This window comes from Butyrivibrio sp. AE3009 (assembly GCF_000420845.1).
GTDB lineage: Bacteria > Bacillota > Clostridia > Lachnospirales > Lachnospiraceae > Butyrivibrio.
In genome coordinates, this window is sequence record NZ_ATVS01000005.1 from 57672 (window position 1) to 173014 (window position 115343).

The 115343-nt window shown below is 44.2% G+C and carries 94 protein-coding genes (2 of these 94 cut by a window edge); 73 read left to right on the forward strand and 21 right to left on the reverse strand.

Annotated features, from left to right (window positions below):
* Both G588_RS0104200 and G588_RS0104205 read right to left on the reverse strand, forming a co-directional pair.
* Positions 1–1293: the 5' portion of a GGDEF domain-containing protein gene (locus tag G588_RS0104200; protein WP_022777509.1), read on the reverse strand. 393 nt of this gene lie to the left of the window's left edge; only the first 1293 of its 1686 coding nucleotides appear in the window; the start codon lies at positions 1291–1293; its stop codon lies beyond the left edge, outside the window.
* The gene (locus tag G588_RS0104205; protein ID WP_022777510.1) at positions 1286–2983 is read right to left on the reverse strand and encodes a GGDEF domain-containing protein; all 1698 of its coding nucleotides are present in this window, start codon (positions 2981–2983) and stop codon (positions 1286–1288) included. Before G588_RS0104205 ends, G588_RS0104200 begins: the two co-directional genes overlap by 8 nt.
* 194 nt (positions 2984–3177) lie before the next feature.
* On the opposite strand from G588_RS0104205, the gene G588_RS0104210 reads away from it, so the two are divergent.
* The 7 genes from G588_RS0104210 (at position 3178) to G588_RS0104240 (ending at position 12898) form a co-directional block, all read left to right on the forward strand.
* Positions 3178–3558, forward strand: a complete 381-nt coding sequence (locus G588_RS0104210) for a DUF2752 domain-containing protein (protein WP_022777511.1) — start codon at positions 3178–3180, stop codon at positions 3556–3558.
* A 25-nt stretch (positions 3559–3583) separates the two neighbouring features.
* On the forward strand, positions 3584–5185 hold the full coding sequence (locus tag G588_RS22940) for a DUF898 family protein (RefSeq protein WP_022777512.1): 1602 nt from the start codon (positions 3584–3586) through the stop codon (positions 5183–5185).
* Positions 5186–5421: 236 nt separating this feature from the next.
* Positions 5422–6210: a transporter substrate-binding domain-containing protein gene (locus tag G588_RS0104220; RefSeq protein WP_022777513.1), complete on the forward strand. Its 789-nt coding sequence runs from the start codon at positions 5422–5424 to the stop codon at positions 6208–6210.
* 13 nt (positions 6211–6223) lie between these two features.
* On the forward strand, positions 6224–6880 hold the full coding sequence (locus G588_RS0104225) for an amino acid ABC transporter permease (RefSeq protein ID WP_022777514.1): 657 nt from the start codon (positions 6224–6226) through the stop codon (positions 6878–6880).
* 13 nt (positions 6881–6893) lie between these two features.
* The gene (locus G588_RS0104230; protein ID WP_022777515.1) at positions 6894–7649 is read left to right on the forward strand and encodes an amino acid ABC transporter ATP-binding protein; all 756 of its coding nucleotides are present in this window, start codon (positions 6894–6896) and stop codon (positions 7647–7649) included.
* 143 nt (positions 7650–7792) lie between these two features.
* Entirely contained in the window at positions 7793–12046 is a 4254-nt protein-coding gene (locus G588_RS0104235) for a hypothetical protein (RefSeq protein ID WP_022777516.1), read from the forward strand.
* 153 nt (positions 12047–12199) lie between these two features.
* The gene (locus tag G588_RS0104240; protein ID WP_022777517.1) at positions 12200–12898 is read left to right on the forward strand and encodes an MgtC/SapB family protein; all 699 of its coding nucleotides are present in this window, start codon (positions 12200–12202) and stop codon (positions 12896–12898) included.
* Here G588_RS0104240 and dtd read toward each other — a convergent pair.
* Positions 12895–13329 (reverse strand): D-aminoacyl-tRNA deacylase, encoded by a 435-nt coding sequence (dtd, locus tag G588_RS0104245; RefSeq protein ID WP_022777518.1) that lies wholly within the window; start codon positions 13327–13329, stop codon positions 12895–12897. The two genes, G588_RS0104240 and dtd, sit on opposite strands and share 4 nt — an antisense overlap.
* A complete protein-coding gene (locus G588_RS0104250) occupies positions 13330–14298 on the reverse strand; it encodes a hypothetical protein (protein WP_022777519.1) in 969 nt (322 codons plus the stop codon).
* Between the two features lie 185 nt (positions 14299–14483).
* Between G588_RS0104250 and G588_RS0104255 the strand changes: the two genes are divergently transcribed.
* The 8 genes from G588_RS0104255 to G588_RS0104290 all read left to right on the forward strand — a co-directional run bounded on the left by G588_RS0104255 (position 14484) and on the right by G588_RS0104290 (position 21397).
* Positions 14484–15188 carry a hypothetical protein gene (locus G588_RS0104255; protein WP_155830736.1) on the forward strand — a complete coding sequence of 235 codons (705 nt, stop codon included), beginning with the start codon at positions 14484–14486 and terminating at the stop codon, positions 15186–15188.
* Between the two features lie 184 nt (positions 15189–15372).
* Complete coding sequence (locus G588_RS0104260; protein ID WP_022777521.1) at positions 15373–17580, forward strand: glycoside hydrolase family 3 N-terminal domain-containing protein; 2208 nt, start codon at positions 15373–15375, stop codon at positions 17578–17580.
* A gap of 197 nt (positions 17581–17777) precedes the next feature.
* Positions 17778–18575, forward strand: a complete 798-nt coding sequence (locus tag G588_RS19120) for an AIM24 family protein (protein ID WP_022777522.1) — start codon at positions 17778–17780, stop codon at positions 18573–18575.
* Between the two features lie 82 nt (positions 18576–18657).
* A complete protein-coding gene (locus G588_RS0104270) occupies positions 18658–19230 on the forward strand; it encodes a MotA/TolQ/ExbB proton channel family protein (RefSeq protein ID WP_022777523.1) in 573 nt (190 codons plus the stop codon).
* An 11-nt stretch (positions 19231–19241) separates the two neighbouring features.
* Positions 19242–19754, forward strand: coding sequence for a hypothetical protein (locus tag G588_RS0104275; RefSeq protein ID WP_155830737.1), 513 nt, complete (start codon positions 19242–19244; stop codon positions 19752–19754).
* Between the two features lie 2 nt (positions 19755–19756).
* Positions 19757–20269, forward strand: a complete 513-nt coding sequence (locus G588_RS0104280; protein WP_022777525.1) for a hypothetical protein — start codon at positions 19757–19759, stop codon at positions 20267–20269.
* Positions 20259–20756 carry a hypothetical protein gene (locus G588_RS0104285; RefSeq protein ID WP_022777526.1) on the forward strand — a complete coding sequence of 166 codons (498 nt, stop codon included), beginning with the start codon at positions 20259–20261 and terminating at the stop codon, positions 20754–20756. The genes G588_RS0104280 and G588_RS0104285 overlap by 11 nt, the downstream gene beginning before the upstream one ends.
* 2 nt (positions 20757–20758) lie before the next feature.
* Positions 20759–21397, forward strand: coding sequence for a hypothetical protein (locus tag G588_RS0104290; protein WP_155830738.1), 639 nt, complete (start codon positions 20759–20761; stop codon positions 21395–21397).
* An 86-nt stretch (positions 21398–21483) separates the two neighbouring features.
* On the opposite strand, the gene G588_RS0104295 is transcribed toward G588_RS0104290, so the two are convergent.
* A complete protein-coding gene (locus tag G588_RS0104295) occupies positions 21484–23490 on the reverse strand; it encodes a right-handed parallel beta-helix repeat-containing protein (RefSeq protein WP_022777528.1) in 2007 nt (668 codons plus the stop codon).
* 224 nt (positions 23491–23714) lie between these two features.
* On the opposite strand from G588_RS0104295, the gene G588_RS0104300 reads away from it, so the two are divergent.
* From G588_RS0104300 to G588_RS0104325, 6 genes are all read left to right on the forward strand, one after another.
* The gene (locus G588_RS0104300) at positions 23715–24779 is read left to right on the forward strand and encodes a LacI family DNA-binding transcriptional regulator (protein ID WP_242830336.1); all 1065 of its coding nucleotides are present in this window, start codon (positions 23715–23717) and stop codon (positions 24777–24779) included.
* Between the two features lie 28 nt (positions 24780–24807).
* On the forward strand, positions 24808–25716 hold the full coding sequence (locus G588_RS0104305) for an ABC transporter permease subunit (protein WP_022777530.1): 909 nt from the start codon (positions 24808–24810) through the stop codon (positions 25714–25716).
* Between the two features lie 48 nt (positions 25717–25764).
* The gene (locus tag G588_RS0104310; protein ID WP_022777531.1) at positions 25765–26691 is read left to right on the forward strand and encodes a carbohydrate ABC transporter permease; all 927 of its coding nucleotides are present in this window, start codon (positions 25765–25767) and stop codon (positions 26689–26691) included.
* Between the two features lie 238 nt (positions 26692–26929).
* Positions 26930–28717: a sugar ABC transporter substrate-binding protein gene (locus tag G588_RS0104315; protein WP_022777532.1), complete on the forward strand. Its 1788-nt coding sequence runs from the start codon at positions 26930–26932 to the stop codon at positions 28715–28717.
* Between the two features lie 183 nt (positions 28718–28900).
* Positions 28901–29200, forward strand: coding sequence for an ATP-dependent Clp protease adaptor ClpS (locus G588_RS0104320; protein WP_022777533.1), 300 nt, complete (start codon positions 28901–28903; stop codon positions 29198–29200).
* Position 29201: 1 nt separating this feature from the next.
* Positions 29202–31418, forward strand: a complete 2217-nt coding sequence (locus tag G588_RS0104325) for an AAA family ATPase (protein ID WP_022777534.1) — start codon at positions 29202–29204, stop codon at positions 31416–31418.
* 38 nt (positions 31419–31456) lie between these two features.
* Here G588_RS0104325 and G588_RS22380 read toward each other — a convergent pair whose 3' ends face one another.
* Positions 31457–31621, reverse strand: coding sequence for a hypothetical protein (locus tag G588_RS22380; RefSeq protein WP_022777535.1), 165 nt, complete (start codon positions 31619–31621; stop codon positions 31457–31459).
* Between the two features lie 127 nt (positions 31622–31748).
* Here G588_RS22380 and G588_RS0104335 point away from each other — a divergent pair, with 127 nt between their 5' ends.
* From G588_RS0104335 to G588_RS19130, 4 genes are all read left to right on the forward strand, one after another.
* Positions 31749–32786 (forward strand): M42 family metallopeptidase, encoded by a 1038-nt coding sequence (locus tag G588_RS0104335; RefSeq protein ID WP_022777536.1) that lies wholly within the window; start codon positions 31749–31751, stop codon positions 32784–32786.
* Between the two features lie 137 nt (positions 32787–32923).
* On the forward strand, positions 32924–33139 hold the full coding sequence (locus G588_RS19125; RefSeq protein WP_022777537.1) for a hypothetical protein: 216 nt from the start codon (positions 32924–32926) through the stop codon (positions 33137–33139).
* Positions 33140–33269: 130 nt separating this feature from the next.
* Entirely contained in the window at positions 33270–33980 is a 711-nt protein-coding gene (locus G588_RS0104345) for a mechanosensitive ion channel family protein (protein WP_196804938.1), read from the forward strand.
* 44 nt (positions 33981–34024) lie between these two features.
* A complete protein-coding gene (locus tag G588_RS19130; RefSeq protein ID WP_022777539.1) occupies positions 34025–34639 on the forward strand; it encodes a thymidine kinase in 615 nt (204 codons plus the stop codon).
* A 168-nt stretch (positions 34640–34807) separates the two neighbouring features.
* Here G588_RS19130 and G588_RS0104355 read toward each other — a convergent pair whose 3' ends face one another.
* Positions 34808–35269 (reverse strand): Hsp20/alpha crystallin family protein, encoded by a 462-nt coding sequence (locus tag G588_RS0104355; protein WP_022777540.1) that lies wholly within the window; start codon positions 35267–35269, stop codon positions 34808–34810.
* 467 nt (positions 35270–35736) lie between these two features.
* Here G588_RS0104355 and G588_RS0104360 point away from each other — a divergent pair, with 467 nt between their 5' ends.
* The gene (locus tag G588_RS0104360) at positions 35737–35994 is read left to right on the forward strand and encodes a hypothetical protein (protein ID WP_022777541.1); all 258 of its coding nucleotides are present in this window, start codon (positions 35737–35739) and stop codon (positions 35992–35994) included.
* Positions 35995–36290: 296 nt separating this feature from the next.
* The gene (locus G588_RS21235) at positions 36291–37346 is read left to right on the forward strand and encodes a hypothetical protein (protein WP_022777543.1); all 1056 of its coding nucleotides are present in this window, start codon (positions 36291–36293) and stop codon (positions 37344–37346) included.
* Between the two features lie 40 nt (positions 37347–37386).
* Here the strand turns inward: G588_RS21235 and G588_RS0104375 are convergent, their stop codons facing one another.
* The 3 genes from G588_RS0104375 to G588_RS0104385 form a co-directional block, all read right to left on the reverse strand.
* Positions 37387–37932, reverse strand: a complete 546-nt coding sequence (locus G588_RS0104375; RefSeq protein ID WP_022777544.1) for an ANTAR domain-containing response regulator — start codon at positions 37930–37932, stop codon at positions 37387–37389.
* Positions 37933–37960: 28 nt separating this feature from the next.
* Entirely contained in the window at positions 37961–39268 is a 1308-nt protein-coding gene (gene glnA / locus G588_RS0104380; protein ID WP_022777545.1) for a type I glutamate--ammonia ligase, read from the reverse strand.
* Positions 39269–39524: 256 nt separating this feature from the next.
* Positions 39525–40856: an MFS transporter gene (locus tag G588_RS0104385; protein ID WP_022777546.1), complete on the reverse strand. Its 1332-nt coding sequence runs from the start codon at positions 40854–40856 to the stop codon at positions 39525–39527.
* Between the two features lie 283 nt (positions 40857–41139).
* Here G588_RS0104385 and asnB point away from each other — a divergent pair, with 283 nt between their 5' ends.
* The 23 genes from asnB (at position 41140) to G588_RS21255 (ending at position 77778) form a co-directional block, all read left to right on the forward strand.
* Positions 41140–42849: an asparagine synthase B gene (gene asnB, locus G588_RS19140; RefSeq protein ID WP_022777547.1), complete on the forward strand. Its 1710-nt coding sequence runs from the start codon at positions 41140–41142 to the stop codon at positions 42847–42849.
* A 104-nt stretch (positions 42850–42953) separates the two neighbouring features.
* Positions 42954–45044 carry a glutamine synthetase III family protein gene (locus tag G588_RS0104395; protein ID WP_022777548.1) on the forward strand — a complete coding sequence of 697 codons (2091 nt, stop codon included), beginning with the start codon at positions 42954–42956 and terminating at the stop codon, positions 45042–45044.
* Between the two features lie 142 nt (positions 45045–45186).
* Positions 45187–49731, forward strand: coding sequence for a glutamate synthase large subunit (gltB, locus tag G588_RS0104400; protein ID WP_022777549.1), 4545 nt, complete (start codon positions 45187–45189; stop codon positions 49729–49731).
* Positions 49732–49733: 2 nt separating this feature from the next.
* On the forward strand, positions 49734–51200 hold the full coding sequence (locus tag G588_RS0104405) for a glutamate synthase subunit beta (RefSeq protein ID WP_022777550.1): 1467 nt from the start codon (positions 49734–49736) through the stop codon (positions 51198–51200).
* A 209-nt stretch (positions 51201–51409) separates the two neighbouring features.
* Positions 51410–53188, forward strand: coding sequence for an ammonium transporter (locus G588_RS0104410; protein WP_022777551.1), 1779 nt, complete (start codon positions 51410–51412; stop codon positions 53186–53188).
* Positions 53189–53706: 518 nt separating this feature from the next.
* Entirely contained in the window at positions 53707–53982 is a 276-nt protein-coding gene (gene flgM / locus G588_RS0104415) for a flagellar biosynthesis anti-sigma factor FlgM (protein ID WP_022777552.1), read from the forward strand.
* Between the two features lie 37 nt (positions 53983–54019).
* Entirely contained in the window at positions 54020–54547 is a 528-nt protein-coding gene (locus G588_RS0104420) for a flagellar protein FlgN (protein WP_242830337.1), read from the forward strand.
* 198 nt (positions 54548–54745) lie between these two features.
* Positions 54746–56419, forward strand: coding sequence for a flagellar hook-associated protein FlgK (flgK, locus tag G588_RS0104425; RefSeq protein ID WP_022777554.1), 1674 nt, complete (start codon positions 54746–54748; stop codon positions 56417–56419).
* Positions 56420–56445: 26 nt separating this feature from the next.
* On the forward strand, positions 56446–58296 hold the full coding sequence (locus G588_RS0104430; RefSeq protein ID WP_022777555.1) for a flagellar hook-associated protein FlgK: 1851 nt from the start codon (positions 56446–56448) through the stop codon (positions 58294–58296).
* Positions 58297–59553: 1257 nt separating this feature from the next.
* The gene (locus tag G588_RS21240; protein ID WP_022777556.1) at positions 59554–61665 is read left to right on the forward strand and encodes a flagellin N-terminal helical domain-containing protein; all 2112 of its coding nucleotides are present in this window, start codon (positions 59554–59556) and stop codon (positions 61663–61665) included.
* 364 nt (positions 61666–62029) lie between these two features.
* Positions 62030–62485 (forward strand): flagellar assembly protein FliW, encoded by a 456-nt coding sequence (fliW, locus tag G588_RS0104440; RefSeq protein WP_022777557.1) that lies wholly within the window; start codon positions 62030–62032, stop codon positions 62483–62485.
* A gap of 41 nt (positions 62486–62526) precedes the next feature.
* Positions 62527–62742 carry a carbon storage regulator CsrA gene (gene csrA, locus G588_RS0104445; RefSeq protein ID WP_022777558.1) on the forward strand — a complete coding sequence of 72 codons (216 nt, stop codon included), beginning with the start codon at positions 62527–62529 and terminating at the stop codon, positions 62740–62742.
* A 302-nt stretch (positions 62743–63044) separates the two neighbouring features.
* Positions 63045–64232, forward strand: a complete 1188-nt coding sequence (locus G588_RS0104455) for a CgeB family protein (RefSeq protein WP_081644249.1) — start codon at positions 63045–63047, stop codon at positions 64230–64232.
* 26 nt (positions 64233–64258) lie between these two features.
* A complete protein-coding gene (locus tag G588_RS0104460) occupies positions 64259–65389 on the forward strand; it encodes a glycosyltransferase domain-containing protein (protein WP_022777561.1) in 1131 nt (376 codons plus the stop codon).
* Positions 65390–65554: 165 nt separating this feature from the next.
* Positions 65555–66031, forward strand: a complete 477-nt coding sequence (locus G588_RS21985; RefSeq protein ID WP_022777562.1) for a flagellar protein FlaG — start codon at positions 65555–65557, stop codon at positions 66029–66031.
* 68 nt (positions 66032–66099) lie between these two features.
* Positions 66100–67590, forward strand: a complete 1491-nt coding sequence (fliD, locus tag G588_RS0104470) for a flagellar filament capping protein FliD (RefSeq protein WP_022777563.1) — start codon at positions 66100–66102, stop codon at positions 67588–67590.
* Between the two features lie 51 nt (positions 67591–67641).
* Positions 67642–68043, forward strand: coding sequence for a flagellar export chaperone FliS (gene fliS / locus G588_RS0104475; protein WP_022777564.1), 402 nt, complete (start codon positions 67642–67644; stop codon positions 68041–68043).
* 12 nt (positions 68044–68055) lie between these two features.
* Complete coding sequence (locus G588_RS19150) at positions 68056–68535, forward strand: hypothetical protein (RefSeq protein ID WP_022777565.1); 480 nt, start codon at positions 68056–68058, stop codon at positions 68533–68535.
* Positions 68536–68915: 380 nt separating this feature from the next.
* Entirely contained in the window at positions 68916–69791 is an 876-nt protein-coding gene (locus G588_RS0104485) for a flagellin N-terminal helical domain-containing protein (RefSeq protein WP_022777566.1), read from the forward strand.
* Positions 69792–70024: 233 nt separating this feature from the next.
* Positions 70025–70849: a flagellin N-terminal helical domain-containing protein gene (locus G588_RS0104490; RefSeq protein WP_022777567.1), complete on the forward strand. Its 825-nt coding sequence runs from the start codon at positions 70025–70027 to the stop codon at positions 70847–70849.
* Between the two features lie 127 nt (positions 70850–70976).
* A complete protein-coding gene (locus G588_RS0104495) occupies positions 70977–72815 on the forward strand; it encodes a glycosyltransferase (RefSeq protein WP_081644250.1) in 1839 nt (612 codons plus the stop codon).
* 14 nt (positions 72816–72829) lie between these two features.
* Positions 72830–73897 carry a glycosyltransferase domain-containing protein gene (locus tag G588_RS21250; RefSeq protein WP_022777569.1) on the forward strand — a complete coding sequence of 356 codons (1068 nt, stop codon included), beginning with the start codon at positions 72830–72832 and terminating at the stop codon, positions 73895–73897.
* 44 nt (positions 73898–73941) lie between these two features.
* Positions 73942–77778, forward strand: coding sequence for an HAD-IIIC family phosphatase (locus G588_RS21255; protein WP_196804940.1), 3837 nt, complete (start codon positions 73942–73944; stop codon positions 77776–77778).
* A gap of 24 nt (positions 77779–77802) precedes the next feature.
* Here the strand turns inward: G588_RS21255 and G588_RS0104510 are convergent, their stop codons facing one another.
* From G588_RS0104510 to G588_RS0104525, 4 genes are read right to left on the reverse strand one after another with little or no spacing between them, the layout of a single operon-like run.
* Positions 77803–78999, reverse strand: coding sequence for a radical SAM protein (locus G588_RS0104510; RefSeq protein ID WP_196804941.1), 1197 nt, complete (start codon positions 78997–78999; stop codon positions 77803–77805).
* Entirely contained in the window at positions 78983–79969 is a 987-nt protein-coding gene (locus G588_RS0104515; RefSeq protein WP_022777572.1) for a hypothetical protein, read from the reverse strand. The genes G588_RS0104510 and G588_RS0104515 overlap by 17 nt, the downstream gene beginning before the upstream one ends.
* A 27-nt stretch (positions 79970–79996) precedes the next feature.
* Positions 79997–81031, reverse strand: a complete 1035-nt coding sequence (locus tag G588_RS0104520) for a glycosyltransferase family 2 protein (protein WP_022777573.1) — start codon at positions 81029–81031, stop codon at positions 79997–79999.
* A gap of 4 nt (positions 81032–81035) precedes the next feature.
* Entirely contained in the window at positions 81036–82214 is a 1179-nt protein-coding gene (locus tag G588_RS0104525; RefSeq protein ID WP_022777574.1) for a glycosyltransferase family protein, read from the reverse strand.
* A 174-nt stretch (positions 82215–82388) separates the two neighbouring features.
* On the opposite strand from G588_RS0104525, the gene G588_RS0104530 reads away from it, so the two are divergent.
* The 11 genes from G588_RS0104530 (at position 82389) to G588_RS0104580 (ending at position 95187) form a co-directional block, all read left to right on the forward strand.
* The gene (locus G588_RS0104530) at positions 82389–83807 is read left to right on the forward strand and encodes a glycosyltransferase family 2 protein (RefSeq protein WP_022777575.1); all 1419 of its coding nucleotides are present in this window, start codon (positions 82389–82391) and stop codon (positions 83805–83807) included.
* A gap of 68 nt (positions 83808–83875) precedes the next feature.
* Positions 83876–85060: a CgeB family protein gene (locus tag G588_RS0104535; RefSeq protein WP_022777576.1), complete on the forward strand. Its 1185-nt coding sequence runs from the start codon at positions 83876–83878 to the stop codon at positions 85058–85060.
* Between the two features lie 12 nt (positions 85061–85072).
* Entirely contained in the window at positions 85073–86281 is a 1209-nt protein-coding gene (locus tag G588_RS0104540) for a CgeB family protein (RefSeq protein ID WP_022777577.1), read from the forward strand.
* A complete protein-coding gene (locus G588_RS21260; protein WP_022777578.1) occupies positions 86282–87292 on the forward strand; it encodes a glycosyltransferase family 2 protein in 1011 nt (336 codons plus the stop codon). It abuts the gene before it with no gap.
* Positions 87293–87295: 3 nt separating this feature from the next.
* Positions 87296–88744 carry a CDP-glycerol glycerophosphotransferase family protein gene (locus G588_RS0104550; RefSeq protein WP_022777579.1) on the forward strand — a complete coding sequence of 483 codons (1449 nt, stop codon included), beginning with the start codon at positions 87296–87298 and terminating at the stop codon, positions 88742–88744.
* 17 nt (positions 88745–88761) lie between these two features.
* Complete coding sequence (locus G588_RS19170; RefSeq protein WP_022777580.1) at positions 88762–89235, forward strand: adenylyltransferase/cytidyltransferase family protein; 474 nt, start codon at positions 88762–88764, stop codon at positions 89233–89235.
* The gene (locus G588_RS0104560) at positions 89235–90275 is read left to right on the forward strand and encodes an asparagine synthase-related protein (protein ID WP_026668577.1); all 1041 of its coding nucleotides are present in this window, start codon (positions 89235–89237) and stop codon (positions 90273–90275) included. The genes G588_RS19170 and G588_RS0104560 overlap by 1 nt, the downstream gene beginning before the upstream one ends.
* Positions 90276–90283: 8 nt before the next feature.
* Positions 90284–91939, forward strand: a complete 1656-nt coding sequence (locus tag G588_RS0104565) for a motility associated factor glycosyltransferase family protein (protein WP_022777581.1) — start codon at positions 90284–90286, stop codon at positions 91937–91939.
* Positions 91940–91959: 20 nt separating this feature from the next.
* Positions 91960–92844: an N-acetylneuraminate synthase family protein gene (locus tag G588_RS19175; RefSeq protein ID WP_022777582.1), complete on the forward strand. Its 885-nt coding sequence runs from the start codon at positions 91960–91962 to the stop codon at positions 92842–92844.
* Positions 92844–94028 carry an N-acylneuraminate cytidylyltransferase gene (locus G588_RS0104575; RefSeq protein ID WP_022777583.1) on the forward strand — a complete coding sequence of 395 codons (1185 nt, stop codon included), beginning with the start codon at positions 92844–92846 and terminating at the stop codon, positions 94026–94028. Before G588_RS19175 ends, G588_RS0104575 begins: the two co-directional genes overlap by 1 nt.
* Before the next feature lie 4 nt (positions 94029–94032).
* A complete protein-coding gene (locus tag G588_RS0104580; protein ID WP_155830739.1) occupies positions 94033–95187 on the forward strand; it encodes a CgeB family protein in 1155 nt (384 codons plus the stop codon).
* Here the strand turns inward: G588_RS0104580 and G588_RS19180 are convergent.
* Together G588_RS19180 and G588_RS21265 are read right to left on the reverse strand one after the other, a co-directional pair.
* Complete coding sequence (locus G588_RS19180) at positions 95170–96528, reverse strand: polysaccharide pyruvyl transferase family protein (protein ID WP_022777585.1); 1359 nt, start codon at positions 96526–96528, stop codon at positions 95170–95172. The two genes, G588_RS0104580 and G588_RS19180, sit on opposite strands and share 18 nt — an antisense overlap.
* Positions 96529–96559: 31 nt before the next feature.
* On the reverse strand, positions 96560–97642 hold the full coding sequence (locus G588_RS21265; protein WP_022777586.1) for a glycosyltransferase domain-containing protein: 1083 nt from the start codon (positions 97640–97642) through the stop codon (positions 96560–96562).
* Positions 97643–97888: 246 nt separating this feature from the next.
* Here G588_RS21265 and G588_RS0104595 point away from each other — a divergent pair, with 246 nt between their 5' ends.
* A complete protein-coding gene (locus tag G588_RS0104595; RefSeq protein ID WP_155830740.1) occupies positions 97889–98959 on the forward strand; it encodes a glycosyltransferase family protein in 1071 nt (356 codons plus the stop codon).
* Positions 98960–99086: 127 nt separating this feature from the next.
* Positions 99087–100826: a LicD family protein gene (locus G588_RS0104600; RefSeq protein WP_196804942.1), complete on the forward strand. Its 1740-nt coding sequence runs from the start codon at positions 99087–99089 to the stop codon at positions 100824–100826.
* Here G588_RS0104600 and G588_RS0104605 read toward each other — a convergent pair.
* The 3 genes from G588_RS0104605 to G588_RS19190 are packed head-to-tail and all read right to left on the reverse strand — an operon-like array spanning position 100806 to position 103910.
* Positions 100806–102323: a BCCT family transporter gene (locus G588_RS0104605; protein WP_022777589.1), complete on the reverse strand. Its 1518-nt coding sequence runs from the start codon at positions 102321–102323 to the stop codon at positions 100806–100808. The genes G588_RS0104600 and G588_RS0104605 overlap by 21 nt on opposite strands.
* Positions 102323–103039 carry an NTP transferase domain-containing protein gene (locus tag G588_RS0104610; protein ID WP_022777590.1) on the reverse strand — a complete coding sequence of 239 codons (717 nt, stop codon included), beginning with the start codon at positions 103037–103039 and terminating at the stop codon, positions 102323–102325. The genes G588_RS0104605 and G588_RS0104610 overlap by 1 nt, the downstream gene beginning before the upstream one ends.
* Positions 103032–103910 carry a choline/ethanolamine kinase family protein gene (locus tag G588_RS19190; protein WP_022777591.1) on the reverse strand — a complete coding sequence of 293 codons (879 nt, stop codon included), beginning with the start codon at positions 103908–103910 and terminating at the stop codon, positions 103032–103034. Before G588_RS19190 ends, G588_RS0104610 begins: the two co-directional genes overlap by 8 nt.
* Positions 103911–104231: 321 nt before the next feature.
* Between G588_RS19190 and G588_RS22385 the strand changes: the two genes are divergently transcribed.
* Entirely contained in the window at positions 104232–104399 is a 168-nt protein-coding gene (locus tag G588_RS22385; protein WP_022777592.1) for a hypothetical protein, read from the forward strand.
* A gap of 267 nt (positions 104400–104666) precedes the next feature.
* Positions 104667–105659 carry a Panacea domain-containing protein gene (locus tag G588_RS0104625; protein ID WP_022777593.1) on the forward strand — a complete coding sequence of 331 codons (993 nt, stop codon included), beginning with the start codon at positions 104667–104669 and terminating at the stop codon, positions 105657–105659.
* Between the two features lie 45 nt (positions 105660–105704).
* Here the strand turns inward: G588_RS0104625 and G588_RS0104630 are convergent, their stop codons facing one another.
* Together G588_RS0104630 and G588_RS22390 are read right to left on the reverse strand one after the other, a co-directional pair.
* Positions 105705–106115: a HEPN domain-containing protein gene (locus tag G588_RS0104630; protein ID WP_022777594.1), complete on the reverse strand. Its 411-nt coding sequence runs from the start codon at positions 106113–106115 to the stop codon at positions 105705–105707.
* Positions 106105–106644: a nucleotidyltransferase domain-containing protein gene (locus G588_RS22390; protein ID WP_022777595.1), complete on the reverse strand. Its 540-nt coding sequence runs from the start codon at positions 106642–106644 to the stop codon at positions 106105–106107. The genes G588_RS0104630 and G588_RS22390 overlap by 11 nt, the downstream gene beginning before the upstream one ends.
* 342 nt (positions 106645–106986) lie before the next feature.
* Here G588_RS22390 and G588_RS0104645 point away from each other — a divergent pair, with 342 nt between their 5' ends.
* From G588_RS0104645 to G588_RS0104685, 8 genes are all read left to right on the forward strand, one after another.
* Positions 106987–107652 carry a DUF3990 domain-containing protein gene (locus G588_RS0104645; protein ID WP_022777597.1) on the forward strand — a complete coding sequence of 222 codons (666 nt, stop codon included), beginning with the start codon at positions 106987–106989 and terminating at the stop codon, positions 107650–107652.
* Entirely contained in the window at positions 107633–108286 is a 654-nt protein-coding gene (locus G588_RS0104650) for a helix-turn-helix domain-containing protein (protein WP_022777598.1), read from the forward strand. The genes G588_RS0104645 and G588_RS0104650 overlap by 20 nt, the downstream gene beginning before the upstream one ends.
* Positions 108287–108796: 510 nt before the next feature.
* The gene (locus G588_RS0104660; RefSeq protein ID WP_026668581.1) at positions 108797–109879 is read left to right on the forward strand and encodes a galactitol-1-phosphate 5-dehydrogenase; all 1083 of its coding nucleotides are present in this window, start codon (positions 108797–108799) and stop codon (positions 109877–109879) included.
* A 150-nt stretch (positions 109880–110029) separates the two neighbouring features.
* Positions 110030–110809, forward strand: a complete 780-nt coding sequence (gene rfbF / locus G588_RS0104665; protein WP_022777601.1) for a glucose-1-phosphate cytidylyltransferase — start codon at positions 110030–110032, stop codon at positions 110807–110809.
* Between the two features lie 51 nt (positions 110810–110860).
* Positions 110861–112798, forward strand: coding sequence for a thiamine pyrophosphate-binding protein (locus tag G588_RS0104670; protein WP_022777602.1), 1938 nt, complete (start codon positions 110861–110863; stop codon positions 112796–112798).
* Positions 112799–112978: 180 nt separating this feature from the next.
* Positions 112979–113464, forward strand: coding sequence for a hypothetical protein (locus G588_RS0104675; RefSeq protein WP_022777603.1), 486 nt, complete (start codon positions 112979–112981; stop codon positions 113462–113464).
* 71 nt (positions 113465–113535) lie between these two features.
* Positions 113536–114300, forward strand: coding sequence for a lysophospholipase (locus G588_RS0104680; RefSeq protein ID WP_022777604.1), 765 nt, complete (start codon positions 113536–113538; stop codon positions 114298–114300).
* Positions 114301–114423: 123 nt separating this feature from the next.
* Positions 114424–115343: the 5' portion of a glycoside hydrolase family 28 protein gene (locus tag G588_RS0104685; protein WP_022777605.1), read on the forward strand. 655 nt of this gene lie beyond the right edge of the window; the window shows 920 of its 1575 coding nt (coding positions 1–920); its start codon is at positions 114424–114426; its stop codon lies off the right edge, out of view.

Genomic DNA, 115343 nt, shown 5'->3' on the forward strand with positions numbered 1-115343 from the left:
GTTCTTGTCAGACTTATCCAGATCTGTCAGGTACTGCTCGAACTTGGATCTGTTGGGAAGTCCGGTAAGACCGTCGGCATAGGCAAGATGGGCAAGGGAGGCGTTCTCTTTTTTCCTTGCGTAAGAATCTGAAATATAGATGTAGTAGTTGATGAGGGCCGCAAAGACCATGCAGAGCGCGCCAATGGGAACCGCCACCTTGGACAGCAGAATCTGTTCATATACTCCGACTACTTCAAGGTAGTAGAAGAATACGTTGATAACAAAGGAAATTGTGAGCACGATCATTCCCGCAAGCTGTATGGCCTGGGAATTGGTTATTTTCCCGGTCTTTATATCACGTATCAGCATGGAGATCATGAAGCATGCCAATACCAGCGCATTGAACTGGTAGATTCCCAGGTATTCGTTCATATGATCCAGATTAAGAGCGTGGATGAGGATAGGGGCAAGAGCCACCACTGTACTGGTGGAGGCAAAGACTATGAAGGGCTTGTAATGCAGATAGTCCTGCATGCTGCCGATTACCATGTACATAATGGGAACCGCAAGATATAGGGATATGTACTCCAGCTCGGTCTCGTGGCCGTGGGTGTTTACAAAAAGGCTAAGGAGCCTGAACTGGGTTAGGAACCATATTCCCAGTGTGACAAACAAAAGAGATGAGAAGGTCTGCATCTTGATCTCAGGGAGAGTACTTCTAAATCCCAGGGTTATGGCAAAGAACATAAGGCCGAAGATGATGAGAAATGCCGATGCCATAAATACGAAGAAGTCCCTATAGGCCAGGTATTTGATGACATTTCGATAATCTCCGAGGACCGGAGCTTCATAGTAGCTGTAGGCGCCGTCCTCATTGACCTTCAGTTCTATCTCGAGGCGCACTTTGCCTGTTGAAGAGGGCAGGGTGATGAAATGATTCTCGCATCCGATATAACGATTTTTATCAAGATAGTCATAGTAACGGTTTGATATCTCCTGACCGCCGAACCGAAGCCTCCAGGCACTGAATCTGGTTTCGAAGAAGATTGTTGGAGAGTCCATGCCTTCCAGGGCGTCAAGATCTTTGGCAAGAAGAAGGGTATCTCCTTTGTGGGTTCCATGACCAATAAGCCTTCTGAGGGCAGAAAGCTTGATGTTCTCGTAAACTGTGTCATTGTAGATAACTTCCCAGCCCTCGTTCAGAATCTCTATGGATTCTTCCGCCGAAGGTTTGAAGAAGGCGGTCCAGATCACTATCTGACACAGAAACAATATGAAGGCGAATGCAAGACATAACAGGTTTTTACGCATGGTGCTTCTCCTTCATCTCATACATTCTCGAGTCAGCCAGAATAAAAATGGATTCAAAACCTCCGGTCCTGTCTTCTTCGCTGTAGGCGTAGCCGCAGGAGGCTGACAACTTGAATTCCTGAGAGCTTTGGTTATATTCATCTATAAGCTCTTGTAAAAAATTAATGCAATCATCGCAGATATTAGCATCAGGATTTTCAATGGAAACAAGGAACTCATCGCCTCCAACCCTTCCTATTACCGCAGCATTTGGGAAGGCTTTGACAAGAAGCTCAGAGAAGTCCTTTATCATCTTGTCTCCTACGATGTGTCCGTAGGTGTCGTTAACATATTTGAGCCGGTCAAGGTCAATACTTACTATGGCGTAGGGCACCCGGACCGATGCAAAGTACTGCATACATTTGGCTCTGTTCACAAGGCCCGTCAGGGTGTCTGTAAAGGCGAGGCCCTCCAATTGTTCCTGCACATATTTGGAGTTGGTACTGTCTATTCCGTGCAGGAAATAGTAGATAAACAGGCAGAATACAAAGTACAGCATTCCCAGAGTCAGATAATTGATGCTGGTATAGGCATTGACAGTGGTGCTGACATAACGGTTGTAGTGATATCTTCCGATTTCCAGAAGACCAAAGAATATCAGGATTATGAAGCCCAGCATCATATAGCTGTCGGCGTCAACTCCGGTGTAGGTGTCCGAGGCAAGCTTTTTTTTGTGCTCGCTGTTAAGTCCCATAAGAAGCGGCGGGAGCATGATAAGTATCTCCAGTGTCGATACTGCCTGGAAGGGAACCATGAAATGATTGATGGGGGCGACCTTCAGGTGATTGATCAGAAGTATCGCGATTGGAAACAGCGTGTTCAGATTAAGGCACAGAAGCTGGCGTCTTGGCGCAACCGTAGGATGCGTCGAGTAGAACAGCACGCTGATGGCAAGGGGAATCATGTACAGAGCCATGTATTCCATAATATTGTAAAAATAATCCTTGTCTCCCAGAAGATAGAATATGTCGTTGTAAGTAAAGGTGTACAATCCCAGAAGCATCGCTATGGCGGAGCTAAAGAACATGGAGGGAGTTGACCTTTTCGTCAAAATAAGGTATATGGCCAGCAAGAACAGGATCCAGGAGTATATTACAAGGAATCCGCCCACGAACAGAGGGAGCCTGTGGATCTCCATGAATTCTCTCATGATCCCGTGCATGGTGCCATAGTAGGGAATCTCTATCTGGGTAAAAGCATCTTCATCGCATACTGTGAGAACTATCTTAAGCTTGTGATCGCTGGTGGTGTCCTTTAGATGTATGAAATGATAGTTCTTTGGTACGATAAGTCCACTGTCATAGTACTCCCGGCCGGATTCGTAGACTTTTTCCTCGTCTATATAGACCTCGACAACGGCCATTTTGCTGATGACAAGGAGTGTGGGAGATATAAGAGCTTTCTTGGACAGGGTGTTTGTGAGGATTATAGTCTCACCCCTATAGGTGTGGTTAATCCTTAGTTTGGACAGGGTGACATCGTCCGTGGTGTATTCGCCATCAGAAAAAGACCAGCCCTTGTCCAGCCGGTTTAATTGGAATCTGCGGGATTCCGTCATTATTCTGCTTCCGAAAGCAACCATCATAAGGGTAATAATGAATAATACGATCGGAAGCATAAAGAATCTGCGATTTACATTCCTTTTATTCATAGGTCACCACAAACGATATATTGATACATATTATATTATATACCATTTTATGACTATGATACAGATTCTTGTGTTATCTGCTCTGCTCAATTTTTTACCATTTTTTTAATAATTCACATAATGGTCAAATTTTCAGCGGATTTATATGATAAAATAACGGGGTTGACAGTTTTTTAACGAAGGAGGAATACGCCATGGATAAGCGTAAAAGGCTCACTTTAGTGGCAAGAACCATAGTGCCGCTATTGATACTTTTTATCATTTATGTCGTGGTGTTTACCGGCTTCGGGATAGGACTGCCATGTATCTTCAGAACAATTACCGGTCTTAAATGTCCGGGATGCGGCATGAGTCATGCTTTGGCGGCAATGGTCCATGGGGACTTTGGGGAGGCTGCCGGGGAGAATGTTTTGTCGGTATCTCTTTTGCCGGTGCTTGTTGTCTTTTTTATATTTCGTTTTATCAGATATATAAATAAGGGAAAAGAAGATTTCAGGATATGGGAAATTGTGTTTCTTGTAGCCTGTCTGCTGGTCTGCGTAGCATTTTTTGTTCTGCGCAATGACCTTATCTAAAAAAGTATATTGGAGGAAATGTAAAATGTTTTGTTGTCACTGTGGTAAAGAAATAGAAAATGACAGCAGGTTCTGCCCATATTGCGGCGGCGAACAGCCACCGGTACCGGGAGAAGGACCTAAGTCCGGAGACTTTTTTGATGCGTCCGGAGACGGCACAAAGGCCGAGAATATCATAGAGAATGCGGGAGAGACCATCGGAAACGGCATAGACAGTGCCATCAACGATCTCAAGAATTCCGACGGTGCCAAGGCTCTTAAGAACGGCGTTAACGAGGCCGGCAAGAAGGCTGAGGATATCGTCAAGAACTGGAGAGATTATCTTACTGTGGAGAACATGGAGCTTGCGGCACCTGTACTCCTTCTTATGCCCCTTGTCATGGGAATCGTCAAGACGGTTCTGATCAGGGTGTTCGGAATTTTATTCCTGATTCCATTAATCGGAACATTGCTTAGATTTGTTCTGGGACTTGTTAAATTGGTATTTGTTGTTGCTTCAGGTGCCGGCATCGGTGCTGTGGGATATGTTCTGTACAAAAAGCCCGAGAAGAGAAGCCTTTACAGTTTCGTGTCTCTTGGAGCTGCTGTATTTGGATTTTTGTCATGCCTTGGCATGTTCTTTTACTGGAAACATGTTAATCTTCCCTTTGGTCTGCTGGCTCTTGTATGGGGCGCAGAGTCAATCGCGAGAGTATGCATTCAGAAAAAGGGCATGGAGTCTGAGCCTAACGTTCAGGAAGATATTGAAGCCTACAAGAACTTCTGCAATGACCTTAGAACCAAGATGAAACAGGCTGAGGGAAATAAGGCAGCCGGTGCTGCTGCGGCAGCGGGTGTTGCCGGTGCGGCAACTGTAGCTGGTGCGGCAAGTGCGGTTGATGGTGCAATGGGAGCTGATGAGACAATTAAAGGATTTGATCCCGATGCTGCAGGTAGTGCAGCCGGTGGTGTAACAGGTGATTCTGTGAACGGATATGTTCCTGCTCCTGTGGTTCCTACTCAGGGCGGCGAGTCCTATTTTGACGGAAGCGGTATCGAACTCTTCGGAATTCTGCTTCTTACATTTATTCTCAGCGGTATCACCTGCGGTCTTGCAACACCCTGGATGCTCTGCAAGATCTTCAAGTGGAGAAAGAACCACACAGTTATCGATGGCAGAAGACTTGATTTCAACGGAACCGGCGGCAACCTCTTCGGACACTGGATCCTCTGGGAGATCCTCACAGCTGTTACCTGCGGTATCTATGGTTTCTTCATGTATGTGGCTGTAAGAAAGTGGGAGATGAAGCACACCTTCTATCAGGATCAGCCTGAAATGCAGGGAAGCTTCGACGGCAACAGCTTCCAGTATCTGGGCTACGGACTTCTTCAGGGACTTCTCGTTATGCTGACCTGCGGTATTGCAGCACCCTGGACCATCACAATGATCGAGAAGTGGCAGATGAAGCACTCTGTTGTAGCCAATGACAGAATGAGATACGACGGAACAGGTCTTGGACTTCTCGGACAGTATCTGATCTTTGCGATATTAAGTGCTATTACCTGCGGTATTTACCTGCCTTGGGGAATTGTAAGACTTGATAAGTATCTTTTCTCGCATGTACATGTTGATGAGACATTAATGTGATGATATGGGTGTCAAAAGTCAAAAATGCGTACATGCTTGCATGTTAAGCATTTTGACTTTATGACCCGAACAAATATAATGGAACCCCGCTCCGCGCGACCAGATCGTTACCGGAGCGGGGTTTTTTGCGAAAAAAATAAAAATAAACACTTTAGTATGCTAATGCGGTATACAATTACCATGATGCTATGTTAAAATATATCAATCATATTAAAATCGCACAGGAGGAAAGTATTATGAAAAAGAAGATTATTGCGGCATTTTCTGCCATGGTGATGGCGTTATCGCTGATGGGCTGCGGCAGTGCAGGAGCAGCTAAGACAGATGTTGAGTATATCAAGGACAAGGGAACACTTCTTGTTGGTATCACTGATTTCGCACCTATGGATTACAAGGATGACTCCGGCAACTGGATCGGTTTTGACGCCGATCTTGCCAAAAAGGTTGGAGAGTCCCTTGGAGTTAAGGTTGAATTCGTAGAGATAGACTGGGACAACAAGGTTCTTGAGCTTAACAACAAATCAATCGACGTTGTATGGAATGGAATGACTCTTACATCCGAAGTTACGAGCGCTATGGAGTGCTCCAAGCCTTATCTTAACAATGCACAGGTAGTAGTTGTTCCTTCATCTGTTGCAGCTACAGTAACAACCGTTGACGAAGCCAAGGCTCTTAGCTTTGCTGTTGAGACAGGTTCTGCAGGCGAGCAGGCTGCCAAGGATAGCGACTTTAACTATATCGGTGTAACATCTCAGGCTGACGCAGTTATGGAGGTTCAGGCAGGAACTTCAGGAGCCTGCATCATCGACCTTCTTATGGCAGGAGCCATGATCGGTGAGGGAACCAGCTATCCCGACCTTACACACACAGTTGAGCTTACCACTGAGGAGTACGGCATCGGCTGCAGAAAAGGCTCTGACCTTGCAGCATATATCAACGATCAGCTCAAGGCTTTTTACGACGACGGAAGTCTCATGCAGATCGCTCAGCAGTATGGCGTCCAGGACGCAGTAATTTCCCAGTAAAAGAGGCTTATTTATGTTTTGGACCGTAACCTTATCACTACTTGAGGGCTTCCTCTCCACAATTAAATTATTTGCGCTGACACTTTTGTTCTCACTTCCTTTGGGGCTTCTTATCTGTTTTGGCTCCATGGGAAGGCTGCGCATTTTAAGAGCAGTTCTTCGTTTTATCATATGGATTATCAGAGGTACGCCGCTGATGTTACAGCTCCTTGTTATCTACTATGGCCCGGGTATCTTTTTTGGCATCAATGTCTGGGGAACCTCTGGGCAGGGAAGATTCATGGCGGCGCTGATCGCTTTTGTCATCAATTATGCTTGTTATTTCAGTGAGATATACAGAGGCGGCGTGCAGTCCATTCCCGTGGGCCAGTACGAAGCTGCACAGGTTCTTGGAATGACCAGATGGCAGACCTTCAAGAAGGTAATCCTTCTCCAGCTCATCAAGCGCATCGTTCCGCCAATTTCCAATGAAGTCATCACTTTGGTCAAGGATACCTCCCTTGCCAGAGTTATCGCAGTATACGAGATCATCTGGAACGGTCAGGCCTTTATCAAAAGTAGCGGAATCATCTGGCCGCTTTTTTACACAGGCGCGTTCTACCTGATCTTCAGCGGATTGCTTACACTGCTATTTAGATATATAGAGGACAAATTGTCATATTTCAGATAAAAAAGGAAGTTTTATGCCAATACTTGAAGTTAACAACCTGAAAAAGAAATTCGAAAATACTGAGATCCTCAAGGGAATATCCTTCAGCATGGAGGAGGGGCAGACCATTTCTGTGATCGGCTCCTCGGGAAGCGGTAAGACCACTATGCTAAGATGCCTTAACCTGCTGGAGTTTGCTGATGAGGGCACAATTACCGTCAATGGAGAGAAGCTGTTTGACGCATCGGAGAAGCTGGGAAACCCTGATGAACTCAGGGAGAAGCGCCTCCATTTTGGAATGGTATTCCAGCAGTTCAATCTTTTCCCGCAGTACACAGCTCTTGAGAACGTAACTCTTGCGCCAAGCCTCAGGGGCGATGGCAGGAGCAGCGAAGAGATCCTTAATATGGGCAAGGAGCTCCTTGACCAGATGGGGCTCTCAGACAGAATGAACAACTATCCCCATCAGCTATCCGGCGGTCAGCAGCAGCGTGTTGCGATTGCGAGAGCACTGGCTCTTAAGCCTGATATTCTCTGCTTCGACGAGCCCACCTCGGCTCTGGATCCGGAGCTCACCGGCGAAGTTCTTCGCGTTATCAGGGAACTTGCCAACAAGCATATGACCATGATCATTGTAACCCATGAGATGGCCTTCGCCAGGGATGTAGCTGACGAAGTTATTTTTATGGACTCCGGAATTATTCTTGAGAAAGGCCCTGCGGCGGACGTCATCAATAATCCTGCCAAGGAACGCACAAGGCAGTTCCTGTCTTCTTTGAGTTCTCACTAAAGAAATAAAATCATAATTAAAATCATCTAAAACAAAAATAAATTTCAATATGATGATTCATATGATTCTCTTCTTGCTATTATGTCAAAGTCGCCAAAGGATTGGTGACTGATATGAATAAGTTAATAATAGGGAGAGAGAGTATGAAAAACACAATTGACAAGCAGATAATCAAAGCGCTGACTATCGGTATCAGTGCCAGCATGAGCCTTCAGTCTATGACTGTTCAGGCAGCTGACATCGATATCCCTTCAGACCCTTCAGCACAGACACCGGGTGCTGTACAGGAGAATGGCGATGCTAATGCGTCATCTTCTAAGGGGATGAACAGCGCTGTTTCTGATGCTATAGACGAGGCAAAAGAGGCTGTCAGCGGTGCCATGGATGATGCCGCTCCGGCTGCATCTACAGATCCCGCTGAGCCTGAACAGCCCGCAGATCCTGCTGAGCCTGCAGACCCTTCAGAGCCTGCGCAGCCCGTAGATCCCGCTGAGCCTTCGCAGCCTGCAGATCCTACAGAACCTGCCACAGATGCTCCTGCTGAGTCAGTTGAAAAGAGTGAAATAGATAAGAATCTTGAGAGTGCGAAAAAGGCTATCGACAACATCGACAAAGATGTAGATGACCTTGATTGCCTCAACAATGCAGCTGCCGGAGCAGTATCAGATTACAGAGAGACTGTAAGCGACGAAGCTGTTAAGATGGCTGAGAATTATTCTCAGGCAGCAGTAAGAGAAGCAGAAGAAGCTGCTAAGGCAGCAGATAATGCCAAGCTTGATGCTGAGCAGACTGCCGAGAACAGCACAGCTGTCAAGGACGCAGCAGACAAGGTATACAATTCCAAGAAGGCCGCTGAGAAGGCCAAGGAAGATGCCCAGTCTCTTGTGGATGATGCCAATAAGGCAGCAGAGGATGCCAGAAACAGGGCAGAGGCAGCAAACACAGCAGTTCAGAATGCTAAGGCTGATGCCGATGCAGCAGGCAAAGAAGTAGAGGATGCCAAGAAAGCTTATGACAAGGCAGAGGCTGCAGTTACCGCTGCAGAGAGCGCTCTTTTGGAGATCCTCAGAAAGAATGGCATCACAGATCCTGATGGAAACTACAGCGGTGATGTTAAGGAAGCCATCGACAACGCCAAGGCAGCAGTAGACGGCGCTAAGAAGGCACTTGATATTGCTGATACTAACCTTTCTCAGGCTACCAAGAACAAAGAGGATGCTGATAAGGAAGTTTCTGCAAAGGAGACAGCTCTTACAGATGCAACAGATGCAGCACAGAAGGCTGCAGATAATCTTCAGGAGAAGCAGAATAACTCTCAGAAAATTCAGGATAACATCGATAAGTACACTCAGGATATTGAGGATGCTAACTCTGAGATAGAGGAATGCAGTCAGAACCTTGAGACTGCCAAGGCTGAGGACAAGGCAGCCAAGGAAGCGCTTGAGGATGCCAAAGAGACCAAGGAAAGTGCAGAAAAAGCTGTAGAGAGCGCAGAGGCAGCACTTGAGAAGGCTCAGGAAAAATATGATAAAGCTTATGAAGAAAAGAGAAAGCAGGAGGAGAGGAAAGCTAAGAATCGAATAGCGCGTGAAGCAGCAGAGCTTGACAAGACAGCAAAAGAGAAAGATAAAAAAGCTGCTGAGGATGCTTACCAGGAAGCATTGAAGAAAGTAGAGGCTGCGCAGAAGGCTCTTGAAGATGCACAGAAGGCTAAGGATGAGGCTGACGGTAAGCTTGATGCTGCCAATAAGGCCAAGGAGCAGGCTGTAGACGATGAGAAGACTGCAACAGAAGCAGCTCAGAAGGCAGAGCAGGCCAAGGAAGACGCAGAGACCAAGCTTAAGACTGCTAAGAGTGAAAAAGAGGCTGCTGAGAAAGCTCTCGAAGAAGTAATCGGCGAAGTGGCTGATGAGAAGGAGGCTGCTGAAGTAATCCAGGAAGCTCAGGAGACCCTTGAAGATGCACAAGCCAATATTGCAAAGGCTGATCAGGAAAAGGCTGCTGCTGAGGCTGCTAAGAAAGCTGCCGACGATATTGCAGAGACCGAAAAGGGTAATATGGATCAGGCAGACAAGGATATTGCGACTGCTAATAACGAGAAGACTGAGCTTGAAGGACAGAAGACTAAGGCTGAGGAGGAGAAGGCTCAGGCGGAGGAAGATATTGAGACTGCAAAGTCAGATATTAAGACGGCTGAGGACAACATAAAAGATATCGAGGATGCCATCGATGTTGTTGATGGTTGGATGAAGAATCTGGAGAAGAATAGTAAGACCAGAGGAAAGCTTGGCGATAATGAGAAAATTGCGAAAGATCTGATTAAGCTTCTTGTATACCAGAAGCATCCCGAATATGATCCCAAAGATATAAGCGTTGATGGATTGGTATCATTTGCTGACTGGGATAGTAACTACATGATAGTAAGATATGAAGGCAAGGAAATTGGAAGATACAATTTTGAATGTCTTAATGATCGTAATGAACATCAGATTGCTCCTCGTTATCTAATAAATAATAACAGAATTACAAAGATCAGAATTATCGATAAGCGTGACACTGAAAATCCGATTATTGAAGCTGATTGTAGAGACTGTGAGAGCAAAATAAAGGATGCAAAATCCGCAGAGAAATCTACCCAGGAAACGGCTAAGCAGACAGCTGAGACAACCAAAGGACAGCTCGAGACAAAGGTAACCGAACTTGGCACCACAATCTCCGATCTCACTACCAAAGTTGGTGAAAAGGAAACTGAGATAACAAATGCCAAGGAAAGAAAAGGAAAGAGCGAAGAGGCATACAATAAGGCTATATCCGATTCTGAAGCTGCAGCCGGCAAAGCTGAAAAAGCTCAGGAGAAGATAGATAGTGAGCAGGAAAGAATCGATGCTGCCAAGCCTATTGTAGATAACGCCAATGCATCACAGGAGAAGGCAGCTGCCTATGAAGGCGCTCAGCAAACTGCAGAGCAGGCAGCAGATGCCGCAAGACAGGCCGCTTCAAACAAGGAAGAGGCAGAAAACAAAGTTAAACAGGCAACTTCAGATGTAACGAAAGCTGAAGGAGTAGCTGCAGATAAGCAGTCTGACCTTGAAGACGCTCAGGAAGCATATGATCAGGCATTTTCCAAAGCAGAGGAGCTTCGTAAGAAGATGGAGGATGCTCGGGCTGCTTATAAAAAAGCAGAGGAGGCATTCAATAAGGCCAAAGAAGTCGAGGATAAGGAAAAAGCTAGCTGGCGTATCGGAGCCAACTTCAATGAAGCTAACAGAAATCTAAAATCCGCTAAAGATGCTAAGGAAAAGGCTGACAAGGCTCTTGAAGAAGCAACCAATGCATATAATGAAGCAAGTGGAACAGCTAATGAGAAGAGTGAAGCTCTGACTAAGGCAGAAGAGGCAGCAAACACAGCCAATCAGAAGCTTGCAGATGCAATGCAGAATCTTGCTGACGAAGAAGAGAAAGCCAAGACAGCCGCTGATGAGCTGACACAGGCAGATAAGGACAATGTAGATGCGCAGAAGGCCCTTGAGGATGCAAAGAAAGATCTTGCCAGCGCTAAGGACAATCAGAAGACCGCAGAATCAGAGCTGACAAATGCTACTAAAGCCAGAGAGGCAGCTGAGCAGAAACTCGATTCTGTATCAGAGGCAGAGAAGAAAGTTGAGGAGATGGCTGCAAAGCTTAATGAACTCAAAGCTGCAGCAGGCGCCAGCAAGGAAGACATCAAGAAGCTCGAGGCAGAGTACGAGAAGGCTCTCGAAGCATACGAGGATGCCAAGAAGGCAGCTGCCGAAGCTAATACAGAAGCAGATAAAGCTACCGATTATGCTAAGGAAGCAGAGGACGCTTTTTACGATGAGAACAGCTTCAGAGTTAAGAAGCCTACCCCAACTGAGGACGAGACTCCCGGCAACGGTGGGGATAATGGCTCTGACAACGGAAATAACGATGATTCCGACAACGGAAACGGCTCAGGTAACACAGGCAAGAAGCCTGAGGAGAAGCTGATCCCTGTATCAGACAGAGATGTTAACCCTTCAGATCTTCCCGAGGTTCTCGGTGCCAAGAGACCTGCCGCTACCAAGAACAATGCGCCTTCCAAGGAAGAGCCTGCAGAGAAAGTAGCAGTAACCACAGCTGAATACAACATGGGTGAAATCGCAGAGACCATCAATGTTCCCGGCGAAAAGAACGCAGAGACCAAGGACGATTCCGCCAAGGTAGTTGTTTCCAACGAGGCAGAGTCAGCAACAATCTCAGCTGATAAGCTCATTCCTCCTGTACCTACAAGGAAGGGCTTCCCATGGCCATGGCTCCTTCTCGGCGCCGGCGTAGCAGGCATCACCACAGAGGAAGTCATTAGAAGAAAGAACAAAAAAGATAAAAAGAATAAATAATCAATTGGTGCCTGTCACTTCACTTTGATGAAGTGACAGGCACTTTCGTTTAGTAAAGTGACAGGCACTTTCGCTGACTAAAGCAATGGCTTTCACAATAGGGTTATGTTCGGTATAATGTAAGTAACATCAATACTTTTTCAGGAGAAATATATGAATGCCAAAATAATTCTGGAATTTCTGGAGAGTTCCAATGATATAGCTGTGGCCATCAGACTCATCATTGCCACCTTATTCGGAAGCCTTATAGGCTGGGAAAGAGTTGTAAAAAGACATAATGCCGGAATCAAGACCTTTGCCCTGGTGAGCCTTGGGTCTGCGGTTGCCACGTCGCTTAATATTTATCTTGCGATGCTACCGGGGCTCAGCGCTGATGTAAGCCGTATTCCTGCGGGAGTTGTGAGCGGCATCGGTTTCCTTGGCGCGGGTACCATTCTGGTAACAGGAAGGCAGCAGATCAAGGGCCTTACCACCGCGGCGTCCCTGTGGGTAACCTCCTGCATGGGAATGGCCATCGGAGGCGGGTATCTGATCATCGGTATTGTCTGCTTCCTTCTTGTAATGATTGCCAACCTTGTTCTTGTGAGACTTAGCAAAAGAGTTGAGAATTCCAGCAAATACATCAGTGTTTACATTGAGGTCAATAAGAGCGGCGGAGTAAAGAAGCTCTCCAAGTGGATTGCAGAGCAGAACTATACCATCGCCAGCATGACCAAGAGCAAAGAAAAAACGCTACAATCCAGCGATGTAGCGCTAATGCTTGATGTGGATTTTGATACCATGAGATCCCACCCGGAATTTCTTCACAACCTAAACCAATTAGAATTTGTTAACTATGTAGAGGAAATTTAAATATCCAGCACAATCGTCACCGGCCCATCGTTCACCGACTCAACCTTCATATCGGCGCCGAATACTCCGGTGCCAACCCGGAAGCCTCTGTCGCGGCACTCTTTTACCACCAGCTCGTACAGAGGCTCTGATATTTCCGGCCTTGCCGCGTCGGTAAAGCCCGGCCTTCTTGAACTGCAGTCCGCATAGAGCGTGAACTGGCTCACGATAAGGAGCTCAGCCCCTGCATCTTTGGGATTTATGTTCATCTTACCGTTTTCATCTTCAAATATTCTGAGACCGCAGATCTTGTCTGCGATTTTTTTTGCCTGTGCTTCGGTGTCGTTTACGTGAACACCAAGGAGCACCAGGAATCCCTTGCCGATTTCGGATACTATTTTGCCATCTATTGTTACGGATGCGGATAATACGCGGGTTAATACTGCTCTCATTTAGTCCTCCTTGTAATCATCGTCATAATCTGCATATGCATCATCTGATTCATCAAAGTCGTAATCGTAGTCTTCGCTGCGCCTGTCTTCATATTGAACCTTGCGGCGATCTCTGGCGCTTTTATCATTTCGACGTTTCCTCGAAGCTTTTATGCTTTTTTCCTCCTTGGGAAGTTTCACAATCAGCTCAAGGATATGGCTGTGCTTTACAATAAATACCGCCAGCAGCAGGAACAGATGCGTATAGAAGATGCCAACAATATAATAATTTCTCTCCAATAAATATCCGGCCTTGAATCCGAAGAAACATAGCAGCCCCGACAGCGTCATGCCCAGCACCAGAAGCGGCAGCTTAAAGAACATGTTTTTCAAAGCTCCGATAAAATCCCTGAAGGAAGCATCGAAGTAAACAAAACGTCCCACCATCAGTCCCAGATAATACATCATAACCGGGCTGTACTCGCTCTCATCGCCGATGACGTTCAGAGTCAGCAGAATGATGATGACGTAGAACATAGCCAGCATGCGGACTGTGGCCTTATCCTCACGGGGAATCTTTTTGAGCGGAATAATGAGTTTGTCCAGGATTGTATTAAGAACGCAGGAAGTACAGATCAGGATCAGCAGTACAAAGTCCTTCCAGTTGTCCATAAGATTAATGAAATCCTTGAAATAGTCGTAGCTGTAACCCGAAGTGTGGGCCAAAGTGTACACGTGATTGATGATGACATAGGCACAGGCAAAAGACATAACCGACGTGGCCGAGATTATCATCTCATAGAACAGTTCGATGTAATTGTGAAAAGGAGTATTTTCCCCGATCCTTTGGTTTTTCTTCTCTGAAGCAGCCATTTTTGCCCATAAAAAGATCAGAAGTGTGCACAGGGCAAGACCTCCCAGGGCGGTCAGCAAAAACAGGCCCTTCTTAACCCAGGTAAAATCGGGATTCATATAAGCATCTACAGACATTTTCCCCTCCAAACAGTGATTTTTCATATTTTTTTTATAAATGCCCTCAAAAAGTATAGCACAATCCTTGATTTGCGATAAATCCGCACCTTGGGAATTTTATAAAATGTTTATGTTTGGGGTACTTTATAGCCTTTATAATTAAATAAGACAGCGCAGTTAAACGTTAAAGGAAGGGGAGACATATGAGAACGAGACTGGGTTTGATATTGAGCACGACAATGATCATTGGTTTGCTGACAGCCTGCGGATCTGCGGTTGAAGGCGATGCTTCGGTTCTGGGCGTAAGCAGAATGCCTCTCGAAGAGCTTGAACCTGCTGCGGAAGCTGTACAGGAGTTTGATGAGTTCGCGGAAGAGGACGATTTTGGATACGGTCCTTCGGATTTCGTTCAGGAGCAGTCGGGTAAGACAGAATTTGACAGCTTTGACGATGTGATTGCCAATCTTATGCAGGGACAGGGTTATGCCTATGTTCAGCTTCAGGGGGAAGACGATCAGCTTCTGGCTGTGACGGATCTTGTTTTTCTTGCTGATGACAGTGCCAGTGAGGCCTGCATTTACGGCATCAGGGATGGTAAGGCGGTAAATATAGGAAATGTATTCGGCAACGGTTCGGCATTTCCGCTTCGTTACAAGGATGGCATCATCTACGGCGGCGACAATCACAGATATGAGACTTATTTTGTCTCCGAGGACTGGCAGAGCCTTATGATGAAGGATTACATATCCGACGGAGTGGTTGAGGGAAGCGGCCAGTTTGTGGGCTTTACCAGACAGACCAGCAATTATGAGGATACCGTGGACTTTGAAGGAAGCGAGGAAGAGTTTAATGCTCTTATGGCAGACAGAGAGGAAGTTCCGCTTCTTAAGTTCACAATGATAGAGTAAAAAATTGATATCACAGGTGACCCGGTTTGACGGCCGGGTCACTTTTTTGTTGCACAAAACTACAAAAAATGATAATTAAAAAATCATTAATATCATAGATTTATCACCTCAAAACCTATAAAATAAAAAGATGCAGTGGAAACGAAAATGATTTTTTAATATAAAAAGGGAGTTCACAACCATTATGAAAGAAACTGATTTGAAGGCATTATTAAATGATATGTCCATGGAGGAGAAGATCATGCAGCTGGTGCAGCTTCCGGGCTGGGTTTTCCAGGACGATGCAGCAATCACCGGACTTGCCGATGCCACAGGCTCCGAGAGAGTCAAGGTGCTGGCAGGCAGCACGCTGGGACTGTGGGGCGCAGACAAGATCAAAGCTCTTCAGGACGCATACATGAAGAACCATCCCCATCACATTCCCATGCTGTTCATGCTGGATGTTATCCACGGACACAAGACTGTTATGCCCGCTCCTATAGCTCAGGGCGCAACCTTTGATCCCGAGACGGTTAAAAAAGGTGCTGAAGTCCAGGCCAGGGAAGCATCTGCAGACGGTGTTCACGTTACTTTTTCTCCCATGGCAGACCTTGTAAGAGATGCCAGATGGGGCCGTGTTCTTGAGTCCACAGGCGAGGACAAGTACCTCAATAGCCGTTTGGTTGCAGCGATGGTTGAAGGCTATCAGGGCGAAGATCCCAAGGATCCCGACCATGTAGCTGCCTGTGTTAAGCACTTTGCAGCTTATGGCGGAGCAGAGGCAGGCCGTGATTATACCAATGTTGAGCTCTCCGAGCACACCTTGAGAGAGCAGTATCTGCCTGCATATAGAGCAGGTATCGATGCAGGTGCCAAGCTCGTCATGACCTCTTTTAACACCCTGAACGGACTTCCTTCCTCAGCCAACAAGTGGCTTATGAGAGATATTTTGAGAGACGATATGAAGTTTGAAGGCGTTCTTATTTCTGACTGGGCAGCCATTGCAGAGGTTAAGAACTGGGGCCTTACAGAGGATCTCAAGGAGGCTTCAAGACTTGCAATGGAGGCAGGCGTTGACATCGACATGTGCACCGACTGCTACCAGAACAATCTTGAGGAGCTGGTAAAAGAGGGTAAGCTTAAGGCAGAACTTCTTGACGAAGCGGTAATGAGAGTCCTCAAGCTCAAGAATGATCTGGGACTTTTCGAGGATCCTTATCACGGAGCCGGTGCGGATAAATTTGAAAAAGTTGCTCTTTGTCAGGAACACAGAGATATAGCAAGAGACGCAGCAAGGAAGTCCTTCGTTCTTTTGGAGAACAAGGATAAGGCGCTTCCTCTTACAGCAAAGAAGCTTGCTTTCATCGGACCATATGTAACCTGCAACCAGCTTCACAGCACCTGGGCTATCTCCTGTGATCAGGATCATGCCATCAGCCTTCAGGAAGCTGCAACCGATTTTTACAAAGGGAGCGATACGGAGTGCAGATTTGCAGTTGGCTGCGAGATGGTTGATGACGGAACCGAGCTCTCAAGGGAGGTCTACAAGTCAGAGCTTACAGATGCAGACAGAGAGAAAATGCTTAAGGAAGCCCTGGAAGCCGCAGAGTGGGCAGATGAGGTTATTCTTTGCATCGGCGAGGATATCTGTCAGTCCGGCGAGTCCACCAGCCGCGTCAGCATCACTGTTCCAAGACCTCAGCTGGCTCTTTTTGACGAGGTGGTAAAAAAGGCTAAGAAGACGGTTACTCTTATTTTCAACGGAAGACCTGTTGAACTGGATGCAATCTCCAAGGCTACCGATGCGCTTATGGTCTGCTGGAGACCCGGAACCGAGGGCGCCCGCGCCATTATGGATGTTATCAGCGGCAAGGTATCCCCTCAGGGCAAGCTCCCCATGAGCTTCCCTTACACAGCAGCTCAGGCTCCCGTTCACTATGACAGCTACAACACAGGAAGGCCCAAGCCAAAGGATGCACCTTCACTGTTTACTTCAAGATTCCTGGATTGCCCCAATGAGCCAAGATACAGCTTTGGATATGGTCTTACTTATTCCAAGGTTGTTGTCTCCGATGTCACACTTTCAGCGGATACGCTTAAGAAGGATGATACCAAGGGCATTAAGGCCAAGGTTACGGTTATGAATGTGGGCGAGATGTCTGTAAATGAGACTCTGCAGCTCTACATTAGAGACCTGGCCGGCAGCCGCGTTCGTCCGGTAAAAGAGCTCAAAGGCTTCAAGAAGGTGGGCGTTAACCCCGGAGAGAGCAAGGATGTGTACTTTACGATCACCGAGGATATGCTCCGCTTCTGGACAATAAATAACCGCTTCGAGAGCGAACCCGGCAGATTCCGGGTATTTGTTGGAACCTGCTCCTGCACAGAGAATAGTGCGGAGTTCGTGCTGGAGTGATGCTATAGGGGCCAGTCCCCATTAACAAACTGTGAACAGATGACAGAGGGACGGTTCTTTCGACATATTTGTGATAAGTCTAAAGAACCGTCCCTCTGTCATCTGTTCACAATTTGTTGATGGGGACTGGCCCCTTTATCGCGGTGGGGACGGGCACTTGTGGTATAATGTTACATAGTAAAAGTTGGGGAGGGGCTATGATCACTACTAATCTGTTCAATTCTTCGGATGCCAAGAAAATCACCCTAAACAAAGGAATATTTACCGTAGTTGAGTACGAAAGGGACCTCTCCGTTGATCCTGAAATGGCGGAGATGGCTTATTTTGCTGCAATGATGGATGTCAGAAAGAGACAGCTTATTGCCCAGATAGAACCGGGCCTTGGCGCCATTACCCAGAAGGGGATCATGCAGCTGATGCTTGGCGACCTTCAGGCAAGGACTGATATCTCCGGTCTTGGCAACCTTATGAAAAAATACATCGGAAGCAAGGTAACAGGCGAATCCGCCATCAAACCGCTCTACACCGGAGAGGGTACGCTGGTGTTAGAGCCTACCTTCAAATACATCATTCTTGAGGACCTTGATGAATGGGAGGGCAAGCTCACCATCGAGGATGGCATGTTTCTTGCCTGCGAGGATAGCGTTCAGATGAAGGTCGTGGCCAGAACCACGGTATCCTCTGCAGTTCTCGGCGGGGAAGGTCTTTTTAACACCAGCATCTACGGCACCGGTGTTGTAGCCCTTGAGAGCCCCGTGCCCAGGAGCGAGCTGATAGAAGTTAATCTAGATAATGATGTTCTCAAGATAGACGGAAACATGGCCATCGCCTGGTCGACAGATCTGAAATTCACAGTTGAAAGGACTACGCCTACTCTTGTTGGTTCAATGGCTGCAGGTGAAGGTCTTGTGAATGTATACAGGGGCACCGGAAGGGTGCTTATTGCTCCGGTGCAAAGTAACAGGGGAATAGCAAATCCTAAGGATAAGAAATGACAAGGGGACGGTTCTTTTGTCATCACAACTGTCCTAGCAGAGCATATTTTGTAGATATCAACATATATGAAAAGGAGAGATTATGTTAGAGGTTATACTTACATTTATTTCAAATCTTAAGTGGTATGAGAAAGCTTATGATGTATTTATTGTGGTAGTTGCAGTTGCGATTTTTATTGTACTCATAAGAATAAGTAGAGCTTTAGACAAAACATTGGTGGATTCAGAAGGTGCATATAGTCAGACTAACCGTGAAACAAGATTGAATTCAAAAGGAAATCTAAGTCAGGAAAGTTACACAGAATTTAGTAGCGAGAAATATGAACCCATTAGAAGAGATTTCAATAAGATGAATGTTGCATTTATTTCTGCGGTAAACCTTATCTCAATTCTTCCATTGTTGGGACTTCTTGGAACTGTTGGTGGACTGATTCCCGGACTTCAGGCTGTAAAGAATCAAAACTTTGAGGTGTTATATTCATCTTTATCTACGGCATTAAGCTCAACATTTTTCGGTCTGGTAGCATCTATCTTATTAAAACTATATGTTTCGTTAGGACCTGAGAAAAAGATAAACAGTATTGATATTACTTTTAATGAGATAGACAGAAGATACAGCAATGCAATTGGCCTTAAAAAAATCGAAAACTCATAAGGATGAATACAATGAGAAACAAAGTTAAACTAGACTTAGATCTGACACCATTGTTGGATGTGATTTTCATAGTACTTATGGTTGTCATGTGTCAAATGTCAATAAATTCAGAGTCTGAGCGGGAGAAGACTGTTGAGGCGGAGAACGCCGCAGAAGAGGCTCAGGCCAAATACGAGGTGGCTACCACTCAGCTGGAGAACTACGAGAATGAGGATCAGCTGGTGGCTTTCATAACCCTGAACGCCATGTATGAAAAAAATGACCCCAGGACCAGACACATAAGGCTCGCCTACAACGACGAGACCCTCATTGAGGACATTGTGATAACTCCCGAGACCCAGGAGCAGGCCTATGGGCAGTTCGTGGAGGAGATTACTTCTTTTGTTCAGTCAAAAGAGGGCTCTCCCGTGCTTCTTAGTATCGATGACAGTCGCATTTTGTACAGGGACTATGATCGCATGGAAAAAGAGATCGCGTCCCTTCAGGAGGTCTACAACAATCTATTTTTGATAAGGCAGGAGTGAGTATGAAACTGGTAATATTGGGGCTCGTCCTGCTGGCATTGTGCTGGCTGTTGTGGCAGCTCGTATTCAATAAAGACAGCTCTTTCAGGAAGAACATTACCTCCAAGACTCTCAAAATATTGGTGCTGCTCGTTGTGGCGGCAATCGTTTTGTTCATCTTCCTCACAAGGCAGCAGCTGGCCATAATGATAAACTCCGGCGTTCAGATGCCTTTTTTGAAGGAAGCTAAATACGATGAGCAGGAGATGAAAGTACCTGAGGAAGGGGAGGAAGCCTTTGAGGAAGCCCTGGTGATCGAGATCTCCACCACAGAGATAATCATGGATGGGATCACCTACGACAGCTTCGAGGAGGCTCAGAACCCCATCAGAGAGAAGGCCTGGAATTACAAGCGGGCCAAGCTGATAGACAACTACGCAGCCGCCGAAACTTATCTGGAGGTGAAGAGTCTTCTTGTGAGCTGCGGTATTGAAGAAGGAAACATTCAGGAGAATCAGATTTTTAATGAATCTTAAGGATAAAAAGAGATTAGGAAGAATATTGATAATCATGCTGATCGCTGTGCAGCCGCTTCTTATAGGTGCCAAGTTTTTTGACCTGAAGCTAAGAAATGTGAACAGGCCCCTTGTGGATATGACCAAGCTTGTGAACGGCAACAGTATTACAGCCCAGGCGCAGGAGCTAAGTGAGTCCAAAGATGATAAGAGTAAGCCGCCCCAGAAGACCGCTGATGATAAGACAAATCCGGCTAAAGACGACAGTGCAAGGGCAGCTGCTGAAGATAAGACGACTAATGTTGGCATAAGGGTTTCCGGTGAGAGCATCTATGTGAACAGCAGACTTGTGACTCTTGATGGTTTTGAGAAGGCTTTTGAAGGAGTCTACAAAAAGGGAGCTGGCGTGACGCTGACAGATGACTATGCTGACTACAAGGTTATGATGAGGGTTACGGAATACCTGGATGGCAAGGGCATTTTTTACAGCATCGAGGAGACGAGATGAGAATGAAGATCAGTGGAAAAAGAATAATGGGAATACTGCTGGTACTGTGTCTCACCATCCCTCTGGTTGGAGCCGGCAGTGCTAAGGGTAGCGTTAAGCTTGACCTTGATGAATATCACAAAAGCGGCAATGCAGCAGTGTCCGCCACCGGTACAGCAAAGAGCATGCACGATGGCAAAATCACCTATGTCATTCCCGATTCAATGGAAAAAATTGATGCTAAGGATATTTTTAACGAACATATATATAACGAGGGCGATGGAGAGCTGTACCTTGTAAATGACGCAATCTTCGGCATCTTCTACTTTGACAGCGATTACTTCGTTGAGGAATTCGATGAAAAGGACGAGACCCGTGCTATCGAGCGCGCCATTATCTCCAACATCTGCCCTGACGAAGAGAAGAACCTTCGCTGGAACAGCCTGACCCTCAAGCACTACACCTATCCCACCAGCCAGAGCACCTCTCGCTCAGGACTTAAGTTTGATCACTATGTCGGCAAATATCAGAACTTCCGCACCGAATTTGCCTTTACTCCCGCCGGCAACGGCCTCTGCGTCATCCTCTTCATCTACAACCACGACGCCACCTCCGCCACGCCTCCCATCTCCGTAATTGAAAGCATAAAAATTGGGGTCTGACCCCAATTTTTTTTGCGGCAGGCCCCAAACCCAGTATTCATCTATGTTTCTTCAAAACCTAATTGTGTCTAAACTGTGAATTGGGGTCAGACCCCAATTTTTTTCCAAACAAGCTGCTCCTTGGAGGAGAGGGCGGTAAGCGGGCCGGGGATGGCTTCAGATCCGCGGTGTGCGCCGAGGAGATCACGGTCGAAGACGATGTCTGTTCCGTCGGGATTCTCGAAGCGCTGCTCCGGCTCGAAGGCTCTGCCCAGCATCTCGGTGGAGATGATGCCGCAGGTGAAGTCGCCCAGTTCCTTGGCAAGGTTGGTCTTCAGATAGTAGTCGCCGTTTTTCTCGGTGATGGCTACGGTGATCTTGCCGGTCTTGTTCACCAGCTTGTTCTTTTCCTTCTTGTATACGGTTGCGCCATTAAAGTAAGCATTGCCCTCAATCCATACAGGAAGATGGCCAAAGTGTGCCTCAGCCAGGGCTCCCATATCCGGCTTCTTGCTGAAATCAAACTGCTGATTCCACTCTGCCTGAGTCGGAAAGATGTCAAAAGGCTTGGTTCCAACAACTTCATAATCAGAATCCGCAGCTGTCTTTTTCTTGTCATGGATCTTGTGCTGCTGGACAAAAATGTTGTTGTAGATCCTGTCATCGCCGTGAAGGATAGTCATAAAGCCCGCAACCTCTGTCCTGTGGCGGATGTGATAAGGTGTGTATCTGGGCTCTCTCTGTCCGTTCACGATGCTGTCTACACCTGAGTTGATCAGCGAGAAGCTGCCCAGCACCAGGTTGTTGATAACTGCGATTCCTTCGCTGGGAATCGTGATTGCAACCGGTGACAGCAGAATATTGTTATCAATAAGTGTGGGACCATGACCTACCTCAATAAATACGTCAGTGCTGAACATTCCGCCGGGGAGCTGCTCAACCCCCTCGGGCCTGTTGTTGTCATGCATAACATTCTGAGTAACTCTTGCTCCCTGAGCCTCCCAGTCCAGCCACACACCCATGATATTGTCATGAATATGATTTCTTCTGATAGTTACGTCAATTCCCGCATGGAGCTTGATCCCGGCGGTCTCAGCGCCGCCCAGCTGAGCGGAGGTACAGTTGTGGTGAATATCGCAGTCTTCAATTGTTGAAAAAACAGCTCCCATTCTGCCTACAATACCCGTCTGCTCATTGTGATGCACGTGACATCTTCTGATGATATGATGACCGATGCGCTCCTTGAGCCAGCCATGGAACTGTCCCCTGCACACCGCATCTCTCTCCATCTGCGTGGGGCTCTTCACCTGTTTTACGGTAAAATACATATCGTTCTCAGGGTCCTTATACTTACCCAGCGAAATGCCGCAGCATCTGCTTCCGTAGACCTCACAGTCCTCGATGATCCAGCCCTTACTCCAGTGAGGCCCTATCATTCCGTCCTGATAGGCAGCAGGCGGCGCCCAGGTGGTAGCAGCTTTGTTGATGTTAAAACCGCTGACAGTTATATAGTTGATGAAGTTCTCAGTGGGCATAAAACAGTTCCGTCTCACCGTGAATTCCACATTTTCCTTGTTGGGATCGAGCTTGCCGAAGTTACCGTAGATAACGGTGGTATCGCCATTTTGCTCTGTAAACCACAGATACCCCGCAGCTTCCTTGTCCCAGGCATAAATGTCCGGCTTACCCTTCTGACACTCCTCCAGAGTTGCCGTCTCATACATCTGATTATCATTCAAAAAAACACATCCCGTATGCCGCTTTGTAGAAGCGAAGTACCAGTCTCCGTAAACCGCAGTAGTATAGGGATTGTAATTTCCAAAAATTCCGTTATTTACCGTGAACTTCCACACATTTCCCTTAACCTTCTCCCAGCCGGTAGCCTTCTCTGCGCCTGTAATCACAGCTCCCAAAGGCTTCTCCGAGCGGTAAACGATAGGCTGTTCCTTGGTCCCTGCATTCTTCGGAACCACGTGCTCTCTGTAAATACCGGGCTTAACCACAATCTCATCCCCGGCCACCGCGATCCTTGCGGCGTCATTTATGTTCTTAAAAGGTCTGCTCTCACTTCCGTCACCATCGCGGAAGGAGCTTGCGTCAACGTAGTAGATCATAGAGCCTCCTTTCGGCCAACCTGCTGATAAACCCACAAAAGGTTTAACGATAAACATGTTATATGTAACAATACTATGGGTGCAGCCTACAAAAGTCAAGATAAACATGCACAACCAAATCGTCAAAAATTACAGTTTTATGTGCAGATTAACAAAAAACATATTGACAGTAATCCACCTAAGCGCAATAATAAACTCAAGTTTAACGATTAACAAAAACATTTATGCGAGGAAACGAGATGGTGACGCTCAAAGAGGTCGCTGATATCTGCAATGTCTCGCCTACCACCGTTTCGAACGTAATTAACGGCAAGGCCAAGACCAGCGAGGAAACCAAAAACAGAATATTGCAGGTCATCAAGGAGACCGGTTACAAGCCTAATTACATGGCCAAGGGACTGCGCAACAAGAAGACCAGAACCATCGCCATTATTGCCGAGGACATTGAGCAGTTCACTTCTCCCGCCATAATCGAGAGCATCATGGCCCGCTGCGAGGAGGATGGCTACAGAGCCATAGTCCACAACCTGCGTCTCTACGACAGGTGGAAGGACACCTGGTACGGCCAGGAAGAGGAGTATCACTCGGTTCTCGATCCCGTTGTGCAGGATGTTTTGTCAGAGCAGGTGGACGGAGTCATATACCTGGCGGGGCATTCCAGAATCATCGGTTCCTTCAACGATGATTTTCAGCTTCCCGTGGTCATGTGCTACGCATACTCCAATTCAGCCAGAGTCCCTTCCGTTGTCATCGACGACGAGAAGAGCGCCTACGAGATGACCACCTATCTCATCGGTCTGGGGCACCGCCGGATAGGCTTCGTAGGGGGCCGCATGGAGAACATCCACACAGCCAAGCGTCTCATGGGCTATCAACGAGCTCTTTTTGAAAACGGACTGCTGTACGATCCGGAGCTTGTTTACTACGGCGACTGGACAAGAGAGTCAGGCTACGAAGGAGCCAGAGCCATAGTTCCACGGGATGTCACCGCAATCTTTGGCATCTCCGACAAGATGACCGGCGGAATCTACGATTATCTTGAGGAGCAGGGAATTGTCATAGGACGGGACATATCCGTTGCAGGTTTTGACAATGAGATAATATCCGAGTTTTTCAGGCCGCAGCTCACCACCACGGCGCTGCCCCTTACCGAGATTGGCCGCATCTCAGCCGAGCTCATGTTAAAAAAGCTGGAAGGTTCTCATGGGGATGAGGAACCCTCCAAGGATCCTGTCGTTATCAAGGTTCCATGCAAGCTTGTTAAAAGGAAATCTGTAATAAAAAAGTAATAAACGGGGAAAACAGGAGGAGTAACCGGTGTCTAAGAAAAAAGCTTATTCATTCAAGCTGTTTCTGCTTGTATTACCATTTATCATTTTGGTTCTACTGTTCAGCTATTATCCGCTATACGGCTGGCTGTACGCATTCTACGATTACAAACCGCCCAAAACATTGGCAAACAGTGCTTTTGTAGGCTTTAAGTGGTTTGCATCTCTGGTCAGCAGTGAGACCAAGATCAAACAGATCGGTCAGGTTCTCAAGAACACCTTCGCTATGAGCGGAATCACCATCGGAACCAGTTGGCTTCCCATGCTATTCGCAGTATTTCTCAATGAGATCAAAGGCGTCAAGTTCAGGAAGTTTGTCCAGACAGTAACCACACTTCCCAACTTCGTCAGCTGGGTTATGGTTTACTCCATCGCCTTTGCACTTTTTAACAGCACAGGTATGATGAACTCACTTCTTATGAAGTACGGTGTCATCACCCAGCCCATTCTTTTCCTGCAGTCCTCTGAGCACGTATGGTTTGTACAGTGGCTCTGGCTCACCTGGAAAAACCTTGGATGGGCAGCCATCATGTATATCGCAGCAATTGCCAGCATCGACGGAGAAATGATCGAGGCAGCCAGGGTTGATGGTGCCACAAGAATGCAGATAATAAGACACATTACCATACCAAGTCTTTTGCCCACATATTTCGTTCTCCTGGTACTTAATGTCGCTAACTTCCTCAACAACGGAATGGAGCAGTATTACGTATTCCAGAACGCATTTAACAAGGAATACATCCAGGTTCTTGACCTCTACGTATTCAACCTGGCCATGGGCGCCGGCGGCTATTCCGTATCAGTTGCCATCAGTATGCTGAAGAGCCTTGTCAGCGTGGTACTTTTGGTCATTGTAAACGGAACGTCCAAGGCAATCAGAGGTGAGAGCATCCTTTGATACAGGGGCGTAATAAGTAGATCATTTAGTAAAAGTCGGGAGTAGGTTATGAGTCGAGAAAAAGAGAACAAGAGCAAGATAAAAGTAAGCGCGGGAGACAGGACAATGGAGATAATCTGCTACATTATCTTTTCCATTGCAGCATTCCTTTGCCTGTACCCTTTCTATTACATATTGATCAACACCATCAGTGCCAATGATATCAGCGCCAGAGGCGACGTGCTGTTCTGGCCGCAGCAGATACATTTTCACAATTATGCATCAGCCTTCAGGATCGACGGACTTCTGAATGCTTTCAAGATCTCACTGATGAGGACTACGATCGGAACTGCCCTGACAGTCTTCGCATCAGCCTTCCTGGGATTTATGTTTACTCAGGAAAAAATGTGGCTCAGGAAGCTCTGGTACAGACTGATCGTAGCAACCATGTACTTCAACGCAGGTATTATCCCATGGTTCCTGGTTATGAAGCAGATGCACCTCACCAACAATTTCTGGGGATATATACTTCCCGCTGTTGTATCACCCTTTAACCTGATCCTCACCAAGACCTTTGTTGAGTCGGTGCCAAAGGAGCTTCAGGAAGCAGCAGAGATTGACGGTGCAGGGGTCCTCACCATATTCTTCAGGATCATCATTCCGGTAATCAAGCCCATTATGGCAACCGTAGCTATTTTCTCAGCGGTAAGCCAGTGGAACGCCTTCCAGGATACACTGCTTCTTATGACTGACACCAAGCTGTATCCATTGCAGTTCGTGCTCTATCAGTATCTGAACCAGGCCAGCTCACTTGCATCCCTGGCCCAGAGTAGCAGCAGTACCCAGTCACTGGCAGCTGCAGCAGCAACAACACAGACCACCACCAGTGTTCGTATGACCATTACGGTTATCGTAGTTCTGCCTATCATGCTGGTGTACCCGATTTTCCAGAAGTACTTCGTAAAGGGTATCATGATCGGTGCGGTGAAGGGCTGAGAGCACTTGGTGAGGTCTTTTCGAGCCTAGTGCGAACGTGTTCTGGCGAGCGTAAGCGAGAACAGAACTTCCTTGTGAAAAAAGTAAAGGAGTTCAAGCGAGAACAGAACTTCCTTGTGAAAAAAGTAAAGGAGTTCAAGCGAGAACGGAACTTCCTTGTGAAATATGGAAGGTATTCAAAAATGTGCATGCTCCCTTAAAGGGGCGGAAATAGAGGTTAAAAAAAGGAGGAAATGAAATGAAGTTTAAGAAAATGGCATCTCTTGCACTTGCCGGCATTATGACTGCTTCCATGATAGCAGGCTGCGGCAGCGATGCAGGAACAGGTAACTCAGGGACAACCGGTGGAGACACTACAGAAACACAGACAGCTACACAGACAGCGGACACAGGAACAGAGACCGCTGCAGCAACAGAAGCTCCCACAGCAAGTCACGACGAGACATACACAGTTGACTTCTACGACGTAGCAGCTAACTTCCAGGGCGTTCAGTCCGGATGGTACGGCAAGATCGTTAAGGACAAGTTCAACATGGATCTTAACATTATCGCTCCTCAGGTAGCCGGTGACGGACAGACTCTTTATCAGACACGCTGCGCAGCAGGCGCTCTCGGTGACCTCATCATCCTCGATAACGCAGACGCTCAGGAGTGCGTAGAGTCAGGACTTATCCATGACCTTACAGACGTACTTGCCAACTATCCTAACCTTATGAAATATGAGAAGCAGATCAAAGAGTTCAACTCAATGATGGGTGACGGCACCAAGATCTATGCAATTCCTCTTGAGATGAACAATAACGGACCTACAGATTACAGACAGCTTCATGTTTACACCTATCCTCGTATCGGCTGGGATATGTACAACGAGGTTGGAGCTCCCGAACTTAAGAACACAGATGACCTTCTTGCATGCCTCAAGGCTATCCAGGATGCTCATCCCACAAACGACAAGGGCGACCCGGCTTATGCTATCAGCATGTGGAAGGACTGGGACAGCTATTTCATGGAGAACGTAGCTCAGCTCACCAAGTGGTACGGCCAGGAAGTTAACGGCTCCGTTATGATCGGAACAGACAACTCAATCGCACCTCTTACAGACAAGGCAGGCGCTTACTACAAGATGCTCAAGTTCTTCTATCAGGCTAACCAGATGGGCCTTGTAGATCCCGACTCAGCTACACAGGATTGGAACTCAATCGTTTCCAAGATGCAGGACAAGAGAATCTATCTCTACTGGTACAGCTGGCAGTACGGATTCTGGAACACACCTGCAAGGGGTGAAGAGGGCGTTAACTACATCGAGATCCCTGTTGCAGATACCAACCTTTACCAGCCTTCCGACACATACTTCGGCGATGGTCGTGTACTTTGCGTAGGTTCACAGGTTAGCGATGAGAACTTTGCAAGACTTATGGAGTTCCTTGACTGGTACGCTTCTCCTGAGGGAGTTCAGATCCAGCATGGCGGCACAGAGGGACTTATCTACACAGTAGAAAACGGCAAGTATGTCCTTACAGAAGACGGCTTCAACAGATTCTCAGCAGAAGTAGCAGTTCCTGAGGATCAGGGCGGCGGCAACTGGAACGATGGTAACAACCAGATCAACCAGTGGATCGTAGCAAGCTGCGATGTTAACCCTGACACAAATGAGCCTTATGGAACTGATATGTGGTCTTCAACCATCGAGAAGAACCAGACCAAGACAACTAAGGAATGGTCAGAGAAGTTCGGCGCAGCAGACGACGTTGAGTACCTTAAGAAGAACAACATGATGACAGTAGTTCCCAGTATCAACATCGCTCTTGCAATCGACACAACAGACATCAGCCTTATCCGCAGCCAGTGCGGTGACGTTATCAAGGATGCTTCCTGGAGAATGGTATTTGCCAAGGATGACGCAGACTTCGAGGCACAGTGGGATGCTATGGCAGAGCAGCTCAACGGACTTGGCTGGGAAGACCTTGTAAACTTTGATACAGAGAAGTATGGCCCTATGATCGAGGCTAGAAAAGCAGCTCAGTAAGGTTAATCCTCTTAAATAACCTTTCTATTCAACAACCACCTAAATTATGGGAATACCCGCAGCTTACTCCAAGTTGCGGGTGTTTCTATGTTTGACTCACAACCGTCCCCTTGTCATCTCCTATCCCTTGAAATCATGGTATAATTGACACTATAGATAAAATCTCCCGGAGGAAGTTAAACTATGGCGACGAAAGGTCAGACCAGATCCCGCACCAGCAGTAGGATCAAGGAGCCAAAGCAGTTTAATGTGATAATGCATAACGACGATTTTACCACCATGGACTTTGTGGTGGAGGTGCTGATGGATATTTTTCACAAGGACAAGGTGAGCGCCCAGGCCATAATGTTGAATGTCCACAACAAGGGTCACGCAGCGGTGGGCAAATACCCCTATGACATTGCGGTCAGCAGGGTTGCGTTGGCACTTGAGAGAGCCAAACAACAGGGTTTTCCCTTTAGAATGACGGTAGAAGAGGCATAATATGGATCTTTCACAGGACGTAAGAATACTATTTGAAAAAGCAATAAGCTATGCCCACGACAATGGGTTTGAGTTCGTAACTCCAGAGACCATACTCCTTTTTATCCTGGATAATGAGGAGTTCAAGGTGGCTTTCGAGGAGTGCGGCGGCGATACGGCGGTGCTTAAGGATGCGCTTGAAGGCTACCTTGAGAGCTACGTGGAGAGGGTTCCCGGGGGTAATCCCCAACTGTCTGTCGGAACCAACAAAATGCTGAGCTTTGCCACCAACAGCGCCTACAGCAGCGGCAACAGCGAGGTTTGCATCAGGCACCTGATCCATGCCATGTGGAACCTGGAGGACTGTTATGCGGCCTACTACATGGAGCTGCAGGAGATAACGGAGCCACAGCTCTTGGAGCAGCTCACCGTATCCGATGACTACAACAGGGCCTATGGTAGGGAGGAGTCGGAGGAAGCCGTTAATGAGAAGGATGACTATGCCAACAGATGGAAGCTCTATGCTCCCTGCCTCAACGACACGCTGACGGACGTCAATCCCCTGATCGGAAGAGAGATTGAGCTGGAGCGCACCATTCAGATCCTTTGCAGAAAAGACAAGAACAACCCCCTGCATATCGGAGAGACCGGCGTTGGTAAGACCGCCATAACCTATGGTCTGGTACAGCTTCTTAACGAGGGCAAGGTCCCCGAGGCCATTAAGGGGGCCAGAGTATTTGCTCTCGACCTTGGCGGAATGTTGGCCGGAACCCAGTACAGAGGCGACTTCGAGAAGCGCTTCAAAAAAGTTCTTGCTGAGATCGGCAAGGAAGATAAGCCTATTATTTATATAGATGAGATCCACAATCTCTCCGGGGCAGGTGCTGTGGGAGAGGGCTCTTTTGATGCTTCTAACATGCTCAAGCCCTATCTGTCTGACGGACGCATCCGTTTCATCGGAGCTACCACCTTCGAGGAATATAAGAAATATTTTGAGAAAAACAAGTCCCTTACAAGGCGCTTCCAGAACGTGGAGATCAAGGAACCTACAGAGCAGGAAACAGTTGCCATTTTGAAGGGCCTTAAGAGTAAATACGAGAAGTATCACGGAGTAAAATATGCAAGCGGTCTTATGGAATATGCAGTTTCCATGAGTGCAAAATATATTAATGAAAGATTTCTGCCTGACAAGGCAATTGATATCATAGACGAAGCCGGATCCTACAGAAAACTCCATCCGCTGAAGCAGAAGGTTCAGACTGTGGATAAGGATGTTGTTAACGAGATCCTCACCAAGATCTGCCGCGTTCCCATCGAGACCGTGGAGACGGATGACACAGCAGGCCTGGCAACCCTGGAGCAGAGACTTAAGGGCAAAGTATTCGGCCAGGACGAGGCAATCAGTCAGGTTACCAATGCGGTTAAGTTCTCCAAGGCAGGCCTCATCGAGGAAAACAAACCTCTGGCAAGTCTTCTATTTGTCGGACCCACAGGCGTTGGTAAGACCGAGATTGCCAAGACCCTTGCCCAGGAACTTGGTGTGAAGCTGATCAGATTCGATATGAGTGAATACGGTGAGAAGCACTCCGTCGCCAAGCTTATCGGCTCTCCCGCAGGATATGTGGGCTACGAAGAGGGCGGTATTTTGACGGAAGCCATCAGGAAGACGCCTTCCGCAGTGCTGCTTCTTGATGAGATTGAGAAGGCCCATGCGGATATTTACAACGTTCTTTTGCAGGTGATGGACTATGCCACCCTCACCGATAATCAGGGCCGCAAAGCCGATTTCAGAAATGTAATAATCATCATGACTTCCAATGCGGGAGCCAATCGCCTTGGCAAGAGCGGTATCGGTTTTTACAGCGAGAGTCAGGATTCGTCGACGCTGATGGATGCGGTGAAGCACACCTTCCAGCCTGAGTTTAGGAACCGCCTTAACAAAGTGGTGGTGTTCAACAGCATGGACGATGACATGGCAAGTCTTGTGGTGGGCAAAAAACTTGGTGAACTTAAGGCTCAGCTTGCGGCCAAGAAAATTTCTTTTTCCGCTGATAAAAAAGCTAAGGAGCTGGTAAAAAAGAAGGGCGTAAGCCAGGAGTTCGGCGCAAGAGAGATAGACAGAGTTGTGAGAAATGAGATCAAGCCTCTGTTTGTGGATGAGATGCTGTTCGGAAAGCTTAAGGACGGCGGGAAATTGTCGCTGACGGTTAAGGACGGGGAATTTGTGATCAAGGTATAAGATTTCCTGAAAAAGGGCAGAAAAAAAGGCGGTGTAGCTTATTCACCAACCGCCGCTACAAGGGGCAACTGAGTTTCAACTGTGAAAGCCTCTGTTGCAACCTTGCCTTCGGGATCTGAAGTACGTTCCTGACTTCCTCCCCCCCACGCTGCAAAAGCGATCATGAAGATCACCATTGCAAAGATCACAAGATTTTGTTTCATAATTTCTCTCCCTCAATAGAAATCACAAACATCACATGGACTATATTAACACAGTAGCGTTGAAATAATAATTAAAAAACTATTAAATAAATTGAATTAAAATTATTATAGGAAGAAGGAAACGATAATGAGTTACGAAATTAACGAGAAAAGATTTTTGAAGGAGCTTGAAGCTGAGATGGCTATTGACTCTGTTACGGGGCAGTACCATGAGCTTCAGGATTATCTTCTTAAGGAAATAGAAGGACTTGGCTTTAAGACCTGGACTTTGCATAAGGGCGGCATCATGGTTGAAGCAGGCGGTGAAGGCAACCCTCTTTTGGTGACAGCCCACGGCGATACGATCGGACTTATGGTTCGCCACATCAATTCAGACGGAACTATCAAGGTGTATAAGGTTGGCGGACTGTACGCTTTCCACACAGAGCGTGAGAATGTGCGCATTCACACCCGCTCAGACAAGGTCATCACAGGCTGTGTTCAGAGAAAGAATGCTTCGGTTCATGTAACTGAGGATGAGCTTAGGAAAGAGGTTCCGGATTTTGACACCAATTCTTTTGTAGTATTGGATGAAGATGTAAATAGCGCTGAGGACGTAAGGGCTCTTGGAATTGAGGTTGGCGACTATGTTGCCTTAGAGCCCAGGTTCACAGTGGCTAATGGATATATCAAGTCACATTTCATTGATGACAAGGCTCTTGTGGCAGTTCTTATGGAGCTTCTTCATGACATCAAGGACGGTAAGGTCAAACTGGGAAGAAAAGTATATATCTACATTTCCTTCTATGAAGAGATCGGACACGGCGGATCCACAGTGCCCGAGGATGTTAAGGATTACCTTGCCGTTGACATCGCCTGCATCGGACCCGAGCAGACCAGCAGCGAGAAGAAGGTTACCATTTTCTGCCAGGACAGCCGCTTCCCTTACAATATCGATATGAGAAACGAGCTGGAGGACGCCGCAGCCAAGGCAGGTGCTGACTATGTTCGCGACAGCTTCACACCCCACTACGGAACAGATGCTGATCCGGCACTGGTAGCAGGCTTCGATATCCGTCATGGTGCCATCGGCCCCGGCACAAGAGCAAGCCACGGATATGAGAGAACTCATATTGATGCGCTGAGTAATACTTACAAGGTTCTTGCGCAGTATGTAGCTAAGTAAGTTAGTGGGGGCGGATATACAGCAAAAGGTGAGAATTCAGGTCCGGGATTATGGAGATTATGGCGAAAATCTTGGCGTTATGCTATACTTTGATATGGCTTGCGCCAAGTTTTTTTGTGTTAAAAAAGGAGTTTTTTATGGAAGAGCAGAAGCTTGAATACGAGGGCTATGAGGGCACCGTTTGTTATGATAAGAGCTGCGATTATTACACCGGGGAGGTTGTGATCGACGGCCGAATTTATACTTATGAAGGGGATACTCTCGAGGAACTTCGGGAGGATTTTGAGGACATCATCGATTCCATGATCGCCTTTGAGGAAATGGGAGACGATGAAGAGGATGACGAGGACTGATGTCCGAGGCAGAAGTATTATATAGTTTCAGGAGTGAGAGAAGTTGGATAAAAAAGTTTTAGGGGACGCCTTACAGGCATTTCTTAAGTATGTGCTGCCTTTTCTTGTGGCGTATATACTTAATTTATTAATGAATAAGTTTGTTAGCAAGGAGAGGCTTCGCGGTAAGCTTCATCTGATTTTCTTAAAGGGCATTATCATGGCTCTTTTCTGGGTTGTGGCAGCGCTGACAGCCCTTAGCGGAATTCCCGCATTTTCCAAAACCTGGGAGACGGCGATAGCTTCATCGGGAATCGCTGCTGTGGTGCTGGGTCTTGCAGCTCAGTCCACACTGGCAAATGTGTTTTCCGGAATCGCGTTGTCTGCATCAAGGTCAAGGCCTTTTGACATCGGGGACAGGGTTAAGATCGACTCTTTTGACCCGGGATATGTTGAAAATATCACCTTGAGACATACGGTTGTAAAGACTTATCAGAACGAGACACTGTACATTCCCAACTCCACTGTGGGAAGTTCGGTTATTGTTAACTATACTCAGGAGAGGTCTTTTTCCTATCCCATCGAGGTATCTGTGGCTTATGGAACAGATATGGAGAAGGCCATGGGAATTATGGCGGAGGCAATTGATTCTCATCCGATGCACTACGGACCACGTCCTACGGTGCTGTGCAGGAGCTGCGATGACAGCGGCGTGACGCTTAGGGCGCTGGTTACCACCAGGGATTACAAGGATAACCCGGTGACCTGCTCAGACTGCAGGGTTGAGGTTATGAAGAGGTTTGCTGAGGCGGGAATCGAGATACCTTATAACAAGCTGGTTGTTTATCAGGGAAGAGAGTGATTTTTTTTCGTTAAAAAATAATTATAAATTGGGGGAAGTATGTAATGGGAAAACTGTATTTCAGATACGGAGCAATGGGGAGTTCCAAGACGGCGAATGCGCTGATGGTGCGCTACAATTATCTTGAGAAGGGGCAGAACGCGATCCTTCTTAAGCCCAAGACCGAGGACAGAGACGGCGAGAAAGTGGTTAAGTCCAGGATCGGACTGGGTGCTGAGTGCATTTTTGTGGAGGATTTCCTTGAGGAAGTGGTGAACGAATGGTTTACCAAAAAGTCCGACGGGTGGAAGAAGCTTGACTGCGTTATCGTGGATGAGGCTCAGTTCCTGACAGAGGAGCAGGTGGATCTATTGGCAGAGGTTGTGGATAAGTACGATCTTCCGGTTATCTGCTACGGGCTTCGCACGGATTTTACCAGTCATTTGTTTACGGGCTCCAAGCGTCTTATGGAGATCGCCAACTACATCGAGGAAGTTCCAACGGTGTGCTGGTGCGGCAGAAGAGCCCATTTCAATGCCAGAGTTCATGACGGCAAGATCGTCAGAAGCGGCGAGCAGATCATGATGGGTGGCAACGAGTCTTATGTTTCTGTGTGCAGGAGGCATTTCCTGTCTGGGGAAGTTACCGGCAACAGGGAAAGAGATATTGAAGAAAATTGATGAATTTTCCTCTCTGGGGAGGTTACTGGAAATAGGAAAAGAGAGATGTAGAAGAGAAGCGAAGAGATTAATTTCTCCATAGACAGCCCAGGCCCAAGGTATCCGGCTGACAACAAGCATTTCCAAACGGATACCTTGGGACTGGGCGTAATTAAGGGGGATTACACTTTAATCCTTAACTTCAATGCGGATGGGCTCGTCCTTCTGTTCTACGGCTTCTTTCTTGGGAAGGCTGACGGTCAGGACACCGTTCTTGTACTGAGCGATGATATCCTCAGGCTTAAGTCCTTCTACACGGAAGGATCTCTGATAAGAAGAGCTTCTTCTCTCTCTGCGGATGTACTTGCCCTGTTCATCCTTCTCATCCTTGTTCTCATTGTGAGAAGCGCTGATGGTAAGAACGTCATCTTTAAGATCAATCTTGATATCTTCCTTATTGAATCCGGGGAGCTCAGCCTCCAGCTGATATCCGTTCTCCTTCTCAATGACATCGGTCTTCATAAGTCCGGTCATATTGTCAAACTGCCTGTTGCAGTTCCTGTAAGGTCTCTCCTCACCGAACATTCCATTAAAGAAATTGTCCATATCATCGAATACGTCATTGTTACTCCAAAGCATAGGCATCAACATAAGTCCTCACTCCTTTTCTATAGTAAATTTTGAATAATTAGCACTCTCGTTAGTTGGCTGCTAATTTCTTGTTACAAGTATGTTATAGAACAAGTAGCACAAAATGTCAACACATTAATTTCTAAAGAATTTATAAACTATATTTGAGTTATACAATAAACAGGGGGAGTAAAACAAAAGACGCAGCCGTGTGGGTGGCTGCGTCTTCCGTGCTATGAAAAAGTATCTGTGTGGGATCGAAAGAAATGTGTGGGTGTTCCTCTCGATGTATTTATACTAATTCTGTAACCTAAAAATAACCTTAAAGTTCCTGAGCAAAATGTGTTTTTTCTGTGATTTCCCAAAGGGACCCGCTTGTCAGACAGGTAGTACTGTGATATATTATATGTAGTAATCAAAACTACATGAAATGAATTCGAAAACTATTTTAGTCAATCCGATTTCATATCCATATATAGGAGGGGCCTATGAACAGCAGAGAACTTAAGGAATATTTCAAAGAGCATCTTGTACCATCCAAGCTTTACAAGATCGGTGGACATCACAAGAACAGAATCTGCCTCGACAAGACAGAGAGCGGCTGGCAGGTCTTTTTCCAGGATAAAAAAGAGAAGATTGGAGTAATGAACTTCGTTGACGAAGCCTCCGCCTGCAACTCCATGAAGGACGAGCTTCGCAAGCTCATGGAACAGCTTTACGGAATCACATGGGCTCCTGCTAAGTAATATACGGGCACTAATTTAATACATGTAATTACAGCCGGTTGATTTAGGTCAGCCGGCTTTTTCTTTAACCATGCGATTGTTGCTTCCCCGTTCTCCTATCGATAAAAAGTCAGAATATTTAGTCTTTGTCTTCCGGGGTAAAGTACAAAGTCCCCCTGCCGATATAATATGTAGCTAGCGGGATTCACTTCTTTTGTCTCCCAAGCAGGAAAAGTGAACTCCTCCACTAGGATGCGCATGTTATGCCTCATCCCATAGCTTTTCGCGTCCTCTTTTTTACCAAAAAAGGAGGCTTAATGAGGATTGCACAAAGTAATGTAAATCTTGTATCTTCTCATAAATACTATGAGGAGAATCTTGTGTCGGTTCAGACCGGCGTTCTTTCCAGAGATAGCTTTCTGGACTCACTGAAGGAGCAGGAAAAAAAGAGCTACGATACCCTGGAGCTGACCGGCTCCGAGGGCGATGGAGAGATGGTAAGGAGTGAGGATTATACTGCCCTAAAGCCTGCAAAGAGCCAGTATCTGACGCCTCAGGAGGACAGCTTGCAAAAACAGATCGCAGAGCTGCGGTCCACGCTCCTTGATAAAATCCTGAAACTCCTTCGGCTCCTTGGAGGAGAGAATCAAAGCAGTCACTACAAAGGTCTCATAGATCAGACATCTCAGATGCTTACAAATAACAATTTTGTGAAAGTGACACAGATAACAGCCAGCCATATCGAGGAGGAATCCACCACTTTCAGCGGACAGGGAACAGCCCTCACCGAAGATGGGAGAGTGATTGATTTCGGGGTTAGCTTTTCTATGTCTTCCAGGTTTATGGAATATGCGTCGATGGATATTGCTTCGGCTGTGGGATTTATCGATCCTCTCGTTGTCAACGTGGGCAGCGACATCACCAGCATCAGCGACCAGCATTTTTACTTCGACCTTGACTGCGACGGCACCAAGGACAACATCGCCAGCCTCGGTGCAGGTTCCGGGTTCCTTGCCTATGACAAAAACGGCGACGGTATAATCGGCGACGGATCAGAACTATTTGGCACCAGAAGCGGCAACGGCTTCAAGGACCTTGCAGTCTATGACAAGGACAATAACGGTTGGATTGACGAAAATGATGAGATCTACGAGAAGCTCAGCATATGGCTTAGAAATGAAGATGGAACAGATTCACTTCTTTCCCTGAAAGAAGCAGATGTAGGCGCCATCTATCTCGGCAGCGCCTCCACAGAATTCACCCACCGCGGCATGGATTTTGGCATATCCGCCATGACCCGCTCCAGCGGCCTCTTCCTCAAGGAAAGCGGCGGCGTCGGCACCGTCCAGCAAATCGATCTTGCCGCTTTGTGAACATTCTGTGATTGGGGTCTGACCCCAAATTAATATTTAATCAAATATTACGCAGGGAAATTATCATCTCTGCGGTTTCTAACATGTTGGTGCCGGAGTCCATGGCGCATTTTTGGAGGTATTTGTGGGCTTCCGGCTCCGTCATGTGATGACGGTCCATGAGAATCTCCTTGGCTGCAGCGATGGTCTTTTTGTCCTCATCGCTGCGGGCAAGGCGCTTTTCTTTTGCCTTTTTGCGCTTTCTTGCAACGCCCTCCAGCATCAGCTCAAGGGTGGAAAAAAGGTCTGATTTTTTGATCGGTGTGGGTAAGTATACGAGATTATCGGAGGTGAAGTCAGGGGCCTTGTCGGGACCTGCTATCATCAGCATCTGAAAATAGCCGGGAAGATCCTCGGCAAGCTCGGAGTAGAGCATGTCACTTAAGCGATAGCCACATATAATGACACCGCTTCCAAGATCCTCCATGGCGGACAGCGCCTGTACACCTGACGTGCAGGTTTTCACGGAATCATATCCGCCACGGCTCAATATGCTTTTGAAATTCATAACGTCTGCCTGTTTGGCAAAAGCAACGATAATGTTCACTAAATAGCGCCCCTGACTAGTTTACTGGTTAGAAAATATTAAGGTATTTATTTATTTCCCACTGGGTTACGCAAGTGCGGAAATCCTTCCACTCAGCCTTTTTGGCCGCAAGGAACTTGGTATAGATGGGATCACCCAGAATCTCTTTTACAAAAGGATCCTCAGAGTAAGCGCGGATGGCTTCTCCCAGGGTCAGAGGGAGTGTGTCGGGCTCGTTCTTCTGAGCGGACAGCTCCGGTGGAGGAGTCATTTTTTTCTCAATGCCTTCCATACCAGCGGCCAGAATAAGGGCCAGGGCAAGGTAAGGATTGCAGGTGGCATCGGGGTTTCTGATCTCAATCTTGGTACCGCCGGCGCGCCTTGCCGGAATCCTGATGAGAGCACCTCTGTTGGATGATGCTGAGGACCAGGATACATTTACCGGGGCGTCAAATCCCGGAACCAGACGCTTGTAGGAGTTGACAATGGGGTTGGTAACCAAGGTCATGCCTTTGACGTGGGCCAGAACACCTGCGATAAAGGAAAGAGCTGTATCGGAGAGTTCTGAAGTACCGTCTTTTATAAAAAGATTATTGCCGGCATTGTCTTCTGCAATGATATTGAGATGCATTCCTGAGCCGCTGATACCCTCTGCGGGCTTAGGCATAAAGGTGGCATAAAGGCCATGCTTCTTGGCGATAGTCTTAACGGCCATTCGGAAAGTCATGACCATATCTGCGCTCTTTTCCGCCTCGGTCTCTTTGAAATCAATCTCATGCTGCGCAGGGGCAATCTCGTGATGAGAGGATGAGATGTCAAAACCCATTTCCTCAAGATTAAGAATGATATCACGTCTTACGTTTTCGCCCTGATCTGCAGGAGCTACGTCAAAGTAGCTGGCCTTCTCATGAGTCTTGGTGGTAGGCTGGCCGTCATCGTCATAGTCAAAAAGGAAAAACTCCGGCTCGGGATTAACTTTGAAGTTGATGCCCATCTTTTTGGCCTTCTCCGTTACAATCCTAAGGATGTTTCTGGAATCACCAAGGAAAGGCTTGCCGTCTGATGTATACACGTTGCAGAACATTCTGGCTACTTTGCCGGACTGGGGACGCCAGGGATAGATGTCAAAGCTGTCGAGATCCGGGTAGAGATACATGTCGCTCTCATCGCTTCTGGTGAAGCCTTCGACAAAGACACCGTCAAACATGCACTCGTTGTTAAGGGCGCTCTCAAGCTGGCTTGCAGCAATCGCAATGTTCTTCGGAACACCGAAAATATCGCAAAACTGCAACCTGATAAAAGCCACGTCTTCCTCCTCGACGATGCGGTAGATATCCTCTTTTGTGTACTTGCTCATTTTTACCTCCGTGGGAACTTATTTGAACATTGATGTTGTATTGATAATTTTGAAAAAAAGGACGCAGAAACAAGAACAGTTAGTTCTGCTTCGGCGCCCTTGCCTATTCGCTCATATTCTTTTTACATACTATACAGTTTGCCTGCAAATGTCAATGTTCAGACCTTCTTGGAAAATTTTTTTACAAAGAATCCAAACACATTGCGGACAAGCGGACCTGCAAAGAAAATCTGCTGGCACAGTGCCATAGGGAAATTCACTCTGCAGCGTTGATATGCTCTCTGTTAGCCAGAACCAGCGGAATCAGCGTCATCAGAAGAATAAACACGCCGGCAAGAAACAGCGTATTTGTTGGCAGGTACTCCGTGAAGCCATATTCATCCACGAATTCGCCGCTGGTCTTGATGATCGGATTGGAGATAAGAGGCGCAACAACCATTGGAATCAGCACGTAGAAGATGATGCGTATCCCTTCGAACTGTCCTCTTGCATCCTCAGGGTACAGGCGCTTGGACCATACAGTGATGGTTTGCAGGAAAAGAATATAGCCGATGCCCACAAACAGCACTCCGGCCAGAAGGTGCGGATTCCAGATAGTGGACGGATTAACATTGGACGGTGATACGAAAAGCCCGATGATAAAAAGGCCAACTGAATTAAGAAGGATTGCCACCAGGATCAGAAGAGAGGATCTGTCTTCGCGGATAAGTTTGATGGCAGGGATTGTGGTGAACATGGCAAGAAGAAGGCCTACACCCTCGATAAGGCCCATCATGTCTGCGGTGAAGCCCAGATAGTAGATCATGAAATTACCAAGGTGTGAAAAATAAACGTTGAAGGATATGAAGTACACCGCCAGCATCAGGTTGACGAAGACTAGTTCACGGTGCTGAAGGTACTCTTTTACATTAAATATGGAAATGAACTGATTTGCGAAAGAACCTTTTTTGGATGGCCTAAGGCTCACGGAGTCTTTCATGCCAAAAAGAGAAATCAGGCCAAGTGCGATAACAAGCAGTCCTATAACGACAAAGAGTCTCATGTAATTATCGTCGGAGCCTACAAGGAATCCGCCCAGGACAGTTCCTGCGATGGTGCCGATCACAGGCTGGACAGCCAGCGCAGCTCCGAGGGATCCGGAATTTTTTTCATTCATGTGGTCGTTGATCCAGGCGTTAAAACCTATATCATTTCCCATTGAACCAAAGAAGCTCATGATGGCGTCGGCAGCGATTACAGCAAAAGCAACGCCGATAAGAGCAGCTTCGTCACCGCTTTTGTGTTTCAGGAACTGAGTGGTTCCGAAGAGGATGGTAAACACACCCCACAGGATATAGCCGATGGCTACGAGGCTTTTTCTGTTTCCCTTTCTGTCAGAAACGCAGCCAAAAAGAAACGTTGAGATTGTGGTTGCCGTTGCGGAAATCGCCAGCATCCATGAGATTATCGTCGGATCTTTGGCAATCTTGGCATATACGAAGGTGTTAAACCACTGATTTTCCATATTCCAGCACAGCTGCCCGGCAAGGCCAAGGAGCCATACCAGCGACCAGAATCCAAGCGTGTTTCTGCTTACGTTTTTACTCATCGGAATCCCCTCCCAATACTATTCATACATATATCATACTATATGAAAGGATAAATGTGTCCAAATTGTGATTGGGGTCTGACCCCAATTTTGGATAAAAAAAATCAATAAAAAGAGGTTGACAGAGATTCACAACAGGAATAATATGTAAAACATAAATTGTATACAGGAATACAAATTAAGTCGACAATGGCGTTGACGGAAGGCTCGAAACGAGCATTCTGTCAGCGCTTTTTTCAGTTTATAGAGATTGTATACAGGCTGTACAATTCAGGAGGTAAATATGTGTTCAATATTAGGAACAACTTCCAAGACAATTTCAAAAGAAGAACTTAAGCCTTACTTCGACAGAACCATCCCGAGAGGACCGGATATGTCCAAGCTCATTGAGACCCCCATCGGTTACCTGGGATTCCACAGGCTGGCGATCATGGGACTTCATCCCGAGGGAATGCAGCCCTTTGAGCTGGATGGAAACATAGCTGTATGTAACGGCGAGATCTACGGCTTCCGCCAGATGAAAAAAGAACTTCAGGAGAAGGGCTACAGCTTCATAAGTGATTCTGACTGTGAAGTTATCCTTCCTCTTTATAAGGAACACGGAACAAAAATGTTCCCGATGCTGGGTTCGGAATTCGCGGTTATCCTATACGACAGCGAGAAGGAGACACTTATCGCAGGCCGCGATCCCATGGGAATCAGACCTCTCTTTTACGGACATGATAAGAGCGGAGCGATAATGTTTGCTTCAGAGGCCTGCAACCTTGAAGGACTGTGCAAAGAAATAAAGCCTTTCCCGCCCGGACATTATTACCTGAGGGGCCACTTCCACAAGTTCGAGGAACTGACAGAGCTTAAGTCAACGCTCTACTGGAGAGATGCAGACTTCGAGCCCAAGGATAAAGAGTCGCTGTACTCAACCTCAGATGTGGAGACAGCCTGCAAGGGCATCAGAGAGAGATTCATGAAGTCGGTCAAGGACAGAATGGACGCAGACGCTCCTCTGGGATTTCTTTTATCAGGCGGACTTGATTCCAGCCTTGTATGTGCCATCAGCCAGAGACTTCTTGATATTGAGGCCAGAAAGACCGGACACAAGGCAAAAAGAATTCGAACCTTCGCCATCGGAATGGAGAAGGACGCCATCGATCTTAAGTATGCAAAAGAGGTTGCAGATTTCATAGGAAGCGATCACACCGAAGTCTTCATGACACCGGATGAGGTTATCAGAGAACTTCCTAATGTAATTAAGCTTCTTGGAACCTGGGATATTACAACGATCAGAGCCAGCATGGGCATGTACCTTTGCTGCAAGGCCATCCATGAGACCACAGATGTGAGAGTTCTCATGACCGGCGAGATCTCAGATGAGCTCTTTGGTTACAAGTACACCGACTTTGCACCGGATGCCGAAGCTTTCCAACAGGAGGCAAAAAAGAGAGTTGATGAGCTCTACATGTACGATGTGCTTCGCGCCGACAGATGCATAAGCGCCAACAGCCTTGAAGCAAGAGTTCCCTTCGGAGATGTTTCTTTTGTCAAATATGTAATGAGCATCGATCCGGAGATTAAGATGAATAAGTACGACATGGGCAAATATCTGCTGAGGCATGCCTTTGAAAAAGATAATCTTCTTCCGGAGAACATCCTCTGGAGACAGAAAGCAGCTTTTTCCGATGCCGTAGGACACAGCATGGTAGACGACCTGAAGGCCTTCGCAGAAGCCAAGTACACCGATGAGGAGTTCGAGACAAGAAGAAAGAGATATGACTACTGCACACCGTTTACCAAGGAAAGTCTTCTCTACAGAGAGATCTTCGAGGAGTTCTATCCCGGACAGGCACCGATGATCAAGGATTTCTGGATGCCCAACAAAGAGTGGGAGGGCTGCAATGTCAACGATCCTTCCGCCAGAGTTCTTTCCAACTACGGCGATTCAGGTGCACAGCTTGAGGCAGTTGAAGAAAAGAGCCAGTTAACCAAGGCAGTATGAATTAAATAAAATAGTATCAGTCAATGGGGACTGTTTTCACCGGTACAAAAATGTGTGCCGGGTGAAGACGGTCCCTGTTTTAATAAAATACGGAGGAGAAAAATATGAAAACAGAAGCAACACATTTACCAGAATTGTTTGGCAGCTATGTTTTTAACGAGGAGACAATGAAAGAGCGCCTTTCATCTGCTTCCTTCAAGGAGTGGAAGAAATGTATCACAGACGGTACACCACTTGAGCTCACAACTGCAAATGAGATTGCGGAATCCATGAAGCAGTGGGCAATCGAGAAGGGCGCAACACACTATACACACTGGTTCCAGCCCATGACAGGAGTTACAGCCGAGAAGCACGACAGCTTCATCGATCCTGTTGGCGGCGGCAAGATCATGATGGACTTCTCCGGCAAAGAGCTGGTAAGAGGTGAGCCCGATGCATCAAGCTTCCCTTCAGGCGGCCTTCGTGCTACCTTCGAGGCAAGAGGCTATACAGCTTGGGATCCCACAGCTTTTGCCTTCGTAAAAGATAATTCACTTTACATCCCTACAATTTTCCTTTCCTATTCAGGTGAGGCCCTTGATAAAAAGACTCCGCTCCTTCGTTCTATGGACGCTGTAAGCAAGCAGTCAATCAGAATCTTAAGGCTCTTCGGAGACACAGAGACCAAGCGTGTCACAGCACAGTGCGGTCCCGAGCAGGAGTATTTCCTTGTGGACAAGGCTCTTTACAAGCAGCGTGAAGACCTGATCATGACAGGAAGAACTCTTTTCGGAAACAAGCCTCCCAAGGGGCAGGAGCTTGAGGATCACTACTTCGGAGCTATCAAGCCCAGGGTTGCAGCTTACATGGAGGATCTCGACAACGAGCTCTGGAAGCTTGGCGTTCTGTCAAAGACCAAGCACAACGAGGTTGCGCCCGCACAGCATGAGATGGCGCCTGTTTACTCAGATGCCAACACAGCTTCCGATTCCAACCAGATTGCAATGGACATCATGAAAAAAGTTGCAGACAGACATAACTTCGTTTGCCTCCTTCATGAGAAGCCTTTTGCAGGAGTTAACGGCTCCGGTAAGCACGACAACTGGTCCATCGGAACAGATACAGGTAAGAACCTTCTTAAACCCGGCAGCACACCTAGCCAGAACGCACAGTTCCTTCTTTTCCTGGCTGCCTTTGTAAAAGGTGTGGATGAATATCAGGATACCTTAAGATGCACAGTTGCATCCGCAGGAAACGATCACAGACTCGGCGCGCAGGAAGCACCGCCTGCAATTATTTCTATTTTCCTTGGTGATGAGCTTGAAGCGGTGGTTGAATCAATCATCGAAGGCAAGCCCTACAAGGACGGTGGCAAGAAAAAGATCCAGATCGGAATTGACGTACTTCCTTCAATTCCTCAGGACAACACAGACAGAAACAGAACATCACCCATGGCCTTCACCGGCAATAAGTTTGAGTTCCGTATGCTTGGTTCATCCCAGTCAATCTCAGGTCCCAACATCGCCCTGAACACTATCATGGCTGAGGAGCTCAAGCAGTTCGCGGATAAGCTTGAGAAGTCCAAGAACTTCCAGGAAGATCTTCAGAAGCTCATCAAGAAGACTTTTACAGATCACAGAAGAATCATCTTCAACGGAAACGGATATGATGCATCATGGGTTACAGAGGCTAAGAAGCGCGGACTTTCAAACCTTATATCAACAGCTGATGCGCTTCCTCACTACAACGACAAGAAGGCAGTTGACCTCTATGTGGGCAACGGCGTTTACACCAAGGGTGAGGTTGAGGCGAGAGCGCTTATCCATGCTGAGACCTACAATGCCAAGATCGCAATCGAGGCTAACACAATGCTGGATATGATCCGCAGACAGATCCTTCCTGCAGTATCATCCTACGCCGCAGAGCTTTGCGACCGTATGGCAACCCTCAAGGCAGCAGGCTGCGTAACAGCTTACGAGACAGATACTTCAAAAGAGGTTGCAGTTCTCACCGATGCTCTTATGAAGCAGTGCCAGAAGCTTGCTAAGGACATGGACAAGGTTCCCGAGGATCCTTGGAAGGCCCTTGCATACTATCACAAGACAATCATTGCAGATATGGACGCAGCAAGAAAGTCAGCTGATGCGTTAGAGCTTCTTGTGGATGAGCAGTATTGGCCATTCCCTGTATACTCAGATTTACTGTTCTCCGAGTAATTGTGTCTATTATGTGAATGGGGTCTGACCCCACTCTTATATTCGCTGTATATTTGTTGATCAAAATTTAAATTGGGGTCAGACCCCAATTTACAATTTGTTAATGGGGACAGGCCCCACAAATAATGAGGAGTAAGGAAAAATGATAAGTGACCAGAAGGGGCAGATGCTTAGCCCAATCCTATATAACGACAATATAGAACACGACGCCTGCGGTATCGGCGCTGTGGTCAACATCGACGGACATGCTGATTATAAGGTCCTTGACGATGCGCTTTCCATCGTGGAAAAGCTTGAACACAGAGCAGGAAAAGATGCCAGCGGCAAAGTCGGAGACGGTGTAGGCATCCTCCTTCAGATCTCACATGCATTTTTCTCCAAGGCCGCAAGGCGCTGCGGAATCTCCCTCAAGGGCAGCAGAGATTACGGAATCGGTATGTTCTTTTTTCCTCAGGACGAGCTTAAGAGAACCTTTGCCAAAAGAATGTTTGAAGTGATCTGCGAAAAGAACGGCCTTAAGTTCCTTGGCTGGAGAGAAGTGCCCACACATCCAGAGATTCTGGGAGACCTGGCAAGGGATTGCATGCCCTATATCTGCCAGTGCTTCATCGAAAGACCTGAGAATGTGGAGAGAGGCCTTGATTTCGACAGAAAGCTCTATGTCTGCAGAAGAGAGTTCGAGCAGAGCTCAGAGGACACTTATATCACCTCTTTATCCTCAAGAACCATCGTTTACAAAGGAATGTTCCTTGTTAAGCAACTCAGAGCCTTCTACGAGGACCTTCAGAGCGCTGATTACAAGACTTCCATCGCCATGGTTCACTCAAGATTTTCAACAAATACAACTCCCAGCTGGGAGAGAGCCCATCCCTACAGGATGATCGCCCACAACGGCGAGATCAATACAATCAGAGGTAACATCGACAGAATGCTGGCCAGAGAAGAAACAATCGTCTCTCCCATCATGAGCGATGAGGACACCGACAAGATTTTCCCTGTTGTGAACAAGAGCGGCTCTGACTCAGCAATGCTGGATAATACCCTTGAATTCATGTACATGAACGGCATCGACATGCCGCTGGCTGTAATGATGACTATTCCCGAGCCCTGGAAGCACAACCATTTCATGGAGGAGAGTAAAAAAGATTTCTATCATTACTACGCAACCATGATGGAGCCCTGGGACGGCCCCGCAGCCATTATTTTCTCAGACGGTGATATCCTTGGAGCGACTCTGGACAGAAATGGCCTGAGGCCCTCCAGATATTACATAACCGACGACAACAGACTGATCTTGTCCTCTGAGGTTGGCGTACTTGACATTGAATCCTCCCATATAGTGAAAAAATCGAGACTCCAGCCCGGCAAGATCCTACTTGTCGACACACAGCAAAAGAGAATCATCTCCGATGAGGAGTGCAAAAACTACTACGCAGCCCGCCAGCCCTACGGCGAGTGGATTGATGGGAATCTCCTTCACCTTGGCGAGCTGACAATACCCAACAAAAAGATCCCGACCCACACTCAGGAGATGAGAGATAAGCTCTACAAAGCCTTTGGCTACACCTATGAGGACGTCAAGACCGGCATCCTTCCCATGGCCATGAACGGCGTAGAGGCCACAGCCTCCATGGGACACGATGTTCCTCTGGCAGTTCTGTCGGAGAAGCATCAGCCGCTGTTTTACTATTTCAAACAGCTTTTTGCCCAGGTAACCAATCCTCCGATTGACTCCCTCAGAGAAGAGATCGTCACAGACACCACGGTTTACATCGGATCCGACGGTAACCTTCTTCAGGAAAAAGGCGAAAACTGCAGAGTTTTGGAGGTCAACAACCCTATTCTTACAGGCGTTGACCTTATGAAGATAAGAAGTCTTGACCAGCCCGGTTTCAAGAGCGAAGTCATTTCACTTCTTTATTATAAGAACACATCCCTTAAAAAAGCTCTCGAGCAGCTCTCCATCAGCGTTGACAGAGCCTATGCAAAGGGAAGCAACATAATCATTCTCTCCGACAGAGGAATCGATGAAAACCACGTGGCAATCCCGTCACTCCTTGCGGTTTCCTCAGTGGAGCAGCACCTTGTAAGGACCAAGAAGAGAACCGCCGTTTCCATAATCCTTGAGAGCGGCGAGCCAAGGGATGTTCATCAGATGGCTACAATCCTTGGTTTTGGTGCAAGAGCAATCAACCCGTATCTGGCTCACGAGTGTATTGCCGAGCTCATAGATATCGGAATTTTGGACAAGGACTATCACACAGCTATCAAGGATTACAACTTCGCAATCCTTCACGGAATCGTTAAGACTGCGGCAAAAATGGGTATTTCAACCCTTCAGTCCTACCAGTCAGCAAGGATCTTTGAGGCCATCGGTCTTTCAAAGGAAGTGATAGATAACTATTTTACCGGAACCGTAAGCCGTATCGGCGGTATCGGAATCGAGGAGATTGAGGAAGGCATCAAGTTCAGACATGATCACGCCTTCGATCCTCTGGGACTTTCAACAGATACAACCCTGGACAGCACAGGCTTCCACAAGCTTAGAAGCGGCGATGACAAAGAGGACCACCTTTACAATCCTCAGACCATAATCGCACTGCAGCAGGCCTGCCAGAGCGGAAACTACGACAGATTCAAGGAATACACCGCAATGGTGGACGACGACAGACCGCACACCTTGAGAGGCCTTCTGGAATTTGTACCTAAGAAAAAAGAGATTCCGCTGGACCAGGTAGAACCCGCCTCCGAGATCGTAAAGAGATTCAACACCGGCGCCATGAGCTACGGCTCAATCTCACAGGAAGCCCACGAGACAATGGCAATCGCCATGAACACTCTGGGTGCAAAATCCAATACTGGTGAGGGCGGTGAGAATCCGGAGAGATTCGGAACCATCAGAAATTCAGCAATCAAGCAGGTTGCCTCAGGAAGATTCGGCGTTTCCAGCCAGTATCTTCTGAGCGCACAGGAAATTCAGATTAAGATGGCCCAGGGCGCTAAGCCCGGTGAGGGCGGACATCTTCCGGGCAAGAAGGTATACCCATGGGTTGCCAAAACAAGATTTTCCACACCGGGAGTATCACTGATATCACCTCCGCCTCATCACGATATTTACTCCATCGAGGATCTGGCGCAGCTCATATATGACCTTAAGAACGCCAACAGAAAGGCAAGAATATCCGTCAAGCTGGTTTCAGAAGCAGGCGTAGGAACTATCGCGGCAGGTGTTGCCAAGGCAGGAGCCCAGGTAATCCTGGTATCCGGCTATGACGGAGGAACAGGTGCAGCGCCCCACAGCTCCATACACAACGCAGGACTTCCTTGGGAGCTTGGAGTTGCAGAGGCCCACAGGGCACTTATTGAGAGCGGACTTCGAGATCACGTCATTTTGGAAACCGACGGTAAGCTCATGAGCGGCAGAGACGTGGCTATAGCGTGTCTTCTCGGCGCGGAGGAATTTGGTTTTGCCACAGCTCCCCTTGTAACCATGGGATGCATGATGATGAGAGTCTGCAGTCAGGATACATGTCCTTTCGGTATTGCAACCCAGAACGAGGTGCTGAGGAAGCGCTTTAAGGGTAAGCCTGAATATGTTATGAATTTCATGCTCTTTATCGCAGAAGAGATGAGAGAGATCATGGCAAAGCTTGGTTTCAAGACCGTGGATGAGATGGTTGGAAGAACCGACTGCCTTGAGATGAAGGAGAAGCAGATAACCAAGAGAGCTGAGATGGTTAACCTTTCTCAGATCCTTAACAAGGAATATGCGGACGTATCTGCAAAGCACTTTGATCCTAAGCTTTCTTACGACTTTAAGTTAAAAGAGACTGTTGATGAAGCAGTTCTTTTGCCAAAGTTCGAGAAATATATAGAGACCGGCAAGAAGCATGAGGAGTCGGCGGTTGTGACCAGCACCAACAGATCAGTAGGAACCATCATGGGATCTGTGATAACACAGAAGCTTGGAACCGACGTAAAAGACGACACCTTCGTAGTTAACTTCTCAGGCGGTGCGGGACAGTCCTTCGGAGCATTTATTCCTAAGGGAATGACAATGAGGCTCACAGGCGACGCCAACGACGGTCTTGGAAAGGGCTTGTCAGGCGGTAAGATTGTTGTTGTTCCGCCAAAGGATGCGGCTTACAAAGCTTCTGAAAACATCATCATCGGTAACGTTGCACTCTACGGCGCAACCTCAGGAAAAGCCTATATCTGCGGAGTTGCAGGCGAGAGATTCTGCGTAAGAAATTCCGGAGCAACAGCAGTAGTTGAGGGCTGCGGCGACCACGGACTGGAGTATATGACCGGCGGAAGAGCAGTGGTTCTTGGCGGAACAGGCAAGAACTTTGCAGCGGGAATGAGCGGCGGAATCGCCTATGTTCTTGATATGAATCATGACCTTTACAGAAGGATGAACAAAGAGATGGCTTCGATCCAGGAGCTTACCGAGAAATACGACATCGCTGAGCTACGGGACATTCTTGAGGACTACGTAAAGGAAACCGGTTCGGAACTTGGAAAAGAGGTGCTTGATAATTTCGAGGAGTACATACCTCATTTCAAGAGGATAGTTCCTCACGATTACCAGAGAGTTATAAGTGCCATCGGAAAATATGAGGAGCAGGGAATCTCACATGAGAATGCGGTTCTGGAAGCGTTCAACGAGATTACCAAAGGAGCATAAAGATGGGAAAAGCTACAGGTTTTTTGGAATATAAAAGAATTGAAGATAAGATCATTCCTGTGGATGAAAGAATTCTGAATTTCAAGGAATTCCATAACCATCTGGATGCAAAAGAGAGAAAGCTTCAGGGCGCAAGATGCATGAACTGCGGCGTTCCCATGTGTCAGTCGGCAATTAAGCTAAAAGGCATGGTAACGGGATGTCCGCTTCACAACCTGATTCCTGAGTGGAACGATGAGATATATCACGACCACATACAGCATGCGCTTTCAAGGCTTTTAAAGACCAGCAATTTCCCGGAGTTCACCGGACGTGTTTGCCCGGCTCTCTGCGAAAAAGCCTGTGTCTGCGGGATTAACGACGATCCCGTAACGGTTCACAACAACGAGCTGTACATAATCGAGACCGCTTTTAAGGAAGGCTACATGAAGCCCCGTATTCCCAAGGTAAGAAGCGGGAAAAAAGTTGCAGTAATAGGAAGCGGTCCTTCCGGACTGGCAGTGGCAGATCAGCTGAACAGGCGAGGCCACAGCGTTACGGTCTACGAAAGGGAGGACAGAATCGGCGGACTGTTGATGTATGGTATTCCAAATATGAAGCTTCAGAAGGAGATTATTTTCCGAAGACAGAAGCTCATGGAGGAAGAGGGAGTCGTATTCAAGACCGGTGTGAATGTTGGGGTTGATATCACTGCTGAGGAGCTGAATGCAAAGTATGATGCCATCGCACTGTGCTGCGGCGCCAAGAAACCAAGGCCCCTTGGAGTCAAGGGATTTGAAGAGGTTAAGGGTGTTCACTACGCAGTGGATTTCCTTAAGTCCACTACCAAGAGCCTTCTGGAGAATGATCTTAAGGATGGGACCTTCATAAGCGCCAAGGACAAGCACGTAGTTGTTGTAGGCGGCGGAGATACCGGAAATGACTGCGTTGGAACCTGCATCAGACATGGCTGCAGATCAATAACCCAGTTGGAGATGATGCCCGCACCTCCCACAGAGAGGCTTGAGAGTAATCCCTGGCCTGAGTGGCCCAAGGTCCTTAAGACCGATTATGGTCAGCAGGAGGCCATCGCCAAGTTTGGTCACGATCCTCGTATTTACGAGACCACGGTAAAAGAGCTGGTTCTTAAAAAGGACAAGCTTTCAGCAATAAAGACTGTTCAGGTGAAATTCGAAAACGGCAAGCTCACCGAGGTGCCCGGCACCGAGAAGGAGATCAAATGCGAGCTTCTCCTCATCGCCGCAGGCTTCGTTGGCTGTCAGGAGTACACCGCAGACGCCTTCAAGGTTAAGCTCACACAAAGGGGAGTTGTGGAGACCGCCCCCGGCGCCTACAAGACCGGCAAAGACAAAGTCTTCACCGCAGGCGATATGCACCGCGGCCAGTCCCTCGTGGTCTGGGCCATCGTGGAAGGCAGAGAATGCGCGATGGAGATCGATGAATTTTTAATGGGATACACGAATCTGTGAACATTCTGTGATTGGGGTCTGACCCCAATTCACACAATTTTCACATAATATATTGACAGCAATGGAGCTGTGAGGCTAATAAAAAGTCTTGCAGCTCCTATTTTTATAAATGTTCAACAGCTGTAATTAGCACCATGAGACGTAAGCGGAAGCATCCTGCAGCCGTTCACGTCCGGGAAACCAATTAAATAAACAGGAGGAGTAATGTTATGACAGAAGAAGCGATTAGGAGTTTGGTATCGGAGTCGTCAACGAGTACCGTGTTTGCCATCTGGTTCCTTATAGGAGCCGCACTGGTATTCTGGATGCAGGCAGGATTTGCCATGGTGGAGGCTGGTTTTACCAGAGCCAAGAACACCGGTAATATCCTTATGAAGAATCTTATGGATTTCTGTATCGGAACAGTAATGTTCATTCTTATCGGTTTCTCCCTTTTACTTGGGGAAGATTTAATGGGATTTATCGGTAAGCCCGGTTTTGACATTTTCACAAGCTATGCAAATTTTGATTTTTCAAATTTCGTATTCAACCTGGTATTCTGTGCAACAACAGCAACAATTGTATCAGGAGCTATGGCTGAAAGAACTAAGTTTTTATCCTATTGTATCTATTCAGGCGTGATCTCAGGTCTCATCTACCCAATTGAGGCACACTGGATCTGGGGCGGCGGCTGGCTCTCGCAGATGGGCTTCCATGATTTCGCAGGATCTTGCGCAATCCACATGGTAGGTGGTATCTCAGCCCTCATTGGCGCAGCTCTTCTTGGTCCTCGTATCGGTAAGTTCACTAAGGACAAGGCCGGCAAGATCACAGAAGTTAACGCTTTCCCCGGCAGTAACCTTGCAATCGGTGCCCTTGGCTGCTTCATCCTTTGGTTTGGATGGTATGGCTTCAACGGCGCAGCAGCAACATCAAAGGAGCAGCTTGCTTCAATTTTTCTTACAACAACAGTAGCACCTGCAGTAGCAACCTGTGTAACAATGGTATTTACCTGGATCAAATATGGTAAGCCCGATGTTTCAATGTCACTTAACGCATCTCTTGCAGGCCTTGTAGCTATCACAGCTCCCTGCGATGTAACAGACTGTTTTGGAGCAATCGTTATCGGTGCAGTAGCAGGACTTCTTGTTTGCTTCGGAGTTTGGTTCCTTGATTATGTACTCAGAGTTGATGATCCTGTTGGTGCCGTAGCAGTTCACATGATGAACGGTATCTGGGGAACAATCGCAGTTGGTCTTTTTGCAACACCTACAGCTCCAGGCAACGAGGAGACAGGCGTAGTTGGTCTTTTCTACGGCGGCGGCTTCCACACTCTTGGAATCCAGCTTGTAGGTTTTGTAACAGTAGCAGCATGGACAGCAATCACAATTACAATCGCATTCCTTATCATCAAGGCTACAATCGGCCTTAGAGTAACTGAGGAAGAAGAGATCCTTGGTCTTGACTCCACAGAGCACGGCCTTACATCAGCTTACGCAGGTTTCTCAATCATGGATATTTCAAACACTCTTACAGTTGATGTTAACGAGAACACAGACCTTGGCGAGGATTCCTACGACCTTGCTTCTCAGGCAAAGAAGGACGCTGCTGTACCTGTAGCAGTTGAAGCACCTCTTTCACCCGAGTTCGACAGCGGAATGCACAAGGTTTCCATTATCTGCAAGCTTGCTAAGTTTGATACCCTTAAGAAGACCCTCAACGAGCTGGGCGTAACCGGCATGACCATGACACAGGTTATGGGGTGTGGCGTTCAGAAGGGATCCACAGAGAAGTATCGTGGTGCGACAGTAGACTCAACGCTCCTTCCTAAGGTTAAGGTTGAGGTTATCGTATCGAAGATTCCTGTACAGAAGGTTATTGATGCGGCAAAGAAGGCGCTTTATACCGGACATATCGGAGATGGCAAGATCTTCGTTTACAATGTTAGCCGCGTTGTTAAGGTACGTACCGGCGAGGAAGGGGTTGCGGCTTTGCAAGATGTAGAATAATACAGTCCGGGGACGGTTCCTCATCCAATATAGTCAAAGACTTACAACAATAAAAATTTCGCCATAACCTTTCGGGGATTATAGGGCATTTCATCTAGTCAGACGGGCTCATTTCGACTTCGCTCAGAGCAATCGCCCATCTGCCTATCTGAAACGCTCCTAAATCCACCTCGACGTTATAAGGCGAAATTTTTTTTGCTGTAAGCCTTTACCTATATTGGATGAGGAACCGTCCCCTTGTCATCCATGCGTTCCCGGATAATTTTTAAAAAAATTCAAAAAATTGTAAAATAACTATAAAGTATTTTAAAATTCATCCGATATATCTATCGTAGCAAGGATTCCCCATAGCGGGGAAAACCAGTAACCATCAATAATATAAAGTATTGCCCGGAGTATTTTTCTATTTCATTCTTAAACGAGGGGGAAAAGTTTAAGAAAAAGGCTAAAGTAAATAAGGAATCTTCCGATAAATGAAGTAGAAAACAAAAATTACTCCAGGGAAGGAGGAAAAGATTATGCGAATAGAAGCATACAGTCAGGTCCAGCAGATCTACTCAAACAACAAAGTCAATAAGACCCAGCAGCTTAAGAAGACCAATGATGTCAGGGATACTGTATCATTCTCTTCTATTGGAAAAGATATCCAGGTTGCAAAACAGGCTGTAAGTGAAGCCCCGAATATCAGGGAAGATATCGTAGCTCCGCTCAAAGCTGCTATTAAAAACGGTACTTATGATGTTAGTGGTGAGGCTTTTGCTGACAAATTACTGGCAAAATTCGAAGGCCTCTGATTATAGAGCAGCCACAGACTAAATTACATACAGGAGGATGATTCCAGTGGCAAGTCTTATGGAAAATCTTGTGGATGTCCTTGATAAGGAATGCACAATGTACGAGCAATTACTGGAGTTATCGAGCCGAAAGACCGTCATCATCATAAAAGGCGATCTAGAGGCACTTGCTAAGATCACGGATGAGGAGCAGTACGTGATAGGCAGTATCCAGATGCTGGAGAAACAGCGTGAAACAGCCATGAAGGATATCGCAAACGTACTCAACAAGGATGTTGATTCATTGAAGCTGACCGATCTGATCGTTGTACTGGAAAAAAGACCGGAAGATCAGAAAAATCTGGCAGTGCAGCGGGACAGACTAAGAGGTGTCACCGCAAATGTCAGACGTGTAAACGGCCAGAACCAGGAACTTCTGAAAAGTTCACTGGAGATGGTACAATTCGAGATGAATATCATCCAGGCGTCTAAGAGTGCTCCACAGACGGCAAACTATTCCAGAGCGTTAGACACTACAGGCGATTGTTTAGGTTACACATCGGGCGGGTTTGATGCAAAGCAGTAAAGCAGTACTTTATGAAGAAAGTGCTGCGGATGCATGTAGATAACTCGCTTAGGTAACCGTAGACAATACGGTAGTGTCTTTTTTGTACCCTTTTTTAGGTGCCTGTCCCCATCAACAAACTGTGAACAACACAGTCTGGAGGCAACCTAAGAAGTTCACAATTTGTTAATGGGGACAGGCACCTTGGAGGTAGTTATTATGTCACTAATGGCGAATTTATACGTAGGCTCCTCCGGCCTGCAGGCAACACAGAACGCCCTGAACACCACGGCCCACAACATGGCCAACATGGATACTGACGGCTACACAAGGCAGCAGGTATCCCAGGGAACAAGAGCATATCAGACTCTTGAGAACAGATTCGATTGTATCGCCCCAAAGCAGATCGGAACCGGAGTTAACTACAATAATTGTAAACAGGTAAGAAGCGAATTTCTGGATATTTCCTACAGGAAAGAGACAGGAAGGTCGTCTTTTTATGACGTTTCGGTAAAAGCGCTGGAGGAGATCGAGGATCAGCTTCAGGAGATGGAGGGAACGGAATTCGCCGATGCCCTCAATAACCTGTGGGTTTCGGTGCAGGAGCTGGCCAAGGATCCCTGCTCGGCGGTTAACCAGAGCGCATTGGTGACAAGAGCAAACGAATTTTTGACAAGAGCAAAAAGTGTTTATGAGGGCTTCGTTTCCTACCAGGAAAACCTGGATTCCATAGTAGTGGGAATGGTTGAAGACATCAACTACATCGGAGACCGCATAAGACAGCTCAATGAAGATATAGTAAGCATTGAATCAGGCAGAATGGAGAAGGCCAACGACCTTCGAGATGAGAGAAACCTTCTTCTGGACCAGCTGGGACAGTACGGCAAGATCGAGTATCACGAAGACATCTTCGGAAATGTTATCTGCCTCTTCGAAGGCTCCAGTTTTATCACCACAGATCACGTGAACCACATCGCCTGCGACAACTCATTATCTGAGGAAAAAGGCGGAAGCCCGGCAGGTTACAATACTCCTTACTGGGAGTACGCAGCAGTTACGGAGCTTAAGAGCGACGGCTCAAGACTGGTGATTTCAATTGACGGAGCACACGTTTTTGACCTTGAAACTCCTATCTCAACCTCAATAGATACAGATATCGGCAAGCTCAAATCAGTTCTTCTGGCAAGGGGCGACAGGAACGCCAACTATCATGACATTGTGGAGGACAAGGATTATTACAATGAAAAAATCGCACAGTCGGTAATCATGAACGTTGAGGCCGAGTTCGACCAGATGATCCACAACATCATGGCCAAGATGAATGAGATCCTTGAAAGCGCCGAGAGTAACCCGGGAGTTCTGGACGATTCAAAGGGAATGCCCTCCGACTTCACTCTTTTCACCGTGGCAAATGAAGATGACAAGCTGGTGTACAGGGTAGGCGAGGACAATCCTCCCGGAACAGTTATTACGGGACTTACCATAAAGAATACCCAGATTAATCCGATACTTATACAGGATCCAACTTATTTCACCTTCAGAACCATCGACGGCAATGAAGATACAGCAACGATGACGGCTCTGAAAGAAGCTTTTACAAAAGAGGAATACGTACTTAATCCCAACGTTTCAACAAGAAACAGTTTTATCACCTACTACAACAGCCTTGTTTCCCAGGTGGCCAACTCAGCGGATGTCTACAACTCCATCAAGGAGGCCCAGGAAAAAACAGTATCGGCGGTATCCTCCGCAAGAGAGCAGATCGTAGGCGTATCCAGCGATGAAGAACTGGAATTCATGATCATGTTCCAGAACGCCTACAACGCATCTTCAAGATACATCAACGTAGTAAGTGAAATGCTTGAACATCTGGTATCGACTTTAGGCGCATAAGAACCCTTTTTTACAGGAGAAAGGCTATGAGTACTTCACAATTCTTTGGACTGAATATCGCAGCATCGGGGCTTAGAGCTTCCAACGCAGCCCTGAACACAACAGCGAATAATATCTCCAACGCCAACACCGACGGCTACAGCAGACAGAAGGTAAAACAGGAGGCCAGCGACGCCCTCAGAGTTTTTGCCACCTACGGATGTGCCGGCGCCGGTGTTGATACCATTGCAATAGAGAGAGTCCGGGACAGCTTCTACGATGTGAAGTACAGAAACAACGCACAGCTCCTGGGAGTGGCCAAGCAGAAGAACTACTACAACAGCCTTATCGAGGAGTACCTCAGCGACGATGGGACCAGCGGCTTCTCATCACTTTTTTCCAAAATGGAGGCCTCGCTGGAGTCGGTAATGACCGCTGCGGGAACCACAGAGACCAAGGCCACTTTCGTATCTAATGTAAAAGCGTTAACCGAATATTTTAACAATGTTTACACCAGCCTTCAGAACGAGCAGGCGGATGTTAACGCGGAGATTAAGCTCTGCGCTGACAGAATGAGTTCCATCGCTCAGGAGGTTGCCTCAATAAATCAGCAGATCAACATCATCGAGATGACAGGAACCACAGCAAATGAGCTGAGAGATAAAAGAGATACTCTTGTGGACGAGCTGTCCAAGATGGTTTCCGTTGAGACCAAGGAAACTCCCGTTGTCGACGAGAACAATCCCAGCAGAGTAACCGGCGCTACCAGATATCAGATCTGGGTTGCGGGGGGCTACGAGCTGGTTGATACCTATGAATACAGGAAAATGATCTGCGTCTCCAGAGAGGACGACGGCTCCACTAACCAGAACGATATCAGCGGACTGTTCGATATCAAGTGGGGAAGCGGCAATTACAAAGATGGCGATAACATCAGCGAGCTGTCATACTTTGAGCTGGATTCCAAGCTTATAGGCGGAGAGCTCCAGGGTCTTCTGGCAATTAGAGATGGCAACAACAATCAGTATTTTCACGGAAAAGGAACCAACGTATACAAGTCAGGTGATACCTACGCCGTGGAGGTGAAGGTTGAGGCTTCTTATCTGAAGGATATGAACAAGTGCTCAATTCCTGAGGATGGCAGCATCCATATCGGAGCTAAGGATTATCGCTATGACAGCTTCGACTACGACGGAGATAGCACCTATACTTTCTATATCGATAAGAATACTTTGACAAGTATTCCCGATAACAATGCCAATGTTTCCATCGGCTACGGAAATGACTATCAGGGAATTCCTTATTACATGTCCCAGATGAATGAGTGGATAAGGCAGTTCTCCGCAGCAACCAATACGATCATGGTAAACGGGTACACTTCAGATTCCCTGGAGGGCGTTAACCTTCTCACCGGCGCCATGGACACCAATTCAGCTGCCCAGTACAGCTACGCACAGCTCACGACACTGTCAGAGAATAAGGGTTACTATAAGCTTCGCGGCGGCAACTTCTCCGTAAACGAAGTTCTGCAGGATAACTCCGATAGACTTGCTACAAAGGCAGACGTTACGGAAGGTGAGTCGGAATTTGTTAACCTTACCAAGTTAAAAACAATGTTTGATACCCAGAAGATCTTCAGAGGAGCCACCTCCGGAGAGTTCCTGACCAAGGTGCTGGCGGATATAGCGCTGAACAGAAGTAATTCCAATACTCTGGAGGATACCTACACCGCCCTTGAGAAGACAATTGGTAACCAGAGATTGTCGGATTCAGGTGTTGATGAAGATGAAGAGGCGTCGAATCTGGTGAAGTATCAGAGTGCTTATAATCTGTCTTCGAAGATGATACAGACATTGACGGAGATTTATGATCGGCTGATACTCCAGACGGGGGTATAAAATATAGGACGGATTTGTAATAGGATGGATAAATAGGATGGAACAGAGAAATGTCAGCTATTCGTATAAAGCGAGTGGCAGGCATTTTTTGCGGATAATGAGGTCTACTATAAGCGTACGCCACCCTTGACAGCACAAAGAATAATTGCTGCGTTGTATCCACCGACGGCGAAGAACTCAGGAACAATTAAGTATTTCTCCGGCGCAGGCAGCAGTGTAGCAATTATTCTTTGCACTATCAAGGGCAAGCCGCTTATGCGGTGGCTGGTTTTCTTACCTCGGGCTCAGAATCTAGGAACAAAAAGGAGAGTTACTCGATATTCTAGAATATCTATTTGGGGTCAGGCATATGAATGAAAGGTAGCGGCATGTATTCGTATGCCTTGCTCGGAGTATATCGAAGAATAGTTATAGCATTCTAGAGAATAATGCATACTAGATCATTATTTTTCTTTTCATTCGTATGCTTCTTTAGCCTGGAGGGACTTATAGTGGCCCTCGTTATGCATACTGAAGGGAGTTTGTTTTCTGCTTTAATATGCATTTAGAGCTTAAATCATCAACTGATAACTCAATCAGATCTTAGAAATGCATACGAAAGTCATCTAAAATAATAATTTGATGTAGGTGTCAAAAGTATCTTTTGACACCATATGATAAAAAGCTACACCTCGAACTATTCTTGTGATAACTAAGGCAAATAGCAAGAACCAAGCCGGCAGCTGCAACAAAGCAGCTGCCTAAGGCTTACAAGTGATTGTTGTGACGCAGTCTCTGAAACATATCGCTTACCATGCAAGGGTTCGTTCAGGTTTGCACTATATAGGAATTATCGCGCCAGGGAACATGCACCTCGGAGCCATAGCACAGGACAAAGTGTAAAAGGGCGGGAGGCGACAGGGGCGAGATAGGTGGGGACGGCGGAAGTAGCGGAAAAATGCGCAGTTCTTGTACGACGACATGATTTTCAAAACGAGAGAAAGAAGGAATGGCGACTGTCCACGAATAGGCATGAGTAGGAGACATTCCTTCTTGATAGAGTTTTAGAAAATCAGGAGGCGCACGAAAACCAGTGTTTTTACGGTGCTTTCGGCGGTCACAACTGTCTCGCCCCTGTCGCCTCCCGTCCTTTTATACTTTGTCAGTCATAGTACGGGTTAAGTTCCCGGCGGCAATTGCCGATAATAGTAGTGAAAATGAATGAATTTGCATGGATGCGTAGGTTTCAGAGACAAGGATTGTCTGTGGAGGTTTTTTATGCGCATCACCAACAAGATCATGCAGAATAATTCTCTTTACAATATCAACAACAACAAGGTCACCGAGGATCAGCTCAACACCATGATGGCCACCGGCAAAAAGATCACCCGCCCCTCAGATGACCCTGTTATCGCAATAAGGGCTCTCCGCCTTCGAAGCAACGTTACCCAGCTCTCACAATATTATGAGAAAAACTGCAAAGACGCCGAAAGCTGGCTGGACATCACAGCCGATGCTCTTTCCACCGTCACTTCTGTTCTCACCGACTGCGTAAAGCAGGCCACCAAGGGCGCCAACATGGACCTTACCGTGGACGACCTGGATATCATTGTTTCACAGCTTGATTCCCTGGCAAAAGAATACTACTCAACAGGTAATGTAGACTACGCAGGAAGATACATTTTTACCGGATACAGAACAGATACGCCTCTTACCTTCGATAAAACCACTTCTGCTGATTATACGGATGTCCAGGATCAGTTCGATGCGGTTGATATTTCCGAATCAAAAAGAATGATCGGTAAGCATATGCTTGACGCAAAAGACCTGGTAAGCTCAAGCGCAGAGCCGGTCAAGCAGAGTGACATTTATGAATGTACCGTAGGAAGGATCAGACTGTCCTACGATAGCCTGAATTATACTAATCCCGGCGACGACCCCATCGCCCAGGGCGAAACAGCAGCAACTCTCAAATGGAGAGAACAACTGACTCAGCCCGCCACCAGTACCGTAACCACCACCACCCAGATAATCAATTTTACCTATACCACAGAGACCAACGAGACCAGATATGTTGCCATTCCTGTGGATCCGGAGGGGGAAAAGAATTACAGGGTTACGGATGAAACAGGAAATACTTACGAGGTAGCTGTTACTAATACCGGTAACTACAACATATATATAAATGGCGACAAATCAGCTCCCGGACTCATAGTAGATCCCAACGGAATCGTGGACAGCGACCACCTGGGAAAAGGAATCGCAGCAGCTCAGACCACAATTGAGACCAAGAGCATTTCCGCCATCACCTATACTGCGGAAGACAATAAGCCTGTGACCGTGAATCTTCCTCTTTTACCAGCGATTGGACAGTCCTATCAGATCGAACTCAACGAGGATGGCTTCAGAGCAACGGTCAACAGTGACGGAACATATACAATCGTAGACGAAAGAATTGCTGAAAATGCAGATGGATCAACTTCCCAGAACGTTATTCAGGTAACCGGAAACGGAAGTATCAACAGCTCCTACAAGGAAACCAGCCTTACAATAGGCTATAAAAACATTATTTACTCCACCAGCAGCGAAGAGGAGATTGATGCAGCATATATCGATCTTGAAGAGCATCCCACGGGAGCAAGGGCGTATCTCAATGCGGCAACAGGTGAGGTCCTTCTTAACAAGGAACTTCAGGAAAAGCTGGTAACCATGCCTGACCTTATTGGCACCAAGTGTATAGACGTTGTCTATGATAAAAAGGAATGGAAGAGCGGCGACATAAGACCCGAGAATCTGTTTGCTTGTGATTATACCGACAGTAACGGCAAGCTTATTCGCTACAACAAGGGTAATGCCGCACACAACATAGCTTACGATGTAGGATTTGCTCAGTCGGTAATAGTTAATACTACTGCAGATGCTGTTTTTACCACGGATGTAAAAAGAAATGTGGAAGATCTTAAGAGAATACTTAATGAGCTTCAACAGATATCAGGAACTCTGGCAACGCTTAAAGACAAAAGAGATGCTTCTACAGATAAAGATTATAAGGAAAAGCTTGAGCAGGATATAGCGGCTGCAACTAAGGTCTATGATCACCTTAGGCAGCAGATCCAGAAGGAATTTGAGCACAAGATCACCTCAATGCAGCAGTGCCTCGACACCGCCAACATCGCGGTAACCGACAACGGAACCAGATCCAAGAGACTCGAACTTGTGAACTCAAGACTCATGACTCAGACCACCACCTTCAAGACCCTTCAGTCAGAGAACGAGGACATAGATATAGCCGAGGCCGCCACTAACCTAACAACAGCCCAGGTCACATATGAGGCCAGCCTCATGGCCACCGGAAAGATCAGTCAGACGAGTTTGATGAACTACATCTGATGATATAGGTCTTCAAAGCCAAACAAATTTCATGCTCGCATGATAATTTGCTTGGCCTTGAAGACCGAACAAGGATGAGGAAAAAAGACATGCGTAGTTTACCGAATAAGCGAAGGTTATTATTGTATGAGCATGTCGATTTCCGAATCCTTGTAGCATGACGAGAGCGTTTTTTGCGGAGTCATGCGTATATCATCAAAAACTATGGCGCCTCAATTCACAGACTTCATCACCATAAGTAGTGGATATTAAAACATTATCGGGTAACCAAATCATCTCAATTTAAAAAATAGTAGCTATGTGTCGAAATAACGTATATAATTAATAAGTAGTAGTGTCTATCAAGGACAATGGAGGTTATAACATGAAATTAGCAACAAGGATTTTTGGCGATGTTGAAATTGAAGATAGCAAGATAATCTCTTTTCCAAACGGCATTATCGGATTCCCGGACTTAAAGCGTTTCACGCTCATGCACGACGAAGAGGGCGGGACCAATACTATTCAGTGGCTTCAGTCAATTGAAGAGCCGAACTTTGCAATGCCTGTTATGGATCCTCTTATTGTATGCCCTGATTACAATCCACAGGTTGACCGTCAGAATATCATAGATATTGGGGAGCTGGTGGATGATGAGCTGCTGGTGCTGGTAACAGTTACTGTGCCTCATGATCTTAAACAGATGACGGTTAATCTTAAGGGCCCCTTCATCATCAATGTACATGATATGAAGGCTGCACAGAGTATCATTGATAACGACGAATACCCGGTAAAATTCCCTATCTATGATATCCTGCAGAAAAACAAAGAGAATGCCTGACCGACACTGACTAATTACGCAACCATGGAGGGAGAAAGAGAATGTTAGCATTATCCAGAAAAAAGAATGAAGCAATTATCATTAACAACAACATTGAGATTACTGTATTGGATATCAGAGGGGATCAGGTAAAACTTGGAATCGCAGCGCCTAAGGAGATTCCGATCTATCGTAAGGAAGTTTACCTTCAGATACAGCAGGAGAATAAGCAGGCAACTGACGTCGCCAGTCTTGATGCACTCAAGAAGCTGCTTTAAATCTATATTGTTATTTCCGGCGGTTGTCATTAAATGGCAGCCGCTGTTTTCTTTTTAGATAGGACGGGCAAAATGGCGAAGGAAGCAAGTGGCCTGCAGCGGAGAAAATATGGCCGACGAAAGCACTGTGAAAACGCTGGTTTTCGTGCGCCTCGTGATTCTCTAAGGCTCGATGCCAAAGGAATGCCTCCTACTCATGCCAACTCGCCGGAAATAGGCTTTGGGGCGGCAATCCTTGGGGAGAGGGAAGAGTTAAGGTTATTGGAGTAGTGGGATTATTGGGGGGGTGTTATTGAGGGGTAATGATGAATATTTTGTATTTTGACTGGAATGAATTTAATGGGGCGGACTGCAGGGACGCCATGGAGAAACTGGGACATCAGATAGATATCATCAGGTTTGATAATAGCTATTATGAGATGAATACCGGAAACCTTACTATCTTTGCGGATAAGGTGATTAAAAAGCTGGAAGAGGGAAAATACTATGACTGCGTATTCAGTTTTGATTATGTTCCTGCGCTGTCCGATGTGTGTCAGGTGTTTGAGGTTCCTTATATTTCCTGGGTGTTTGACTGTCCACATTATACGTTGGATTCACATACATTGAGTAATCCGGTAAACAGAGTATATGTGTTTGACAGGATTTTGTGTGAAACACTGAGGAAGAAAGGATATGAGACAGTATTTCATTCGACGCTGGCGGTGAATTCTCAGAGATTAGAGAAGATATGTCAGGAGCTTGATGCTGAGAGCGATGGCAGGATAGTTTATCAGCATGATGTATGCTTCCTGGGAAGTTTGTATGACAATGAATTTAATTATTATGACAGAGTCAAATACCTTCCTCCGGAGCTCAAGGGCTATACGGATGCACTTATCAAGGCCCAGGAGAGCCTGTTTGGAACAGACCTTTTTAGTGAACCGGGAATAATGCCCTATGAGAAAATAAAGAAGATGAGGGAGTACATAAAATTCGAAGATACCGGGCAGTACGAAATTGACTATGACAATGTAATATTGGATTTTCTCAGGAAGAAGGTAACTGTAAATGAGCGGCGTAATATCCTGACGGAAATGGGAAAGAAATTTGATACTGTTCTCTATACTCCACCGGGAGCCAGGCCTATAGAAAATGTCTGTAACCTTGGTTTTTGCGATTACATGACTAAGATGCCGAGAGTTTTTCGAAAATCCAAGATCAATCTGAATATCACCCTAAGATCTATCTTATCGGGGATACCTCTCAGAGTGGTGGATGTCTTGGCTGCGGGAGGTTTTCTTATTACCAACTATCAGGCTGAGATAGCAGAATATTTCATTGATGGAGAAGAACTTGTTATAGCCTATTCTCCTGAAGATATGATAGAAAAAACCGCATATTACCTTGAGCACGATGATGAGCGCAAGGTAATAGCAAGGAGAGGGCAGGAAAAAGTTCTGAGGGATTTTGATTATAAAATACTACTTGAAGGAATTCTTACAATTTAGAACAAAATGGAAGATTGAGGGCAGTTATGTTTGATGCTATTTCAGTATTAGAAAAAATAGAAAGTGTAGAAAAAAAATCAAATAACCCAAGGTTTTGTCAGGCAAATTACTCCGTGGATCAAAAAATGGAAAGATTACAATTGATACTAGGGATAATTCTGGAAATCAATGAAAATACTTCAGAAATATATAAGCTTAAGGCAGAGTATTTCAAAGGATCCGTTTCTGCTGAAGCTTTGAGCGTTATTATCCATTCTCTGGAGATAGCTGAATCCGAGACCGGAAAAGTAATAGAAGAAGCTTTAGAAGAATGGGACTATTCGGGATATTTGACTTATGTCGGAAATCTTTCGATTTTAGAGAATGTTTACGGGAAATTGTTAAAGTATGAAAATGTCTTGAATAAGTACAAAACAGTTCATGAAAATGTACGTCATATCGTTAGAAACTATTATTCAAGGAAAGAATCTAAAGTATTTACCGGAAAAGGTGCCGTGTACACTGTTATAACCGGAAATTATGATAATTTGAATGAACCGCTTGTTATAGATAAAGACTTAGATTATTACTGTTTTACTGACAATAAAGATATTAAGTCAGAGAATTGGACAATCGTACATATTGAAGATGATATGGGATTGGACCCGATAAGATTAAATCGATATTATAAGTTTCTTATGTTTAAAGTGCTTCCTGAGTATGATTATTCTATCTATATAGATGGTAAAAATCAGATTACTGGTGACTTGAAAGAGTATATCAGATACTATTCTAGGGATAAATCCATGTTATGCGCTCCACATCCGCTGAGACAGAGCATTGAGGATGAGATAATTGAAGTTGGACGGTTAAATAAAGCGGATCCTAAGTTTATGACGGAGCAATTTGAACATTATAAACAAGCAGGATATGACGAGAGTATCCCTCTTATTGAAGGTTGCCTGTTGGTAAGAAATCATCATGATAAGCTTCTTCAAAAAGTTATGGAGGACTGGTTTGATGAGCTTTGTAAGTGGAGTTTCAGAGACCAGATTAGTCTCGGCTATGTATGTTGGAAGAATGGTTATGCTTTCGATCTTAGCGAGATTCTTATTTACGAAAATCCCTATATTAAAGAAATAGGACATGCAGTGAGAACAAGAACAGTAGAGAGATAATTATAAATTTTTTATGAATTTTTTGCCTGAAGGGTAGTTGAAAGCTAAAGAAAAATATCCCATGTCCGATATAATGGATAAATAGAACTGTCTTACTTTATGTAAAAGGTTAAGAACTATAGATGTAAGGGTTTATTCCTGATTCTGACACGGAGGTATAGAATTATGGGAATTGAAGCAATCAATGGGTTTAGTCCTCTTATTCAGGCGACTCAGCCCCAGGTAAGGACGCAGGTCCAGGAACAGAGTCAGTCTCAGTCTGAGATTGTAAATCAGGAGGCCAATGCCGCTCAGGCTATGGAGCTAAAAGTAGAAGCTGCTGATAATTCAGCAGGTTCTAATAGTGGTACTCAGAGTGGCCCTCAGAGTTTTGCACAGTCCCAGACACACCTTCAGGAAACTGAGGAGCAGATTCAGGCTGATAACGAAAAGGTCAAAAAGGCCATTTCTCAGATGGCCAAGAACATGAGCTCCAATGCAGAAGCGGTATTTGGAATTCATGACAAGACCAACAGAGTAACTATCAAGATGGTGGACAAGGAGACCAAGAAGGTGATCAAAGAGTTCCCGCCGGACGAGACTCTCGATATGATCGCCAAGGTATGGGAAATTGCCGGCATCCTGGTAGACGAAAAGAGATAACTGTAGGTACACCTTTATGGAAAAGGATTTCCATGCGGTAACTCACGGATTGAGAAAGGAGAGAAACTATGCCTATCAGAATAACAGGAATGAATTCGGGCCTGGATACCGAGAGCATCATAACCGCTCTTACCAGTTCCAAACAGACCAAGCTTGATAATTTCAAGGGCGACCAGAAAAAACTTACCTGGAAACAGGATAAATGGAAAGAACTTAACAAGAAGGTCGTTTCCTTCTATAATGGGGCGCTCAGCTCCATGAGATTTTCAACAGCCTATACCAAGAAGACCACAACAGCTTCCAATGCCAATGCTGTTTCGGTTGTTACCGGCGAAAATGCAATGGATGCAGTTCAGAACTTGAGCATCACCAGTCTTGCTAAAGCTTCATACATGAGTGGAAAAGAGGTAAAGGCCGGAACAGAAAAAGCCAAGCTGTCCACAGAACTTAGCGAGATTACAGGCTTTACAGCCGGGGATATTAACTTCACCGTAGGTGGAGAGAGTAAGTCCATAACAGTAGAAGATGGCGATACTATAAGTGATGTACTTAGCAAACTTAAAGAGGAAGCCGGAGATAAGATCAATTTTAACTTTGATGAGAGCACCGGAAGGTTCTTTGCTGCAGGTAAGGAAACAGGAACTGCGGCAAACATCTCCTTTGAGGATAGCGACGCCGCAGCTGCTCTTGGTCTCTCCACAGCAACTATTCAGAACGGATCTAAGGCTAAGATTATCCTTAATGATGAAGAGTATGAATCTGACAGTAACACCTTCCAGATAAATGGATTAACTATTACAGCAAATGAAGTGGCTGAGAATATAACCCTTACCACCAAGCAGGATACCAGTGGAATTTATGACAACATCAAGAAGCTGGTTAAAGAGTACAATGACATTATGAAAGAGTTTTCAACTCTTTATAATGCCGATAAAGCTACGAAGTATAAGATGCTCACGGATGATGAAAAAGATGCCATGAGCGACAGCGAGGTTGAGGACTGGGAGAACAAGATTAAATCAGGACTCCTCAGCGGTGATGAGACAGTTGGAACTATCAGATCTGCTCTCAGAGATATTGTGAGTAGTTCCTTTGAGGTTACCTTAAAGGATGGCTCCAAACAGAAATACTCATTGGCATCGCTGGGAATAGCTACCGGTAGCTATTTCTCAACAGAAGAAAATGAAAGAGATCTTCTTCATATAGACGGAGATCCGGATGATGACTCTACAAGTGGAAATACAGATCTTCTTAAGGCGGCCATATCAAGTGACCCTGCAATGGTTCAGGATTTGTTTACTCAGCTGTCAAGATCAATGTATTCCAAGTTGTCAGATCTGATGAAAGGCACGCAGTACAGCAGCGCATTCACCATTTATGAAGATAAACTTATGGCTTCACAGTATAGCGCCTACAACACCAAGATCTCCGATGCACAGTCAGCACTGGAGGCTGCACAGGACAAGTACTACAAGAAGTTCTCCAAGATGGAGACCGCACTTAGTAAGATCAATAGTTCCAGCGGTTCATTGTCAAGTTTCTTTGGCGGTGGAGGCTGATAGCATAAGAGTATTACTATAATAAAACTATAGATTGAGAGGGAGCAAAGTATGCCAGTACTTACAACTCAACAGAAGGCTTATGCACAGTATAAAAATAACAAGATAATGAGTGCTTCAAAACCGGAGCTTACTCTTATGCTTTATGACGGGGCTATCAAATTCCTCAACATTGCAGATTTTGCAATTGAAAAGAATGATATATTTAAGGCCCATGAGAATATCGTAAAGACTGAGAAAATAATTGAGTATCTTAGAAGCACTCTAGATATGAAATATCCCGTTGCTCAGGACTTTGAAAACATGTATTCTTATATTGCAAGGAGACTTGTTGAGGCCAATATAGCTAAGGACAGAGAGATAGTTGCTGAGGTCAATAAGCATATGCATGCAATTAGAGATAATTGGGTTGAAGTTATGAAAGCAAATCATGTTATGGTGAAGGATGCATAAAAGGAGACTGGGATGATAGCTTCTAGTTTGGACATGCTGGAGGATAGCCTTATTAAGAAGATTGAGGTTATGGACAGGATTCAAGAGGAAAACGACAGACAGACGGAAGTTTTGAAGAATTCTGAAGAGGTTGATGAAAAGGCCTTTGATGATACAGTGGAAAAGAAGGGAGAGCTGGTGGACCAGCTTCTTCTTTTGGATGAAGGGTTCCAGTCACTGTTTGACCGGGTCAAAGAAGAACTTGGTAATAATAAGGATATGTATAAGGAACAGATAGGAAGACTTCAGAATCTGATTCATGAAGTTATGGACCGAAGTTTATCCATAGAAGCTCACGAGCATAGAAATAAAAAGCTGGCAGAGCAGTATTTCAGCACTACCAGGCAGCGCCTTGAGAGTAATAAAAAGAGTTCTGCGGTAGCATTTAATTATTATCAGACAATGAATAAGTTTAAAGATATTCCACCTCAGTTTTTAGATCAGAAGAACTGAAACAGTTTGAAAAAAATCGATTTCATTAAGGAGCATGTATATGCTCCTTTTTTTTTGTATAAATTAACGAAATACGATATAATATATATACGATTAGCGAAATTTATTTCGTGCCTTGTTTTATGCGGAAGAGCATCTATATCGGCTACTTAACCACAAAACTTAATAGCAAAATCGGAAAAACTTAAAAAAATTTCAAAAATTCAAAAAAATTAGAAAAAAACATTCACAAGGGGTTAAGAAGGACAAAAAAAGGACGATACTTATAGTGAAAGAACAAAACCAAAGCAGCCATGGAAGGGACTCCGCATTAGGTCTGCACATTAAATTAAAATGGAAAGGCAGCAGGGAAGCGGGCCCCCTTCATGGAGGATAATATTATGGTAGTTCAACACAATATCACCGCAATGAACTCTAACAGACAGCTTGGTATTACAACAAACGTTCAGGCTAAGGCCAGTGAGAAGCTTTCTTCCGGTTACAAGATCAACAGAGCAGCAGATGATGCAGCAGGTCTTGCGATTTCCGAAAAGATGAGACGTCAGGTAAGAGGTCTTACCCAGGCTTCTGCCAACGCTCAGGATGGAATTTCAGTAGTACAGACAGCTGAGGGAGCTCTTAACGAAGTTCACGACATGCTCCAGAGAATGAACGAACTGGCAGTTAAGGCAGCGAATGATACTCTTCAGACAACGGACAGACAGTACATCCAGTCAGAGGTTGCAGCTCTTGCAAGTGAGATTTCCCGAACTGCCGAGTCAACGGAGTTTAATAACCAACATCTTTTAGATGGATCATTTACAGGCAAATATCTCCAAGTCGGTTCAGAAACAGCCGGTGAGAATCAGATAATGATTAGTATCTTGGCTTTAAGCGCAACCAGTATAGGAGTTGCAGCAACACATACTGCTACAGAAAATGATGATATTGATCCTACTAAGACAGACGGTAACCAGATAAATGTAATGAACCATGCGAATGCTAAGGGGTCGATAGAGCGAATAAAGTCAGCATTGATTTCAATTTCAAAGCAGAGATCAGATCTCGGTGCAATCCAGAACAGACTTGAACATACAATTAAGAATCTGGATAACGTAGTAGAGAATACCCAGGCAGCTGAATCACAGATCCGTGACACAGACATGGCAGAGGAGATGGTTAGATATTCCAATAACAACATCCTCATGCAGGCCGGACAGTCAATGCTGGCTCAAGCCAATCAGACAAATCAGGGTGTTCTTTCACTGCTTCAGTAATACAGATAAAACGTTTCCAACAGGGCTTGGCCGAGTGGTCAGGCCCTTCAATTTGTTTATGGAAAATTTATATTATATTTTTAAAAATAGGGGTAAAGTTTTTAGAATTATGGACGATAATAAAGGTGTAAAGAACAAGGAACTGTTATTAGACCAGCACTGATAATAGTTTCGGTAAATTAAACCAAACGAGCTGCAAGGACGCAGCCGTACAAATCAAGGAGGATAAAATTATGGTAGTACAACACAACATTACAGCGATGAATTCAAACAGACAGCTTGGTATCACAACTGGTATCCAGGCAAAGTCAAGTGAGAAACTGTCATCCGGTTACAAGATCAACAGAGCAGCAGATGATGCAGCAGGTCTTGCAATTTCCGAAAAGATGAGACGTCAGGTAAGAGGTCTTACACAGGCTTCTGCTAACGCTCAGGATGGTATTTCTGCAGTACAGACAGCTGAAGGTGCTCTTAACGAAGTTCATGAGATGCTTCAGAGAATGAACGAGCTGGCTACTAAGGCAGCTAACGACACATTGCAGTCTACAGATCGTGATTATATCCAGTCAGAGCTGAATGCTCTTTCAACTGAGATTGATCGTACATCTGCTGCAACAGAGTTCAACAATCAGAAGCTCCTTGACGGTACATTCCAGAACAAGAATCTTCAGGTTGGTTCTGAGACAGAAGCAAAGAACCAGATTCAGATCAGTATCAGTGCTATGAGCGCTAGTGCAGTTGGTGTTCAGACAGCAAATATTTCTGTTAGTGATCATGCTGCAGCTAAGGATACAATGACTGCTATAAAGAACGCTCTTCAGAGTGTTTCTGAGCAGAGATCTAACCTTGGTGCTATTCAGAACAGACTTGAGCACACAATCAAGAACCTTGATAACGTTGTTGAGAATACTCAGGCAGCTGAGTCAGCTATCCGTGATACAGATATGGCTACCGAGATGGTTAAGTATTCAAATAACAACATCCTTGCACAGGCTGGTCAGTCCATGCTGGCACAGGCTAACCAGTCCAACCAGGGTGTTCTTTCACTTCTCGGATAATTATATTTGTAACGCTTTGTTTATAAAACGTCTGTTGAAAACATTGCAACTACCCAAAAAGGGCTCCGGTTTTCCGGGGCTCTTTTTTCGATTTACAGTGATCATGCATATTGAGTATAATTAGTGTATGATAAACCGTTTATTGAATGACAAAAAAATATGCATCATTGCATGTATAAGAACAGGCAATGATGAGAAACTTTTATCGGATATAAGTAAACTCTGTGTCCCGGAGGGATTTACTGTGGAATACCTGGGGGTTACAGAGTCTGTTTCCATGTGTGCGGGATATAATGAGGCATTAGAAATAAGTGATGCGAAGTATAAGATATACATAAGAGAAAATACTAAGTTCCAAAGAACAGATATTTTGTACTCCATGATAGAACAATTTAGGATATCTCCTGAGATAGGGATGATTGGGGCCTTTGGCACGGATAGGCTTTCTACAGATATGGTGACTGAACATAGCATACTATATGGGGCAGCCGGAGAGAGGTCAATTCCGGTTGAAGAAAACTACAAGGAAGTAATGGCGGTGACCGGAGATTTTCTGGCCACTCAGTATGATATTAAATGGGACGAAAGCAATATTACAGATTGGTATATGTATGCTTTATCACAATGTCTGTCTTTCAGGCGCAGCGGATATAAGATAGTGGTTCCGGGGCAAAAGGACGGAGCATGGATAGAAGAGCAATTTGAGCATAATTATGATTATTCAGATGAAACCACTGAAAAGTGCAGAAGATATGCAATAGTCAATTTCTCTGGAGAAATGGGCATAAAACCTTATGCAATCCGCTGCGGAATAATGAGCTTTGAAGAAATATCAGGAGAGGATTTTATTCTGCCTCTAATATTTGCAGGGATTGATTTTTCGGTGATCGAGCTTGGAATATCAATAAACAGTGATAAAACGGAAGATTATGATTTGCTGAATTCGTATATTTTGGAGCATCATCTGAATGCGGTTATTTCATATAATTTTTCTTCATTATTATCAAAAGTATGCAATTCGCTTGGCGTCAGATATGTTTCCTGGGTATTTGACTGTCCGCAGCAGGCATTGTTCGATGAACAGGTCAAAAATCCTGTAAATTTTATTTATTCTTTTGATGAGAAGCAGGTTGAGACGACCAAAAGTTATGGTGCAATTAATGTTTTTCATCAGCCTCTTGCATATACTGGGGCGGCAATTACAGAATCTGATATTACCGATTATGACAAAGATAGATTTAATTGTCAGGTATCCTTTATAGGAAGCTTATACGAAGATGATGTTTACGACCGGGTCAAAGAAAAGCTAAGTGATGTTGCACTTAAGGATTATGAGGAAGCATTTAGAAATGCATATGGAAAGTGGGATGGACTGGATAGAATAACAGGAAGCCTTGCTGGAAGCACTATTGCTGAAATGCAGGCTATGGACTCGCCTGATACAATAAAAAATCTAAAGATGAATGTATCAGACTACTATGTAGGAAGAATTCTTACAAGGGATCTGGCAAATAAAGAGAGAATTGAGTTGGTGAATCGGCTTAATAAGTATGGACTAAGACTTTTTTCAGGTAGTAGTGGTGCACAACTTGAAGGAATCACAGTAGGTCCAAGGTTGAATAGCAAAACAGAACTTCCTAAGGTTTATTATCTGAGCAAGATCAATATCGGAACAACGCTTCATTCCATAACATCAGGCATTCCGCTTAGAACATTTGAAGTAATGGGAGCAGGAGGCTTTTTGTTAACTAACTTCCAACCTGAGATTCAGGAACTCTTTACAATTGGAAAAGAAATAGAAGTATATAAAGACTTTGAAGAAATGGAAGACAAGGTGAAATTTTATCTGGAAAATGAAGACATAAGGAAGAAGATTGCACAAAGAGGTTCTTTAGCTGTAAAAGAGAAATACAATATTAACGTGCAATTCGGAAAAATACTGAAAATGTCGGGAATTACCTTTTGATGAAAGGATAAGTGATGCAACAGCTAAGAGAATTTATTGACCTGGTAAAGAAAATTAAAGGATTGATTGAATCTCAAAAGGTTGATATTTCACAACTAAATCCACATGATATATCAGATTATCTAGACGAAATGCATGTGGCGCTGAGCATGGATGAAATACTCATGTCTGATGGGGAACATAACCTTTTGGCATCTGCGATTCAGAGGAATGATGCGGCAGCTTTTATACAGACATTGGAGGCGGTTGTTAATGAATGTGAGATGCTTGATGCCATTTATGAACTGAAAATGCAGAGATTAGAACTGAATATATGTAAGAATGCTGAATTTGCCAGAATGGCTCATGAAGTGAATAAGGATAGGTTAGAGGATTATTACAAGACTCATGACAGAAAGCCTAAGAGTGAATTTTCAGGTCGGGGAGTTGTTTTTTCTGCAGTAACAGGGAAATACGATACTGTCAGGGGGATAGGAGTACGCTGTGAAGGGTTTGATTACATCCTTTTTACTGATGATCCGAATTTGCAGTCGGATGAATGGGATGTGAGATATATCGCTAATGACGAGGGACTAGATCCTGTACGCCTTGCAAGACGGATAAAGATTATGGCTCCCTATGAAATCCTTAGCCAATATGATTATTCCATATGGATTGACGGTAAAATTGAGATCTGTGGTGACGTTAGACAATATATAGAAGAATATTCTACAGGTGAACCGCTGCTTTGTATTCCTAATTACAAGAATTCAAGTGTTTATGAAGAGGCAGAAGCATGCATTCTTCTAAACAAAGATAATGCCAAGTTAATTAAGTCACAGATGAATAGATATAAAGAAGAGCAATACATCAATGACAGCAGAATGATCGATTCCTGTGTCCTTGTCAGAGATCATCATGATACGGACCTCAGAAAAGTCATGGAGACCTGGTGGAATGAGATATTGCATAATAGCTTCCGTGACCAGCTCAGCTTTGGCTATTCCTGCTGGAAAAATGATTTTGTATATGATACAGCACCACTACTTTCATATAAGAATGATTTCTTTAAAACATATGGTCATAATAATGTGGCCGGGTGAAATATTAGCAAACACACTGTTTTATGAATGATCAGGTGATTTTTATGGAAAATTATTCATTTAATACTTTGATAGTCATCACCCCTCAGGATTGCGAAAGGTTATTATCTCTGTATCCAAGGTTGATAAGGCATATGAAGTATGGCCAGGTCTGCTTCGTGGGAACAGATGGAGTAGGTAACCTTGTGAGTGGTGATCCCAATATCGGAAACAGCGCAGGCTTTATTAACGAGGACAGTATCATCCCCTTTAATGAAGTCCATGCCTGCATGACCAAAAAGATGGAGAATCTCCTTAAGGGGCAGGCTCTGCCAAGAGGTGTTACCGGCTGGTACTATCAGCAGTTCCTGAAGATGCAGTATTCACGCATGTGCATCGACGAATACTACATGGTTTGGGATGGGGATACTATTCCCTGTAAAGACATAGTGATGTTTCAGGAGGAATCCGGGAAGCCCTATATTGACCTTAAGCACGAGTATCATAAAGAGTATTTCGAAACTATGGGAAGGCTCCTTCCGGGCTTTGCTAAGGTAATCGAGCGCTCCTTTATTTCTGAGCACATGCTCTTTAGAACAGATATTATGCAGGCTCTTCTTGTTGATATCGAAAAGAACGATTCTATCCCCGGAACAACCTTCTGGGAGAAAATAATTAATTCTATTCCGGAAGATCAGATTCAGTCTTCCGCTTTCAGTGAGTTTGAGACCTACGGAACCTATGTGGCTCTGAAATATCCCACAGTCTACAAGCTTAGAGAGTGGCATTCCTTCAGGCAGGGAGGCACTTTCTTTGATGTGAACACAATTTGCGACAGGGACTTTGAGTGGCTTTCCAGGGATTTTCATTCTATTTCTTTTGAAAAAGGTCACACAGTCAGAGAAGATAATAAGAACCTTTTTGACAATCCTGAGTATCAGACCAAACTCTCGCCTAAGCAGATGCTGCAGGCAGCTCAGATGGAGTATAAGGAAGGCTACAAGGAGATATGGGAGGACGATATTCAGAACAAAAAGGATAAGAACGTTACTTCCGGAGATTATTCCTATGTCTCCACAGTGGATAACAGGGTGACCATTGTTATCGTATCCTACAATGCCCTTTACCTTATGCAGGAAAACATAAAGAGTATCAGAAGTAACCTTCTTAAGGGCACTTACAAAATAGTTGTGGTGGATAATGCCTCCACAGACGGCGTGGCAGAGTGGCTGGCCGAGCAGGATGATATTTTGCTTATAAGAAATACGGAAAATGCTGGATTTGGTCCTGCCTGTAACCAGGGAGCCAAGGTGGTTCTCGGTACAGACTTTGCCAATGCAGATATTTATCTTTTGAACAATGACACAAGACTTGTGTTTGACAGTGTTTATCATTTGAAAAAAGCTCTTTATTCTGCTGAAGATATTGGAGCGGTGGGCAGTGTGTCCAACTACGCCGGAAACAAGCAGCAGATTGACGTGGAGTTTGACACCGTTGAAGAATACCTGAAGTACGGTGAAAAGATCAATGTGCCCATGGAAAGACCATGCCTTGAAAAGGTAAGATTATCAGGCTTTTCCATGCTTATAAAGAGAAAAGTATGGGACGAAGTAGGAGGCTTTGATGAGGACTTCGTTCCGGGATATTTTGAGGATGATGCCCTTTCCATGGAGATTTTGCGCCATGGCTACAGGCTCATGGTGGTAAGGAACAGCTTCATCTATCATGCCGGCAGCCAGAGCTTTATTAAGATTGATTATCAGAAACTCCTCGAGGATAATCACAATCTTTTTGTGGAAAAATATGGTTTTGACATCCTTAAATACGCTCATGCCAGCGGAACAGTGGTTTCACAGATTCCTTATGACATAAACGGACAGTTTAAGGTGCTCCACTACGGATGCGGCCTTGGAGCAGAGCTTAAGGCAATCAGGAGCATTTTTCCTTATGCCACAGTTATGGGAATTGAGGAAAATCCAAGGCTTTACGAGATCGCAAAGAGGACAGAGGATGTCTTTAACAGCCTGGATGAGTTCATAGAATTCAACGAGCCCGGAACCTTTGACGTGCTGATAATCAGTAGCGAGGATCAGGACCGCATGGATGATGAAGAGAAGGGCGTTGTGGCAAGCTTTTTTTCACAAAGAGCTGTCGAGATTCTAAAGAACCCTGTATACGAGGACTTCCCTTATGAGAAGATCAAGATGATCATCTGGGATATGGATGATACCTTCTGGCAGGGAATTCTCAGTGAGGGAGAGGTTATTCTTCCTATGGGAAATGCGGATCTTATCACAAGTATCACCGACCACGGTGTTGTTAACAGCATCTCTTCCAAGAATGATGAGGAGCCGGTTATGTCTGAGCTGGAAAGGGCCGGAATAGCAAATCTGTTCGTATTTAACAACATCAACTGGGAGGATAAGGGGCCTCAGATAGCCACAAAGATTAAGACCATGGGACTTCGGGCTGAGAATGTTCTTTTTATCGATGATAATCCAAGGAACCTGGAGGAAGCAAGATTCTATGCCAACGGCCTTATGATTGCAGGGCCGGATATAATTCCGTATCTTTGCAACTATTTCTATAAGACTGCTCCTAAGGATAAGGCTCATACAAGACTCTCCCAGTACAAACTTCTGGAGAAAAAGACAGATGCTGAGTCTGTTAGCAGCTCTAAGGAGCAGTTCCTAAAGGACAGCGATATCAGAATCACCATAAATCGCGACTGTCTGGATAATCTGGACAGGATTGCAGACCTGGTGGCAAGAAGCAATCAGCTTAACTACACCAAGAACAGGGATGACAAGAAGCTTTTGACCAAGCTCCTTTGCAGCGATTGGAATGACTGTGGCTATATCAGGTGCAAAGACAGGTTCGGAGACTATGGAATAATCGGATTCTTTGTTTACAATACCAGGGAAAAGAAGATGGAACATTTCCTCTTTTCCTGCAGAGTCCTGGGAATGGGAATCGAGCAGTATATTTATAACTCTCTGGGATGCCCTGAATTTGAGGTGAAAGGGCCTGTTTCCGTGGAATTAAAAAGGGATGCTGTCGCTGATTGGATCAAGGAAGAGAAGGAGTTTGAGATCACCGAGGATACTTCAAAGAAGAATAAGATACGAATTCTTCTTAAGGGCCCCTGCGACCTTGATTCCATTGAGCCGTATCTTGGCGGCGGAAGCATTACTTCAGAGTTTAATTATATAAATGAGATGGGGTTTGTCACCACAGGCCAGAACCATAGTATGCACATCTGGGAGAGTGCTAATCTCAGTAAGGAAGAGATAGATGAAATCGTTGATAGCGTGCCGTTTATTATAGATGGTGACTTTAAGACGAAGATGTTTGAGGAAGAGTATCATGTTATCTGCTACAGCCTTCTTCAGGACATGGCTTCCGGACTGTATAGGAATAAACGCACTGGAAGCTACATATCTTTTTCCAGCAGGAACTATCCGCTTACAGATAAGGCTCTTTCAGGAAGATTTATCAGCGGAGAGATCCAGAACCACGGTTTTGCTTTTGATCAGAAAATAATAGATGACTTTGTGGAAGAGTGGGAGTTTGTAGGAACAACGCCCCTGGATCTGCTATTCAGGAACCTGGACTATATCTATGACAACGTCAAAGGAAAGCCTATAATCATCCTGCTTATGGGCAGCGAAGTGGAGTATCAAGGTGATAACGAAGAGTTTGCAGGGCTGGCCGAAGTCTATAGGGAGATGAATCCTATTATCCAGGAGTTTGTAGATGATCATGAGAGGATGAGAGCCATAAATATCACTGATTTTATTAGCTCACAGGATGACTATGCTGATAGTATCAATCATTTCAGTAGGAATATATATTTTAAGATCGCAGGTGATATTTGTAAGTATATAAACGAACTGGTGTAAGTGGATGCGAAGTAAAACTGTTCATTAGATAACCCAGTCTTCAAGTATGCTTGGATTGTGAATGGTATGCCAGGGGACGTCTACCGGTTCGGCACAGTATCTGCATCGTTCAAAGGGTTTGCTGATCCGCTGTCTGATAATTTCGGTAGTAAGACCTTCCTCATACAGATCCACAGCGCCATCTTCAGGTAAAGACTCGTTAAAGTACTGATTGAAATACTTTGTCGTAAAAGGCAGGAAACAAGCAGCTATTTTTCCGTCGTATAGGTTTACGCAACCCTTTTGGAAACAAGTGTTGAATTTTTTAATTATGGATTCGTCATCGCTTCTCTCAAGCTTTTGCTGCTTTCTGAAGGTTGAGTTTATATCAGATATTCCGTAAGCAACTCTTTTTTCATTCAGGAAGCTTTTTAAGTCATCTATTTTGTCGTTCATAACAGGATATAATGAGACCCAAATGCCTGAACCTTCATGACAATTATTTAATGTATCAAAGAATGAATCGGGCATTTTTTGAAGTAACAATGCGTTTGTTACTATATGTATCATAGCATTTGGGTAAACTGAACCAACCAACCTGAGGTAATCTTCTATTTCAGGGTTGAGCAGTGGCTCGCCCCCGAGAATTCTGATGAGTGATATTTCATCAAAGAAGAGCTTAAGCCTGTTCAGATCCTGGGAAAACTTTGCAAAATTCGGAAAAACAGGCGTTTTTACCAGCCCTGAATAATGCTCACAATTGGCACAGTTCAGGTTACAATGGTCTGCTATATGAAATTCCAGATATGGAAGCCTTCTGCAGGAGTAATACGGAATAAGGGCATCTACTATAGACTTCGGTGTGCTAAATTCACTTTCAAGGTCAACAATATAGATGTTATCCAGATCAATATCAATAGAAAAAAACTTTGAAAGAAAATCCTGCTGACCGGAATAGTTTTGAGAGGCAATCAGTAGAATGTCAGCTTGCCCGGTTTCAATCATTTCTTTGGCTTTATTGCTATCTATTGATGCAATGCCATCTTCCGGTAAAGGGCCTGAGTGGGATACATTCCAATAGGCTATTATATGTATAGTCTCTTTTCCAAATTCATTAGCTACTTTGTTGTAGCCGTTCTCCATAAACTTAATTAAATACTGGCTGTAGATGTTTTGTCCAAAAACTATGGCATTGATCATTTCTTTTTCCTCTTGCAATGTATCATTACCCAAAGTAGACATTTTCTAAATATGAATCTAATAGAACGGTTGCCTTTTTGGCGCCTGTATCATTTAGATGATCTGAGTCAAGGAAATCTTCGTCGGTGAACTCATCCTGAAAATCATTCATGTCAAAAAACTCAACAGGATAATCCAGTTCATCAAGAACTTTGTATATATCAGGTTTGTAGCCTGAATATATATATTGGTTATAGTACTTTGTGTAAGGGGTAATAAAAAATAAAGGTTTGACCCCGTTGGTGTACAAAAAACTTACCATTTCCTGTATGATTTTTATATTCTCAATATGAGATTCCTCGTACTTTACGTGTTTATTATGACCATTGAGTGTGCGGTCTTTGGCAACATCATATTTTTCTTCTTCTGACAAAGTATTCCAGATAACTTTTCTTACTTCCAGCATATTATGGTTTGCCCTTGAGTTTATGTTGTTGAAAAACGTTCCTTCTTCCATTACTGTTCTATTGCTCCAGAACTCACACCAAGAGCGAATAATGTCTGGGGGATATAAGTCTTTATTATATTCAACTACTGAAAGAGGATCTCTGGCGACAGCATCTACGTAGTTGTGCTTGCCTTCTTCACCAAAAAGATTCATATAGACGTTCGGAACAAGGTGTTTGACCAGTTCTGCTCTTGAAACATCCTGATATAGCATGTAATAACCAAAATTTATAAAGCAATTCTTTATTTGTTTTTTGCCCTCTGAAAAAGCTTTTTTGATATGCAAAAAATCATAGTATAAATCCTGGGAAGCGATACTGAATTGGATTGTTTTTCCTGCATAGGTAAGATCATGTTCATTTATTCCAAACAAGGCGTGAGATGAACCTACGATAATAGTATCTGCTCCATCAAGCCTGTTCTTTTCATGCATAGCTTTTAAATAGTAGTAATCATAGTTTTTACTTAGATATGACCATGAGATTTTTTCAAAATTTCTGAAGTATTCGCGATCTGAAAAGGACATTTTTGTCTCCTGTATGGTATATGAGAGCTAGATACCTATAGTTTTAAGGTCTTGTGCAAACTTTTGAAATTCTTTCTTGTTTAATATGTTCAGGCAGCTTTTTAGAATCAGAAGATGAAGCTCAGAAAGCTCGTTGTTTAATATGTGTGGGTTATTCAATATATTCGGAATATGGTTTTTTACTAATGCACATAGTAGTCTGTATAGCGAATATGGTGGTGCATCGTACCGTAGTGCTATCATTTTCCAAAAAATCAATGCACAGGAATAGACAAATTCTATTTCAAGTTCTTGTTTATATTCATCCATGAATCCTCTTTCTTCCAATTCATCCCATAGCATGATCTGATTAGTCAGAAGGTCTACATGATAGAACTCATTGGTGGAGAGAGAGGTGGATACGTCATTTACATAGTAGTGATATAGCTGCTCATTCAGTATATAGGCCTTGGTGTAATACATGTTCAGAAGAACGCCCCAATAGGAATCCTCATAGGCCAGCCCTTCGGAGAAGACTATATTGTTATTTAAAAGCAGTGATTTCTTGATCAATTTACAATGTGGAAGATTATTAATCGTTTTTTTGACTAAAAATTTTTTTCGATCTTCCGGTACGGAAATGACAAGTACTTCATCAGGATTATTTTGTGAATCATCAGTTTCTTTATATATCAGTGTTTTTGAAAAATCCCTGATATACCTGCACTGAACAATATCATAATCATCGGAAAGGGCTATATTGTATAGCTTTTCCAGGTAGTCTTTTTCAAGCCAGTCATCAGAGTCTACAAAGGCAATATATTCGCAGGTAGAATATTCCAAACCAAGGTTGCGGGCGGTTCCCTGGCGTGAGTTAACCGCCAAATCAATGATCATGATATTTTCAGGATATTTGGATTCCCACTGTTGCAAATGTGAAAGTGTAGCATCTGTAGAGCAGTCATTTACACATATTACTTCCAGGGAAGAGAAACCGATTGTCTGCTCTTCGATTGAAGTCAATGCTCTGTCTATATATGCTTCCACATTGTAACAGGGAAGAATCACACTTATCTTTTTCATACATTTACCCGATAAAGACTGAATCTAATATCTTTTTTACAGCTACAGGATAGGTATAATCACGGCATACTCTTTCATAACCTGCCAGAAGAATTGCCATACGGGCACTTTCGTGGGTCAAAAAGAATTTTGCCAGAGCTGCCATTTCTTCAAAGCTGTGATATACAACTATCTCTTTTCCAATCTCAAATAATTCTTCTGTTTCCGGTTGATAGTTGGTCAGTATAAAGCCTCCTGCTCCGATAATGTCAAAGGTCCGAAGGGGCAGACCTGAAAATATGCTGTGTAGAGAGGTTGAAAGGTTTATTCTGGATAAATTGTATGCTTTGGGGAGTTTGTCATTGTAGGTTAAAAAGGGATGATAATCCACTCCTGCAATCTGATCCTTAGGCTCTGCATTTGCTCCATACCATCTGGGATTAAGACCAGCAATTTGCTCCATCATAAGACGGCGCTCTGTGTATGCAACGGCTCTTGCCATAACCACTTCCTCAAAGTAAAGCCTGCTGGGAAGGCCAAGCTTATCCCCCGGATCTTCATCAGATAGAGCGACCATCGCATCTATAAGATCTTCAGACATGGTGTTATGGATTCTGTCTTTGCCATCCCACTTACCCATCATATTAAATGCAATAGAGTTAAGTTGGTCTCTGAGTGCTTCATCTAAATTTGCTCTATAGTAAGCATATCTTCCGTCTACGTATTGCATTCCAACAAAGGATATGTCACAGCTGTAAGCAGTCTCATCAGCTACATCTATTTTAAGCTGTCCCATCCTGGAGATGTTGGAGGCAAGTGGGAGGTAGTTAACATTGGGAAGGCCTCTCTCAATGCAATTATTCATCAGGTATTTGTCGAATATAAAAAAATGATTGGTCTTATTTTGAGCCTCTTTGCTGTATAAAGACTGGAGAGGACAGTCGTAGATCCAGGATGCGTAGGGGATTTCCAGTTCCTTACATGCTGCTGAAACAGTTGGCGAAAAGTTCATTGTCAGCGCTATGTCATAGGGATTGGATTTTATGTACTTAACGATTTTTACAATTTCATTTTCATCATAATCCAGTGTCTTACAGGATAATTCAAGGCTATCGCAAGTATTACCTGATTCGATAGTTCCCCAATATAAATCGTTAAGAACCAGATCTATGCATTTGACAAGCAGGCATCGTTTAGTGTTCAAGTAAAATCCTTTCCATTATCAAATAAGTTATAGATAACATAATTATACACTATATATCGAACAAAACATAACGTATATATAGTGGAAGACCGTGCAAAAATGAATGCTTAAATGGTAAAATGATAATATGCAGACACGATAGCAAGTTTTTGACATTATTTTGAAAGGATAACTGTGAATACACCTATTATTTCAGTGATCGTACCGGTTTATAATGCTGAAAAATATCTGGATGAGTGTATAGAGTCGATACTTAATCAGTCATTTTCTGCTTTCGAACTGATATTATTGCCGGGGAGCTCAACAGATAACAGCTCACAGATATGTGAGAACTGGAAGAAAAAAGATAATAGAATAAGGATCGTCATTCAGGATATAAACAGCAGTGGATATGCCAGGAATAAAGGGATCAGGGAAGCTGCCGGTGAGTATATCTGTTTTTGTGATGCTGATGACAAGTATTGTGATGATTACCTTAAGAAAATGCATGAAAGCATTACATCAAATAATGCAGATGTCGCGGAGTGTATGTTTTATATAGCAAGCGAGGATTTGCGGTCACAAAGGTTATATCCCTTTCTTGAAGATATAAGATATCTGGAGCACAGCATTATGGAGCGTCAGGGTTCACCTGCGGTTTGGAAGTATATATCTAAAAAAACTTTGTGGATTGACAATGATATAGTTTTTCCTGAAATTAGAATTGCAGAAGATCTTGCTGTCTACACCATGATATGGGCTTATTGCTTGAAAATAAACTATGTCTATGAACCTCTATATATCTACCGAATTGTTGACACGTCCTTAAGCAGAACCAAAGTGAAACTGGAGGATAGGATAGCTAATCTCAGAGGCTTTTGTGAATATACAAGTAGTGAGTTTAAAAAGAGAGGGCTATACGAACAATGCAGGTCTACTCTTATAAGCCAGGCTGAATATCATTTAAGTGGCGTGTTCCAATTCATAGAAGATGCAGAGGATAATAAAGATATTTCAGCCCAGATGTCTGACATAATTAAGGATAGCTTTGGAGTTTCTGATACGGTATATGATCATTCTGTTCTTGGGTGGGGAGGAAAAGAAATGCACCCGCTGTGCGCACGGCTTAGAAAAAACCCTTCCAAGAATCTGTTCAGCATAAAAGATATGAGTATGTCTGTGCTGTGTGATCAGGATTTACAAAAGCAGTTCCGGGATTATTGTGATCAAAATGAGCATGATATTGTAATTGTAGACCTTATATCTGAGGCACCTGCGATTCTGGAAGAACTGGCGGATATTTCATCATTTATTCAGAAGTGGGCTCTTGGAGCAGGCATATTTCTGTCATGCATAAACAAAGTGCATCCCAAGGTCTATTTACTGGAGAAGTATGTAGCTGATAATTATTATTCTATGGAAAATACAGGGCTTGTAAACAAGATATTAAAAATGCTCCATGAGAGCTTTATTGGACTATGTCCTGGGTGCAAGTATATACCATCAATACCTGCTGAACTATACAAAAACAATGAAGAGAACGATTACAATATTTCAAAATACGATTGTACTTACTACTACGAGAAGATAGTTGATGACATTCATGCACTTTAATACGCTCAATAATACACGATTATATGTTACAATTATAGTAAGGCATAATATAACATTGGGTGATTGTAATGTGCAAAATTCTTTTTCTGGACTGGAACAGCTATGGAAATCTGGACATCCTGTCAGCTATCGACGAACTAAAGGCTTCCGGCAGGGACATCCGGATAGAGCTGTATCCCTACGACAATCATATAGAGCGCGATGATAAGCAGTTCGCAGATAAATTCAAAACGGACCTTCAAAAGAAGAGCCCGGATTTTGTCATGTCTTTTAACTTTTTTCCCATTGTTTCAGGGGTATGCAATGAAGTAGGAATTAAATATGTTTCCTGGGTATATGATAATCCCGCTATTAATCTGTATTCATTTACGCTTATAAATCCATGCAATTATGTATTCCTCTTTGATTCTCAGATGTATGAAGTTTTTGCGAATCAGGGGATCAAAACAGTATATTATCTTCCCATGGCTGCAGCTGTAGAGCGGTATGACAGTTTTGAAAAGTCCGATGTTTTCAGGAAAAAGTGGGGAGGAGAACTTGCATTTGTAGGAAATCTCTATACAGAAGGCCATAACTACTATGATCAGATAGAAGATAAACTGTCAGACTATAGTAAAGGTTATATCAATGGGCTTATGCGGGCACAAATGGAGATAAACGGCGCCAGTATTGTGGAAGGCTCAATTCCGGAAAATGTCATGAAGGAGATGGTTGATGCCTTTGGGGCCAAGCCCAACTATGACGGTGTTGAGACCTATGATTATATCTATTCAAATTATGTGGTAGACAGAAAGATTACAGCTCTTGAGAGGACAGAGATGCTTACCATGATTGGTAAAAAGCATTCGGTGAACCTGTTTACAGGGGACAAGAACTTTAAGCCTGAAGGTATTAGTAACCGCGGGAAAGTGGATTATTATAAGGAGATGCCTTACATCTTCAAAAACACAGACATCAATCTGAATATTACTTTACGAAGTATTCAAAGAGGAATCCCGCTTAGGTGCATGGATATTATGGGATGTGGCGGCTTCCTTCTTACCAATTATCAGGAGGATTTCCTTCATTTCTTTGAGCCCTTTGAGGATTATGTATATTTCGAGAGCAGACAGGATCTGATGGATAAGATTGAGTACTATCTGACCCATGAAGGGGAACGAAACAGAATCGCAAAATCCGGTTATGAGAAGATAAAGGCAAATCATACATATAGATTAAGACTTGAAGAAATTCTTGATATAGTTGGTAACTAAAGGAAAATGCATATGAAACTATTGTATCTGGACATACCTATTTTTTTTGCTAACAGAGATATGCTGGAAGCTTTTCAGGAGTATGTTGATGAGGACGGAGAGCACCTGCAGATACTCAGGTATATGTTTAATTATACTGAGGAATCAGCAAGGAAAAATCCTGAGTTTGAGGCAGAGTTTCCGGGAATATTAAAGGAACACTCTCCTGATTTTGTATTTTCCTTTAACTTTCTTCCGGTAGTGTCAAAAGTATGCAACGTAGCAGGGATAAAATACGTATCCTGGATCTATGATAATCCGGAGATACTGCTTTATTCCTATCATGTGATAAATAAATGCAACATCGTTTTGATGTTTGATTCCAAGCAGTTTGAGACATTCCGGAAAGGTGGAATCAAGACCGTGGAATATATGCCGCTGGCAGCATCTACCAGAAGGCTTGATGCAATGATTCCGGATGATGAAACAGTTTCAAAGTATAGTGCTGATATTGCCTTTGTGGGATCCCTTTATACAGAGCGTAGAAGATATTACGACGAAATAGCAGAGAAAATAACCCCCTATACCCTTGGATATATTGATGGAATGATAAGAGGGCAGCTCCAGGTGGATGGAGTGAATGTTATGGAGGAAGCCCTGAGACCTGAAATCGTGGACGAGATTCAGAAGGCCAGCAATATCTATCCTCATGCGGACAGCGCTGAGACCAGAGAGTATCTCTACGCAAACTATATCATTAACCGCCAGGCGACCATAATAGAACGCAGAGAGATTCTTACGATGATAGGTGAGAAGCATCCGCTTAATCTCTATACCTATGCGGAAAATAATGAATTTAATCCCAAAGGGGTGATCAATAAAGGGGCAGCAGAGTATTTTGTTGAAATGCCCTATGTATTTAAACTAAGCAGAATTAACCTGAACATCACCCTAAGAAGCATACAGAATGCGATACCCCTCAGGTGTTATGACATTCTCGGGGCGGGAGGATTTCTCTTATCAAACTATCAGGTAGATCTGGCCAGACACTTCGTTCCCGGTGAGGACTATGTCTTCTACGAAAACAGGAAGGATATCCTGAATAAGATTGAGTACTATTTAAGCCATGAAGACGAAAGAAAGGCCATTGCGAAAAATGGTCACGACAAAGTACAAAAAGAGCATACCTTCGATGTGAGGGTTAAACAGATTATTGATTTGGTGAAGGCTAAGGACATATAAATGGCAAAAGTAAGTGTAATCGTACCGGCATATAATTCTCACGATACTTTGGCAACCTGTCTGGGGAGCCTTGTGCACCAGACTCTTCAGGATATAGAGATAATTGTGATCAATGATGCATCCACGGATGATACCTGGGAAATCATGAAGAGGTGTAAGGGACAATTTTCCGATAAGGTCAAAATAATCGACGGAAAGGTTAATCGCGGAAGCGGAGGAGCCAGGAACCAGGGCTTTGATGCGGCAACAGGCGAATACATTGGCCTTGTGGATAGTGATGATTATGTTGCTCCGAACATGTACGAGCTTTTATATAACCAGGCAAAAGAAGGAGACTATGACATAGTAGATAGTGGTTATTATAAAGAGTCAACAGATAAAGCGATTCTTTCCACCGGTGATAACGTCACAGGAACGCTTGATGATGAGAAAAGAAATATTCTAATCGCAGGTGGAGGATATCTTGTAACAAAGATTTTTAGAAGAGAACTTTTTAACTGTCCACCTATAAGGATGAGAGAGAATGTCAGGTGTCTTGAAGATACGGAAATTCTTATATACATGATTCTCAGAGCGAAGAAAATAGGAAATGTAAAGGAAATTTTGTATAAGTATTGCGATATAAAGGGATCAGCTACCAAGCAAATAGACTTGAAAGTATATCTTGATTCAGTAATCGGTGCAATGAAAGCTATTTATGAGAGGTGTGCTCATCTTTCGGAATATGAGGGGGCAAAAGAATCAATAGACTACATGGCTGCAGTTCTTTATTCCTATGGAATCAACAGATGTTTATTTGAAAATATCAGGAAGTATGGCGCTAAAAAGGAATATATAGATAAATATTTTTTAGGACTAAATGATACACAAAAGGAATATTTGAAGAGTTTATATGGGATAAAGGAACAATGCTTTAGTTTTTTATATGACAAAAACTACATTATACAGCAGAAGTTGGCGGCAATAGATATTGCAATTATGAAAAAGTGTGATCAAATACACAAGGGGTGAATTATGGCTGACGATAAGATCAAGTATTATTCCGTGCTTGTTAGCGAATTGAGTCAAGGTGTGGAAAACGGAGATTTTTCCGGAGAGTTTATCCCGGATAAATATAGATGGGAACATTTGCTTGCACTTTTTTTTCTTTCCAAGGCATCAGAAGAAGGCAAGGAAATGTATACGGCTATCTATAACATGGTGATAGCTTCTTCTGAAAAGCGAATTAGGAAAAAAGCAAGGAAAAAGGAAAAAATAAAAATTTTATTTCAGAATTACTCCGCAGCCCAATGGCCAGCTATGGACGTATATAACGAATTTGCAAAAGATGAAAGGATAGAAACAGGATTACTGGTTTCTCCAGTTTTAGGCAGGGGAGAGGGGCACTGGGAAGACAGCTATAGCCAGACCTTGAAGTGGTTTAAAGAAAATGATTACAAGATATATGAGGGCGTTAACAATGACGGTAATTTTCCCGGATTTGAGGACTTCGGAGGGGCCCCTGATATTGTTTTCATAACATCTTCCTGGTACACAGAATTACCTTATTATCAACAGTTTATTTCACTTCCGCTTAATTCACTTGTTGCTTATATTCCTTACAGTATTTACCTTGCAAATAGTATGGATGGTGGATATGGAGACAATAAAGTGTACAACAAAGATACCGTCAATCTAATGTGGAGGGTTTATTGTGACTGTAGCAAAAACTATGAGGGATATAAGAAAAAGCAGTATCTATCAGGAAAAAACGTAAGATTTTCCGGTTACGCTAAAATGGATTACTTTTATCAACAGAGAAACTGGAATGACGACCAGCTAAGAGAAATATGGAAGATTCCGTATAATATAGATGCTAAATCGATGAAAAAAGTGATAGTGGCGCCTCATTACAGTGTTATAGACAAAGGCGTGATTTTGTTTTCCACCTTCAGAAGAAATTTGTGGTTTTTCTTATATTTGGCGCAAAAATATAAGGACGATGTCAGTTTTGTTTTTAAACCACATCCACTTCTTCGTACTGCTTCAGTTAAAGCCGGGTTGTTTAATAGCTATGAAGAATATGATGAATACATCGAAAAATGGGAAGGATTGTCAAATGCGAGAGTAATTCAAGATGCAAGCTATCTGGATCTGTTTGATACTTCCGATGCGATGATAATGGACAGCGGCTCATTTCTTGGAGAATATCTTTATACAGGAAAGCCTTTGCTTTATCTGACAAGACCGGAACAGGCCTTTTTACCGATTGGTGAAAAAGTAGTTGATGTATATTATAAGACGCCCGGTGAGAACTATATGGAAATAGAAAGATTTCTTCAGGATGTAGTCTTAAATGGTAATGACTATATGAGAGAAAAAAGAGAAGCTGTATTTAAAGAGGAATATGATTATAAGACCATCAATGGGATTGGAGCATCAGAGTATATCTGTAACGACGTATTTGATCTAATTAATGCTTAAGAACGGGAAGGAGCATTATGGTAATTGGTTATACCGCCGGTGTATATGATTTATTTCACGTTGGACATCTGAATCTTCTGAAAAATGCCAAGGGCTTTTGCGACAAGCTTGTTGTTGGAGTTACAGTAGATGATCTTGTTATGTACAAGGGAAAGCAGGCCATGATTCCTTTTGAGGACCGTATTGAGATAGTCAGATCCTGCAAATATGTAGATGCTGCTGTGCCCCAATATGATATGGATAAACTTACCGCATGCAAAAAACTAGGTGCAAGCATACTTTTTGTGGGTGACGATTGGTATGGTACGGATAAATGGAAAGAGTACGAAGCTGAATTTGAAAAGGAAGGAATCAGAATAGTGTACTTTCCGTATACCAAGGGGATTTCTTCAACAAGAATTACAAAGGCATTACAGGAAATTCGTGGTTGGTCTACAGAAGTGGCAAGAAATGCAATTCACCTGAATGTTGATGTGGATGAGGAGAAATGATGGTAGATAAGAATTTTGCTATGAGTTCTTTTCTGGCTCTGAGATATATTGAGAAAAAGGATGTTCACTTTTCTGAAAAATTGCAGTACAGACACCCTATATTATCGAATGATGAACGTATTTATGTCAGGACAGCTGAAGAAATCGGCGAAGCAATTGATAAACAGCTAAATGAGGTTCGCAAAAAAAGCAAGAAGACAGGAATTCTTCTCTCAGGAGGCATGGACTCTGCTATTTTAGCATCCTACCTGTCTGGTTGTGATGCATATACATTCAGGTTTCTAGGGGGAGAGTTCCAAGAGGAAGAATTGGAAAGAGCTGAAATATTTGCGAAGGAATATGGCCTTACTCTTCATTATGTTGATATAAGCTGGAAAACGGTTGAAGATAACCTGCCTGCAATTATGATGTCAAAGGGCGGGCCGGTTCATTCCATCGAGCCGCAGATATGTCAGGGGGCAAAACAGGCGCTGCAGGACGGCGTTGACCTGATGATAATCGGAGATGGCAGTGACTATGTGTTCGGAGGGATGGATCAGCTGCTTTCCAGAGATTGGACTTTTGAAGATTTTTACCACAGATATATTTATGTTGAACCTGAAGAAGTTTTGAAGAATCCGGAGAGTATCAGATATCTGTTCGAACAGTACAGGAAGGGTGATGATATAGACTTCTTGAGCTTTATGGATATTGTAGCTACTGAGGAAAGCTATGGCTCATATTCAAATGCTTTCCTGACAGCAGAACTTGACTATTTTGATCCTTATGAAAAGTTGAAAATGGCAGAGCCATTAGATTTAAGCAGAATCAGAAGCGGGGAATCCAAATATCTTATTCGCGAACTGTTTAGGATGAGATATCCGAATATTCCGACTCCCAATAAATTGCCAATGCCAAGACCGGTGGATCAGTATTTTGCAGATTGGGAAGGCCCACATAGAGCTGAATTTAGGGATGACATTGAGATTGACAAGTATAAAGGCAATCAAAAGTGGCTTATCTGGTGCCTGGAACAGTTTTTAGACATGTTGGATGAATAGGGATATTTATGGATTATATTGAACTTAGAGCGAAAATGATAGATTTGGAGCATGAGTGCGCATATTGTGCTATGTGCCTAAGGTTGGAACGATTGGTTTCTGCTTTTGACAGCGTCAAGAAAATTACAACCGGTATTACTGATATTTTGAGCGATTTGGCACAATGTGGAAATGAATATAGTCCTGAAAGCTTTATGATAAAGATTTCCCCTATGCTCAATAGCGTTATTACTTATCAGAAGAGTAACAATTTCTCTCGGTTGGCTGATGTTCTGGAAGTGGAACTAAGTGCATTGATCAGTGACTGGATAATAGAAACTACTGAAGCTTATCAGATAGAACACATAGATTATTTTGATAAAAATATAGATGCGCTTTTTCAATGTGGACAAAAGGAAGTCGCACAGCTGTTAAGGGGAAGTACATTTCCTGATACAAATTTCATTAGTCCTATTGTTGCGGGGAGCGGAGATATAGTTTTTTCTTTTGAAAGTAAAGCAGAGCAGAAAATTATAGCTGGTTTGGTGAACCCTTATCGAGATGCATTACAGTATGCTTTCTATAATTGCGAGGTAGAAAAACTTGAATATTCCCTGACCGGATTCGAAATGATTTATGAAGCTATGGCGATAATAAGGATGAATTATGGTGTTCCGGTGACTATATGTGAATCGGATATTGTACATGCAAGGCAGGCTCTTACTTATCTGGACTTATCACGACTTATAGCATCCAATCGCTTGCTCTTTGTGGTCGGAGAAGTTAGAAGCGCCTTATCTGATGCGATAGTAAAGGGGACATTATTGACAAAAGCAGAGTCTATTTCAGCTTTTTCAAGTGATGTCAAGGAACTACTTACAAAGTATCGTTCATTGATGCTCCCAATCAAAGAAAATAGCCAGTTGCTTGCTTTCAACTTTCATAAAAATATTGAGCTGGATGACCCTTGTGTAACAGAAATATCCAATCGGTTTAGGGATAAGGAAATCTATATGGTGGCTGGCGGACCATCACTTTCACCATGCATGCCGTTACTTGAAAAAAGGACAGAAAACAGCCTTATTTTGTGCGTGGGGACTTCTGCCGGAAAGCTCGCTAATCAGGGAATAGATCCTGATTTCATTGTTCTTATAGATGGACTTCCTGCAACAAAGAAGCAGTTAATGCATGATTTTGATTATAAAAAGACTGAATTTATTTACCTTGCGACAGCTTATTATGAGACAGTGAAGCTTTTTGGAGGAAAAAGATATATTGTGTATCAGAATGAATACGAGCTTTCTGAAAATATGGCAACAGAGAAAAGCTTACCACTATTTAAAACCGGTGGTTCTGTTTCCACTCTGGCACTGGATCTGGCAGTAAAGCTCGGGGCAAAGAAAGTAACCTGCTTGGGCCTGGATCTTGCTTACACCTATAACCAATTACATGCATCCGGAATATCAGATAATAATGATGTCGAAGCTGAGCAGGGAAAGATTATCCTGAAAAGCACAAGCGGAGGCGAAGTAAGGACGGCAAGTACCCTCGCGTCTTACCATGACTGGATTGAGAAGTATATCGCAAGTACGGATAATCTCCCGGAATTAGTGAATATTTCCGACGGCTCATATATAAAAGGCATGAAAAATATAACAGTAAGTGAAGCTCTTAAAATGATGTAAAAGTACAGAGGCTTAGGCTTATGGAAAAACAGATCAATTTAGGCGGAAGACTTGTAGGCGATGGCTGTGATCCTTACTTCATCGCCGAGATAGGAATCAATCATAACGGAGATCTTGCTGTGGCAAAAAAGCTAATCGATGCTTCTTTTGCCATTGGATGGGATTGCGTCAAATTCCAGAAGAGGACCCCGGACATAGCTGTTCCGGAGAGTCAGAAGAACGTCATGCGCACCACACCTTGGGGCGAAATGACCTATCTGGAATACAAAAAGCGCATCGAGTTCGGCAAAGAGGAATACGACTACATAGATAAATACTGCAGAGAAAAGCCCCTGGCCTGGACCGCTTCACCCTGGGATATTCCGAGCCTTGAGTTCTTGTTGAACTATGATATCCCCTTTATCAAGCTGGCATCCGCCACCAACGGAAGCACAGAACTGATAAAAAAGGCCTGCGCATCAGGAAAGCCTATTATCATGTCCACAGGCATGTCCACTCAGGAGGAGTTGGACAAAGCTGTTGACCTTCTCGACAGGTTCAGCAATGGAAACTTCGCTCTTTTGCATACCAACTCTGTATATCCGGCGCCCATAGATGAGCTGAATCTTAAATATATCCAGACTCTGAAAAAGAGATACGGATGCGTGGTGGGATACAGCGGCCACGAGCAGAACCTGGAACCCACTGTTGCAGCGGTTACTTTGGGAGCTGACATTGTTGAGAGGCATGTCACTTTATCCCATGACATGTGGGGCACAGATCAGAAGGCAAGTCTGGAGATCAACGCCATGTATCTTTTGTATCGCCGTTGCCGTGACATCAAGCTTATGCTTGGGGATGGCGAAAAGAAGCTTGAAGAGGATGAACTGCAGGTTAGAAAAAAACTACGAGTTGAGGAAAAATAATGGAAACAGTTGCATTTATCCCTGTACGAGGCGGGAGCAAATCAATACCTCTGAAAAATATAAAAGAAATCTGCGGACAGCCTCTGGTTTACTGGACGGTTGCTGCGGCCTGCGGGGCGAAATGTATTGATAAAGTCTACATAGCTACTGACAGCGCAGAGATCCGAGCTGCCGTTGAACAGTTTTCCCGGAAAGGAATTGAGAATGGAAATCAGAATTTCAGCAAAGCGGTGGTAATCGACAGAAGCCCGGAAAATGCCTCTGATACAGCATCTACAGAATCAGTCATGCTTGAATTTGCGGAAAAATATGATTTTGAGAACATAGTACTGGTGCAGGCCACATCTCCCATGCTGGAGAGCAGCGATATTGACGGTGGCTTCGAGCTTTTTAAAAAGCCTGATACAGACAGCGTTCTTTCCGTAGTTCGTCAAAAGAGATTTTTGTGGGATGCGGATGAAAAGGGCTATGCAACTGCATCAAACTATGATTTTAAGAATAGACCAAGGCGCCAGGAATTTGACGGATATCTGATGGAAAACGGCGCATTTTATATCACCTCAAAAGAGAGCCTGATGGCTTCGAAAAACAGGCTTTCAGGAAAGATTCGTGCCTATGAAATGAGCGAGGACTCTGCTCTTGAGATAGATGAGCCAAACGATTTTATTATTATAGAAGCTCTTTTGCGAAAAAGAGAAAAGCAGAAAAATGCAGGCACAATGCCGGAAATAAAGATGGTGATCACCGACTGCGACGGATGCCTTACCGACGGCGGAATGTACTATTCAGAGAATGGGGATGAGCTGAAGAAATTCAATACCAAGGATGGTATGGCGCTGTCAAGAATCCATGATAAAGGAATAATCACCGGAATAATCACCGGAGAGAACAGGGAGCTCAACAAACGCCGTGCGGACAAGCTTCACATGGACTTTATCAAGATGGGAATAAAGGACAAACTGACCAGCTTGCAGGCTGTTTGCGATAAGTTCGGTGTTGAGCTGCAGAACGTTTTGTATATCGGTGATGACATCAATGACATCGAGGCAATGAAGGCAGCAGGCATCTGCGCCTGCCCACAAAATGCGATGCCGCAGGTTGTTGCGGTCGCCGATTATATTTCTAGTGTAAGAGGCGGAGACGGAGCTGTAAGGGATATTATTGAGCACCTGATTGGGATCTGAAAATATGAATATTCTTCTTTATGATTTCCTAAATTCATACATCCAACATGATCTTATTTACTTCCTCCAGAAGATGGGACACAAGTGCAATAACGTGAACTATCATAAGGAAGTTGATAAGTATAATGATGATGCTTTTTTTGAGAGAATGGAAAAGGATCTTAAGGAAGGCTCTTATGATCTGGTCCTTACCACCAATTTCTGGCCAATAGTTGCAAAGGTATGTAAGAAGCATGATCTTAAGTATATTTCATGGTTTTTTGACAGTCCGCCCAATCTTCCAACTGCGGAATGTATGGAGTTTTCCTGTAATACGATTTTCTTTTTTGCCAGAGCTGACTATGAGACCTATAAGAAAATGGGGCTGGATAACGTTCACTATCTGCCTCTTGCGGTAAACACTGAGAGACTCCGCAGTGTTAAGACAGATTATGCCAAGTACGGCGCAGAGATTTCCTTTGTGGGAAAGCTCTATGAGTCCATGCTTCCGGCATTCATGAGCCATATGACCGAGTATCAGCGGGGATACCTTGACGGAGTGGTGAAGGTGCAGCTGCAGCTATATGGCGGATACATCGTAGATGATGTGGTGACGGAAGAGTTCGCTCAGAGTGTCAGAGACAGATATCTGAGCCTGTCCGAAACGGCTGTGCAGCTGACCAAAAAAGAAATCAGCTGGGCCGTGGCTTCTTACGTGACACATCTCGAGAGAATGACACTTCTTAGTATTTTGTCAAAAAAGCATCAGCTCAAACTTTATACTTTTGAGCTTACGGAAGATGAGAAGAGAATGCTTCCTGACGTAGATTTCTGCGGCTCAGTAAATTACCTTACAGAAATGCCACAGGTTTTTGTAGCAAGCAAGATCAATCTTTGCCCTGTTCTGAAGGCCAACAGATCCGGAATTCCGTTGAGAGCAATGGATATCATGGGCTGTGGGGGATTCCTTTTGTCAAGCTACCAGTCTGAGCTTTACGAGTATTTCATAGATGGCGAGGAATGCGTGATGTATACCTCGTTGGAGGATGCTGTGGAGAAGGCGGAGTTCTATCTCTGGAACGAGGATATAAGAGCTCGTATTGCCTGCGCAGGCTATGAAAAGATACTCACTGATTTTAGGTATGAGGACAGAATAGAGGAATTACTTAAAGGTTGCTAGGGTGTTTTGAAATATCTGCCATAGTTCATCTTGTGATTTTGATATATCTTTTTTGATCTCTTCTGAGTGAGTCAGCATATTATCGGCTTTTTCTGAAAGAAGGGAATCAAATCTTTCTTCATTTACATCAATTCCCCATTCCGGATGGTATACATCATCAAGGAACCATTGAATCTTATCATGACTGATAATGCTCAGAGTGGGGGTTCCGCAGCCAAAGGCAACCATCTGTGAGTGGCCGCGCATGCCTATTACCAGCCTGGGAAGGCTGTATGCTTCAATCATTTCATTTTCGTTTCCGGATTCATATAGTTTTACTATTCCATAAGGAACTCCGTAATTATCCATATAAGAGCACATTTCAAAATCCGGTTCGCAGTGAAGATAGCACAGGATATCATAATCTGACGAAAGTGTCTTGGCAGTTTTTGCGATAGAACTTAGGATATAGTCTTTTCGATTACCAAAACGAAGGATTTCCCTGTCAAAGGCACAGTTTATAGCAATAATAGGTCTGTCCGGCTCTTCGAACTTTATATCAAATAGCTTGGATATTACGGTAGTTGCGCAAGGGAAGTACTGTACTTTATCTTTAAGGTGATCAGGAAGAAAGGCCTTAACTGCGTTAACGGAACCGTGGTTGCGTAATCCGAAGAAGGTGCTTTTTTCAACTAAAGCTGTGATATTTTCATAGAAATAGGGCTCAAAATCTTCCTGATTTCTGAACCTATTATATCCTACTCCCAGTATATATATAGGAACCTGTATTTGATGAATCATTTCTTTTGGAATAGGCCATTGCCAGCCTGATATTTCGTTTTGATTTGTGTCCTTTAGAAAAAGGCCTCCTCCACCGATAACAAGAGCTTTGCTTTTGTTTATTGAATCGATTATTCCCTGATTTATTTCTTTTTGAACATTAAGTCTGATCCAACTTTTCTTTCCGGAGTTTTTTTCAATGAGTTGTCTTAAACTTTTTACTAATAAATAATCTCCCGCATTTGCATATGTTTCCGTGGAAACATGGACAATAGCATTATCGATAGTTGCTCCCAGTTTGAAAATCGCATCATCAAGATTTCTGCTTTCCATTGAGATTGTATTAACAATGGAAGCCAGCTTATCACACGCTTTTGACATGGCAAGAATATGAGACACCATGCTGTTTAATGATTCTATAGAAGACTGATCTCCGGCATTTATGGAGGATGTCATAGTCTCTTCAACAACCGCTATGAGGTCTCTTATTTGTGAGTATTCAGTGCTTAGTATAGATTTTATGGTTTTTGCATTGGCTTTTTTATTGGCTGAATACAATTTTTGATATTGCTCGTAGTTCATAAGCGATGCCTTCCTTCACTCTTGAGATTACTCAATGGTTACTATATGCAATGGTCCAAGGATTTGAATGTGATTGGAGATCAGTTATATCGAACTCATAATTATTTTTCCAACACACATAGCAAAAACTCATTTGGTCTCTATGGTGTTTGTAGGAAGTCAGTTCTGTCCACCAGTCATCCATGACTTTCTTGAGGAGAGGATCTTTATGACTTCTTACAAGAACCGCAGTTTCAATAAGAATGTCATCAACAAATCCCTCTTTTCTGTACTTCTGTATTTGTTCTTCGAGAGCCTCTTTCGAAGCTTTCCCCAATGAAGCTACCGCAGCGGCATCTTCATCTATATTATTATAGCAGTGATGAGGCATGCAGATCATGCTACTATCTCTTTTGTATTGATGGATAAAATCAGTGATTTTTTCTTCTCGTAATTGTAAAACCCCGTCTAAGTAAAATGAAAAGTCATAATCCGGGAATAGGTCAAAGGGATGTATTTTTGCCCAACGAGCCAGAAGCGGAGCGCTTAGGTGCTGAGGATTATCAAGCACTCTGATTTGCCATTTACCATGATAATCAGTAGGAGCTTTATCAGTAAGCAATACATAATCGAAACAATCCTCTGTAATAAGGGGATCAAGGATATTGTCATAGCCTCCAGTTATGACTGTATATACAACACCTTTTCCGGTGAACAAGTCAGATTCTATTGCATATCTGTTGTGGTAAACATTGCGAACATGAACAAGATGTTCAAATGAAGTCGACACTTTGTCTATATAATTATTTAATTCCAGAAGTCTTTTCTGAAATTGTGAATTCAATTTTGACAGAGAGGATAGCTCAGAGCTGCATGCATCATATGAAGTACAGCACTTTGTGAAAAGAAAGTTGCTGATGTCCATGCAAAAAGAATAAATATCAAAAGAATCAGAGGATAATAACTTTCTGTATTCTTTGATTGTTTCTTGAGAAGAAGGGTCATTAAATATAGTAGATAAAGTATCCAGTACGTTAGATACGCTGCATTTCATACTTTCTTCATCCATTACAGAAGCATTCTGTTGGAGATAGGTGAGAATAGAATGGATTTGTAGCATAAGCTGTGTGTTCATAATTACTCCTGATATCTCGATTGAGTGGGTTCATGTTATAATTATTATAATTGTTAATGCGTCAAGATATCAACTGATTAAAGAATATGAACTTGTGGATTTATAACAAAGGGAAACTTTATGCTTCACAACAACCGTGCACTAATTCTCCGACGTGGAAACATCAATTATGATTCACTGACTTCCTTCTCGGCGCTTTTATCTAAAGCGCTTGGTTCTTGTGGGATAGAAGTGGATTATTGGGATTTGGACAGAAGTAATGAGGAGCTGGATAAAAGGCTTAGCGATGTGAGATATGATTTTGCCCTGACCTTCAATTCCATTGGTCAGCATAACTATAAGGTGAATGGGGAGAATATCTGGAACAAGCATCGGATTCCCTTCTTTAACTACATTGTGGATCACCCGCAAATGCATTCCATTTATCTTTTTTCGGAGTGCAGTAACTACTATTGCTTGTGCCTTGACAGAGATCATGTGGATTATGCAAAGCGATTTTATAAGGATGTAAAGGATGCTTTTTTCCTGCCTCTTGGAGGAAGCGATTCTGATGAGGAAAAGGTTGATGACAGCTTTGAGGACTTTGAGCATCGTGAGTTTGACGTAGTTTTTACCGGGAGTTATGTGGATAGGGATGAGCTGGATGGAAAGATCCTGGCCCTTCCGGAAGCTGTAAGAAATATCGAGTTGGCATATCTTGACCATATGCTGGATAACAGGACACTGAGTCTGGAAGAAGGCTTGACGACGATTCTTCCGGATTTCGGAATTGATCCTTCTGATGAAAAAGCATATTTTGGATTCGCCAATGCTCTTTTCTCTATAACAAATAATTATCTTCGTTCATATACAAGAGAAGAAGCAGTGAGATTCCTGGCTCAGTCAAAGGGGACTATCCATCTGTTCGGAACCGGTTGGGATACCCTGGATGACTTGGGAAATGTGGTTTTGCATGGTTCATGTACATACCTGGAAACGGCTGCTATTTATAAAAGAAGCAAAATAGTTTTTAATGTAATGCCATATTTCAAGAACGGTGCCCATGATAGAATTCCGACATCAATGCTTGCCGGTGCTGCGGCGCTTACAGATGATAGCAAGTACTACCGGGATGTTTGCGAAAAGGCCGGGCATGAGATTATGAGATTCTGGAACCTTTCTACACCGGAGGCTTTGCCAAATATTGTTGATGATATGTTATCTGATACGGCTAAGCTGTATGAGCTTGCGCATAATGGGCTTCATTATGCGCGAGAGAATATGACTTGGAATAAGACGGCAGAGAAGTTGTTAGAGATAATAGATAAAGCTATATGATGTTGTTATCACCGAGGAAATAACAGTGAATATATCTTTCCTTAAAGATTACTATTGTGATGAAGTAAGATGCGGCTTCTATGTTTCCGAAACAATGAAGCGTTATTGGGCTGCGCAGCTGACAGTTTTGTCTGAAATTGACCGAATCTGTTCTCGTCATGGATTAAACTGGTACAGTGATAGCGGAACACTCCTGGGGGCTGTAAGACATAAAGGTTTTATTCCCTGGGATGACGATATCGACATTGCTATGCTCAGAAACGATTATGAAAAATTCATTCTCTACGCCAAGGATGAGTTGCCGAAAGGATATCAGGTTTTAAGCATTTCTGATTCTGATGAGTATAAATTTCCCTTCGGAAGAATTACTAACAGCCATGCCATCGACAAAAATCCTGATTTCCTGGAAAAAAATCAGGGCTGTCCTTTCGTTGCGGGCGTAGATATATTCCCTCTTGATAGTGTATATGATGATGAAGAAAAAGAAAATGACAGAGTAAAAAGGGGCAATCTTGTTTTCTCAACTATGGAAGGACTGCTTAAGCATACTCTTTCAGAAAGCGAGGTCAAAAAAAGAATAAAGACTATTGAAGAAGAGAACAACACCAGTATAAGCCCCGCCAACGACTATCGTGACCTGTTTCTTCTTTTTGAAAAAATAGTTAAGGAGTGCAATGATAGCAGCTCCAAGGATATAGCCCTGATATATATATGGGTTTCCGAAGGAAAATGCAGATATCATCGTTCTTACTATGACGTAACCATAGAACTTCCCTTTGAAACAACTTCCCTGAGAGCTCCGGCAGAATACCACAATATTCTTGGTTCCTATTATGGTGACTATATGAAAATAGTCATGGGCACAGCAGTTCATAATTACCCAGTCTACAGAGGTTTAGAAAACCTGTACAAAGACCATTTCGGAAGGTACCCACACAGATATTGTTTCAGAAAAGATTCGTTTGCTCCGATCACAAAAAGGAAAACTTTAAAGCAGGAGCAGCTGGCTCTATTGAAAACACTCCACGAGATCCACGGAAAACTCAATGACATCATTATCAGAAGCAGTATTGAAAACGCTATTCCTTTTTTTGAAGTATGTCAAAAAACTGCTATTTCTGTGGGAACAATGCTGGAAAATAGATATGATGTCGGAACTGATGCAGTATATGCTCTTGAAAAATACTGTGATAAGGTAAGTGATACATACAGCTGCTGGGAGGAAACATCTCCGGAAGAACTGGATAAATGTCTTGCTGATGCAGAGCATCTGATCAGCGAGCTCTTTGATACTGCGAAAAAGAATATTCTCTTTCTATTATGTAAAGCATCCTGGTGGGATTCTATAAAAGATGTATATGAATCAGCTATAAATTCCGGGAACAATGTTAACGTAATTCCTATACCATATAGGTACATAGATAACAGAAAAATGGTTGGAGAAGCCATCAGTGATTTTGCTGTTTTCAAAGAAATGCCGCAGCTGACTGAAAACATTACAGACTTTGATGGTTATAAGATAGATCAGATACACCCCGATATCATCGTAATTCAATTCCCCTACGACGGTTATAGTACAATAATGGCAATTCCTGAGCAGCTCTATTCAAATAATCTGTCAAAATATACAGACAAACTGGTATATGTTCCTTTTATTGACCCCAAGCCGCCAATATCTGAGAATAGCGTGGCATACATGGCTATGCAGGATATTATTGAACAGCCTGCCGTATTCAATGCGGATAAAGTTTTGGTAAGATCATCAGAACTAAAAGATTGTTACATAAAGCATTTGGCCGCAATGACAGGAAAGGATACAGAAAAATACTGGAACAACAGGATAGACCTATTTTCTGCTCCTCTTTAAAGCTGTTCCTGCATCTTTGAAAAAACCTGCCACCATAGCCAGCATGATAATTCCTATAGGCAGGGCGGTGATGATGCTGACCGACTGGATATTACTCATAGTGCTTCCGGAAAATACTAGAGCTATTGGCAGGGTGATCAGAATGATGCACCAGGTAAGAACCACTATCCAATGAGGTTTTGCGTTCTCTTCAAGGGCTTCATAGCTGTAGCAGGCTGCCGTATAAGCTATGGCATCGAAGGACGTGGAATAAAACAGAATCATACTTATCATGATGATTATCAGCACCACGGAAGGAAAATTCATTGTGCTGATAATGCTTAGTATTGTCTCGTAAATATCATTATTTTCTCTATAAGTGCTGATAAAATCGGCCTGTCCCATCAGCTGTTTTCCCAGGGAATAGTTACCAAGAATTATGAAACTGACTAATGTTGATCCCACGCCAAACAGATAACCGCCCAAAATGGTTTGGCGTATTGTGCGACCTCTTGAGATATTTCCTATAAAAAACGGCGCCGCAATGCACCATACCATCCAGTAGGCCCAGTAATAGACAGTCCAGTCTTGGGGGAACATTGTGGTCCTTGCCGGATCTGTATAGGTTGCAAATTCAAAGAAATGCTGAAGCATTAGCCCGAAACTCTGAAAACCATTTTCGATAATGAATCTCTTTTGGTCATTACAGACAAAAACAAAAATAAGCAGCCCAAAAAAGAAGCCGATGCAGCATTTCGCAAGAAGATCCACACCTTTTATTCCATGAAGAATGGCATAGGAATATATGACACAGGTTATCAGTAAAATGATTATTGTAAAAAGATTTCTGCTTATATTGATTCCGAAAAATGAGATTATTACACCGGACAAAAGAGGTGTTGCTATAGAAAAAGTGGTAGCTGTTCCTGCTATAAGTGCAAACAAAGAAAAAATATCAATTATCTTCCCGGGAAGCTTGTCTGAATAGTTCCCCAATAGTGGCCTGCAGGCCTCTGAAAAGCGCAGGCGATTACGTTTTTTTACATGGATCATAAATCCGAAAATAACCGCTAATACAAGATAAAAAGACCATGGGATAAAGCTCCAATGAAACATGGGAAAAACTCCAGCATAATCTGTCATGCTTCCAAGCTCGCTTATATGTGGGTTTTCCGAATACATTATCCATTCTGAAAAGGAGTAAACAATAATATCCGCCGCCAGTCCGCAGGTAAACATCATGCTTCCCCAGGAAAAAAAGGAGTATTTGGGTTTTTCATCAGGATTACCCAGGACGATATCTCCATATCTTGAAAAAGCAAGAAATATAGAAAGTAAAAAGAAAAACAAACCAAGTATAAGAAAAAAGACGCCAAAAGTGTCTGCAACCAAATATCTAAGGAGGCTGATAATAGAATTGGAAGCAGCAGGAAGTGCAAAAATGCAGGCTGAAACTACAGCTATCAGTAATAATGGTATAAGAAAAACAAGCCAATCAAACTTTCTTTTGCTATTCATCACTCTTTTTCCAAATATTCTGAATATGACTCGTCAATGGTTGCAAGTTCCTGTAAATCGTCTATTTCAATAACATCGCCAAGCTGCATCTTCATTATTCCGAGATCGAAATCATCAGGGTATATGAACAATGCTAAATCGTCCCAGTAAATATCGCAGTTTTTATGCTGGACAAATTCTCGTTCCAAGCAGTCCCTGAGTCTTTCTCCATCCTCTTTGGTCCATCTGGAAACGGAAAAAAGCTGCCATCCCAGATTACCGCCGTTTCTGGAACAGGATATTACTCTGTTATTCTCCACCTGCATGAGCCATTCCTTGGTGGGCTCCTCTGTCCAAACAGCGTTGTATCCGGATTTTTCAAAGTCTGCTCTTAGGACCTTGGGATTTACAATAATCTGATCTCCATCAAGGACTATAGCATCTTCGAGATATTTTCTGGCACAATAAAGTGAGGCTATGTTATTGGCTCTGTCGAAAAATGGATTGTCGATCAGAGTTATGCCTTCAATGCTCTTGAGGTATTCAAACTGCTCTTTTTTGTATCCGACTACTATATAAATCTCAGTTATGCCGTTAGCATGTAGCGCAGCGATTATTCCGTCTATCATTCTTGTGCCCTTGACCTTAACTAAGGGCTTGGGTACAGAAAGAGTCAATGGCTGCATTCTTTTACCTGCTCCGGCTGCTAAGATGATTGCTCTTTTAAGTTTATACATTGTCGTTTATTTCTTTCCTGGCAATTTCGTAAAAGTCTTTGGCGTAATTATACTGAATCTGTGAATACTCGCCAAAGTGATTTCCCTTCATTTGCTTGAACTCACACCAGTTGCTCCACAATAGTCCACAGATGGCCACATAGCAGTATATTTTGGCTCTGATCCGGCCTTCACATTCATCGCAAAAATAGATATCTATAAGTTGGTCTATTTGAGCCTTGCCATAATAGGAATAAATGGCAAACATCGCAATATCCACGTGAGGGTCCTGCATGCCTGCGTATTCCCAGTCGATCAGTTCTACTTTTTCTTTTCCTGTTATAAGAAAATTGTCTGGAACAGCGTCAATATGGGTAAGACAATGCTCCCTGCTGTTTGCTGATACATAATCCTTCAGAGACTGAACCTTTCTTTTGGTCTCTTTATAATCGTCGTGTACAGACTGATTATCGCCCCATAGCATCTCGTACTTATCAATCTGCTGAAAAAGATTGAATTCATGATCCACGGAAAGCTTTATGGAATGCATTTTTCTCAATGCTTTTATGCACATACTAACGTCAGCTATGTCTTTAGGATTGCAGACTCTTGCGTTATCGACAAACTCTGTGATCTTGTATCCCTTTTCATCTATGTAGATAGGAGAGCTGCAAATGTCCTTGCCTTCGATGGCCTTATAGGATGCCATTTCCTGCTTTCGGTCAACCAGCTGCTCCGTTCCTGCTCCCGGAAGCCTGAAGATATACTTCTTATTATCGAGATAAAAAAGAAATGATTGGTTAGTCATTCCTTTTTTCAACGATTGTATATCTGTTATGTATTTGGGGGATACATCCATAAGGGATGCAATAGCCTTTTTTACGTCATCCAAAATGTATATACTCCATTGAATCCGGCATAATGGTCTAATCTAAGTATATCATATTACAGGATGCGTTTTAACACTATTACGTTTATTCGATTGGGGGATAGAGAACTTGGGGATTGTCCCAAAGTTGATGTTTCACAAGGTGATTCTCTGAACGCTGAGAATCCGGTAAGATAAGGCACTTCAAGGAATAATAAAGCCCGCGGCATTGACACATTGAACAGCCGCGGGCTTTATGTAGGCAATAATTGAAAAAGTACACAAATTGACAAAAATGTACTCTTTACATATAATTAACATACATTCTCATGGAGGTGATAGTGTATGGACAAGTGTGAAAAGGATCCAGACGGTTACGGCCCGGATGACATTGTCGCTAAGCTTAGGCGATATATTGATTCGGGCAGAAACGGAATCGATTATACATTTTTGTACAGAGATAAAAATGAAGAGTTTTTTCAAAGTATATTATCACCGAAAATGATCGTATAGATATTTTGAGAAAGCTTACTACAGATAGTTATAGTGGGTGGGAATATAGCGATAATCCCAATTTTCCTCGAGATATTGTACATGTTTTCAAATATGCAGCGTCTTTTATTCCAAGGGGAATAGAAGATGCTCCGAGTGAAATGGTTAGGCTTTATATTAAAATCACTTGGTCTAAGTACCAAAATAATATTTTACTTATAATATCATTTCATGATTAATTAAGGGGATTTAGCTTTTTTATTGCTTTGGGGATGTAGGAGAGTGTAGATGGATATTTTTATGGATAAGGTTTTATGCGCTGAATGCGGATGTATGCAGGAATATGACATTGTTTCTGAAAAAAGTGAAAGAGTTTGGAATGGAATAACATGTAACTTTAATAAACGGGTCGCATTATGCAAAAAGTGTGGACACAGGGTATATGTTCCCGGAATGGATGATCTCAACGAGAATGAATTTGATGTAAAATGCCGAGAAGAGCATGATTATATTCTTGTTGGAGAAATTGAAGAAATACTTGAGAAATATGATGTGGACAAGAGGCCCCTTTCCAAAGTCTTGGGACTTGGTGAGCATACAATTGAAAACTATCTAAAGGGTCAGCTGCCAAGTAAGCGTTATTCAGATATGCTTCGCAGAGTTCTGGGATGTTATCTTTACATGCAGAATTATTATGAAAGTAATAAAGATAAGTTGAACAAACATGCTGCTGAAAGATTGGAAAAGAGGCTGAACTTCTACGATCAGATTAATTCTCATGAATCAAAAATTGAAGAAGTTGCGTTATATATTCTTAATTCAAAATATGAGATAACCAATATGTCTTTGCAAAAGCTTTTGTATTATATTGAGGCGTTTGCGCAGGTGCTACTTGGCAAAAAGATTTTTGACGAGCGCTGCGAAGCATGGGCATATGGCCCGGTATATCCCAAGATTTATTCTAAATATAAATCCTTTGGAGAATCACAGATTATTGTTGATGAGATTGATTTGACTGATTGCCTTGATGAAAATGTGAAAAACATAATAGATTTTGTTTTGGGGAAATTTGCTATTTATAATGGAGTTACCTTAATGGATCTGAGCCATTCGGAATCCCCTTGGAAGGATGCACATTCCGGATATGGCAAAAAAGAACATTGTACGGAACTGATAACTCATGACGCAATTACAGAATATTTTTCTGCTGTTAATGAAAAATATGATTTAAGCACTGATAATGGAGTAAAGAATTATATCGCATCGTTGGGGGTTATATGAGTAGGGAAACTTGGGGTGCAGTGTAGAAGAACTGATTGACGATTTTTATATTATCCCCTGAGTCTTTAGATAAGCACTGACTTTGCAGAGCAGCTGTCTTGCCTTTGCTACCTGGTCTTCGCATTCTGCCTTGTTGGCTACATAGAAATCATCGTAATCAGATGAATTTCTGATTCTTTCCATACTCTGAAGGATGCGCAGATCATCACGGCTGAAAAAGTCACAGGGTTGATGGATAAATTCCTTGTTAAAAGTCTTTATTACTCCGTTATGCGATTCTGAGTCTTTGCCAATAGCTGCCAGAGCTGCTTTGACAGCTTTTTCTCCGGCATAAAAGGCACTATTGTTAGCGGATTTATAGTGCTCACACTGTAGCAGATCTGTAGCTTCATCAATAAGTTCCTTGGCTCGTTCATATCTTAACTTGGCAAGAGCACGCATATTATCAGCGTTCATATAGTATTATTCCGTCCTTTGCGATGTTTTTGAAAAATGGATACCAGGATTTCTTTTCTTCAAATTCCTTTTGGGGAAGGCAGACAAAATTTACGACAGCCATGGTATCAAAGCCAATCTGTGTAGCAAGTTCGTCCAGCTGATGGCTGTATTTTTTGACCTGTTCCCTGTCACTGTCGGTGAGAATGGCAATATCTATATCTGAATCGGCTGTATAATCACCTCTTGCGCAGGATCCATACAGTATTATCTTCCGGCAGTCTTCATTCATGATTTTGGGGAGCTCGTTTAGTATGGTATTTTTTATGGGTTCAAGAGTAATCTCAAGATCATACCCCTTATTTGTCTCTACTAATATCTTTTCCGAAATAGCCTGTTTAATAAAAGTTGCTACAGGCAGACCAGATTGCTCGATGGCGGGAAAAATATCATTTTCATACTCTTTTTTTTTGTAACGGACCTTGAGCTCCTGCTGTTTTTCCTTTATGTACTTCATGGTAGCCTTTTTGGAGGCATTATCGTAACTCATGTTGGTACCTCTTTGTCACTCAGTTAATGCATTTGTATCTGCCTAAAATTATAACAGTTTACCAAATACATGTCTATAGGGCACTATATCAAGTTGGGATCTGACTCCATGGGGCTGGCATGGAACTTGGGGACTGTCCTCAAGTTGATTCTGTGAACGCCGAAAAGCTAGTAAAACAGCGCATTTCCAAGAATAATAAAGCCCGCGGCAATAAACGCTGCGGGCATTTTTCGTGCATCAAAGGTGCCATAGCAGATTGAAAATATATCGCTGCAGAGATATAATTTAACTATCTCTACAGCGATATATAATTGCGACAAGTGAGTCTTTATTGGAGGAATCATGATAATCTATCACGGCTCGGAAAACATCATCTATAATCCGGTCTTTGGTGGCGGCAATCCCGGGAATGACTACGGGAGAGGCTTTTATTGCACCGAGGACAAGGAATTGTCCAAGGGATGGGCATGCAAGAAGGCTTCCGATGGCTTTTCGAACTGCTACGAACTGGATACCAAGGGGCTTTCTATTTGTAATCTTAATGAGGATTATAATATTTTGAACTGGCTTGCTCTTTTGACCAGATACAGAGGCTATTGGCAGAAAAAGAGCATTGCCGAGGAGGCCAAGAACTTTTTACAGACAAACTATCTGGTGGATATATCCGGATTTGATGTGATCAGAGGTTATCGGGCAGATGTTTCCTATTTTTCATTTGTGCAGGATTTCATAATGGGAACCATTTCGCTGCAAAAGCTCTCTCAGGCAATGAAGCTGGGATGCCTTAATGACCAGATTGTGCTAAAGAGTAAAAAGGCCTTTGAGCAGCTTTCTTTTGTCAGCTATGAATCAGCGGAGGCGACAGTTTATTTCCCGCAGATGAGCACAAGGGATAAAAACGCACGCCGGGAATATCAGGGACTTCGGCCATCAACAAGCATACTGGATGAGATATACATTCTGGATATCATGAGAGGAGGTGTTGACCTTGGGAAGCTGCGCATATGATGAGATGTATCTTCCTCTGGCTCAGAGGGTTATGGGGGATATGTATGATTATGCTGTGAATACTCTGGGCATGGACCTTTGCTCTTTTCACGAGATGTTTATTATAAGCGGTATGAGCCGCCAGTTTGAGATTGGAAATCCTACTTATGTGGCGGGCAAAAACGGCTGTGAAGTGGCCAGGGAAGTGATTCATACCTGTACGGACAGACGCATCGATACTGAAGATGTCATGTATATCGATAAATCCAGGGAATACTGGATTGGCTGGGCTCTTGCATATTATCAGTGGTCCTGCGGCAGAAGCTTTAGGAGCATTGAGGAAAAGGTGCCTATCAAACAAATATACGGAATGTATGACACACTTCATGAGGCAGATATATCCTTATTCGTCGAGATTCTTGAAGAAAAATGCATGAAGAGCCTGGAAGAGAGCAGGCTGAAGCGCCTTCGCAGATATGCAGGGCTGTCCCAGAAGGCTCTGGCGGAAAAGGCAGATGTTCCGCTAAGGCAGATACAGTTATTTGAACAAGGACAGCGGGATATCAGTAAGGCTCAGGCCATTACAGTGCTCAAGATAAGTAAAGCCTTGGGATGCAATGTGGAGGAACTAATCGGCAGTGGTAACGATAGGTAACGAATGCTGTAGATGCTGAAGATATTGCGGGCACGGATTCCCTTGGCTTTATGTTGTCTATGGACGATGAGCTCTATGACAGGGCCATAGCGATACATACCACTTTTATTCCCTTCAGAGAATATGCAAGACTTTTGAATATTCACGATATTGGGCGGAAAAAGATAAGGCAATCTGTTATGGGGTAACAGGCGGAGTTGCTCAATATCTGTCTTTGTTTGATCCGAAAAAGAGTCTTGATGATAATATCAAACGATTATTTTTTAATACGGACGGATATCTGTTTGATGAGACGAAAAATCTTCTTATTCAGGAATTTACTGATGTGACACTTGTAAATAACATCATGGGGAAAACAAATCTTGTGTTGATAACAGTGGATGATATGTACAAAAATTCATAAATAATTTAGATTGGTTAATGGTAAAATATACTTAAATACAACAAGAAATATTTGATTATAAAAACACCATAATCATTATAATATCCGTTTGGAGCAGCCACATGCACATGAGAGCCCAGATCCTTTACGGAATCGACAACCTCAAATACGTCGAAATGGAAGCGCCCCCGGCAAGACCCGGCGAGGCGCTTGTTAAGGTTACGGCCTCCGGTATCTGCGGCTCAGACGTTCCAAGGATTTATAAGACCGGAGCACATAACATGCCTCTGATTCCGGGACATGAGTTTGCTGGCATGGTGGTGAGCTGCCGGGACAGGCCTGATCTTGAGGGCAGGAGAGTTGGCGTTTTTCCGCTGATTCCCTGCGGAAGGTGTCCTGAGTGCGAGAGCAGACGCTTCGAGATGTGCAAGAATTATAATTATCTTGGATCCCGCAGAGACGGCGGGTTTGCTGAGTATGTCAGTGTTCCGATATGGAATCTTGTGGAGCTTCCGGATGAGATAACAGACGAAGAGGCGGCGATGTTAGAGCCTATGTCTGTTGCGGTTCATGCCATGAGACGGATTTTTTTGGACAAAAGAGATACGATCGTGATCTGCGGCCTTGGCACCATAGGGCTGTTGCTGTCAATGTTCATATATGATGCGGGCTACCGGAAGCTCTTGTTTGTGGTCAACAAGGATGTTCAGAAGAGTAAGCTCATCGGTATGGGCTTCGACGAGGATCAGATCTGCGATGTGAGATACGGTGATCCCACTGCATTTATTATGGACAAAACAGGTGGCAGAGGCGCTGATGCCTACTTCGAGGCAGTGGGCAGGCAAGAGAACTACGAGCAGGCGGTGAAGTGCACCGCGCCTGTGGGCAAGGTAGTGCTGGTGGGAAATCCCGCTTCCGACATGGCTCTTACCAAGGACACCTACTGGAAGATCTTAAGGAACCAGCTGGAACTTGCCGGCACCTGGAATTCCTCATACCTTGGAAGCGAAGGCACAGTCTGCAACGATGACTGGAAGTATGTGATGGACAGGCTGGTGGCCTGGAAGGACAGTGAGCGCGGGGAGGATGCACACTCTTTTGCCCCGGCGGAGCTAATTACTCACAGAATAACGCTGGCGGAGATCCCTGCGGGACTGGATATTATGAAGAGAAAGTCCGAGGACTATGTGAAGATCATGGTGAGGATGTAATGCATTTAAAAGTATGTTGTAACGGGAAAAATGTGCTACACTGTGTACGGTATTAATTTAGGTACTGACTGATGACATAGAAATGCTACTTACTTATGTTTGGTAGGCCTCAAAGGTCATCATATGATTTATGGAAGGAAATATTTATAGATGAAAGTTGTAATCTTAGCCGGCGGCTTCGGCACCAGAATCAGCGAGGAGAGCCATCTTCGCCCCAAGCCCATGATCGAGATCGGCGGCAAACCCATACTGTGGCATATCATGAAGGAGTACTCCTACTGCGGCTTTAACGAGTTCATTATCTGCGCGGGTTACAAGCAGGAGGTGATCAAGGAGTATTTTGCCAATTATTATCTGCATAACTGCGACGTGACCTTTGATTTCACTGACAGCGGCAGGGTAACTTACCATTCTCAGAAGGCTGAGCCCTGGAAGGTTACCGTTGTTGACACCGGCTACAGCACCATGACCGGTGGACGTATCAAGAGGATTAAAGAGCACGTGGGAGGCGAGCCCTTCTTTATGACCTACGGCGACGGAGTCTGCGACCTTGACATGAACGAGCTTCTTAAGTTCCACAAGTCCCACGGCAAGATTGCCACGGTTACTGCGATCCTTGCGGGCCAGCGCTTCGGCGTTTTTGACATTGATAAAGAAGACAATTCCGTTGTCAGGGACTTCAGGGAGAAGGCCAGCATTGACGGCGCCAGGATCAACGGCGGCTACATGGTGCTGGAGCCGGGAGTCTTTGATTACATCGAGGGCGATGGGACCTTTTTTGAAAAAGAGCCTATGCACAATCTGGTAAGAGATGGCCAGATGGCAGCCTACAAATACGACGGCTTCTGGAAGTGCATGGATACGGCACGTGAGAGGGACGAGCTGTCAGAGCTTATTGGCACCGGCAGAGCACCCTGGATCAAGTGGTAAGCATTAGTAGAGTATAACGGGGGAAGCCCCCTTGGATTAAATGGTAAGAGTATGAGAGTTTCTGATTATATTGCGGATTTTCTGGTAAAAAAGGGCGTCACCGACTGCTTTATGGTAGTAGGCGGTGGCGCTATGTATCTGAATAATTCCTTTGGACACAAGGAAGGGCTTAAGTGCACCCACTTCCATCATGAGCAGGGAGCTGCCATTGCTGCAGAGAGCTACTCAAGATATGAGGGAAAAGTGGCTGTTCTTAACGTGACTTCAGGCCCGGGAGGCACCAACGCCATAACAGGAGTGCTTGGTGGATGGCTGGATTCGCTGCCTATGTTTGTGGTAAGTGGTCAGGTCAGGTATGACACTACGGTGAGATACTGGGAGAAATTGCAGGGGATTGAACCGGGAGCGACTGCAGGTTATGGAGATAGCTGTGTAGGTCACCCCATGCATACTCTCAGATCCCTTGGAGATCAGGAATATGATATCACCAAAATGACCGGCAACATCTGTAAGTATGCCGTTATGTTGGAGGATCCTTCTGATATCAGATATCACCTGGAGAAGGCCTGGCACCTGATGAATACAGGAAGACCCGGCCCTGTCTGGATTGATGTTCCCGTTAACTTTCAGGCTGCGGAAATCGATCCGGAGAGCCTTAGGGGCTTCGAAGCTGAAGGGACGGACGGATGCGTATCTTGTAGTGCCGGTAATGGTATAGTTAAGGACAATGAAGTGTCACAGAATTTGGGCACTGCAGCCCTGGAGGTCTTTGAAGAGATCAAGAAGGCCAAACGCCCTGTGATATATGCAGGCGGCGGAGTCCGCATCTCAGATGCCTTTGACGTATTCAGGAAAGTTGTCGATATGCTTGGAGTTCCCGTCTGCACCTATTGGAATTCCATCGACCTAATAGAGGATGAGCATCCGCTCTACTGCGGCCGCGGCGGCAATATGGGTGACCGCGCCGGGAATTTTGCGATTCAGAATTCAGACTTATTGCTCGTTATCGGAAGCCGCCTTTCCATCAGACAGGTGGGCTACAACTGGAGCAGCTGGGCAAGAGCCGCCAAGGTCATAATGGTGGACATAGACCCCGCTGAGATGGATAAACATACTCTTCATGTGGATAAAAAAATCTGTGCCGATGCCAAAGATTTCCTGGAGAAGCTGGAAATTCTCTGCAGTGATGAGCTGTCAGAAGGTGGCACAGAAAATTGTGCTTCCTACATCTTCAAGGGCGATGACTGGAGAGCACAGTGCGTTAAGTGGAAAGAAAAATATCCTGTTGTCTCGGATTCCCAGCGCCATACCGGCAAGGAACCCGTTAACGTTTACGGCTTTATCAGAGAATTGTCCGAGAGACTTCCCGCCGGAGAACTCTGTGCGGTAAGTAACGGAGCCTGCTGCGTGGCGGGGCATCAGAGCTGGAAAGTCAAGGAAGGGAGCCGTTTTATCATCAACAACGCAGTTGCCAGCATGGGATACGGTCTGCCGGCAGCCATTGGACTGTGCATAGCTTCAGGCCTTAAAGAGACCATCTGCCTTGAAGGGGATGGCAGCATAATGATGAATCTTCAGGAGCTTCAGACCATTATCACCAACAAGCTCCCGGTTAAGATCTTCCTTATAAATAATGATGGATATCATTCCATCAGGCTCACACAGAACAATCTGTTCAGCGAGTATTCCAAGGTGGGAATCGGCCCCGAGAGTGAGGACCTGGCATTTCCGACCTTCCGCAAGATAGCCGATGCCTTCGGCTATCCCTACATTGCGATCCATACCGGTGACGACCTTGACGGCAAGCTGGACGAGGCCCTTAGGACCACCACTCCGCTGTTCGTAGAAGTCTTCACCGATACCACCCAGGTCTGGGCACCCAAGAGCAGCGCCCGCCGGGAACCCGACGGAACCCTCACCAGCCCACCCCTTGAGGACCTTGCGCCATTCCTTCCCCGAGAGGAACTCGCAGAAAATATGTACATTTAAAATCAATGAAAATCACCATAGGTGAATGAAATTCCCTGCGGCGGCTGCTTTCAGGCGGTCGCTCTCCATATGTCCAGAAAAAATTCTTTTTTAATGCAATAGTAGGGGAGCACGGGGTATAATATGATATATGATTTTGAAGAGTTTTTGAAAAGACAACTAATTGCCGGGGGATTTACCATGAGCGAAGCTAAACAGATGCTTTTTGCCAGGAACCTTATCTGCGTATGTATCGACGACAATGAGAACGCTGACTATCAGGGGCAGATGTGGCACCAGTATTCGGACGATCCGGTGCCCTTTTCGGGGATATATGAGTTTCTTGTGGCGGCCGACGATCTTTTTGACACCTGGGATTTTCCCCAGAGGAGCCTGGAGAGGCGCGGGTTTGGCCACGATATGACTGAGGATCATAGGGACAAGGGTTTCCCTTTTGCTAATTACAACTCTTCTGATGAGCTTGTCATCGACAAAATCCAGAAACAGAGCGGAACCAGAAACATTCAGGGCAAAAGAGGGAAACTCGGAACCTTCATAATACAGGTGGCCTACAGGCAGCATGCTACCTGGCAGGGCCATGTGATCAATACCGAGACCAATGAAAAGAGTGATTTTATCAGTGCTCTGGAGCTTGTCAGGATCATTGACGCAGCTTTGTTAAAATAGGGTATTCCATTTTGGGACATTATGATGTAAAATTGCCTTCGTTATTTTTATAGATATTGGAGTTTTTAGTTTTGAAGATTCTTAGTAAGATATGGAAGGTTTTGCGGTGGGTGCTGCTTGGGCTGTTCATTATCCTTGCAGTAGCCGCCGTTTGTTTTAAAATTTATACGGGTAATTATTACAGGGCCAACGAGGAGACAATCGAGGATTTCGCAGGAAGCTACAGTACTGTTCATTCCTATTCCGATGACAACGGAACTGTTTTTATCCCAACAGAGGATGAGATCAAGGCAGTTATTGTTTTTTACCCCGGAGGAAAGGTTGAGTACACGGCCTACAGCCCTTTGATGTACGAGCTGGCGGACCGTGGGTATCTGTGCCTTTTGCCCAGAATGCCTGAGAATCTGGCGTTTCTTAGAATTGACGCTGTGGACAAGCTGACAGCAGGCTGGGATGAAGAGGCAGCAACTGTAGAGCACCTTGACTGGTACCTGGCAGGACATTCCCTTGGCGGTGTTGCGGCATCAGTTTACCTTGGGGAGGATGACTCTTACAGAGGACTCATTCTGTGTGGCTCCTATACAGCCACTGACTTCTCGGAGTCAGATATTCGTCTTTTGTCAATCTTCGGAGAAAAGGACGGAGTGATCAGTCGTGAGAACTACGAGGAGAGCAAGACGTTCTGGCCCGAGGACTCAGAGGAGTATGTTATCGAGGGTGGTATCCATTCCTACTTTGGAAGCTACGGCATTCAGGATGGAGACGGAGAGCCCGGCATTACCAATGAGCAGCAGATCACAGAGACCGCAGACGTCATTTCCCATTGGATTGGCTGAAGCTGAAAATGCAGACTTTTATTCAGTATTTTCAAAGGTTTGGATGTGAAAATATGCTATCATGTAAGTGATTATTTCGTTTACATGATAGCTTTTTTGTTATCGTAGTTTTTGGAGGTTTTTATGGATTTTAAAGTAGTAAAAGTATTTAACAGGAGTGTAACTATTGAACTTGATTCCGACAAGATTTTTTGCCAGGATCAGAACTTTGAAGTTTACATAAATAATGATAAGAAGCTGGAATCAGATAGAAATGTGGTAACTGTAGCAGGTCTTTTACCTGATACGGAGTATGAGATCAAGGTAGTTATGAACGGTGAAGAGACGGTTCATACCTTCACTACCAAATATGAGTCAGTGCTTCTTGATGTTACTGCATTTGGCGCAAAAGGCGACGGAGTTACCTGCGACACCGCAGCTATTCAGGCGGCCATCTGCTCCTGCCCCAAGGACGGCACAGTATATCTGCCCAAGGGAGTATATTACTCAACACCTGTTTTTCTTAAGAGTGATATGACTTTCTGGCTGGATGAAGGCGCAGTGCTTCTTGGCGATACCGACAGAAATCATTATCCCATGCTTCCCGGCATGACTCTTTCCACAGATGAAAAGAGCGAGTATAACCTCTCCAGCTGGGAGGGTAACCCTCTTACCAGCTATGCGTCCCTTGTGACTGCAATTGATGCTGAGAACCTGGACATCATCGGTCCCGGAACCATTGACGGCAATGCGGGTAACAGCGACTGGTGGGTTAACGCCAAGGTTAAAAGAGGTGCCTGGAGACCCAATGATCTCTATCTTTGCAGATGCAAAAATGTTAATGTTCAGAACGTAAGAATTCAGAATTCACCCTGCTGGACGGTTCATCCTTATTACAGCGACGATCTGTCCTTCCTTAATCTGTATATTCACAATCCTTCGGATTCACCTAACACCGACGGCCTTGATCCCGAGAGCTGCAGCAATGTCCTGGTTCTCGGAACCGTTATTTCCGTTGGCGATGACTGCATGGCAATTAAGAGCGGCAAATACTACATGGCTCT

What these genes read in the sequence shown, in the direction of transcription:
- flgK (WP_022777554.1), top strand. Translation starts at nt 54,746, where the DNA reads ATGTCACTAATGGCGAATTTATACGTAGGCTCCTCCGGCCTGCAGGCA.
- G588_RS19125 (WP_022777537.1), top strand. Translation starts at nt 32,924, where the DNA reads ATGGAAGAGCAGAAGCTTGAATACGAGGGCTATGAGGGCACCGTTTGT.
- G588_RS22385 (WP_022777592.1), top strand. Translation starts at nt 104,232, where the DNA reads ATGGACAAGTGTGAAAAGGATCCAGACGGTTACGGCCCGGATGACATT.
- G588_RS22380 (WP_022777535.1), bottom strand. Translation starts at nt 31,621, where the DNA reads ATGAAACAAAATCTTGTGATCTTTGCAATGGTGATCTTCATGATCGCT.
- csrA (WP_022777558.1), top strand. Translation starts at nt 62,527, where the DNA reads ATGTTAGCATTATCCAGAAAAAAGAATGAAGCAATTATCATTAACAAC.
- G588_RS21235 (WP_022777543.1), top strand. Translation starts at nt 36,291, where the DNA reads ATGAGGATTGCACAAAGTAATGTAAATCTTGTATCTTCTCATAAATAC.
- G588_RS0104645 (WP_022777597.1), top strand. Translation starts at nt 106,987, where the DNA reads ATGATAATCTATCACGGCTCGGAAAACATCATCTATAATCCGGTCTTT.
- G588_RS0104275 (WP_155830737.1), top strand. Translation starts at nt 19,242, where the DNA reads ATGAGAAACAAAGTTAAACTAGACTTAGATCTGACACCATTGTTGGAT.
- G588_RS0104335 (WP_022777536.1), top strand. Translation starts at nt 31,749, where the DNA reads ATGAGTTACGAAATTAACGAGAAAAGATTTTTGAAGGAGCTTGAAGCT.
- G588_RS0104510 (WP_196804941.1), bottom strand. Translation starts at nt 78,999, where the DNA reads ATGTCTACTTTGGGTAATGATACATTGCAAGAGGAAAAAGAAATGATC.
- G588_RS0104675 (WP_022777603.1), top strand. Translation starts at nt 112,979, where the DNA reads ATGAGCGAAGCTAAACAGATGCTTTTTGCCAGGAACCTTATCTGCGTA.
- G588_RS22940 (WP_022777512.1), top strand. Translation starts at nt 3,584, where the DNA reads ATGTTTTGTTGTCACTGTGGTAAAGAAATAGAAAATGACAGCAGGTTC.
- G588_RS0104520 (WP_022777573.1), bottom strand. Translation starts at nt 81,031, where the DNA reads ATGAAAAAGATAAGTGTGATTCTTCCCTGTTACAATGTGGAAGCATAT.
- G588_RS19170 (WP_022777580.1), top strand. Translation starts at nt 88,762, where the DNA reads ATGGTAATTGGTTATACCGCCGGTGTATATGATTTATTTCACGTTGGA.
- asnB (WP_022777547.1), top strand. Translation starts at nt 41,140, where the DNA reads ATGTGTTCAATATTAGGAACAACTTCCAAGACAATTTCAAAAGAAGAA.
- G588_RS0104270 (WP_022777523.1), top strand. Translation starts at nt 18,658, where the DNA reads ATGTTAGAGGTTATACTTACATTTATTTCAAATCTTAAGTGGTATGAG.
- G588_RS0104325 (WP_022777534.1), top strand. Translation starts at nt 29,202, where the DNA reads ATGGATCTTTCACAGGACGTAAGAATACTATTTGAAAAAGCAATAAGC.
- G588_RS0104605 (WP_022777589.1), bottom strand. Translation starts at nt 102,323, where the DNA reads ATGAATAGCAAAAGAAAGTTTGATTGGCTTGTTTTTCTTATACCATTA.
- G588_RS22390 (WP_022777595.1), bottom strand. Translation starts at nt 106,644, where the DNA reads ATGAGTTACGATAATGCCTCCAAAAAGGCTACCATGAAGTACATAAAG.
- G588_RS19130 (WP_022777539.1), top strand. Translation starts at nt 34,025, where the DNA reads ATGGGAAAACTGTATTTCAGATACGGAGCAATGGGGAGTTCCAAGACG.
- G588_RS0104630 (WP_022777594.1), bottom strand. Translation starts at nt 106,115, where the DNA reads ATGAACGCTGATAATATGCGTGCTCTTGCCAAGTTAAGATATGAACGA.
- G588_RS0104670 (WP_022777602.1), top strand. Translation starts at nt 110,861, where the DNA reads ATGAGAGTTTCTGATTATATTGCGGATTTTCTGGTAAAAAAGGGCGTC.
- dtd (WP_022777518.1), bottom strand. Translation starts at nt 13,329, where the DNA reads ATGAGAGCAGTATTAACCCGCGTATTATCCGCATCCGTAACAATAGAT.
- G588_RS0104255 (WP_155830736.1), top strand. Translation starts at nt 14,484, where the DNA reads ATGAGAACGAGACTGGGTTTGATATTGAGCACGACAATGATCATTGGT.
- G588_RS0104225 (WP_022777514.1), top strand. Translation starts at nt 6,224, where the DNA reads ATGTTTTGGACCGTAACCTTATCACTACTTGAGGGCTTCCTCTCCACA.
- G588_RS0104220 (WP_022777513.1), top strand. Translation starts at nt 5,422, where the DNA reads ATGAAAAAGAAGATTATTGCGGCATTTTCTGCCATGGTGATGGCGTTA.
- G588_RS0104580 (WP_155830739.1), top strand. Translation starts at nt 94,033, where the DNA reads ATGAATATTCTTCTTTATGATTTCCTAAATTCATACATCCAACATGAT.
- G588_RS0104490 (WP_022777567.1), top strand. Translation starts at nt 70,025, where the DNA reads ATGGTAGTACAACACAACATTACAGCGATGAATTCAAACAGACAGCTT.
- G588_RS0104205 (WP_022777510.1), bottom strand. Translation starts at nt 2,983, where the DNA reads ATGAATAAAAGGAATGTAAATCGCAGATTCTTTATGCTTCCGATCGTA.
- G588_RS0104315 (WP_022777532.1), top strand. Translation starts at nt 26,930, where the DNA reads ATGAAGTTTAAGAAAATGGCATCTCTTGCACTTGCCGGCATTATGACT.
- G588_RS0104345 (WP_196804938.1), top strand. Translation starts at nt 33,270, where the DNA reads ATGAATAAGTTTGTTAGCAAGGAGAGGCTTCGCGGTAAGCTTCATCTG.
- fliD (WP_022777563.1), top strand. Translation starts at nt 66,100, where the DNA reads ATGCCTATCAGAATAACAGGAATGAATTCGGGCCTGGATACCGAGAGC.
- fliW (WP_022777557.1), top strand. Translation starts at nt 62,030, where the DNA reads ATGAAATTAGCAACAAGGATTTTTGGCGATGTTGAAATTGAAGATAGC.
- G588_RS19120 (WP_022777522.1), top strand. Translation starts at nt 17,778, where the DNA reads ATGATCACTACTAATCTGTTCAATTCTTCGGATGCCAAGAAAATCACC.
- G588_RS0104610 (WP_022777590.1), bottom strand. Translation starts at nt 103,039, where the DNA reads ATGTATAAACTTAAAAGAGCAATCATCTTAGCAGCCGGAGCAGGTAAA.
- G588_RS19175 (WP_022777582.1), top strand. Translation starts at nt 91,960, where the DNA reads ATGGAAAAACAGATCAATTTAGGCGGAAGACTTGTAGGCGATGGCTGT.
- G588_RS0104240 (WP_022777517.1), top strand. Translation starts at nt 12,200, where the DNA reads ATGAATGCCAAAATAATTCTGGAATTTCTGGAGAGTTCCAATGATATA.
- fliS (WP_022777564.1), top strand. Translation starts at nt 67,642, where the DNA reads ATGCCAGTACTTACAACTCAACAGAAGGCTTATGCACAGTATAAAAAT.
- G588_RS0104430 (WP_022777555.1), top strand. Translation starts at nt 56,446, where the DNA reads ATGAGTACTTCACAATTCTTTGGACTGAATATCGCAGCATCGGGGCTT.
- G588_RS0104405 (WP_022777550.1), top strand. Translation starts at nt 49,734, where the DNA reads ATGGGAAAAGCTACAGGTTTTTTGGAATATAAAAGAATTGAAGATAAG.
- G588_RS21250 (WP_022777569.1), top strand. Translation starts at nt 72,830, where the DNA reads ATGCAACAGCTAAGAGAATTTATTGACCTGGTAAAGAAAATTAAAGGA.
- G588_RS0104535 (WP_022777576.1), top strand. Translation starts at nt 83,876, where the DNA reads ATGTGCAAAATTCTTTTTCTGGACTGGAACAGCTATGGAAATCTGGAC.
- G588_RS0104420 (WP_242830337.1), top strand. Translation starts at nt 54,020, where the DNA reads ATGATTCCAGTGGCAAGTCTTATGGAAAATCTTGTGGATGTCCTTGAT.
- glnA (WP_022777545.1), bottom strand. Translation starts at nt 39,268, where the DNA reads ATGAGCAAGTACACAAAAGAGGATATCTACCGCATCGTCGAGGAGGAA.
- gltB (WP_022777549.1), top strand. Translation starts at nt 45,187, where the DNA reads ATGATAAGTGACCAGAAGGGGCAGATGCTTAGCCCAATCCTATATAAC.
- G588_RS0104230 (WP_022777515.1), top strand. Translation starts at nt 6,894, where the DNA reads ATGCCAATACTTGAAGTTAACAACCTGAAAAAGAAATTCGAAAATACT.
- G588_RS0104300 (WP_242830336.1), top strand. Translation starts at nt 23,715, where the DNA reads ATGCGAGGAAACGAGATGGTGACGCTCAAAGAGGTCGCTGATATCTGC.
- rfbF (WP_022777601.1), top strand. Translation starts at nt 110,030, where the DNA reads ATGAAAGTTGTAATCTTAGCCGGCGGCTTCGGCACCAGAATCAGCGAG.
- G588_RS21255 (WP_196804940.1), top strand. Translation starts at nt 73,942, where the DNA reads ATGGAAAATTATTCATTTAATACTTTGATAGTCATCACCCCTCAGGAT.
- G588_RS0104360 (WP_022777541.1), top strand. Translation starts at nt 35,737, where the DNA reads ATGAACAGCAGAGAACTTAAGGAATATTTCAAAGAGCATCTTGTACCA.
- G588_RS21265 (WP_022777586.1), bottom strand. Translation starts at nt 97,642, where the DNA reads ATGAACACACAGCTTATGCTACAAATCCATTCTATTCTCACCTATCTC.
- G588_RS0104540 (WP_022777577.1), top strand. Translation starts at nt 85,073, where the DNA reads ATGAAACTATTGTATCTGGACATACCTATTTTTTTTGCTAACAGAGAT.
- G588_RS21260 (WP_022777578.1), top strand. Translation starts at nt 86,282, where the DNA reads ATGGCAAAAGTAAGTGTAATCGTACCGGCATATAATTCTCACGATACT.
- G588_RS0104515 (WP_022777572.1), bottom strand. Translation starts at nt 79,969, where the DNA reads ATGTCCTTTTCAGATCGCGAATACTTCAGAAATTTTGAAAAAATCTCA.
- G588_RS0104290 (WP_155830738.1), top strand. Translation starts at nt 20,759, where the DNA reads ATGAAGATCAGTGGAAAAAGAATAATGGGAATACTGCTGGTACTGTGT.
- G588_RS0104280 (WP_022777525.1), top strand. Translation starts at nt 19,757, where the DNA reads ATGAAACTGGTAATATTGGGGCTCGTCCTGCTGGCATTGTGCTGGCTG.
- G588_RS0104560 (WP_026668577.1), top strand. Translation starts at nt 89,235, where the DNA reads ATGGTAGATAAGAATTTTGCTATGAGTTCTTTTCTGGCTCTGAGATAT.
- G588_RS0104410 (WP_022777551.1), top strand. Translation starts at nt 51,410, where the DNA reads ATGACAGAAGAAGCGATTAGGAGTTTGGTATCGGAGTCGTCAACGAGT.
- G588_RS0104660 (WP_026668581.1), top strand. Translation starts at nt 108,797, where the DNA reads ATGAGAGCCCAGATCCTTTACGGAATCGACAACCTCAAATACGTCGAA.
- G588_RS19150 (WP_022777565.1), top strand. Translation starts at nt 68,056, where the DNA reads ATGATAGCTTCTAGTTTGGACATGCTGGAGGATAGCCTTATTAAGAAG.
- G588_RS0104455 (WP_081644249.1), top strand. Translation starts at nt 63,045, where the DNA reads ATGATGAATATTTTGTATTTTGACTGGAATGAATTTAATGGGGCGGAC.
- G588_RS0104320 (WP_022777533.1), top strand. Translation starts at nt 28,901, where the DNA reads ATGGCGACGAAAGGTCAGACCAGATCCCGCACCAGCAGTAGGATCAAG.
- G588_RS0104575 (WP_022777583.1), top strand. Translation starts at nt 92,844, where the DNA reads ATGGAAACAGTTGCATTTATCCCTGTACGAGGCGGGAGCAAATCAATA.
- flgM (WP_022777552.1), top strand. Translation starts at nt 53,707, where the DNA reads ATGCGAATAGAAGCATACAGTCAGGTCCAGCAGATCTACTCAAACAAC.
- G588_RS0104625 (WP_022777593.1), top strand. Translation starts at nt 104,667, where the DNA reads ATGGATATTTTTATGGATAAGGTTTTATGCGCTGAATGCGGATGTATG.
- G588_RS0104485 (WP_022777566.1), top strand. Translation starts at nt 68,916, where the DNA reads ATGGTAGTTCAACACAATATCACCGCAATGAACTCTAACAGACAGCTT.
- G588_RS0104260 (WP_022777521.1), top strand. Translation starts at nt 15,373, where the DNA reads ATGAAAGAAACTGATTTGAAGGCATTATTAAATGATATGTCCATGGAG.
- G588_RS0104250 (WP_022777519.1), bottom strand. Translation starts at nt 14,298, where the DNA reads ATGTCTGTAGATGCTTATATGAATCCCGATTTTACCTGGGTTAAGAAG.
- G588_RS0104385 (WP_022777546.1), bottom strand. Translation starts at nt 40,856, where the DNA reads ATGAGTAAAAACGTAAGCAGAAACACGCTTGGATTCTGGTCGCTGGTA.
- G588_RS0104460 (WP_022777561.1), top strand. Translation starts at nt 64,259, where the DNA reads ATGTTTGATGCTATTTCAGTATTAGAAAAAATAGAAAGTGTAGAAAAA.
- G588_RS21240 (WP_022777556.1), top strand. Translation starts at nt 59,554, where the DNA reads ATGCGCATCACCAACAAGATCATGCAGAATAATTCTCTTTACAATATC.
- G588_RS0104235 (WP_022777516.1), top strand. Translation starts at nt 7,793, where the DNA reads ATGAAAAACACAATTGACAAGCAGATAATCAAAGCGCTGACTATCGGT.
- G588_RS19180 (WP_022777585.1), bottom strand. Translation starts at nt 96,528, where the DNA reads ATGAACTACGAGCAATATCAAAAATTGTATTCAGCCAATAAAAAAGCC.
- G588_RS0104295 (WP_022777528.1), bottom strand. Translation starts at nt 23,490, where the DNA reads ATGATCTACTACGTTGACGCAAGCTCCTTCCGCGATGGTGACGGAAGT.
- G588_RS0104565 (WP_022777581.1), top strand. Translation starts at nt 90,284, where the DNA reads ATGGATTATATTGAACTTAGAGCGAAAATGATAGATTTGGAGCATGAG.
- G588_RS21985 (WP_022777562.1), top strand. Translation starts at nt 65,555, where the DNA reads ATGGGAATTGAAGCAATCAATGGGTTTAGTCCTCTTATTCAGGCGACT.
- G588_RS0104355 (WP_022777540.1), bottom strand. Translation starts at nt 35,269, where the DNA reads ATGTTGATGCCTATGCTTTGGAGTAACAATGACGTATTCGATGATATG.
- G588_RS0104310 (WP_022777531.1), top strand. Translation starts at nt 25,765, where the DNA reads ATGAGTCGAGAAAAAGAGAACAAGAGCAAGATAAAAGTAAGCGCGGGA.
- G588_RS0104285 (WP_022777526.1), top strand. Translation starts at nt 20,259, where the DNA reads ATGAATCTTAAGGATAAAAAGAGATTAGGAAGAATATTGATAATCATG.
- G588_RS0104395 (WP_022777548.1), top strand. Translation starts at nt 42,954, where the DNA reads ATGAAAACAGAAGCAACACATTTACCAGAATTGTTTGGCAGCTATGTT.
- G588_RS0104550 (WP_022777579.1), top strand. Translation starts at nt 87,296, where the DNA reads ATGGCTGACGATAAGATCAAGTATTATTCCGTGCTTGTTAGCGAATTG.
- G588_RS0104210 (WP_022777511.1), top strand. Translation starts at nt 3,178, where the DNA reads ATGGATAAGCGTAAAAGGCTCACTTTAGTGGCAAGAACCATAGTGCCG.
- G588_RS0104495 (WP_081644250.1), top strand. Translation starts at nt 70,977, where the DNA reads ATGATAAACCGTTTATTGAATGACAAAAAAATATGCATCATTGCATGT.